At 35.5% G+C, this 115,343-nt stretch carries 105 protein-coding genes, 1 tRNA gene, 1 other RNA gene, 2 pseudogenes, 1 riboswitch and 2 other annotated features (2 of these 112 running past the window's edge); of the genes and pseudogenes, 32 read left to right on the forward strand and 77 right to left on the reverse strand.

Features of this window, described 5'->3' with window-relative positions; translation table 11 throughout:
- Both BGI23_RS24465 and BGI23_RS24470 read left to right on the forward strand, forming a co-directional pair.
- On the forward strand, positions 1-902 hold the 3' portion of the coding sequence (locus BGI23_RS24465) for an EamA family transporter (RefSeq protein WP_000410500.1). The gene continues 1 nt to the left of window position 1, outside the view; only the last 902 of its 903 coding nucleotides appear in the window; only part of the start codon is in view: it crosses the left edge, with 2 bases visible at positions 1-2; its stop codon occupies positions 900-902.
- A gap of 72 nt (positions 903-974) precedes the next feature.
- A complete protein-coding gene (locus BGI23_RS24470) occupies positions 975-1,229 on the forward strand; it encodes a hypothetical protein (RefSeq protein WP_000154154.1) in 255 nt (84 codons plus the stop codon).
- Between the two features lie 41 nt (positions 1,230-1,270).
- Here the strand turns inward: BGI23_RS24470 and BGI23_RS24475 are convergent.
- Positions 1,271-1,465 (reverse strand): annotated as a pseudogene (locus BGI23_RS24475) (methionine--tRNA ligase); the annotation flags it as partial.
- Positions 1,466-1,545: 80 nt separating this feature from the next.
- Positions 1,546-1,816 (reverse strand) — a binding site (T-box leader).
- 114 nt (positions 1,817-1,930) lie between these two features.
- Here BGI23_RS24475 and BGI23_RS24480 point away from each other — a divergent pair.
- From BGI23_RS24480 to BGI23_RS24495, 4 genes are all read left to right on the forward strand, one after another.
- Complete coding sequence (locus tag BGI23_RS24480; protein ID WP_070807113.1) at positions 1,931-2,749, forward strand: class I SAM-dependent methyltransferase; 819 nt, start codon at positions 1,931-1,933, stop codon at positions 2,747-2,749.
- A 413-nt stretch (positions 2,750-3,162) separates the two neighbouring features.
- On the forward strand, positions 3,163-4,857 hold the full coding sequence (locus tag BGI23_RS24485; protein WP_070807114.1) for a methyl-accepting chemotaxis protein: 1,695 nt from the start codon (positions 3,163-3,165) through the stop codon (positions 4,855-4,857).
- Positions 4,858-5,046: 189 nt separating this feature from the next.
- The gene (locus BGI23_RS24490; RefSeq protein ID WP_070807115.1) at positions 5,047-6,738 is read left to right on the forward strand and encodes a methyl-accepting chemotaxis protein; all 1,692 of its coding nucleotides are present in this window, start codon (positions 5,047-5,049) and stop codon (positions 6,736-6,738) included.
- A gap of 118 nt (positions 6,739-6,856) precedes the next feature.
- Positions 6,857-7,174 carry a metal-sulfur cluster assembly factor gene (locus tag BGI23_RS24495; protein ID WP_000082520.1) on the forward strand — a complete coding sequence of 106 codons (318 nt, stop codon included), beginning with the start codon at positions 6,857-6,859 and terminating at the stop codon, positions 7,172-7,174.
- A gap of 100 nt (positions 7,175-7,274) precedes the next feature.
- Here BGI23_RS24495 and nprB read toward each other — a convergent pair whose 3' ends face one another.
- The 6 genes from nprB to BGI23_RS24525 form a co-directional block, all read right to left on the reverse strand.
- Positions 7,275-8,924 carry a neutral protease NprB gene (nprB, locus tag BGI23_RS24500; RefSeq protein WP_000745134.1) on the reverse strand — a complete coding sequence of 550 codons (1,650 nt, stop codon included), beginning with the start codon at positions 8,922-8,924 and terminating at the stop codon, positions 7,275-7,277.
- 156 nt (positions 8,925-9,080) lie between these two features.
- A complete protein-coding gene (locus tag BGI23_RS24505; protein WP_000488941.1) occupies positions 9,081-9,779 on the reverse strand; it encodes a pirin family protein in 699 nt (232 codons plus the stop codon).
- Positions 9,780-9,827: 48 nt separating this feature from the next.
- The gene (locus BGI23_RS24510; RefSeq protein ID WP_000845456.1) at positions 9,828-10,238 is read right to left on the reverse strand and encodes a MarR family winged helix-turn-helix transcriptional regulator; all 411 of its coding nucleotides are present in this window, start codon (positions 10,236-10,238) and stop codon (positions 9,828-9,830) included.
- A gap of 112 nt (positions 10,239-10,350) precedes the next feature.
- Complete coding sequence (locus BGI23_RS24515) at positions 10,351-10,785, reverse strand: DUF3920 family protein (RefSeq protein ID WP_000422827.1); 435 nt, start codon at positions 10,783-10,785, stop codon at positions 10,351-10,353.
- A gap of 177 nt (positions 10,786-10,962) precedes the next feature.
- The gene (locus tag BGI23_RS24520; RefSeq protein WP_070807116.1) at positions 10,963-12,162 is read right to left on the reverse strand and encodes a cation:proton antiporter; all 1,200 of its coding nucleotides are present in this window, start codon (positions 12,160-12,162) and stop codon (positions 10,963-10,965) included.
- Complete coding sequence (locus BGI23_RS24525) at positions 12,163-12,660, reverse strand: cation:proton antiporter regulatory subunit (protein ID WP_001026067.1); 498 nt, start codon at positions 12,658-12,660, stop codon at positions 12,163-12,165.
- 409 nt (positions 12,661-13,069) lie between these two features.
- On the opposite strand from BGI23_RS24525, the gene BGI23_RS24535 reads away from it, so the two are divergent.
- The 3 genes from BGI23_RS24535 to BGI23_RS24545 all read left to right on the forward strand — a co-directional run bounded on the left by BGI23_RS24535 (position 13,070) and on the right by BGI23_RS24545 (position 15,912).
- Positions 13,070-14,503 (forward strand): alanine/glycine:cation symporter family protein, encoded by a 1,434-nt coding sequence (locus tag BGI23_RS24535; RefSeq protein WP_000227569.1) that lies wholly within the window; start codon positions 13,070-13,072, stop codon positions 14,501-14,503.
- Between the two features lie 336 nt (positions 14,504-14,839).
- Complete coding sequence (locus BGI23_RS24540) at positions 14,840-15,280, forward strand: Dps family protein (protein WP_001041889.1); 441 nt, start codon at positions 14,840-14,842, stop codon at positions 15,278-15,280.
- Between the two features lie 434 nt (positions 15,281-15,714).
- Positions 15,715-15,912: a hypothetical protein gene (locus BGI23_RS24545; RefSeq protein ID WP_000656322.1), complete on the forward strand. Its 198-nt coding sequence runs from the start codon at positions 15,715-15,717 to the stop codon at positions 15,910-15,912.
- Positions 15,913-15,928: 16 nt separating this feature from the next.
- On the opposite strand, the gene BGI23_RS24550 is transcribed toward BGI23_RS24545, so the two are convergent.
- Both BGI23_RS24550 and BGI23_RS24555 read right to left on the reverse strand, forming a co-directional pair.
- Positions 15,929-16,210 carry a hypothetical protein gene (locus BGI23_RS24550; RefSeq protein ID WP_000390888.1) on the reverse strand — a complete coding sequence of 94 codons (282 nt, stop codon included), beginning with the start codon at positions 16,208-16,210 and terminating at the stop codon, positions 15,929-15,931.
- Between the two features lie 118 nt (positions 16,211-16,328).
- Complete coding sequence (locus BGI23_RS24555; protein ID WP_001225735.1) at positions 16,329-16,907, reverse strand: LOG family protein; 579 nt, start codon at positions 16,905-16,907, stop codon at positions 16,329-16,331.
- 73 nt (positions 16,908-16,980) lie between these two features.
- Here BGI23_RS24555 and BGI23_RS24560 point away from each other — a divergent pair, with 73 nt between their 5' ends.
- From BGI23_RS24560 to BGI23_RS24570, 3 genes are all read left to right on the forward strand, one after another.
- A complete protein-coding gene (locus BGI23_RS24560) occupies positions 16,981-17,304 on the forward strand; it encodes a MazG nucleotide pyrophosphohydrolase domain-containing protein (RefSeq protein WP_000355748.1) in 324 nt (107 codons plus the stop codon).
- A gap of 53 nt (positions 17,305-17,357) precedes the next feature.
- A complete protein-coding gene (locus BGI23_RS24565) occupies positions 17,358-17,864 on the forward strand; it encodes a ferritin (protein WP_000949392.1) in 507 nt (168 codons plus the stop codon).
- Between the two features lie 147 nt (positions 17,865-18,011).
- On the forward strand, positions 18,012-19,181 hold the full coding sequence (locus tag BGI23_RS24570; protein WP_070807117.1) for a DUF418 domain-containing protein: 1,170 nt from the start codon (positions 18,012-18,014) through the stop codon (positions 19,179-19,181).
- Between the two features lie 45 nt (positions 19,182-19,226).
- On the opposite strand, the gene BGI23_RS24575 is transcribed toward BGI23_RS24570, so the two are convergent.
- The 4 genes from BGI23_RS24575 to BGI23_RS24590 form a co-directional block, all read right to left on the reverse strand.
- A complete protein-coding gene (locus BGI23_RS24575) occupies positions 19,227-20,408 on the reverse strand; it encodes a NupC/NupG family nucleoside CNT transporter (RefSeq protein ID WP_000706846.1) in 1,182 nt (393 codons plus the stop codon).
- A gap of 345 nt (positions 20,409-20,753) precedes the next feature.
- Positions 20,754-21,935, reverse strand: a complete 1,182-nt coding sequence (locus BGI23_RS24580; RefSeq protein WP_070807118.1) for a NupC/NupG family nucleoside CNT transporter — start codon at positions 21,933-21,935, stop codon at positions 20,754-20,756.
- Positions 21,936-22,229: 294 nt separating this feature from the next.
- A complete protein-coding gene (locus tag BGI23_RS24585; protein WP_070807119.1) occupies positions 22,230-23,669 on the reverse strand; it encodes an alanine/glycine:cation symporter family protein in 1,440 nt (479 codons plus the stop codon).
- Between the two features lie 335 nt (positions 23,670-24,004).
- A complete protein-coding gene (locus BGI23_RS24590) occupies positions 24,005-25,435 on the reverse strand; it encodes an alanine/glycine:cation symporter family protein (protein ID WP_070807120.1) in 1,431 nt (476 codons plus the stop codon).
- Positions 25,436-25,735: 300 nt separating this feature from the next.
- On the opposite strand from BGI23_RS24590, the gene BGI23_RS24595 reads away from it, so the two are divergent.
- Positions 25,736-26,374: an NAD(P)-dependent oxidoreductase gene (locus BGI23_RS24595; protein ID WP_070807121.1), complete on the forward strand. Its 639-nt coding sequence runs from the start codon at positions 25,736-25,738 to the stop codon at positions 26,372-26,374.
- 41 nt (positions 26,375-26,415) lie between these two features.
- On the opposite strand, the gene BGI23_RS24600 is transcribed toward BGI23_RS24595, so the two are convergent.
- The 4 genes from BGI23_RS24600 to BGI23_RS24615 form a co-directional block, all read right to left on the reverse strand.
- The gene (locus BGI23_RS24600) at positions 26,416-29,613 is read right to left on the reverse strand and encodes a putative mucin/carbohydrate-binding domain-containing protein (RefSeq protein ID WP_070807122.1); all 3,198 of its coding nucleotides are present in this window, start codon (positions 29,611-29,613) and stop codon (positions 26,416-26,418) included.
- Between the two features lie 567 nt (positions 29,614-30,180).
- On the reverse strand, positions 30,181-31,098 hold the full coding sequence (locus BGI23_RS24605) for a thioester domain-containing protein (RefSeq protein WP_070807123.1): 918 nt from the start codon (positions 31,096-31,098) through the stop codon (positions 30,181-30,183).
- Between the two features lie 105 nt (positions 31,099-31,203).
- Entirely contained in the window at positions 31,204-32,043 is an 840-nt protein-coding gene (locus BGI23_RS24610; RefSeq protein WP_070807124.1) for an aldo/keto reductase, read from the reverse strand.
- A gap of 16 nt (positions 32,044-32,059) precedes the next feature.
- On the reverse strand, positions 32,060-33,223 hold the full coding sequence (locus BGI23_RS24615; RefSeq protein WP_172801704.1) for an MFS transporter: 1,164 nt from the start codon (positions 33,221-33,223) through the stop codon (positions 32,060-32,062).
- A gap of 373 nt (positions 33,224-33,596) precedes the next feature.
- Here BGI23_RS24615 and BGI23_RS24620 point away from each other — a divergent pair, with 373 nt between their 5' ends.
- The 3 genes from BGI23_RS24620 (at position 33,597) to BGI23_RS24630 (ending at position 36,039) form a co-directional block, all read left to right on the forward strand.
- Positions 33,597-33,944: a winged helix-turn-helix transcriptional regulator gene (locus BGI23_RS24620; protein WP_000760470.1), complete on the forward strand. Its 348-nt coding sequence runs from the start codon at positions 33,597-33,599 to the stop codon at positions 33,942-33,944.
- 431 nt (positions 33,945-34,375) lie between these two features.
- Complete coding sequence (locus BGI23_RS24625) at positions 34,376-34,816, forward strand: DUF1641 domain-containing protein (protein ID WP_001115309.1); 441 nt, start codon at positions 34,376-34,378, stop codon at positions 34,814-34,816.
- A 44-nt stretch (positions 34,817-34,860) separates the two neighbouring features.
- A complete protein-coding gene (locus tag BGI23_RS24630) occupies positions 34,861-36,039 on the forward strand; it encodes an NAD(P)/FAD-dependent oxidoreductase (RefSeq protein WP_000043204.1) in 1,179 nt (392 codons plus the stop codon).
- 268 nt (positions 36,040-36,307) lie between these two features.
- Here BGI23_RS24630 and tyrS read toward each other — a convergent pair whose 3' ends face one another.
- The 5 genes from tyrS to BGI23_RS24655 all read right to left on the reverse strand — a co-directional run bounded on the left by tyrS (position 36,308) and on the right by BGI23_RS24655 (position 42,387).
- Positions 36,308-37,567: a tyrosine--tRNA ligase gene (gene tyrS / locus BGI23_RS24635; RefSeq protein WP_044791163.1), complete on the reverse strand. Its 1,260-nt coding sequence runs from the start codon at positions 37,565-37,567 to the stop codon at positions 36,308-36,310.
- A 51-nt stretch (positions 37,568-37,618) separates the two neighbouring features.
- Positions 37,619-37,834: a binding site (T-box leader), on the reverse strand.
- Between the two features lie 96 nt (positions 37,835-37,930).
- Positions 37,931-38,848: a UDP-N-acetylmuramate dehydrogenase gene (murB, locus tag BGI23_RS24640; RefSeq protein WP_001057091.1), complete on the reverse strand. Its 918-nt coding sequence runs from the start codon at positions 38,846-38,848 to the stop codon at positions 37,931-37,933.
- Positions 38,849-39,238: 390 nt separating this feature from the next.
- Positions 39,239-39,634, reverse strand: coding sequence for an SET domain-containing protein (locus tag BGI23_RS24645; protein WP_000573649.1), 396 nt, complete (start codon positions 39,632-39,634; stop codon positions 39,239-39,241).
- A 166-nt stretch (positions 39,635-39,800) separates the two neighbouring features.
- Entirely contained in the window at positions 39,801-41,303 is a 1,503-nt protein-coding gene (locus tag BGI23_RS24650) for a DUF4077 domain-containing protein (protein WP_000455057.1), read from the reverse strand.
- Between the two features lie 25 nt (positions 41,304-41,328).
- A complete protein-coding gene (locus tag BGI23_RS24655) occupies positions 41,329-42,387 on the reverse strand; it encodes an endonuclease/exonuclease/phosphatase family protein (RefSeq protein WP_000734845.1) in 1,059 nt (352 codons plus the stop codon).
- Positions 42,388-42,603: 216 nt separating this feature from the next.
- A riboswitch (Fluoride riboswitch) is annotated at positions 42,604-42,663 on the forward strand.
- A gap of 54 nt (positions 42,664-42,717) precedes the next feature.
- Here BGI23_RS24655 and crcB (BGI23_RS24660) point away from each other — a divergent pair.
- On the forward strand, positions 42,718-43,122 hold the full coding sequence (gene crcB / locus BGI23_RS24660) for a fluoride efflux transporter CrcB (protein ID WP_070807126.1): 405 nt from the start codon (positions 42,718-42,720) through the stop codon (positions 43,120-43,122).
- A complete protein-coding gene (gene crcB, locus BGI23_RS24665) occupies positions 43,119-43,475 on the forward strand; it encodes a fluoride efflux transporter CrcB (protein ID WP_042876012.1) in 357 nt (118 codons plus the stop codon). The genes crcB (BGI23_RS24660) and crcB (BGI23_RS24665) overlap by 4 nt, the downstream gene beginning before the upstream one ends.
- 148 nt (positions 43,476-43,623) lie before the next feature.
- Here crcB (BGI23_RS24665) and BGI23_RS24670 read toward each other — a convergent pair whose 3' ends face one another.
- From BGI23_RS24670 to BGI23_RS24740, 15 genes are all read right to left on the reverse strand, one after another.
- Positions 43,624-44,937, reverse strand: coding sequence for an IS4 family transposase (locus BGI23_RS24670; protein ID WP_070807127.1), 1,314 nt, complete (start codon positions 44,935-44,937; stop codon positions 43,624-43,626).
- 105 nt (positions 44,938-45,042) lie between these two features.
- On the reverse strand, positions 45,043-45,282 hold the full coding sequence (locus BGI23_RS24675; protein ID WP_000980971.1) for a DUF3947 family protein: 240 nt from the start codon (positions 45,280-45,282) through the stop codon (positions 45,043-45,045).
- Between the two features lie 100 nt (positions 45,283-45,382).
- Positions 45,383-45,616: a DUF3955 domain-containing protein gene (locus BGI23_RS24680; RefSeq protein WP_002028818.1), complete on the reverse strand. Its 234-nt coding sequence runs from the start codon at positions 45,614-45,616 to the stop codon at positions 45,383-45,385.
- A 157-nt stretch (positions 45,617-45,773) separates the two neighbouring features.
- On the reverse strand, positions 45,774-46,967 hold the full coding sequence (locus BGI23_RS24685) for an MFS transporter (RefSeq protein WP_070807128.1): 1,194 nt from the start codon (positions 46,965-46,967) through the stop codon (positions 45,774-45,776).
- A gap of 5 nt (positions 46,968-46,972) precedes the next feature.
- Positions 46,973-48,520: an ABC-F family ATP-binding cassette domain-containing protein gene (locus tag BGI23_RS24690; protein ID WP_070807129.1), complete on the reverse strand. Its 1,548-nt coding sequence runs from the start codon at positions 48,518-48,520 to the stop codon at positions 46,973-46,975.
- A 435-nt stretch (positions 48,521-48,955) separates the two neighbouring features.
- On the reverse strand, positions 48,956-49,471 hold the full coding sequence (gene speG / locus BGI23_RS24695) for a spermidine N1-acetyltransferase (protein ID WP_000076825.1): 516 nt from the start codon (positions 49,469-49,471) through the stop codon (positions 48,956-48,958).
- A gap of 143 nt (positions 49,472-49,614) precedes the next feature.
- Positions 49,615-50,019 (reverse strand): phosphate-starvation-inducible protein PsiE, encoded by a 405-nt coding sequence (gene psiE / locus BGI23_RS24700; RefSeq protein ID WP_070807130.1) that lies wholly within the window; start codon positions 50,017-50,019, stop codon positions 49,615-49,617.
- A 49-nt stretch (positions 50,020-50,068) separates the two neighbouring features.
- Positions 50,069-51,031 (reverse strand): nuclease-related domain-containing protein, encoded by a 963-nt coding sequence (locus BGI23_RS24705; RefSeq protein WP_070807131.1) that lies wholly within the window; start codon positions 51,029-51,031, stop codon positions 50,069-50,071.
- Between the two features lie 357 nt (positions 51,032-51,388).
- Positions 51,389-52,141, reverse strand: coding sequence for an iron ABC transporter ATP-binding protein (locus tag BGI23_RS24710; protein ID WP_000590067.1), 753 nt, complete (start codon positions 52,139-52,141; stop codon positions 51,389-51,391).
- Positions 52,138-53,202 carry an iron chelate uptake ABC transporter family permease subunit gene (locus tag BGI23_RS24715; RefSeq protein WP_000631130.1) on the reverse strand — a complete coding sequence of 355 codons (1,065 nt, stop codon included), beginning with the start codon at positions 53,200-53,202 and terminating at the stop codon, positions 52,138-52,140. Before BGI23_RS24715 ends, BGI23_RS24710 begins: the two co-directional genes overlap by 4 nt.
- Entirely contained in the window at positions 53,199-54,215 is a 1,017-nt protein-coding gene (locus tag BGI23_RS24720) for an ABC transporter permease (RefSeq protein ID WP_000042069.1), read from the reverse strand. The genes BGI23_RS24715 and BGI23_RS24720 overlap by 4 nt, the downstream gene beginning before the upstream one ends.
- Before the next feature lie 19 nt (positions 54,216-54,234).
- On the reverse strand, positions 54,235-55,248 hold the full coding sequence (locus BGI23_RS24725) for a siderophore ABC transporter substrate-binding protein (RefSeq protein ID WP_000753446.1): 1,014 nt from the start codon (positions 55,246-55,248) through the stop codon (positions 54,235-54,237).
- A 325-nt stretch (positions 55,249-55,573) separates the two neighbouring features.
- The gene (locus BGI23_RS24730; protein WP_070807132.1) at positions 55,574-56,251 is read right to left on the reverse strand and encodes a response regulator transcription factor; all 678 of its coding nucleotides are present in this window, start codon (positions 56,249-56,251) and stop codon (positions 55,574-55,576) included.
- 542 nt (positions 56,252-56,793) lie between these two features.
- Positions 56,794-57,195, reverse strand: a complete 402-nt coding sequence (locus tag BGI23_RS24735; RefSeq protein ID WP_070807133.1) for a DUF4064 domain-containing protein — start codon at positions 57,193-57,195, stop codon at positions 56,794-56,796.
- Between the two features lie 293 nt (positions 57,196-57,488).
- Positions 57,489-58,073, reverse strand: coding sequence for a TetR/AcrR family transcriptional regulator (locus BGI23_RS24740; RefSeq protein WP_172801697.1), 585 nt, complete (start codon positions 58,071-58,073; stop codon positions 57,489-57,491).
- Positions 58,074-58,700: 627 nt separating this feature from the next.
- Here BGI23_RS24740 and BGI23_RS24745 point away from each other — a divergent pair.
- Both BGI23_RS24745 and BGI23_RS24750 read left to right on the forward strand, forming a co-directional pair.
- A complete protein-coding gene (locus BGI23_RS24745; protein ID WP_070807134.1) occupies positions 58,701-59,216 on the forward strand; it encodes a TetR/AcrR family transcriptional regulator in 516 nt (171 codons plus the stop codon).
- Positions 59,217-59,311: 95 nt separating this feature from the next.
- On the forward strand, positions 59,312-60,277 hold the full coding sequence (locus tag BGI23_RS24750) for an NAD-dependent epimerase/dehydratase family protein (protein ID WP_070807135.1): 966 nt from the start codon (positions 59,312-59,314) through the stop codon (positions 60,275-60,277).
- Positions 60,278-60,845: 568 nt separating this feature from the next.
- Here BGI23_RS24750 and BGI23_RS24755 read toward each other — a convergent pair.
- From BGI23_RS24755 to BGI23_RS24805, 11 genes are all read right to left on the reverse strand, one after another.
- A complete protein-coding gene (locus BGI23_RS24755; protein ID WP_070807136.1) occupies positions 60,846-61,751 on the reverse strand; it encodes a TniQ family protein in 906 nt (301 codons plus the stop codon).
- Positions 61,752-61,755: 4 nt separating this feature from the next.
- The gene (locus BGI23_RS24760) at positions 61,756-62,901 is read right to left on the reverse strand and encodes an AAA family ATPase (protein WP_046648812.1); all 1,146 of its coding nucleotides are present in this window, start codon (positions 62,899-62,901) and stop codon (positions 61,756-61,758) included.
- Between the two features lie 7 nt (positions 62,902-62,908).
- On the reverse strand, positions 62,909-65,572 hold the full coding sequence (locus tag BGI23_RS24765; protein WP_070807137.1) for a TnsA endonuclease N-terminal domain-containing protein: 2,664 nt from the start codon (positions 65,570-65,572) through the stop codon (positions 62,909-62,911).
- 3 nt (positions 65,573-65,575) lie between these two features.
- On the reverse strand, positions 65,576-66,913 hold the full coding sequence (locus BGI23_RS24770) for a TniQ family protein (RefSeq protein WP_083322814.1): 1,338 nt from the start codon (positions 66,911-66,913) through the stop codon (positions 65,576-65,578).
- A gap of 537 nt (positions 66,914-67,450) precedes the next feature.
- Entirely contained in the window at positions 67,451-70,501 is a 3,051-nt protein-coding gene (locus tag BGI23_RS24775) for a type I restriction endonuclease subunit R (RefSeq protein ID WP_070807139.1), read from the reverse strand.
- A gap of 30 nt (positions 70,502-70,531) precedes the next feature.
- On the reverse strand, positions 70,532-71,704 hold the full coding sequence (locus tag BGI23_RS24780; protein ID WP_070807140.1) for a restriction endonuclease subunit S: 1,173 nt from the start codon (positions 71,702-71,704) through the stop codon (positions 70,532-70,534).
- Positions 71,697-73,310, reverse strand: a complete 1,614-nt coding sequence (locus tag BGI23_RS24785; RefSeq protein WP_070807141.1) for a type I restriction-modification system subunit M — start codon at positions 73,308-73,310, stop codon at positions 71,697-71,699. The genes BGI23_RS24780 and BGI23_RS24785 overlap by 8 nt, the downstream gene beginning before the upstream one ends.
- 20 nt (positions 73,311-73,330) lie before the next feature.
- A complete protein-coding gene (locus tag BGI23_RS24790) occupies positions 73,331-73,894 on the reverse strand; it encodes a restriction endonuclease subunit S (RefSeq protein ID WP_070807142.1) in 564 nt (187 codons plus the stop codon).
- 391 nt (positions 73,895-74,285) lie between these two features.
- Positions 74,286-75,038 (reverse strand): hypothetical protein, encoded by a 753-nt coding sequence (locus BGI23_RS24795; RefSeq protein ID WP_070807143.1) that lies wholly within the window; start codon positions 75,036-75,038, stop codon positions 74,286-74,288.
- A gap of 348 nt (positions 75,039-75,386) precedes the next feature.
- Positions 75,387-76,607, reverse strand: coding sequence for a hypothetical protein (locus BGI23_RS24800; protein ID WP_070807144.1), 1,221 nt, complete (start codon positions 76,605-76,607; stop codon positions 75,387-75,389).
- Positions 76,608-76,627: 20 nt separating this feature from the next.
- The gene (locus BGI23_RS24805) at positions 76,628-77,119 is read right to left on the reverse strand and encodes a hypothetical protein (RefSeq protein ID WP_070807145.1); all 492 of its coding nucleotides are present in this window, start codon (positions 77,117-77,119) and stop codon (positions 76,628-76,630) included.
- A 694-nt stretch (positions 77,120-77,813) separates the two neighbouring features.
- Here BGI23_RS24805 and BGI23_RS24810 point away from each other — a divergent pair.
- Complete coding sequence (locus BGI23_RS24810; protein WP_070807146.1) at positions 77,814-78,647, forward strand: DUF5677 domain-containing protein; 834 nt, start codon at positions 77,814-77,816, stop codon at positions 78,645-78,647.
- Positions 78,648-78,979: 332 nt separating this feature from the next.
- On the opposite strand, the gene ssrA is transcribed toward BGI23_RS24810, so the two are convergent.
- The 7 genes from ssrA to BGI23_RS24850 form a co-directional block, all read right to left on the reverse strand.
- Positions 78,980-79,334: a transfer-messenger RNA gene (gene ssrA / locus BGI23_RS24815) on the reverse strand.
- 126 nt (positions 79,335-79,460) lie between these two features.
- Complete coding sequence (smpB, locus tag BGI23_RS24820) at positions 79,461-79,928, reverse strand: SsrA-binding protein (RefSeq protein ID WP_001123905.1); 468 nt, start codon at positions 79,926-79,928, stop codon at positions 79,461-79,463.
- 615 nt (positions 79,929-80,543) lie between these two features.
- Positions 80,544-82,970 carry a ribonuclease R gene (rnr, locus tag BGI23_RS24830; RefSeq protein ID WP_070807148.1) on the reverse strand — a complete coding sequence of 809 codons (2,427 nt, stop codon included), beginning with the start codon at positions 82,968-82,970 and terminating at the stop codon, positions 80,544-80,546.
- Positions 82,971-83,112: 142 nt separating this feature from the next.
- Positions 83,113-83,853 carry a carboxylesterase gene (gene estA / locus BGI23_RS24835; RefSeq protein WP_000761976.1) on the reverse strand — a complete coding sequence of 247 codons (741 nt, stop codon included), beginning with the start codon at positions 83,851-83,853 and terminating at the stop codon, positions 83,113-83,115.
- A 161-nt stretch (positions 83,854-84,014) separates the two neighbouring features.
- On the reverse strand, positions 84,015-84,248 hold the full coding sequence (gene secG, locus BGI23_RS24840) for a preprotein translocase subunit SecG (protein ID WP_000557262.1): 234 nt from the start codon (positions 84,246-84,248) through the stop codon (positions 84,015-84,017).
- Positions 84,249-84,342: 94 nt separating this feature from the next.
- Complete coding sequence (locus BGI23_RS24845; RefSeq protein WP_070807149.1) at positions 84,343-85,035, reverse strand: LrgB family protein; 693 nt, start codon at positions 85,033-85,035, stop codon at positions 84,343-84,345.
- A complete protein-coding gene (locus tag BGI23_RS24850; protein WP_000673222.1) occupies positions 85,032-85,400 on the reverse strand; it encodes a CidA/LrgA family holin-like protein in 369 nt (122 codons plus the stop codon). Before BGI23_RS24850 ends, BGI23_RS24845 begins: the two co-directional genes overlap by 4 nt.
- A gap of 425 nt (positions 85,401-85,825) precedes the next feature.
- Between BGI23_RS24850 and BGI23_RS24855 the strand changes: the two genes are divergently transcribed.
- On the forward strand, positions 85,826-86,776 hold the full coding sequence (locus BGI23_RS24855) for a nucleoside hydrolase (protein ID WP_001125031.1): 951 nt from the start codon (positions 85,826-85,828) through the stop codon (positions 86,774-86,776).
- Positions 86,777-86,827: 51 nt separating this feature from the next.
- Here BGI23_RS24855 and eno read toward each other — a convergent pair whose 3' ends face one another.
- The 11 genes and pseudogenes from eno to BGI23_RS27990 all read right to left on the reverse strand — a co-directional run bounded on the left by eno (position 86,828) and on the right by BGI23_RS27990 (position 98,244).
- A complete protein-coding gene (eno, locus tag BGI23_RS24860) occupies positions 86,828-88,123 on the reverse strand; it encodes a phosphopyruvate hydratase (RefSeq protein ID WP_000103957.1) in 1,296 nt (431 codons plus the stop codon).
- A 30-nt stretch (positions 88,124-88,153) separates the two neighbouring features.
- On the reverse strand, positions 88,154-89,683 hold the full coding sequence (gene gpmI / locus BGI23_RS24865) for a 2,3-bisphosphoglycerate-independent phosphoglycerate mutase (RefSeq protein WP_001231150.1): 1,530 nt from the start codon (positions 89,681-89,683) through the stop codon (positions 88,154-88,156).
- Entirely contained in the window at positions 89,680-90,435 is a 756-nt protein-coding gene (gene tpiA, locus BGI23_RS24870) for a triose-phosphate isomerase (RefSeq protein WP_070807150.1), read from the reverse strand. Before tpiA ends, gpmI begins: the two co-directional genes overlap by 4 nt.
- A 32-nt stretch (positions 90,436-90,467) precedes the next feature.
- Positions 90,468-91,652: a phosphoglycerate kinase gene (locus BGI23_RS24875; protein ID WP_001036342.1), complete on the reverse strand. Its 1,185-nt coding sequence runs from the start codon at positions 91,650-91,652 to the stop codon at positions 90,468-90,470.
- A gap of 139 nt (positions 91,653-91,791) precedes the next feature.
- A complete protein-coding gene (gap, locus tag BGI23_RS24880; protein ID WP_000161231.1) occupies positions 91,792-92,796 on the reverse strand; it encodes a type I glyceraldehyde-3-phosphate dehydrogenase in 1,005 nt (334 codons plus the stop codon).
- A 26-nt stretch (positions 92,797-92,822) separates the two neighbouring features.
- Complete coding sequence (cggR, locus tag BGI23_RS24885; protein WP_001258187.1) at positions 92,823-93,851, reverse strand: gapA transcriptional regulator CggR; 1,029 nt, start codon at positions 93,849-93,851, stop codon at positions 92,823-92,825.
- Between the two features lie 135 nt (positions 93,852-93,986).
- Positions 93,987-94,232, reverse strand: coding sequence for a glutaredoxin family protein (locus BGI23_RS24890; protein ID WP_000869738.1), 246 nt, complete (start codon positions 94,230-94,232; stop codon positions 93,987-93,989).
- 9 nt (positions 94,233-94,241) lie between these two features.
- Positions 94,242-95,549 (reverse strand): RNA polymerase factor sigma-54, encoded by a 1,308-nt coding sequence (rpoN, locus tag BGI23_RS24895; protein ID WP_000647947.1) that lies wholly within the window; start codon positions 95,547-95,549, stop codon positions 94,242-94,244.
- A gap of 499 nt (positions 95,550-96,048) precedes the next feature.
- Positions 96,049-96,324, reverse strand: coding sequence for a hypothetical protein (locus BGI23_RS24900; RefSeq protein WP_041184157.1), 276 nt, complete (start codon positions 96,322-96,324; stop codon positions 96,049-96,051).
- A 33-nt stretch (positions 96,325-96,357) separates the two neighbouring features.
- Positions 96,358-96,930 (reverse strand): imm11 family protein, encoded by a 573-nt coding sequence (locus BGI23_RS24905; protein ID WP_000708200.1) that lies wholly within the window; start codon positions 96,928-96,930, stop codon positions 96,358-96,360.
- 42 nt (positions 96,931-96,972) lie between these two features.
- Positions 96,973-98,244, reverse strand: a pseudogene (locus BGI23_RS27990) (WXG100 family type VII secretion target).
- Between the two features lie 221 nt (positions 98,245-98,465).
- Between BGI23_RS27990 and BGI23_RS24920 the strand changes: the two are divergent.
- Both BGI23_RS24920 and BGI23_RS24925 read left to right on the forward strand, forming a co-directional pair.
- Entirely contained in the window at positions 98,466-99,560 is a 1,095-nt protein-coding gene (locus BGI23_RS24920) for a Rap family tetratricopeptide repeat protein (protein ID WP_070807151.1), read from the forward strand.
- On the forward strand, positions 99,560-99,793 hold the full coding sequence (locus BGI23_RS24925; protein WP_070807152.1) for a DUF2790 domain-containing protein: 234 nt from the start codon (positions 99,560-99,562) through the stop codon (positions 99,791-99,793). The genes BGI23_RS24920 and BGI23_RS24925 overlap by 1 nt, the downstream gene beginning before the upstream one ends.
- 293 nt (positions 99,794-100,086) lie before the next feature.
- Here BGI23_RS24925 and BGI23_RS28820 read toward each other — a convergent pair whose 3' ends face one another.
- The 9 genes from BGI23_RS28820 to BGI23_RS24970 all read right to left on the reverse strand — a co-directional run bounded on the left by BGI23_RS28820 (position 100,087) and on the right by BGI23_RS24970 (position 109,206).
- Complete coding sequence (locus BGI23_RS28820; protein WP_255369067.1) at positions 100,087-100,413, reverse strand: hypothetical protein; 327 nt, start codon at positions 100,411-100,413, stop codon at positions 100,087-100,089.
- A 513-nt stretch (positions 100,414-100,926) separates the two neighbouring features.
- Positions 100,927-101,409 (reverse strand): hypothetical protein, encoded by a 483-nt coding sequence (locus BGI23_RS24935; protein WP_070807153.1) that lies wholly within the window; start codon positions 101,407-101,409, stop codon positions 100,927-100,929.
- Between the two features lie 1,429 nt (positions 101,410-102,838).
- On the reverse strand, positions 102,839-103,198 hold the full coding sequence (locus BGI23_RS24940) for a hypothetical protein (protein WP_070807154.1): 360 nt from the start codon (positions 103,196-103,198) through the stop codon (positions 102,839-102,841).
- An 18-nt stretch (positions 103,199-103,216) separates the two neighbouring features.
- Positions 103,217-103,822, reverse strand: a complete 606-nt coding sequence (locus tag BGI23_RS24945; protein ID WP_070807155.1) for a hypothetical protein — start codon at positions 103,820-103,822, stop codon at positions 103,217-103,219.
- Between the two features lie 8 nt (positions 103,823-103,830).
- On the reverse strand, positions 103,831-104,220 hold the full coding sequence (locus BGI23_RS24950; protein ID WP_070807156.1) for a phBC6A51 family helix-turn-helix protein: 390 nt from the start codon (positions 104,218-104,220) through the stop codon (positions 103,831-103,833).
- Positions 104,220-104,486, reverse strand: a complete 267-nt coding sequence (locus BGI23_RS24955; RefSeq protein WP_070807157.1) for a helix-turn-helix domain-containing protein — start codon at positions 104,484-104,486, stop codon at positions 104,220-104,222. Before BGI23_RS24955 ends, BGI23_RS24950 begins: the two co-directional genes overlap by 1 nt.
- 2,366 nt (positions 104,487-106,852) lie before the next feature.
- Positions 106,853-107,155: a hypothetical protein gene (locus tag BGI23_RS24960; protein WP_070807158.1), complete on the reverse strand. Its 303-nt coding sequence runs from the start codon at positions 107,153-107,155 to the stop codon at positions 106,853-106,855.
- Positions 107,156-107,920: 765 nt separating this feature from the next.
- Positions 107,921-108,901, reverse strand: a complete 981-nt coding sequence (locus BGI23_RS24965) for a tyrosine-type recombinase/integrase (RefSeq protein ID WP_070807159.1) — start codon at positions 108,899-108,901, stop codon at positions 107,921-107,923.
- Positions 108,902-109,130: 229 nt separating this feature from the next.
- Positions 109,131-109,206 (reverse strand) — tRNA-Arg (locus tag BGI23_RS24970).
- 205 nt (positions 109,207-109,411) lie between these two features.
- Between BGI23_RS24970 and BGI23_RS24975 the strand changes: the two genes are divergently transcribed.
- The 8 genes from BGI23_RS24975 (at position 109,412) to clpP (ending at position 113,996) form a co-directional block, all read left to right on the forward strand.
- Positions 109,412-109,618 carry a DUF1657 domain-containing protein gene (locus tag BGI23_RS24975; protein WP_000216166.1) on the forward strand — a complete coding sequence of 69 codons (207 nt, stop codon included), beginning with the start codon at positions 109,412-109,414 and terminating at the stop codon, positions 109,616-109,618.
- 93 nt (positions 109,619-109,711) lie between these two features.
- The gene (locus BGI23_RS24980) at positions 109,712-110,197 is read left to right on the forward strand and encodes a YhcN/YlaJ family sporulation lipoprotein (RefSeq protein WP_001228544.1); all 486 of its coding nucleotides are present in this window, start codon (positions 109,712-109,714) and stop codon (positions 110,195-110,197) included.
- A gap of 29 nt (positions 110,198-110,226) precedes the next feature.
- Positions 110,227-110,703: a stage V sporulation protein AC gene (gene spoVAC, locus BGI23_RS24985; RefSeq protein ID WP_000095407.1), complete on the forward strand. Its 477-nt coding sequence runs from the start codon at positions 110,227-110,229 to the stop codon at positions 110,701-110,703.
- On the forward strand, positions 110,704-111,720 hold the full coding sequence (gene spoVAD, locus BGI23_RS24990; protein WP_000938952.1) for a stage V sporulation protein AD: 1,017 nt from the start codon (positions 110,704-110,706) through the stop codon (positions 111,718-111,720).
- On the forward strand, positions 111,717-112,067 hold the full coding sequence (gene spoVAE / locus BGI23_RS24995) for a stage V sporulation protein AE (RefSeq protein WP_000575919.1): 351 nt from the start codon (positions 111,717-111,719) through the stop codon (positions 112,065-112,067). The genes spoVAD and spoVAE overlap by 4 nt, the downstream gene beginning before the upstream one ends.
- Before the next feature lie 9 nt (positions 112,068-112,076).
- Complete coding sequence (locus BGI23_RS25000) at positions 112,077-112,283, forward strand: DUF1657 domain-containing protein (RefSeq protein WP_000215900.1); 207 nt, start codon at positions 112,077-112,079, stop codon at positions 112,281-112,283.
- Positions 112,284-112,303: 20 nt separating this feature from the next.
- Positions 112,304-113,173 carry a DUF421 domain-containing protein gene (locus BGI23_RS25005; RefSeq protein WP_000018910.1) on the forward strand — a complete coding sequence of 290 codons (870 nt, stop codon included), beginning with the start codon at positions 112,304-112,306 and terminating at the stop codon, positions 113,171-113,173.
- A 241-nt stretch (positions 113,174-113,414) separates the two neighbouring features.
- Positions 113,415-113,996, forward strand: a complete 582-nt coding sequence (gene clpP / locus BGI23_RS25010) for an ATP-dependent Clp endopeptidase proteolytic subunit ClpP (RefSeq protein ID WP_001049162.1) — start codon at positions 113,415-113,417, stop codon at positions 113,994-113,996.
- A 502-nt stretch (positions 113,997-114,498) separates the two neighbouring features.
- Here clpP and BGI23_RS25015 read toward each other — a convergent pair.
- Together BGI23_RS25015 and whiA are read right to left on the reverse strand one after the other, a co-directional pair.
- Positions 114,499-114,747, reverse strand: coding sequence for an HPr family phosphocarrier protein (locus tag BGI23_RS25015; RefSeq protein WP_000250307.1), 249 nt, complete (start codon positions 114,745-114,747; stop codon positions 114,499-114,501).
- 23 nt (positions 114,748-114,770) lie between these two features.
- Positions 114,771-115,343: the 3' portion of a DNA-binding protein WhiA gene (whiA, locus tag BGI23_RS25020; protein WP_000006561.1), read on the reverse strand. It continues 378 nt past the right edge of the window; 573 of the gene's 951 nt are visible here — the last part of the coding sequence; its start codon lies off the right edge, out of view; it ends in the stop codon at positions 114,771-114,773.

Genomic DNA, 115,343 nt, shown 5'->3' on the forward strand with positions numbered 1-115,343 from the left:
TGGAGAAATTTAAGTATTCATTACTCGTTTTATTCGGAGCTTGTAGCTACGGCGTACTTTCAACTATTTTCAAACTCGGATTCATTGATGGATTTTCAGCCCATCAACTATTAGGAGGTCAATATGTCTTCGGGTGGATCGGTCTTCTTCTGCTCGTTCTTTTCGTTTCACGTCATAAAGTAACAAAAAAGCAATTCTTTTCCTTACTAACAGTTGGCACAACGATGAGTATGACCGGTATCTTCTACGCTATTTCTGTAGAAGAACTACCAGCATCTATCGCTGTCGTCCTACTTTTCCAGTTCACATGGATTGGTGTTGTTATTGAAGCAATTGCAAACCGAACATTTCCAAGCCGTGAGAAAGTTATATCTATCATTATTTTATTTACTGGTACATTGTTTGCAGGCGGTGTCTTTGAAGGCCTCGGGCAAAGCTTTTCCACGAAAGGTATGATCTTTGGTCTATTAGCCGCTGTCTCTTTTTCATTCTATGTTTTTGCAAGCGGGCGTGTTGCTACAGAAGTTCCGCCTTATACGAAAAGCTTTCTTATGACAACAAGCGCTACTCTTATCGTATGCCTATTCTTCCCGCCAACCTTTTTAACCGATGGTGCCCTGCAAGCCGGCCTTTGGAAATATGCTTTCTTCCTCGGGTTGTTCGGCGTTGTCGTACCTGTCATTTGTTTTTCAATTGGTGTACCGAAAGTAGGAACAGGACTTGGTACAATACTAGGAGCAGCTGAATTACCAACCGCCATTATCGCTTCTATTACACTTGTACATGAAGTCGTAACGTTTATGCAGTGGATTGGGATCATCTTTATACTACTTGGGATTTTCACTCCTCAGTTACTTACGGCTAGGAAAGAAAAGAATCAGAGTAGCGTGCATAGCGCATGAAAATAGCAACTTGCATATAAATGTAAATGCAGTTACAATGTGATATAATTTTAAATCTATTTGGAGGTATAAATGACTATTTTAAGCGTAGCCTTTTTTGCTATTATGTGTATCTTCTTCCTAATAAGATATATGAAAGAAAAGAAATTTTACGATGTGCTCCTCATTCCCATTTGCATATATGCTGGGGCAGTCAAAACTCCTTTAGTAGAGTACTTAAACTTTAATACCACATTCAAAATAACATATGATATTGCAGCTATTATTCTCGTAATCCTTGCTGTGCTGTTCTTCTTAAAAGATAAGAAAGAGAATCCTACTGCATAACAAAAGACCTTTCATGTATTTGAAAGGTCTTTTTCTCTATCTCACTTTACTGCTCCATATAATTTCTCTATCTCATGCTCAATTTGTTTTACATCAATCCGTTCAAATAGTGGCTGCACGCTATCAATTCTATTCGGCAACGTGTTTTGAGGCTCCCAATTTCGGTTCACAATCGATAATGTGTTTCTAATTTTTTCACTTGAAAATGGTAAAAACGGTTCAAGGAGATTTACATACGGCCAAGCGCCTCCAATAAAAATACTCATCTTACATTCCTCCTTTTAAATATAAAAAGCCCCGCCCCTATCTAAAAAAAGATAAGGGCGGGGCTGTATAAACAGTCGCGGTACCACCTTATTTCGCCAATTACTCACATAATTAGCCTTAACAAATACGGAGCTATATGCTCTTATACTGTGGTTTTGATAACGAGTACCAACTCTCGTCGCCGCCTACTATTATCATTTGATAAGTTCAGGACGAAGCTCAAAGGCCATTGTTCAAATGAATATTCTTGCTTCTTCTCAGCTACCGAAGCTCTCTGGACAGAATGCTTTCATTCTACTTTTCCTTTTCAACGCTTTTGTATATAACACGTATTGTACGACTTAATAACAGAAAAATCAAACTTTTATCCAAAAAGAAAAGGAAATCCCACCCTCTCGCCGAATACCTATACGTTCACAAAAGGAGTGATATAATTGAATCAAAAACAACTAAGCGCACGTAATGAAAAAAGCTGGAATGCAGCTGCTTATGAAGCTTGGACGAATCGCCACGGGGCACCAGCTGATTATGCGAAAAAAATCATGGAAGACCCTATGCGCGAGGTAAATCACTATTTACCTTACATACAATCTCCAACAGGAAAACGTATTATTAATTTACTCGGATCAAAAGGGAATAAAGCTGTTGCTCTCGCTCTTTTAGGAGCTGACGTAACAGTTGTTGATATTTCAGCAAGTAATGCAAAATATGCAAATGAACTTGCAGAAGCAGCAGGTGTCTCTATACAGTATGTCGTTTCTGATGTATTACATGCGCAGCTCTCCGAATCATTTGATATCGTATTGCTGGAACTCGGTGTACTCCATTATTTTTTAGATTTAAAACCGCTCTTTCAAAAAATTGCTACTTTACTTAAAGAAGATGGAATGCTGATCCTTCGTGACTATCACCCTGTTTATACTAAATTATTAGGAGTCGACCACCCATCATTTCGAGCAAATGGAAATTATTTTGATGAAGGATTAATTGAAGATGATGTTGCTTATAGCATCCTTCTTACAGAAGCGCAGAAAGAATCGTTACCTAAAACAACCATCCGTCGCTGGACGCTAGGAGAAATTATTACAACTCTTGCGGGGGAACATTTTAAAATTGAAAAACTAGTTGAAGAACATGGACCCCACCAAAGATGGGTCTTCCCTTCTACTGCACCGGAAGGAATGGAAGAGCATGTGCCGGGTCTCTATACATTAATTGCGACAGCATGCAAAAAAGGATCCCTTCACGGATAGGATCCTTTTTGCATGCTCACGCATATAAGTTGAGGTTGGAGATTACCATAATTCTGTAGAATAGGACACAAGATATTTCAACATTTCGTCTCTGACTTACGTCGTCAAAAAGGGGTATGACCAACATAACGAAGAGTAATGTCTTTAGTTGATACTGATAATCGTTATCAACTAATTAGAAGTATACATGATGTTTTTTCAAATTACAATAGCATTTCTAATTTTTATTTATGAATTTTTTGATATACAAATGTATACATTTTAAGAACATTTACTCATACTGATTTGCTATCTTCCATTATCTGCTATAATTTTCATTGAACAGATTAATAACTTCATAATAATGTTTTTATTAACTCTGTATAAATATTTATAAATTATAATAAATAGTTTTTTAAAAGGTAGGGGTAACGATGAAATATGTTAGCATTCGAAAAAAACTACTGTTCACACTCTTAAGTATTTGTTCCTTATTTAGCATTGCTCTTATTGTTATTCTTTCATTCGCCATGAATCAAGCAAATGAAGTCGAAACCTTAAAAAATGATGTATCTAAAAGAGCAACCATTTTAAAAGAACGTGGCGATTGGTTCCAAGCACAAGTTGCTGGTTTACAAGAATATTTACTATCACATGATCAAAAAGGATTGGATAAATTCAACCGAGAAGGAAAAAAACTAGCCGATACGAGAGAAAAAGTAACTAATGATAAAAAACTTTCGGAAGGAATGAAAGAAGCTATTTTAATGGGCGGAAAATGGCGAAGCGTCATTGATAATGAAGTCCTCCCTCTCGCTCGCGAAGGAAAATGGGACGAAGCATCCAAAATCGCTTTAGCTCAAACTGATTATGTAAACGACCTTTTAAGTCGTTTTACGAAATATGCAAATGAAGAAAATGATAAACGTGACGCATTAATTGCTGACGTAGAATCTTCTTCATCTCTTATTCAATATATTATTTTCTTCTCACTTATTACATGTACAGTAACATCTATTTTATTAGCATGGTGGTTCTCTGGTAAACTCGTTAAACCGATACGACAAATTGATGAGAAATTAAAAGAATTAGCTTCTCAAGATGGTGATTTAACTGCTAGGTTGCACGTAACGAGTAAAGATGAAATCGGTGATATCGCCAATTCCTTTAATCAAATGCTCGCTAATTTACAACGTATAATAAAACAAGTGCAACAAACATCAACAAGTGTAAAAGAAGCATCTGAAAATGTGTTTATCGAAACAACTGCTTCTATGGAAAATACAGCAAAAACTGAGGAAACTATGAATGCTCTTGAGCATAATATTCGTTCACAAGTCTCCAGCATCGAAGAAAGTTCAACTGCAATGGACGATATGGCAACGAGTGTTCAACGTATTGCAGAATCCGCATCTTCTGTTGCTAGCCTAGCTGTTACTACTTCAGAAAAAGCTGATAGTGGGAATAAAGTCATTGAGAAATCTATTACACAAATGCATACCATTAATGAAGCTGTGAACGCTACATCACAAGTAGTAGAACGACTCATTACACATACAAATCATATTGATACTGCACTTCAATCTATTTCTAATATCGCGGAACAAACAAATTTACTCGCTTTAAATGCTTCCATTGAAGCGGCTCGTGCTGGTGAACATGGAAAAGGCTTCGCTGTTGTTGCCGATGAAGTACGAAAGCTTGCTGAACAATCTCAGCTAGCAGCAACTGATATTAACCATTTACTTCATCAAATTCAAGCAGATACAAAAATAGCATCTGAAATGATGATGCAAGGTCAGTCAGAGGCTTCTGAAGGCATTACAGTCATTCGTACTGCTGGATCTTCATTCTCAGAAATTGTTAACCACATTAACAAAGTTTCTACACAAATGCAAGAAATGTCTGCAACTGCTGAAGAAATGGCCGCAAGTTCTGAAGAAATGATTGCAGCTTTAAATAACATCGCTTCTATTTCAAATGAAGTTGCCGCCGAAACATCACAAACAGCAACTTCAGCTGGTGACCAAGTAAACAAAATGAGTGTCGTTGCTAAAAAAGCATCTGAAATGAAAACGACCGTACAAGAACTTGAAGTTCTCGTTTCTCATTTCAAAACAAATGCTTAAAGTGAAAAAAGAGAGATTTACAATCTCTCTTTTTTCACTTTAAAATATCTCTTTCTATCTCTCATTCCGTCTGCTATAATTCCTAAAGGAAAGAAGAAAGCTTTGTTCCAGACGGAGTAAAGCTTTCTTTCAATTTTTTAAATTTATTAATTCTAATACTAAGATTTCACAAAGGAGGCTTTTTATCATATGAATTTTATTAGCATTCGAAAAAAACTAATGTTCATGATGGGAACGATTTGCGCTTTATTTGGCATCGCCTTAGCTTTTATTTTATTTTTTGCTATTGATCAATCTCATCAAGCTCAAGCTTTACAAAAAGAAATTTCCCCTCTAGCAACAGAATTGAAAGAACGTGGAGACGCTTATCAAGTACAACTTTCTGCTTTAAGAGGTTATTTATTACAACATGATCAAGTCGAATTAGACAAGTTTAATGAGATGAGTAAACGTTTGGAGGATTCAAAAGATAAACTTCTTTCTAATCCAAATATTTCTCAATCCGTGAAAGATACAATGGAATCAGGATCGACTTGGAGAAAATTTATTGAAGAAAAAGTTTTCACTCTCGCAAAAGAACAAAAGTGGGAAGAAGCTTTGCAAGTAGCTTATGCAGAAAATGGTACTGTTTATAAAGTAATTGGTGACTTCACAAATTATAGTAATGAACAAGCTAAGTTACGTGATCAATCTATCGAAAAAATCGATCAATCTTCGTTACAAATTGAATATGTTATCTTCCTATCACTTGTTATTTGTATTATCGTAGCTATCACACTTGCATGGTGGTTCTCTGGTAAACTTGTAAAACCAATTCAACAAATTGATAGCAAGCTAAAAGAATTATCATCTCAAGAAGGTGACTTAACAGCCCGTCTACAAGTAAATAGTAATGATGAAATTGGTACGATTGCAACATCATTTAATAAAATGTTAGAAAATCTACAACATATCATTAATCGTGTTCAAAAAACATCTGTGGAAGTACAAAACGCTTCTGAAAATATGCTAGAAAAGACAAATATATCACGTGAGGCAACGATAAGAGTTCAAAGCTCGATGTCCAACTTAAATGAAAGTATTCAATCTCAAGCCTCTAGCATGGAAGAAAGCTCAACTGCAATGGACGATATGGCAGTAAGCGTTCAGCGCATTGCTGAATCTGCTTCATCTGTAACTGAGCTTGCTGTAGTTACATCTGAACAAGCTAACGACGGAAGTACTGTTATTCAAAAATCTGTTTCACAAATGACAACGATACACGACGCGGTAAATGCTACGTCAGAAGTGGTCGAACGTCTAATCACTCACACGAAATATATTGATACAGCTGTACAATCTATTTCTAATATTGCAGAGCAAACAAACTTACTTGCTTTAAATGCCTCTATCGAAGCAGCTCGTGCTGGCGAACAAGGAAAAGGCTTCGCTGTCGTGGCTGATGAAGTTCGAAAACTTGCTGAACAATCTAAAACAGCGGCAACAGATATTAACCAATTATTACATCAAATTCAACAAGACACTGAAACTGCGAGCTCTATGATGTCACAAGGTCGTTCTGAAGCATCTGAAGGCATTCATGTTATTCGTGAAGCTGGCAATTCTTTCACAACAATTGTAGAACAAGTAAACAAAGTATCTACTCAAATGCAAGACATCTCAGCAACTGCTGAAGAAATGGCTGCAAGTGCTGAAGAAATGAACGCTTCACTGAATAACATCGCTTCTATTTCTACTGAAGTATCTAGTGAAACAGCGGCAACAGCACAATCTGCTGAGAAAAAAGTCGTTACGATGAATGAGATGACACAAACAGCTAAACAAATGAAACAAACAGTTGAAGAATTAGATCAACTCGTATCTCATTTTAAAACTGAATAGCTATTCCCAAAATATTCCTCTTCCAAGAGGAATATTTTTTTGAGCTCATTTCCTGCACTTTATGCATATATCCGTTATAATGAGAATCGATATCATTAATATGTAGGGGGTGCTACACATGTCACAACAAGCATTTGAAGAAAAGTTATATGCAAACTTAGAAGCTGTTATTGACCCTGAACTCGGTGTTGATATTATTAATCTTGGATTAGTTTATGACGTCACAGCAGATGAAAATAATAATGCTATCATTACGATGACGATGACTTCTATCGGTTGTCCAATGGCTGGGCAAATTGTATCAGACGTTAAAAAAGTATTATCAACGAACGTACCTGAAGTCAATGAAATAGAAGTAAATGTCGTATGGAATCCGCCCTGGTCTAAAGAACGTATGTCACGTATGGCGAAAATCGCATTAGGTATTCGCGACTAAATAAAGTGAAACTTGAATCAGTGGGGGGTTCCTCATCCCCACTGCCCATAAAAGCGGGATAAAGAAAGACCTGACATCCTAGTCAGGTCTTTTTCTCTTATTATTTTACGCCTACTGCATCATAAGCTTTCGTTACAGCTTGTACAGCTTTAGAGTTTTTACCATATAAATCTTCAGCTGACTGAAGTGCTGCTTGACGCATCATCTTAAAGTCAGAGTTTGCAGTTAAATATTTCGTAAGAGCACGGTAATAAATTTTTTCTGTCGCTTCACGGCCTACTCCTGTTACTTTCACGCCGTAATGCTCCCCGCCTTCAGATACTAAGTATGCAGCTTTATTGTTAATGCTACTGTTAATATGAACGCCGCCATTATCAGCTGTTCCAGTGTAGCGTTTATTGTAATGATCTGGGTAACCTTCACCTGGTTTTAATGGGTTTGGAATAGACGCTGGATCTTTCAATGAACGAAGTGCATCACCAGGTTTACCAGGTGTATAAATGTCAGCACCTAAATCCCAGCTCTTCTTCTCAACCATAACACCCATAATATCAGATAACGATTCATTTAACGCACCCGGCTCATTTTTATAAACAAGATTTGCTGTATGCTCAGTGACAGCATGCGTTAATTCGTGACCGATAACATCTAGTCCAGCAGATAATGGAATGAATGTTTTACCATCGCCATCACCATACATCATTTGCACACCGTTCCAAGCTGCGTTATTCCAGCTTTCTCCAACGTGAACAGTAGAAATTAGCTTTGCACCTTTATCATCGAAAGAGTTACGATTAAATGTCTTTTTGTAGTAATCATACACTTTTCCTGCATTTACATGCGCATCAACTGCAGCTTTATCTTCGAAGAACTTAGATTTACTTTCAACTTCTTCTCCTGTATATCCAAGCCATTGCGAGAATAAATTAAACAAGTTTTCATCCATATTTTCTGCGTCAAATGTATGAATACCTTGTCCTCGTTTACCATCAAACAAGTTGAATTGTCCTGTTTTCTCATCTTGAGCAATTTCAAATGATTGTCTAGCACCTAATACTCCGTAACCAAATCCAGTAATGTGATCTACAGCGTTATATTTCTCAATCACATTTCCATTTGTCGCATCAACAAAATAATGCCAATACCCTGGAGCTGGCTTTGAAATCGATGCTTTCACTAAGTATGCAAGATAGTAATTTCCATCTTTTTCATACACATATAAATCTTTTTTCACACCGTCATAATTCTTTACTTTACCAACTTCTTTTTCAATATCTGCCTTTGCAATTGTTTCTGCTTGCTCTGCACTAATCTTTGCAAATGCAGGAATATTTTTATCCTCTAAATTCGGAATAACTTGTCCGAAGAATGCTTTTACATTATTCTCTTTATCTAGTGTAACTGTTTGATCTGAACCGTACACAGGAATGTTATTATGTTTCTCAACTAGCTTCACGTGTGTTGTACCGGATTCAGCATCTTTTTCTTCCCCAACGACATTAAAGTGTTTATCAATATTTCCTGCTAATTTGAACATATCTTTCTTACTCTCTAAATATTGAAAGACCGTTTCTTTTTTATCTAGTCCTTCCGGTGCTTTCCATTCTTCACCTATGTATGCAGGCGTTTTAAATTCTTGATGGTATTGAATTTTTTGTTCTTCCGCTTTCGTTGTCGTTGCTCCAAATGTTCCAAATCCCCCGGCGATAACAGTTAACGCTAATGCTGATGAAATGACTTGCTTTTTCACTATAACATTCCCCATTCCCTAAAGATTTTTGACACTTTTATACAATTCTTATTTTTTTAGCTAATACCTTTTTCCATAATTTGAGAAAGTTTTTTCTGACAATTCCACTCAAAAAAAGAGGACATCCTATCGGACGTCCTCTTTTTTATAAACATTTTATTGCTTTTTCAATTCAATTGCTAAATAGTGTGATTGCTCTTTCGCTTCAATATGAATATCTTCTTCAATCGCTTCTGCCGCATCACGCATAACAAGTGTCTCACCATTGATTACACTACTTCCTTCAATTTGAACAACATACAACTGACGACCTTCTTTCACAGGAAAATGAATTTCTTTTCCTGCTTCTAACGATAAAGAATATAAATTCGCATCTTGATGAATTTGAATTGGAGCCTCTCCTTCTAATGGAGATACCATATGGAACCATTCGTTTTCACGCTTACTCCAATCAAATTTAAATTCACCATAGTTTGGCTTATGATCTGCACGGTCTGGTAAAATCCAAATCTGTAATAAACGTAGTGTTTCATTTCCTAAATTATGCTCACTATGAAATACACCTGTGCCAGCACTCATATATTGAACATGTCCTCGCTCAATTGTTCCGCGGTTCCCCATGCTATCTTCATGTGTTAAAGCACCGTCTACAACATACGAAATGATTTCCATATCGCGGTGTGGATGCATATCAAAGCCAGTTTGCGGTGCTACTAGGTCATCATTAATTACACGTAATGCACCAAAGTTCATGTTATTAGGATTATAATAATTTGCAAAGGAAAAATGAAAATGTGTATTTAACCAACCGTGATTTGCTCTTCCCATATTTTTATGATCAACTTTTCTAAACATACCCTTCACCTCATATTATCTCGAATTCAAGATTTATTTTAAAATTTTTTACTGTAACTTTTTTAGTAATTGTAATAATTGATGTTGTTCTTCTACATTTAAATTTTGAAACTGCTCCGCTTGAAATGTTTCTTGAGGCGGGACGATTTCTTCATATAAAGCTTTTCCCTTTTCAGTTAACGAAATATATTTTGTAGTACCTTCTTGTTCACGACGAATCCACTCGAGTTGCTCCATTTTATTTAAAAGCTGCGTAATATTACCCTTCGTAACAAATAGCTTATTTCCAAGCTCTTGCTGCGTTAAACGATCATGCCCTCCAACTTGAGCTAGTACATCAAACTGCGCGGCAGATACATTCCATTCTTTCAAATGCTGATTCGTCTCACGAATACTTTTATTATAAAAACGTGATAAACGAAACCATAGTAGTAAACCTAGTCTATCTTCTGTTTTCATTTCATCACCTCGCTCGTTTTATACCATTAGTTTAGAACTAAACTTTATAAAAGTCAATTACTTATTTTTAGTAAGAAACAAAGAAAGCACAGCGTCATTTCTCCACTATGCTTTACATTAACTTTCTATTTTTATATTCATCCAGCTTCCTCTCCGCGAACTTTCTCGCATCTTTCTCAATCCATCTATCTTCGTACAATTCACTTCCAACATACAATACATCTCTCTTATGTTGCATCGCATGACGAAATTCATGCAGCAGTGTTTTGAGCACTTGCTCATACTCTTCCCACATACAAACAAAAATTAATTGTTTTTTTTTATGATAAAAACCACCTACCGGAAATAAAAACTCTTCTTCCTCTTCTCCTAGTGATAAAAGCACATGATTCGCATCACACGTATCACAAAAAATAACTGGCGTTTTACATACTTCAATCAGTGAAAATAAATCGTCTCTAAGCCTTTTGACATCCCAAGGAAGCTCCGAATCCAACACATACCAATTCTCCACCTGTTGATATACATTTTGAAACTGGAGTTCCATTTCTCTTTATTCCCCTTTCCAAGCACCCTTTTTCTATATGTATGCCACAATATGGTAAATATTAAACGTATTCTTTCATCCTTGAAAAAATGCCAATCAAAAAGGAATCTATATCGACATAGATTCCTTTTCCGTAATCACTTTTTCATACATATCTTTTACTTTTATTTTTTTAATTTAGTTAGTCTTCGTATCCCACTTAAAGACTTTATTTAAAAATTTATATACATTCTTTGACTCTTTCGTCAGAAGTGGACCTAAGATAGATAGTATAAGCACGTATAGTGCTGAAAATGGCTTCAAGACTGACATTAAACCACCAGCGATACCGATATTGGCCATAATGATGGAGAATTCTCCTCTTGAAACGATTGTTAATCCAATATTTGTTGACGCTTTATGAGATAATCCAGCTTGTCGTCCTGCAATCATCCCTGCTATAAAGTTTCCGATGATTGTAAGAAGGACAGCACCTAACGTTAACCATATCGCTCCGCCCAGTGAGAACGGATCAATGCTTAATCCGAAACTGAAGAAGAAAATAGCTCCGAAAAAATCTCTAAATGGAACAACGAGATGTTCCATTCTGTCACTATGCTCTGTCTCAGAGAAAACTAACCCTAAAAGAAGTGCTCCAATTGCTTCAGCAACGTGAATTGTTTCCGAGAAACCTGCAATAAAGAATAATGAAGCAAATACTACAATAATGAAAATTTCATCCGAACTAATATTGAGCAATTTATTTAATAACGGCGTCGCCTTTCTAGCTACAATAAAGAATAGAAGCATATATCCTAAAGCAATTCCAATTGAAGTAAGGGCACCCAAGAATGAAGCGTGATCCCCTAGAACTAATCCAGAAACGACTGATAAATATACAGCCAGGAATATATCTTCGAACATGATAATTCCTAAAATTAATTCGGTCTCATTATTACCAGTTCTTCTTAAATCCACTAACACCTTTGCAACGATAGCGCTAGAAGAAATCGTAATAATCCCCGCAATAATTAAGATTTCTAGTAAAGGGAATCCCATTATAAATCCGTACAATAACCCAAGTGAAAAGTTAATTAAAATATAGATCGTTCCGCCAATCGCAATAGAACGTCCAGATTTAATTAGTTTTTTCATCGAAAATTCTAGTCCTAGATAGAACAGAAGAAACAGAACGCCAATCCGTCCAAGGAAGGAAATGACACTTGCACTTTCAATAAACTTGAAATCGATCACACCAATTGTCGGCGCGTGTGGCCCCACTAACATTCCAAGAACAATTAGAAACGGAATGACTGAGAATTTAAACTTTCCAGCAATTACTGCCGCAATTGCAACTAATACTAACGCTGTACCCACTTCAAAAATTAACGTATCCATCTAGTCAGTCCCCCTATTCGAAAGTAACTCATTAATAATTTTTTTAATTTCTTCTCTCTCGCCTGAAACTACAAGCATATCGCCTTCCTCAATTACTGTTTCTGGTCCTGGATTAAATAGCTTTTTCATATTCTTTTTCATAACTGCAATAATCGTTACGCTATAGTTTTTTCTTATTTCAAGATCACCAATTGTTTTTCCAATTGCTGGCGCTGCATTCTCTACTTTAAACCACTCAATCGCTAAACCTTCAAAAACCATTTCAACATTTTCTAATGCTCGCGGCTTATATACCATTCCACCTAATATGGCTGCAATTTGTCTTGCCTCTGAGTCACGTAATGAAATACTTGAGATACTTTCTTCATGGTCTGAATCAAAATGATACATTTCTCTACGCCCGTCATCATGAATAACAATCACCATCTTCTCGTTACCTTTCGTAACGATTTGAAATTTATAACCAATACCCGGAAGTTCACTTTCTCTAATATTCATATTTAGCTCCTCCACAAAATTTTTATTTAAATTTTCTGTTTTTCTGTCTTTTATTCATCCAATCAACTTTAGAAACTCTAACCATTCAGGATACCTATGATTTGGAAATCTTTTATTGTAATAATAAGTGGCTCCTAAAAAGATACTTAAAGATGTAATGATAAAAAATATATTACTTCTCATTTTCAAACTCTTAAGGCTTACTTTCCATAAAGTTTCTTCTTTCAAATCATCCCCTCTTTCTCGCTTTACATTTAGTTTTTTAAAATGTAAATAATTCTAAAAATATTATGATGTAACATAATCATAACATAAAATAACTTTAAGTAACATAATTTTTTAGAAAAATTGATTCTCGTATATTTTTTGCATATAATTTTCTTATTACGGAAAAAAGGAAGTGTATTATATGGTTGATATCTTTAGCAGATTCCTTGAGGTAACGAATAATATTTTATGGTCATATATTCTTATTGCAATGCTAATCGGCTTCGGTCTTTATTTCTCTTTTAAATTGAAGTTTGTCCAAATTACTCATTTCGGTGAGATGGTCGGTTTAATTAGTAAAGGATTTAATCGAAAAGAAAAAAAGAAAGATAGTATCTCCCCGTTCCAGGCATTTTGCTTAAGTGCAGCTGCACGTATCGGTATCGGAAACTTAGCTGGTGTAGCATTAGCTATCTCAATGGGCGGACCTGGCGCAGTATTTTGGATGTGGTTTATCGCTATCCTTGGAGCAGCTACTAGTTTCGTAGAATGTACGCTCGCGCAAATTTATAAAGTAAAAGATGGAAGCAGATTCCGTGGTGGCCCAGCATATTATATGGAAAAAGGATTAAACAAACGCTGGATGGGTGTTTGGTTCTCACTTCTTATTACAGTTGCGTACGGATTAATTTTCAACTCTGTACAAGCAAACACAGTAACAATAGCATTTGAAAATGCTTTTGGACTAGAGCGAACGATCGTAGGAGCTCTATTAGCTTTATTAGTTGCAGTTATTATTTTCGGTGGTATTAAGAGCATTTCACGTATTACGGAAATGATTGTTCCGCCAATGGCAATCATTTATATTGGTGTGGCTATTTTTGTTGTTATTAACAACTTTACTATGTTACCAAGCATTTTTATGGAAATATTTAATGGTGCATTCGGCTTAGACCAAGCTATCGCTGGTGGTATTGGAGCAGCAATTAAGTTCGGAATTCAGCGCGGTCTATTCGCAACAGAAGCAGGTATGGGTAGCTCTCCTAACGCAGCCGCAACATCAGATGTATCTCACCCTGTTAAACAAGGACTTGTTCAAGCATTAGGTGTTTTCGTAGACACGTTCTTAGTATGTACATCAACAGCATTTATCGTATTATGTTCGGGCCTTTACAAAGGAACAAACTTACAAGGTATCGAATTAACACAAAATGCATTAAGTTCACAAATCGGACCATGGGCAAGTACTTTCTTAGCAATTATTATTTTCCTATTCGCGTTCAGTTCTTTACTAGGAAACTACTATTATGGTGAAACAAACATCGCATTTATTAAAGAAAGCAAAACATGGTTAATGATTTATCGCGTTGCAGTTGTCGGAATGGTATTCTTCGGATCAATCGCTGCCCTTCAAACAGTTTGGAGCTTAGCTGATTTATTCATGGGACTAATGGTATTGACAAACTTAATTGCCATCTCATTCCTAAGCAAATTCGCCTATGCAGCATTAGTAGACTATATGAAGCAAAAGAAACAAGGAAAAGATCCTGTTTTCATTGCAAGCTCTATCCCTGGCTTACAAAATACAGAGTGCTGGGATGGACAGGATGTAGAAGAAAAACAGAAGGCTGTGTAACAAATAAAAGCGGAAGCGGCTTGCTCAGAATGTGAGGGGGATGGAGCTTTTGACGTAGAGGCGCTCTTTGCCTCGCAGGAAAAAGCGAAGCCACCGAACATTCTAGCCGCTGAAGCTGGATATCACCTAAAAGCGGAAGCAGCTCGTTTAGAACAACAGCTATATATCAAACAAAATCCCTATTACTTCAACGTAATAGGGATTTTTATGTACAACAGTTCATAATTTGTTCAAATTAATTCCAACAAAAGGGTTGATTTATACGAATTACTACATTATAATTATTATAAATTAGTAATTGATATCACATAACAACTCAAAAGGAGATTGATCATAATGAACAAACAAGTAATCGAAGTATTAAACAAACAAGTAGCAGACTGGAGCGTTTTATTCACAAAATTACACAACTTCCATTGGTACGTAAAAGGACCTCAATTCTTCACATTACATGAGAAATTCGAAGAACTTTACACAGAATCAGCTACTCACATCGATGAAATTGCAGAACGTATTTTAGCAATTGGCGGCAAACCAGTAGCAACAATGAAAGAATACTTAGAAATATCTTCTATTCAAGAAGCAGCATACGGAGAAACTGCAGAAGGGATGGTCGAAGCAATCATGAAAGACTACGAAATGATGCTAGTCGAACTGAAAAAAGGCATGGAAATCGCTCAAGACTCTGATGACGAAATGACATCTGACCTACTACTAGGCATCTACACAGAACTAGAAAAACACGCTTGGATGCTACGCGCATTCTTGAATCAATAATAATTAAAAGCGGAAGCGGCTTGCTCAGAATCGCAGGGCACTTCAAGCTCTCGACCTTGAAGCGCTTTTTGCTTCGAGCGAGAGAGCGAAATGACCGGAGATTCTAGCCGCTGGAGCTGGATATTATTTTAAAGCGGAAGCGGCTCGTTCAGAGTCGCTTTTTTCTATGAAATGGTCGCTTTTGTTGGTACATGAAATTTATATCAGCGATTTTCTAATTATATCGGCGATTCCATCCAATATATCAGCGATTTTCCCAATATATCGACTTACCGACAAATCACGACAATATGAGCACCTCCCCATCCCCCACTTTCATCAATATATTACAATCTCTTTTATGCTAAAATATAGGTAACACCCTTTAGTAAAATAGATCCAAAAAAGCTTTTCCATATTCATCATTTACTACTTAAATGGCGGGAGTGGTTCAGTTGAAAGACTACTTAATTAGAGCATTTTTTGCGTTAATAACAGTTGGGATTGTCTTACTTATAGCTAATATTTTCAATATACGTATCGAGGTTAAAGACTATGCTTTCCTCGTTGTAGTAGCAATTGGTGGCGGCTGGGGTGGCTGGTACTTGTATAAAAAACAAAGTAATCAAAATGATAAAGGCATTCCAAAGTAATACGGAATGCCTTCTTTTATTGCCGTCTATAATAAATAATAAAATTCAAACCGCTAATACAACCAATCGCAATAAACATACAAAACGATTGTGGATCTCCACTTAAATTATACTCATCAACGATAAACCCAATCATAAACAACGTAATCGCAGAAACACCGATACACAATATCGAAATAAACCAAAGCGAAAATTCATTAATTCGCTCTTTCTTCTGTGTTGAAATAATTAGCATAACAAGAATAGATGCTGCTAAAATACATTTAAAAACCGGCCTTAAAAATACGAACTCCTCCATTTATTTCTCCTTTTCCCAAAACATTACACCTTAACATTAACATATTTAACCAAATTAAAAACACATGCCTTTTCAAGATAAAATGACATGTGTTTCCAAAAATATCTATACAATTGTATTATGATAACTGCTTCCACTTCGTTCCTAAAACAGGACGCTCGTAATTTTGTATCTTATGAATGAGTGCATCTGCCGTCTCAGCGGCAACGATTAACTCTTTATTCGATGGATTCATAAATCCTTCTTCCGCTGCGCGTTCAACCATTTGCAAAATTGGTCCATAAAAATCTTTTATGTTCAATAAACCAACTGGCTTATTATGTATACCAATTTGTGACCAACATACTGCTTCAAATAGCTCTTCAAACGTTCCATATCCGCCTGGCAGTGCGATGAAAGCATCCGCAAGCTCTGCCATTTTCGCTTTACGTTCATGCATCGTTTCTACTTCAATTAATTCTGTTAACCCTGTATGAACGATCTCTCCTCGGAATAGACCGCGCGGCATAACACCTGTTACACGGCCACCTAAGCGAAGAACTTCGTTTGCTACTTCTCCCATTAATCCGACGCAAGAACCACCGTATACAAGCTCATAATCGTTCTCAACAAACATTTTCCCTAATTCAATTGCCTGCTCTTTAAATTCTGGTCTCTCCCCTAAGTTGGAACCTGCAAACACACAAATCTTTCTCATCCTTACACCCCGAAACTATATATTGTTATGATACAATTGTCATTGTACAACATATTGAAGGGATGAGAAAGAAATGGATATCGTCGCATTTCAAAGATGGGTGGAGGAATTTTACGAAAAACGAAGCTGGTCACAGTATAATGCTTTTATTCGCTTAAATTTCTTAACAGAGGAAGTTGGGGAAGTTTCACGCGTCGTTCGCGCAATTGAAATCGGTCGCGATCGTCCTGATGAAGACGCGAAAACAGAAGAAGAGCTAAAACAAGAACTAAAAGAAGAACTTGGTGATGTACTATCTAACCTTATTATTCTTTCGCAAAAATATGATTTAGACTTACAAGACATTATGGACGCACACGTCACAAAGCTTTCGAAAAGGTTCGAGACATCCAAATGAGAACATTATCAATTATGGTATAATATTCTTGTCACAATACTAAGGGGGATTTTATGTTATCTAAAAAATTGCACGACGCACTAAACGATCAAATGAACTTTGAATTTTACTCTGCCCACGCTTATATGGCAATGGCTGCTTACTGTACGGCGGAGAGCTATGATGGATTCGCTAACTTTTTCCTTGTACAAGCTGAAGAAGAACGTTTCCACGCAATGAAGCTTTACAACTACATTAATGACCGCGGTGAGCGCGCTATTATTACTGGATTTGATAATCCGAATAACGAATATGAATCTGTACTGAATGCTTTTGAAGTGGCACTTGAGCACGAGCGTGAAGTAACGAAACGTATTTACAACTTATCTGATATCGCTTGGGATGAGCGTGAACACGCAACAATTACATTCTTAAAATGGTTCGTCGATGAGCAAGTAGAAGAAGAAGCTTCATTCGATAGCATCATCCAAAAATTAAAACGTATTACAAGCGATTCAAACGCATTATTTATGCTAGATGCTGAATTAGAGAAACGTACATTTACGCCTCCAGCTGAGTAGTATTTCAATCACCTTAATGAATGGATTAAGGTGATTTTTTATTTTCTCTCTAGCTTAAAATCACCTTAAATTTCCTCGTATTTGACATAGTGCCCACCACAAAATGGTATTATTTTCTATATAAAATAATATACGAGGAGAGAAAAAATGAATCAACGTTTAGAAGTTGTTGATGCCATACGTGGTTTCGCATTATTTGGTATTTTACTTGTTAATATGACATTAATTCAATTCGGTTTCTTTGCTAATGAAAAACCAACCTATATATTTGGCGAATTCGATAAGGGTGCTAATTGGTTTATTCAATTTTTCGGTACACAAAATTTCATTTCTTTATTCTCTTTTTTATTTGGTCTTAGCATTATTTTGTTACAAAAAAGTATTGTCGCAAAAGGAAAAAAGTTTTCCACTACCTATTTACGTCGTATCCTTATTCTTTTACTACTAGGTTTTATTCACGGCGCTCTCATTTGGTCTGGAGATATTTTATTTTCATATGGACTCATCGGGATTTTCTTACTGATGTTTATAAACAGAAAGCCAAAAACATTATTAATTTGGACAACTATTCTACTCGCACTCCTTACACTTATGACTTATTCAACTGAACCAAATACAAATATTACTGATTTTGCTCCTTATATTGAAAAAGAACATAAAATTCATGAAACTGGAAGCTATATGGACCATGTCAAATTTAGGTTAACTGAAAATCCTTTCGAATATATAGGCATTGACGGTTTCTTTGGATTAACCTTTATAACACTTTTTACACTCATTTTCCTATCTCCACTCTTCTTAATCGGTATGTACGTAGGAAAAAAGGGGTGGTTATTTGAAATTGATAAACATATCTCTGCTGTCAAAAAGATCTGGCTTCTTACTGGTATTTTCTCGTTTACAATCAAAATTTTAGCTATGTTCGTCAAACATCCTATTTTACTTATGTTACAAGACGGTCTTACACCAGTAACCATGACCTTCTTTTACGGAAGCACAATTATTTTATTATTCCATTACAAAAAAGCAACCCGTCTACTAACATACATGGCCAATATGGGAAAAATGTCGGTTAGTAATTACTTAGCCCAGTCCATTATCGCAACAACAATTTTTTATGCATACGGTTTTGGCTTATTCGGAAAAATAGGATATTTCTTCGGTATTCTTTTAACGATTGTAATCTATACAATTCAATTATTTGCTAGCACATATTGGCTGCGGAAATACCGAATGGGGCCTATTGAATATATATGGAGGCTTGGAACTTATTTGGAGAAACCACGTTTTAAAAGAAACTTAGATAAAGCAAGCTAAACGAAAAAAAACAATGAGCCCATACGCTCATTGCTTTTCTTATTCTTAAAGCATAACCCCAACGATAACCGCTGATAATATACTTACTAATGTTGCACCGTATACAAGTTTTAAGCCGAATGATGATACAACGTTTGCTTGTTTGCCATCGATACTCTTCGTTGCACCTGCGATAATTCCAATAGATGAGAAGTTCGCAAATGATACAAGGAAGATAGATAAAATACCTACTGTACGAGCTGATAAATCACCAGCTACTTTACCAAGGTCAAGCATTGCAACGAATTCGTTCGTTACTAATTTCGTTGCCATAATTTGTCCTGCTGTTAGCATCTCTGATGTTGGGATACCCATTACGAATGCTAATGGTGAGAAAATGTATCCTAAAATGCTTTGGAATGTGATTCCGAAAATTGAATCGAACACACCATTAATTGCTGTAATTAATGCTACGAAACCAATTAACATCGCCGCTACTGTTACAGCGATAGAGAAACCAAGCATAATATATTCGCCTAACATTTCAAAGAATGTTTGCTTTTTATCTTCTTGTAATTCTAAAATGTCGTCTTCTTCTTTCACGTCATATGGATTAATAATATGAACGATAATGAATCCACTAAATAAGTTTAATACAAGTGCTGTTACTACATATTTTGGATCAATCATTTTCATGTAAGAACCGACGATTGACATCGATACTGTTGACATGGAAGATGCACAAAGTGTGTATAAACGATTTTTCGGTAATTTGCTTAATTGATCTTTTACTGTAATGAATACTTCCCCTTGACCAACAATCGCAGCTGCTACTGCATTATATGATTCTAGTTTTCCTAAACCGTTCACTTTACTTAATAGGAAACCGACTGCACGAATGATAATCGGTAAAATTTTAATATGTTGTAAGATCCCAATTAATACTGCTAAGAAAATAATTGGTAATAATACTGTTAAGAAGAATGGTGCTTGTCCATCATTTGCTAGACCACCAAATACGAAATTAACCCCTGCTTCCGCAAATTTTAAAATAGCGCCAAACCCATCTGCAATTCCTTTTACTAATACAAATCCGACCTTTGTATTTAGTAAGAAATATGCAAGTACCAATTGAATGACAAGCATAAGTGCAATTGGTTTATATTTAATTTTCTTACGATCTGAACTGATAAGGAAACCTAGTACAAATACTACAAGTAAACCGACTAGAAACATTACTATTTTCATATGTGAATCCTCCACTTCTCCCACGAGTTATTGGTCGTATAACGAATGACGTCTGACCATTGATGTTAAAAAAATTTAAAACCCCTAAATACTATTCAACTGCTATCTAAAATCAGTAAGCGTTTACATAAATTGCAATTTATTAAAGGTAGCCTCTTCTCTCCTACCATACTTGAAAGTCTGAAATTGATACCACCTACAAATCAAATTGTAAGCGTTATCTAACTGAAAAGCAATATAAATTTAAAAAGATTTTTATATGTTAATATATTCCTAATTAATTGGTTTTTCTATGCAAATTTACCATAAAAAAACAGCCCTAACTATGAGCTAGGACCATCTTTTTTATAACATAACACCAACGATAATCGCTGATAAAATACTTACTAATGTCGCACCGTACACAAGGCGTAGACCGAATGATGATACAACATTTGATTGATTTTCATCGATACCTTTCGTTGCCCCTGCAATAATGCCGATAGATGAGAAGTTCGCAAATGATACAAGGAACACAGAAAGAATTCCAACTGTACGAGTTGATAAATCACCCGCTACTTTTCCAAGATCAAGCATCGCAACAAATTCGTTTGATACTAACTTCGTTGCCATAATTTGTCCTGCTGTTACCATCTCTGCTTGCGGGATACCCATTACGAATGCTAATGGTGAGAAAATATATCCCAAAATAGCTTGGAATGTAATACCGAACATGGAATCAAACAAGCTATTAATTGCTGTAATTAATGCTACGAAACCAAGTAACATCGCTGCTACTGTAATCGCGATTGTAAAACCAAGCATAATGTACTCGCTCAGCATTTCAAAGAATGACTGTTTTTTCTTATTTTCTAATTTCAGTGTATCTTCTTCTTCTGTAATATCGTACGGGTTAATAATATGAATAATAATGAAACCACTAAATAAATTTAATACAAGTGCTGTTACTACATATTTTGGTTCGATCATTTTCATGTAAGAACCGACGATTGACATCGATACTGTCGACATAGAAGATGCACATAATGTATATAAACGGTGTTTTGGGATTTTACTTAATTGATCTTTTACTGTAATAAATACTTCCGCTTGCCCAACAATGGCAGCTGCTACTGCGTTATATGATTCTAATTTTCCTAGACCATTTACTTTACTTAACAAAGTACCAATAGCACGAATAAATATCGGTAAAATTTTAAAGTGTTGCAGAATTCCAATTAAAACGGCAAAGAATACGATTGGTAATAACGCTGTTAAGAAGAATGAAACCTCTCCTTTATTAACAAGGCCACCAAATACGAAAACGATTCCAGCTTCTGCATATCCAAGAAGCGCGCCAAATCCATCTAAAATTCCTTTTACTAAAATATAACCAACTTGTGTATTTAATAAGAAATAAGATAATGCTAGCTGAATAATAAGCATAATTGCAATTGGTTTATACTTAATCTTCTTTCGATCGGAGCTTATAAGAAAACCGAGTACAAATACAACGAGTAATCCTACAAGAAACATAACAAACTTCATTAATAAAATCCTCCATTTAACTCTTCATTAACGTTGAACGTCTGACCACTAAAACAAGAAATAACCCGAACTTTCCATTTCCCCTCCAAAATCTTCAATCAGATAGGAAAAATCATAAAACCTCTTGTTTCAAAGGCATTTTCCATTCTAACATAAATCACAACTCATATCCGCACTTTTCTTTAAAAAATTACATTTTATTATAAAACATCCATTAATGTTCGTCTTTTACCTCTTGCAAATAACTGGATAAAACAAAAAATGAGCATCAAGTTTCACTTGATGCCCTTTTCATTATACCGCTTTTTCTTTATCTGCTACTTGCTCTTCCCAGCACTCTGTATTTTTCAGGCCTGGAATTGAATTCGCATAGAAGACTGGATCTTTTCCTTGTTTCTTTTGCTTTACGTAATCTGATAACGCTGCAAAAGCATACTTAGAAAGGAATACGATTGCAACTAAGTTAATAACAGCCATAATACCCATGAATAGATCTGCTAAATCCCAAACAATTTGAATTGTTGCGACAGACCCTAACATAACCATACCAAGTACAGCAATGCGGTAAGCTGTTAATAGCACTTTACTTCCATTTAAGAATTCAATATTCGTTTCACCATAGTAGTAGTTACCTACTAATGAGCTGAATGCAAACAAGAAGATTGCAACTGCTACAAATATAGATGCCCATGGTCCGATATGTTGACTTAATGCTTGTTGCGTTAATTGAATACCATTTAAATCAGCTGCATTGTGCACATCTGATAAAAGAATGATAAATGCTGTACAACTACAAATTAATAATGTATCTGTAAATACCCCTAAAGTTTGAATGAAACCTTGTTTAACTGGGTGCGTTACGTTTGCAGTCGCAGCTGCGTTCGGCGCACTACCCATACCTGCTTCATTTGAGAATAATCCGCGTTTTACCCCTAATAAAATCGCAGCACCTAATCCTCCACCTACTACTTCTTTAATTCCGAAAGCATGTAAGAAAATTTCTTTAAATACATACGGAATTGCCGTAATGTTTGTTACAACAACGAATAATGCTACTGCTACATAAATAATCGCCATTACTGGAACGATCATTTCAACCGCGCGAGCAATTCGTTTTACTCCGCCGAAAATAATAACTGCAAGTAGACCAGCCATTACAAGACCTACTAATCTACTATCTGTTTTGAATGCCCCGTCAAAAGCAGCTGCTACAGTATTAGATTGTACAGCGTTAAAAATTAATCCGAAACTTACTGTTATTAATACAGAGAAAATAGCTCCAAGCCAACGCTTATTTAAACCCTTTTCCATATAATACGCTGGACCACCACGGAACGTATCCCCATCTTTCACTTTATAAATTTGCGCTAATGTGCTCTCGACAAATGCAGAAGCACCCCCAATTACCGCGATTAACCACATCCAAAATACTGCTCCTGGACCACCTGCTGAAATTGCAATAGCTACACCAGCTAAGTTACCAGTACCTACACGAGAAGCTGTACTCATACAAAAAGCCTGGAACGATGATACACCACTCTTCTCTTTTTGTGCTTTCCTCGTTTTCGAACTCGCCCCATCCCCAAGCAATCGAATCATTTCACCGAAGTAACGAACTTGGACAAATTTCACACGAAATGAAAAGTAAAGTCCTAACCCAATTAACATCGCAATAATGATATATGACCAAAGGACATTATTTATATCCCCAATTACCTTAGCTAAAAAATCCATAATTGCATTGCCCCCTCTTCCTAACAATAAGAAAATTATATTCTAAAAACTCTTAGTAATCAAGAACTTTATGTTAGGTTTTCTGACATAAGAAAGTTAACTTACTTAACACATGTGTTTTTTTACGCAAAATTATAACTAGTACGCGCATTTATCCAATACTAAATCACTCATCCTATGTGACCAGCCATACCTTTAAGACAGTACGTTCCCTACAAATAATATGAGAAATGAACAAACAAAAATTATATTAACAATTACCTCTCACCCTTTTCATCCTTTACTACAACAAAAAAAGGCGAGCATCGAATTCAACTCGATGCTCGCCTTTTCATTTACACTGCTTTTTCTTTATCCGTTACCGCTGACTTATCCCAACACTCTGTATTCGTTAAACCAGGAATAGAATCTGCACGGAAGACTGGATCTTTTCCTTGTTTCTTTTGCCTTACATAGTCTGCCAATGCCGCATACGCAAATCGGCCAAGAAGTGTAATCGCAATTAAGTTTGTGATTACCATTAGACCCATAAATAAGTCTGCCATATTCCATACAACTTGAAGCGTCGCAACAGAACCGAATAATACCATTCCCACTACCGCAAGACGGTAAATTGTTAACCACGTTTTACTTTGTTTAATGAATTCAATATTCGTTTCACCATAATAGTAGTTTCCTAAAAGTGAACTAAATGCAAATAAGAAAATAATAATCGCTAAGAAGCTACTTGCCCACGGGCCAATTTGTGAGCTTAACGCATTTTGTGTTAATTCAATCCCTTCTAAATTCGTTGCTTTATATGCACCAGAACATAGTACGATAAATGCTGTTGATGTACATACTAAGAATGTATCTACTAATACGCCAATTGTTTGAATAAAACCTTGTTTTGCTGGATGCGTTACATCAGCTGTTGCTGCCGCGTTCGGCGCACTACCCATACCTGCTTCGTTCGCAAATAATCCGCGCTGAATACCATATTTCATCGCAGCACCGATACCGCCACCTACAGCTGAATCTAAGCCGAATGCACCTTTAAAGATTTCTGTAAACACATCTGGTATTAAATAGAAGTTTTTAATGACAACGAAAATAGCTACCGCAATATAAATAAGCGCCATTGGCGGAACAATCATTTCCGACATACGTGCGATACTTTTTACACCACCAAAAATAATAACTGCAACTAATACAGCTAATACAATACCAACAATATAACGTTCTAAACCAAATGCATTTTTAAACGCTAATGTAACTGTATTTGCTTGTACTGAGTTGAAAATTAAACCGTAACTAACTGTAATAAGGATAGAAAACCAAATTCCCATCCAACGTTTATTTAAACCTTTTTCCATATAATAAGCAGGACCACCACGGAAGCCACTGCCATCTTTTACTTTATAAATTTGGGCAAGCGTACTTTCTACAAAACTTGAAGACGCCCCAATAATCGCAATAACCCACATCCAAAATACTGCTCCAGGTCCTCCCATAGAAATCGCTAAAGCTACACCGGCTAAGTTCCCGATTCCAATACGAGCTGCTGAACTCATACAAAATGCTTGGAAAGAAGATACACTACCTTTTTTACGTGTCTTTCCAGTTAATCCATCACTCATTAATCGAACCATTTCCCCTAAATGAGTGATTTGTACAAATTTCAATTTAATAGAAAAATAAAGACCTAAACCAATTAACATTGCAATAAGAATATATGACCAAAGAATTGTATTTGTTAATGAAATAAATTGCTCTAAAATATTCATACAATTAACCCCCTCCTTTTCTCCATAAAACGAATTATATTTAAAAAACATTCAAAAATCAACATTTTTCGACAATTTGCAATTTCCAAATATTAGACAGGATCGCAGTAACAATATCGTTATGACTACCCTCCCTCTAACTGTGCATACTAAAACAAAAAATAATTCACAAACAACCCTATTGACAAAAACACCAACCTGTAACTATAATGATTACAACAGGTTGTAACAAACCTAATTACAACACATTCATTCACTTTCAGATATACACTTTAACAAAACACTTTGGAGGGATTTATTATGAAAATCGGAATTATCGGAGCAACTGGTAAAGCAGGAAGTCGTATTTTAAAAGAAGCATTGGATCGCGGACATGAAGTAACTGCAATCGTAAGAAACGCTGCAAAAATTACAGAAGACAATGTAAAAGTTTTAGAGAAAGATGTATTCTCTCTTACATCTAACGACTTACAAGCATTCGACGTAGTTGTAAATGCATTCGGTGCTCCAGCAGGCGAAGAACACCTTCACGTAGATGCAGGAAACGTACTTATTGAAGCGATGAAAGGTGCACCAAATACAAAATTACTTGTAGTTGGCGGCGCTGGAAGCTTATTTGTAGACGAAGAGAAAACAACACGTGTATTTGAAACGCCAGGTTTCCCGAAAGAATACCTTGCAACAGCTCAAAACCAAGGTAAAAACTTAGAAATTCTGCAACAAACTAACGATATTACTTGGACATTCATCAGCCCTTCTGCACTATTCGCATTAGGAAAACGCACTGGTTCTTATACAGCTGGTAAAGACAACCTTCTTGTGAACGCAAAAGGTGATAGCTACGTAAGTTACGAAGACTTCGCAGTAGCAGCACTTGATGAAATCGAAAATCCAAAACACGTAAACGAACGCTTCACAGTTGTTTCTGAAGCTGAATAATAAAGAAAAGCTCGTAAAACATAGTGTTTTACGAGCTTTTTTTATTGTACTTGTTCTAAACCATTTGGAGTAATCTTGAAGGAAATCTCTTTAAATTTCTTCGCATCTCCTTTTCCAAGTAACTCACCAACTTTATACCAACTTAAACGATCAGATTCTGCATGATACACTTTTATCGTATCCCCATACTGGAATGGCGTACCGTTTACTTGCTCAGCAAAATTCTTTGAAGTTTCCTGTCCTTCTGCTGTTACATGCTTTTTCTCTTTACCATTTGAATCATAAAGCGTAAGACCTATATACTGCTCATTTACAAATCGATAATGGATTGTCTCATCTGTAAATGTTGCATGTAATTTCTTTTCTCCATGATTTAGCGTAACGATTGAACGGGTTATATTAGATACACCTTGATACACTACGCTATCTCCGTATGTTACTTCCATAGGAACTTCTGTCACCTTTTTATTTCCAAAACGATCTTTCGTTTCTACTCTTATTGTTTGCTTACCAATTGTTGTTGTATCTGGTTTCCCTACAAAACCTACTACTTCTCCATCATTCACTTCAACAAAATTCTTCGCGTCTAACGTTTCGCTATCTGTTCCGATTACTACTTTTTGTGGCACGGCTTTTACTTCTTGTTGCGTCTCGATTCTCTCAAAACCTTTTGCTGTTACTTTGAAGAATAGTTCTTTTGCCCCTTTTTTCTCACCTTGGCCAGCAAAGTTATTATTTTGATACCATTTTAAGCGGTCTGGTTCTGCATGGAATACTTTCACTACATCTCCATACTCAAACTGCAGTCCATTCACTTGCTCTGCAAAGTTCTTTGAAGTTTCTTGTCCTTCTGCTGTTACATGCTGTTTCTCCTTTCCGTTTTGATCATATAACGTGATTCCCATGTATTGTTCTTTATCAAAGTATTCATGAATTTGTTCATCCATATCAGTCGCATGTAATTTCTTCTCTTCATGCTTTAATGTTACCACTGACGCGATTTCATTGTTATATCCTACATATGCAATACTATCTCCATATGTTACTTCTAACGGTACTTCTGTTACTTGCTTATTTCCAAACATATCTTTCGTTTCTACCTCTACTGTTTGTTCACCAATCTTTGTTGTGTCTGGTTTCCCTACAAAACCTACTACTTCACCGTCTTTTACTTCAACAAAAGCTTTTGGATCTAACTTCTCAACGTCTGTTCCTACTACTACTTGTTGTGGTTTAGCCGTTATTTCTTGTAAACTACCTTTTAATTCAAAGCCTTGTGGAGTAATCTTAAAGAATTTTTCTTTTTTATTTTTAGCCTTCCCTTGATCTACAAGTGTGTTATTTTGGTACCACTTCAGACGATCCGGTTCTGCATGAAATACTTTTACTACATCACCATATTCAAAAGCCAATTCATTTAAGTCCATCGCAAATCTTTTTCCAGTTTCTTGTCCTTCTGCTGATACACGTTTCTTTTCAATTCCATTCCGATCATATATCGCTAAGCCCATATATTCTTCTTTCTCGAAACGGTAATGTATTTTATTATTAGTAAAGTTTACATTTAATTTTTTTTCATTGTGTCGAAGCGTCACTGTCGACATTACATCATTTGAAAGTCCTTGAAAAATGATACTATCACCATAAATCCCATTGACTTGGACAGGAATTGAATTTTTATTTCCCTTCTCATCCTCAATTTCTACTAATACTTCCTGTTTTCCATCCTCTAATTTAGACCATGTAATCTTACCTGTTACTTTTACATTCTCCCCTAAATTTTGAACAAGTTTACTTGCTTCATTCTCATCAGACTCTGTACCAACTACAAGGTTTTTCACCTCATTAGCAGGTTCACCATACGGAACCTTATACGGTTCAACTTGCTTCTCACGAATATCATTACTATCTGTAGCTTTCCAAATTTCCTTTTCTAATTTAGGTAAATTTAATTTTTCTATTTTCTCTCTAATATCATCATTTGGTGTTAATCCCCATTCCTCAAAGAAAGGAATTAAATTTTGCCCTGCCACTTGCGATGTCATATAAATAAATAGCTGCTTTTTCTCTTCATCAGAATGAGGCATTTCACTCTGAGGTAACAAACGATAGGCTTGATGTAATCTAGGATAAAAATGTTCTCCATAAACGACATTTAATTGCCAAAACATTGTAAGAGGATTAATGTCATCAATGAATCTTTCTGCTTTAGGTTTCTCTAAATACTCAAATGAGTTTTTATAGTGCTCATCCATTTCTAATTGATTCCCTAACGCCTTTTGAACAGCTAATGAGTAAATATTCACTGTAACTTCCCTTACTTTAGACCACTTCCAAGGTTCTTGCTGATGTAAATGTCCAACTTCATGCCATGGTCCCCAGCCATCCTTTTCAAGCACCTCTATATCTAAAACTCTATTCATTGCCGTCGGGATATATCCTGTATGATAATTTTTCGCGAACATAAAGTCACCTTCAGCAGGCTTCCGCTTCTCAACAAACTGAGCATAATGAATTGGAGATTTTGCAACCCCAACACCGTCCTCAGATAATCCTGCTACTGCATTTTCTATTCGAATAATCTTATCATGCAATTCCATTAACTCTATCGGGTTTGTTTTTTTCATAAACTTTTGTATAGAGTTCGGACTAGCAGTAATTAAACTTCTCTCACCTTTTAATTCCACTGCATAAGGATCCTTATATTTTTTTAACATTTCATCCCAATCTTTTTTCGTATGCTTACCTAAAATAAATAAAGGGAAATGACTACCACCATTCGTAACGGAAGCTGTTACTTCTCCTTCATTATTCATATTGTAAAAATATAAAATACCGCCTCTTGGAGATGAAATAATATTTTTCCCTGGTTTTAAATCAAACTCTTCTGGGTCCTTTTCATCATAAGATCTCGTTCCTATGAAAGCTTGAATAGGCTGCGTTCCTTTTATGTCAATTGTAATCTCTTCATTTGGCTCTGCATAAATTCCAGTTGGTTCATTCGCAGAAAGTTTCCAACTAACTCTTAAACGTTTATTTTCTTCATCCACGCTACCTTTCCCCGGCAACTGAAATACTCTCTGCTCAAATTTATTCTCTGTAACCTCTTCTAATTTCCCACCTTTATTTTCTTCCAAAGGTGCTGCATATCCTTTCGATGCTTCGAAAGCTACTGGCGATAATAATGTAGATATACATATTCCAGCCACTAATACCCTACTCGTCTTTTTCTTCGACATAATCTGTGTCCCCTGTTCCTTTATTTAGAAAAAACATCCTATATATTCATTTAATAAAGCATCCTATTATCTTCATAAAAACATTTAATGAATAGACTAACACCTCGCGCACCTGTATCATTTACTACCGCATTTCTCTCCATGTATTCGCTTTTCTACATTATAAAATTTTTATGTACTGTATCCTCCTCACTTCCCTCTACTTGTGATGAGTTCTCTCTACATAAAAAGAGAATAGTAAAAGATATATTTCGGTATTGTCATCTATACATCTAAAGTTGTAAATAGTAATAGAATCTTACATTTTCTTCATATATGACCATCTATAGGTAGTTTTTCCAACTGAATTTTACACGCTTTCTACTTTGTTAGATAGCCTTTTCAATCAGAACAATGTTACAATTTTGTGAATACAATCTATTAATTGTAACGTTTGAATTTTACTATATTTATATTGTTTCCAAATAAAGTTCTACTGTATAAATAGTGTTATTATCTTGTATTTAATTTTCCTAATATAAATTTGTGTTCATAAAAAAAACATTGGCACACGCCAATGCTTTTTCTTTATCTCTTTTGATTCGGTTTATGTGGTTCATTCGGAGTATGTGGTTTATTATTATCATGACCATTTCCTTTTTTCCAGCTCACTGATAACTCCGGACTTGTTTCTTCTTCACTGCGCTCAAGTAATACGACTGCATTTTGAATTGTCGGTGTACCTTTATGTGCAATTCCTTGTAGCTTCGTTAATTTCCCGATTACTTTAAAGCTAAAACCACCAGCTGGTGTTTGTTTCGGAATTAAAATGCGGAACTTTTCTCCTACATTAAATTCTGTTTTTGCTTCGCCCTTTTCATTCACAAATTTTACTCCAGCTGGAGCACCTGTTGCTTGCACTTTATACGTTCCGCTTTTTGCATTTGTTTCTACTGTATATAAACCTGTTTCAAAGAAATCATTTTTCAATACTGCTTGTTGTTCTTCCGATGGTACGACACTCATTGTAATTTCTTGTAACTCTTCACTAGCGCTTGCTTTTGCAACGATATCTTTCGTTACCTTTTCTACATTTTTATTGCGGAAGTCTAAATCATTAATATCGATTTGTTTTAACGCATTCCATACTGCAAGCTGCGTTGCATAATGAGCTTCTCTCCAATCAGAAACACCTAATTCTTGCGGGCTCTTTTGTGGATATCCATTTAATAATACACGGTATACGTTAATATCCACTTTCCCCATTTCCGGTAAATCTTGACCGCTTGGAGATTTTAAATCTACATTTAAGCAAAAAGCAATTTTGCCATCTGCCGTTTTAATAAGCTCTGTTCGGATTGGTTTCTTCTTAGACTTACTGTAACTCCAATCCATTTGATACTTTGTGTGGTCCATGACTTCTGCGAATGCTTTTTGAAGCGGGAATAACACAAATAAAACACTTAAAAACATAACTAAAAGTTTGAACGATTGCTTTATATTCATGTTTACAGCCCCTTATAACAAACTTGATATTAAGTAGTATTTATTTAGAAACTATTTTTATGCAAAAAAGAGTGCTTTTACGCACTCTTCTTTCTTACCCTAATCTTAGAAATCGAAGTTATCAGGATCTGGACCAACGCGGTGATTTTGATTTAACGCATCGATTTTTTCCATATCTTCTTTCGTTAATTCAAAGTTAAATACATCAGCATTTGCAATGATGCGGTGTTCTTTCGTTGATTTTGGGATTGTAATTACTCCATTTTGAAGATCCCAACGTAAAATCACTTGCGCTGTTGTTTTGCCGTGTTTCTCAGCAATCTCTTGTAATGTTTCGTTATCTAATAATTGACCTTGCATTAATGGTGACCATGCTTCCATTTGAATACCTTGTTCTTTACAGAAAGCTTGTAGTTCTTTTTGTGTTAAACGAGGGTGGTATTCTACTTGGTTAATCATTGGTTTAATTTCTGCATCTTTCATTACATCTTGTAAATGATGGATTTGGAAGTTACTTACACCAATTGCACGTACGCGCTTTTCTTTATAAAGTGTTTCTAACGCTCTCCACGTATCTTTATATTTTCCTTCTGAAGGCCAGTGAACAAGATATAGATCTAAATAATCTAGTCCTAATTTTTTTAGACTCTCTTCGTATGCAGCGATTGTTGTTTCATATCCTTGGTCTGCGTTCCACACTTTTGAAGTGATGAATAAATCTTCTCTTGAAATACCAGTTGCTTCGATACCTGCACGAATTCCTTCACCTACAGCTTTTTCATTTCCGTAAATTGCAGCTGTATCGATGCTACGGTATCCTGCTTTAATCGCTGATTTTACAGCTTCTACAAGTTCTGGCCCATCTTCTACTTTAAATACGCCTAAACCGAACCAAGGCATTTCTACACCGTTATGCAATGTTATTGTACTTTGTAAATTTTTCATTATATTTTCTCTCCTTCTATTTCACTTGATCTCTTTTTTCTAATGTCATACTCCACGCTGTTAAAATAACAGCGGCTACTACCATAAGACCACCTACCCAAGCAGTATGGATTAATCCTAACGAATTCGTTACAAGGCCACCTATATAAGAACCTAAAGCGATTCCTCCGTTAAATGCGGCAATATTAATTGCTGAAGCAACATCAACCGCACTCGGAACAAAGCGCTCTGCCAATATAACTACATATACTTGTAGCCCCGGAACATTCATAAACGCGAATAGTCCCATGAAAATAATTGTGATTAATCCAGCTACTTTAAATGGCGCTGTAAATGTTAAAATAAATAATATGATCGCTTGAATAAAGAACATGTAAAATAGCGCTCGAATCGGATTATGATTCGATAATTTTCCGCCGACCATATTCCCTATCGCAATGGCAATTCCATACACTAATAAAATGATCGTAACGGTACTTGCTTCAAACCCTGTTACTTCTTGTAATAGGGGTGATAAATACGTAAATGTTACAAATGTACCGCCGTATCCAAGTGCAGTAATAATGAAAACAAGTAATAGTCTTCCATTTTTAATTAGTTTGAATTGATCACGAAACGATACAGGTACACCATTTTTCAAATTAGATGGGACTAGTATACTGTTTGCGATAAAAGCAATAATTCCAATTACGACAATCGCCATAAATGACGCTCTCCAGCCAAATTGTTGACCGATAAACGTTCCAATTGGTACACCTGTAATAGTCGCAACTGTTAATCCAGTAAACATAATCGCAATGGCGCTAGCACGTTTATTCTCTGGGACGATTGCGGCCGCAATTGTAGATCCTATCGACATAAACACACCATGTGCAAATGCAGATACAATTCTTGCGATAATTAATATAGTGAAGCTAGTTGCTACTGCCGCAATACCATTACCAATAATGAAAATAACCATAATCCACATTAATAATGTCTTTCTCGACATACTAGCCGTTAGCGCTGTTAAAACAGGAGCTCCTACTGCCGCACCTAATGCATATAAGGAAACAGTTAAACCAGCTGTTGTAACCGAAACATTTAAATCTTTTGAAATGGATGGTAATAAACCGACACTAATAAATTCGGTTGTACCAATCCCAAACGCACTAATTGCTAGTGCTAATAAAGCAAACATACTTCTTCGATTCGTCTGAACTTCCGAAGATGGTACTGTATATGAACTCAATTGAATTCCTCCTTATTGCAAGAAATCCAATCATAATAGTGCGATAAAAAGGCCCTTCTATCTTCTAAAAATATATTTAATCTCTACAAATGCTATTATGAATGGTTTCATTCTTTTTTTGAAGAACGCACTTTAAAGTACGATAGGCACCAAAAAGTAACATAGTCACTTTTCAGTACCGTACTACTCATTTGCCTCTTACATGTGCTATTATGAAACATATTTAACATGATAAAAAGTACGTACTTTAAAGTGCTATAGGTACTAAAAAGTAACATTTGTATGACTTAGCTTACTTTACTCACAAAAGGAGGGCTTTATTATGAAGAAATACAATATTCCTGTAGAGGCGACCTTAGAAGTTATCGGCGGAAAATGGAAGGTTGTTATCCTTTGTCACTTAACGAAAGGTACAAAGAGAACGAGTGAACTAAAACGTTTAATGCCTGGTATTACACAAAAAATGTTAACACAGCAATTACGTGAATTAGAAGACGACGGCGTTATTCAAAGAAAAGTATACAATCAAGTCCCACCAAAAGTAGAATATTCCCTTACTGATTACGGTTGGTCTTTAGAATCCATTCTTGATTCTCTTTGTTCTTGGGGCGAATGCCACCTTGAAAAAGAAGGTAAGACATCGATGTTAATAACAGAAGGTGAACAATAAAAAAAGGAAAAAATGAACATAAATTTGTCCATTTTTTCCTTTTTTTATTTGTATATACGTACATTTCTAAGCTTAACAAAATAATTTATGCGCTTTCATGCCTTGGCAGTACTACGTTATACACGCAATATCAAATAATTAGGAATCATTTTTATGTTAACATAGGTGTATATAGTATATAATATAGGATATATATTATATACACTTTCCGGTAACGGAGCTTTTCCATTATGCGGACAAGCCATGTATCGGACAGTTCATAAATAATAGGTAGGACATTATGGTTTTGGGTTTATGATTTCAGCTTACTTGCTGACATAAATTTAAAGGCATTTTATTGTGTTTTGTGAAACTTTGTATAAAGTTTCGCAAGCGTTTACTATCTTACCTATCAAAAATAAGAGTATTGCTATCGTAAAGGAGAATTGGAGATGCCAGAAACTATGACTCAAACAAAGCCAGAACAAGAAACTGTACAAATTTCTGCTAGCCAAGGACAACTTGATGTACTTGATCAGTTGTTAAAACCTGAGGTACAAGAATCATTAACAACACTAGTAGAACAGCTTCCAAAATTAACTGAGCTTGTTAACATTTTAACTAAGTCTTATGACTTCGCTCAAACTGTTGCTACTGATGAAGTATTAAAAAGCGACACTGTTGGTGCAATCACAGAGCTTGTAGAACCTGTAAAAGATACAGTGAAAAGCATGGCTGCAACTGCAATCGAAGCGAAAGATCGTGCTGACGAAAGCAACGAAGTTATCGGCCTATTCGGTCTTTTAAAATTACTAAAAGATCCACAAGCACAAAAAATGTTCCGCTTTGTGAACGCATATCTTCAAATTAGTGCAGAACGTAACAATAAATAAGTTAACTTATAACAACAATTAGTAAAGACGGGGGATATCATACTATGTCAAAACAAATTGTCATCTTAGGCGCTGGTTATGGCGGTCTTCTTGCCGCTTTAAACGTACGTAAATATTACAGCAAATCAGAAGCACAAGTTACAGTGATTAACCAATACCCAACACACCAAATCATCACTGAACTACACCGCCTTGCAGCTGGTAACGTGTCTGAGCAAGCAGTTGCAATGCCACTTACAAAGCTTTTCAAAGGTAAAGATATCGATCTTAAAATCGCAACAGTTGAGTCATTCTCAGTTGATAGCAAAGAAATCAAATTAGCTGGCGGCACTACTTTATCTTACGATGCACTTGTAGTTGCTTTAGGAAGTAAAACTGCTTACTTCGGTATTCCAGGACTAGAAGAAAACAGCATGGTATTAAAATCTGCTGCTGATGCAAACAAAATCTACAAACACGTTGAAGACCGTATTCGTGAATACGCGAAAACGAAAAACGAAGCTGATGCTACAATCGTAATCGGTGGTGGCGGATTAACTGGCGTTGAGCTAGTTGGTGAGCTTGCTGACATTATGCCTAAACTTGCAAAAAGCCACGGCGTAAATCCAAAAGAAGTGAAACTTCTTCTTGTTGAAGCAGGTCCAAAAATCCTTCCAGTATTACCAGACCACTTAATCGAACGTGCAACTACTAGCCTAGAAGCACGCGGCGTTACATTCTTAACTGGTCTTCCTGTAACAAACGTTGCTGGCAATGAAATCGACTTAAAAGACGGTCAAAAACTTGTTGCTAACACATTCGTTTGGACGGGCGGCGTTCAAGGTAACCCACTAATCGGTGAATCAGGTCTTGAAGTAAACCGTGGTCGTGCAACAGTTGATGCATACCTACAATCTACTTCTCACAAAAACGTATTCGTTGCTGGAGATAGCGCTGTTGTCTTCGCTCCAGACGGACGTCCATACCCACCAACTGCACAAATCGCTTGGCAAATGGGTGAGTTAATTGGATACAACTTATACGCAGCACTAGAAGGCAAAGCATTCGAAGAGTTCGCACCTGTAAACTCTGGAACACTTGCTAGTCTAGGACGTAAAGATGCTGTTGCTACAATCGGAGCAAGCAATACTCCACTTAAAGGCTTACCAGCATCATTAATGAAAGAAGCAAGTAACGTTCGTTACTTATCACACATTAAAGGTCTATTCAGCTTAGCTTACTAATCTGAATATAAGCCCGAATCATGCCCTGCATGGTTCGGGCTATTTTTATCCGAAATTTTCTCTAACTTATTTATTCGTCAAAAAAATGATATACCCTTTAAATTTATCTAAATATACTGACTCTTTATAATGAAAGCTGTCCCGTTTTGGAACAGCTTTTATTGTCGCTTTTTGTCGGTAAATCGATATATCGGAGAAATCGCTGATATATTCAGATTTGCGCTGATATATTTCGAAAATCGCCGATATAATTTTTAAACCTTCTTCATTATCCTAACTTCACAAGGCTGTAGTTCTTCTTCCCTTTACGAATAATAATAAATCGTCCATCAAATGAATTTTCTACCGTAACATCCGTATCTACATCCGTTACTTTTTCGCCATTCATAGAAATAGCTCCATTATTAATATCTTCACGCGCTTGTCGTCTAGATGGTTCAATTCCTAAATCAACTAGCCATTCTACGATATTTTTCGTCTCTTTTGAAGACTGGAATGTTGGCATTTCTTTAAAGCCTTGTTCAATTTCATCGGCTGTTAACGATTTAATATCTCCGCTAAATAACGCTGCTGTAATTTTCACAGCTTGCAGCAATGCTTCTTCTCCATGAACGAATTTCGTCATTTCTTCCGCTAGTACTTTTTGCGCTTCACGTTTATGAGGCTCTGTTTCTACCTTCACTGCCAACTCATCGATGCGCTCTTTCGTTAAGAACGTAAAGTATTTCAAGTATTTAACGACATCACGGTCATCTGTATTCACCCAGAACTGGTAAAATTCAAACGGTGTTGTTTTTTCAGGATCAAGCCAAACTGCACCACCTGCTGATTTACCAAACTTCGTACCATCTGATTTCAATAATAACGGAATTGTCAATCCAAATACTTTTGCTTCGTGCCCTTCTAACTTACGAATTAAATCTAAACCACTCGTAATATTTCCCCATTGGTCACTACCGCCAATTTGCAGTTGAACATCTTCTTTCGTGTATAAATGATGGAAGTCCATCGCTTGTAAAATTTGGTACGTAAATTCTGTGAAAGAAATTCCTGTATCTAAACGACTTGCTACGATATCCTTTGCTAACATACTATTAATGCTAAAGTTTTTCCCGTAATCACGTAAAAACTCAATAATATTTATTTCATGTGTCCAGTCGTAGTTATTTACCATCTTTACTTCGCTATTTCCGCCAAAATCAAATAGCTTTTTCATTTGTGCTGTTAACGCATCCACATTATGTTGAACTACTTCTAACGTTTGAAGTTGGCGTTCTGATTGACGTCCACTCGGATCACCAATTGTTCCTGTTGCCCCGCCAATTAAAATAACTGGATGATGGCCAGCTAACTGGAATCTTTTCATCATCATAAACGGAATCAAATGTCCGATATGCATACTATCACCAGTCGGATCAACTCCGCAGTATAGCGAAATCTTTTTCTCTTCTACTAGCTTACGTAAACCTTCTTCATCAGTCTGTTGATTAATGGCGCCGCGCCATTCTAATTCATCAATAATGTTCATCTTTTGTCATCCCCTTTATTTTTTAAAAACAAAAAATCCCTATGTCTATGACATAGGGACGATGATTCACCGTGTTACCACCCAGTTTGTATAAATAGCATAGCTACTCATACCACTCTTAGCAATAATATCGATTGCCAATCCGCTTAGCATTACCTAAGATACTCCAGAGTGTAATTCGCAAATTTGTTTGTGCTAGGTTCCAGCATCCCCTAGCTCTCTCGTTAACAGTGACAAACTGCTACTGGGCTCTTTCAACGTATGTTATTTGTTAAATTATTAGCCATTATATTGAATTGAAAACAAATTGTCAACAATACCCAAATATTATTTTAAAATAATTCGCAGTTTCATACGTATATGTTATTCTTTATCTTCTCCAATAATCCTTACTTCACGCTCTAACTTCACGCCAAATTTCTCTTCAACTGTTTTTTGTACGAAGTGAATTAAATCGATGTAATCTTGTGCTGTTCCGTTATCAACATTCACCATAAATCCAGCATGTTTTAGAGAAACTTCTACTCCACCAATTCGCTTACCTTGTAACCCTGAGTCTTGAATCAATTTACCAGCAAAGTTATTTGGTGGGCGTTTAAATACACTACCACATGAAGGATATTCTAGAGGCTGTTTTGACTCACGTTTAAACGTTAAATCATCCATTTTTGCTTTAATTTCTTCATGTACACCTTCTTCAAGTTCAAATCTCGCTTCAAGAATAATGTAATGGTTGTTCGCAAATACACTCTTACGATAGCCAAATTCAAATGCTTCTTTCGTCAAAGTACGTAGCTCTCCATCACCTGTCATTACGACAGCTTCTGTTAATACATACGAAATTTCACCGCCGTATGCACCTGCATTCATATATAATGCTCCGCCAACTGAACCTGGAATACCACAAGCAAACTCAAGACCCGTTAAGTTATGTTCTAGCGCAATACGTGATACGTCAATAATTGCTGCACCGCACTGTGCTACAATCGTCGTTCCTGTTACAGTAACACCTGTAATATGAATTAAACTTACTGTAATCCCGCGAATTCCACCATCTTTAATAATAACATTCGATCCATTTCCTAAAAACGTAACTGGAATATTATATTTGTTCGCATATTTAATAACTTCTTGAATTTCGTCATAATTTGTCGGCGCAACAAAAACATCTGCTTTTCCGCCAACTTTAATATGCGTATGATTCTTTAACATTTCATCTTGTTTCACATGACCTTCAGGCAATACCGTACTTAAATATTCATAAACCTCTTGCATATTCATTTTACGATTCCTCTATTTCTATATTCTTTTTATCCCGTTATACGGGCCCATAATATCCCCACATACATGAAATGAACCTAAAGTGGTGGATACAGTGTACCCAAAATCAATTCGAGACACCTATTAACCTCTTAATTTATAAGAGGTGCCACTCATATTAAAATATATATTGCATAATAAAGCAACCCAAATGGGCTACTAAACTTGACATGTCATCAGAAAGACAACAATTTGTAAAATATATTACTTTTTCAAAACACTACCCTTCAGTATCTTACTATACCACACGAAAATAAAGTGGTATTTTTTTGTAATCTTTACTTTATTTTCATCAACAAAAAAAGATGCTTTTACATAGGTAAAGGCATCTTTTTCATTACTTATTTTAAATTACTTTTCGTTCTCTTCTTTTTCTTTATCAAACCATAACAGTTCATCGTTATCCACTTCACCATTATAATTGATTAAGATTTCTTCTCCTGCTTTTATATCTTTATAAGCATAGAAGTTAAATGTATGATTCTCAAAGACAATATCATACGTCGCATTCGGTGTATATGAATGATTGAATAACATGCCGTATCCTAAAAGGATTGCCGTATGATTAATCCCATACTCAAATGCGTAGTCAGCAAGTAATGTTTTCTCAATGTGTTCATGCTGTTCATTCGGATAAGAGATAACTGGCGCTGCGTGTATCAACTCACCTTTTTTAATATCACGAGTTGCAAATACACCTCTATTAAATTCTCCATCACTAAGTTCAGAAGTCTTAACTTCGATCATATACGTCACCTATTTAATTCTTTCTTTGAAGTATTTTAATTCCGCTATTAGCTGAATTTCATCTTCTTAAGCTTGGCAGAAAACGAGCAGAAAAGCAATTAAAATCCGAGCAAGTCTTCGTTTAAATGAAAAAAGGGCTCAAACGTTGTGCCCTTTTTAAGTGATATTACTTTTCTAAAATATCTTCTAACAATTTCACTTGCTCGCTAACAGTATGTAATGTCTTCACAGATGTATCATTTCGATGTTTTTCTTCTTCCACACTTGCTAACACTTCTTCTGTAGCCGCAGAAGTTTGCTGGATTACATTGGAAGCATGTGTAACATCCTTTACGATATTCGTCGTTTTAACTTGGAAACTTTCTTGATGACCAACGATTTCTCTCATTACATCATTAATTTCATCAATAAATTTCCCTAAATCCGTTACATTTGTTAAAACACTTACTAGCATTTCATTACATTCTTCTTGTACTCTTTCTGATTTCTCTACTTGCACTTCTACCTTACTTGCTTGATTACTAAAATCCTTCAAAATCCCTTGAATTCTTCCAGCAGAACGATTCGATTCCTCAGCAAGCTTTAGTACTTCATTCGCTACAATAGCAAATCCTTTTCCATGCTCACCTGCTCTTGCAGCTTCAATATTTGCATTTAAAGCTAGTAAACTCGTCTGACTTGAAATATTCGTTATTACATCTACAATTTCATTAATTTGTTTCGATTGCATCATTAAATCTCTAAATATAATTCCTGATTGTGAAACAACATCATTTAAACTTCTCATATTCGCTTCAAAACTTCGTAGAGTATGTACACTACCCTTTGAAATTTCTAAGCTTTCATCAACACGAATCGATGCATTTCTTACTTGAGAAATGATTTGTTCAATATTCCCCTCCATATCATTCAATACTTCTACCGAACGATGCATCATCTCTGATTGTGATTGCGTACCAACTGCTACCTCTTCAAAAGCGAAATTGATTTCACTCATCGACTCCATCGATGTATTCATATTTTGTCTTAAATAATTGAAATTACGATCTAGTTTTACAACCGTTTCCTCAATAAGTCTTTGCGTTTCTTCTAATTCCTGAGCTTTTCTCATTACTTCTTGCTTCTCATCACTTAAACGAGCTAGCAAGTTAGAACCAATTTTCGTGACGCCCCACATAGCGATTGTTACGATCGCTAACAAACTTGCGAAGTTTGCAGCTTCAGATGCAGCTGTATAAGCAAAAAATTGCTCTGGCCAATAACTACAAAGAATAAATGTGATTACAACTGCCACTCCGCCTAGAATTACAACGAGGCGTTCACTTAAATAAATAAGTGAAACGGCTAGTGTAAAATAGACCATTTGAAATACAGCTGGGCTTTCATTAAAAGCTTGTACCATAATGAAAGACATCATAAGCAACATAAATGTCATGATATATTTATACGTCGTTTCCATGCTTTTTATAAAAGTAAGAAGTGTTCCAAATACAACGACAGAAATGCCACAAACCCAAAACGCGATTGCTCTCTCTGTAAAAATATATCCGTAATACCCAATTGCGATGATTCCAAGGAAGAAACTACAAATTGTAATAAACAGCAATAAATGATTTTTCTGTGATTCTTTCTCAAGGTTAGAAAAACAAGTTTTCTTTAACCATTCCATATATAGTCCCACCTTCTGCACTTAATTACTTCAGCTTAAATACCGCACTCACTGGGTTATGATCACTATTTTCAAACTTTAAATCTTTTCCTTGCACATTTACAATCTCAACATTCGGTGAAACGATAAAGCCATCAATAATCGTGACGAAATTTTCACCTTCTACATATTTCTTTACATCATCTCTCACAGTCATAACAGACGGGTCTACAGCCCATTTAAAGCCACCATCAGTAAAGTCCTTCGGTAACTCTACTAACCACTCAGGACGCTCCTTCACAAACTTCGGATCACTTAATTGAACATCAGAAACTAATTGATTCCAATCTCCGCCCATTATTACGTAATCACCATTTTTATAATGCTTGTTCATATATTCTTTTAAAAACTCTACTTGCTGTTTTCTAATTTTCCCGCCTTCATCGTACGCAGACAAATGTAAGTTTACAAGTCTAACATGCTTTCCATTATTAACAGGGATTGTATGTTCAACAATCGCCCGATCTAAATCAAATAAACGCTTTGGCCAAGGCTCCATTCCAGGAAGCTGGAATCTCTTCGCTTCTTGAACAGTGTATTTAGAAAACGTACTTAATCCAGCCTCCGCATATCCCATTGGACTTGTAATTGGAACGGGAACCCATTTTGTATCATAGTTCTTTCCGAACGACGAAGCATAATCAGGTAATCCTTTTTTCAAAAACTCATGCCCATTCACATCAAATGATCTCATTGATTTTATATCGACTTCTTGTAATAACGCAAAATCACTATTCTCATTTTGTAAAAACGAAAGCATACTCTTTAAGTTCGTTTCCGTTTGCGCTTTACTGCTTGAACCAGATCCCTTTCCCCCATCCATAAAGAAATCTTGATCCTTATCTAATCCAGCATATCCAATATTAAATGTTGTAACTTTAAATTCATTTCCTGTCGCTAATACGCGCTCTTTATTCTTTTCTACCTTCAAACTTATAACATCAGCAGGCTGTTCTTTAGTAAGTGTCATATACGCTAAAAAACCACCTACCACTCCCACCCCTACTAAAATACATATAAGTACTATTTTTAATAATTTCTTCAAATAAACGCCCCTTTTCTAAAACACACAACTTAATTATCTTTATTTTCAGTTAACTAAAACTGAATGACAACATACGAAATATTTTATCACAACAAAAACCTTATATCACTATATTTAGTTTATAAGCGATATTTCTTACTCTTACATTATCAAAAATACAAAACGCCCCAACTCCTTCACTGGAAATCAAGCGTAATGTTTAGTACACTATATGTAATAATCATAGGTGATGGAGTTCGCCATAAACGCTACTTAGCTAATGACTCCTACCAGTATAACTACTGGTAGGAGTCTATTTTTTTGAGCAAGCTATTTAAAGAGGTGAGAAAATTGATTTATATTATGGTCGGCATTGCCGGTATATTAGGAGCCCTTTCTCGTTATTATTTAGGTCTTACTATTCATGAATTTTGGCATCATACATTTCCACTAGCTACATTACTTATTAACTTAGCCGGATGCTTCTTACTAGCTTGGCTGACTACGTATATCGCTAAGCTCAACAACTTACCTTCAGATGTAATCACAGGCATCGGGACAGGATTTATCGGTTCTTTTACGACGTTTTCAACATTTAGTGTAGAGACTATTCAATTGATCAATCATTCTGAGTGGGGCATAGCCTTCTTATATGTATCATGCAGCATACTTGGTGGCCTCATTATGTCTGGACTTGGCTATACACTAGGTGATTTCTTACTTAAGAAACATCTTACGGAAGGTGATCACTTATGATAGAAGCTTTATTAGTAGCAACAGGAGGATTTTTCGGTGCGATTACACGATTTGCAATTAGCAATTGGTTTAAAAAAAGAAATAAGACTTCCTTTCCAATTGCTACATTTCTCATTAATATAACAGGAGCATTTTTACTCGGATATATAATTGGCAACGGAGTCACTACAGGTTGGCAATTATTATTAGGTACTGGATTTATGGGTGCCTTCACGACATTTTCAACATTTAAGCTAGAGTCCATTCAGCTCTTCAATCGTAAAAACCTTGGCATACTATTTCTATATTTAAGTGCTACTTATATCATTGGTATCCTCTTCGCATTCCTTGGAATGCAGCTAGGCGGAATATAAAAAAAGCGACTCTTATCAGTCCATAGCCATCAACTTTAAAAAAGTGCCTCCGATGCTAAAAGCATCGGAGGCACTTTTTTTACAATCTTTGAATACAATCCTATATTTTGGGCATACTCAAATAGAACTTCCTATGGTACCTATTTTTTTATGAAGCCATTGGAAGCTGATCCGTTGATTTACCTATTAAGCCTAGGATCTCAAACGGTGTTCTTTTTTTATACCGTCGTGCTTTTCTCCCATTTTTACTGATATCTTGAAAGAGCCTGCTGAGCACTGAAACAGGATGTTGGAAAGTATAAAAAAGTGCGGCGTGTATTTTTTTTAGATAAATCTGCACCATATAAGTACACTTCAACTCACTCATTTCTTTTCCTTTTTTCTCCCATAAAAGTCTTCGCATCTGATAAGTAACGCTTGCGACTAAACATAAACGTAAGAGTTGGCCATACAAATGACATTGAAATCGTTCTAATTTCATTTTTTTACTTACATGAATATGAAATATAGATTTCCATGTTTTAAATAGAATTTCTACTTGCCATCTTAATGAATAAAAAGCATATACCTCTGTGGCCGGCAGTTTCTCTGACGAAGTGTTGGTAACTAATAGATTTACTTTGCTCGCATACTTTGGCATTTTCTTTTTCATTTTTTTATGATGTGCCAAGCGCTTATCCCATTCATTCTGCTTTAAACGATATAAGATGAGGCGAGTTCGATGCTTGTACTTTAATCCGATATATACCTCTGGCAATTCTAGCGTTTCTCCTTCTTGTAAATTCTTCGTTAAGGATTCTATATTTAATAAAATCCAATTTCCATCTTCCCCTTTTTGGTACACTTGCGTGTTCCAACGAATTCTAGATATATAGTAAGCTTCGGCTAGTGAGATATTCTCTAAATCACTAATATCATGATACCCAAGGTCGCGAAGTACGAGGTCTTCAGCTTGCAGGGTTTTCGTCCGTTCTTGTCCATATTTTGCATCGTTGCTAGTTGCGTGGTCTGCGGTCATTCCTAAAAATTCTCCTGACAGTAGTTCGTATTCCAATTGAATTTTTACACCTGATTCAGAACCTCCACCGCCAAATCCTTTAAAAACTTTGGCATAGGAAGAAGGAAGCTGAAAAGATGTCGAATCCAAAATGCGAATTCGTGTAAAGCGACTGGCTAGCGATTGTGTGGGATAAATTTTTTGCCGGAAGGCATACAGAAATAACTCTTTGAGAAAGGTTACAGTTTTCTCATTCCAACGCTTATTGAGTGCCTCCGCTGAGATGCAAGTACCGGTGGCTTCATTTAATCTCGTGCAAAGGCTAACTAAAGATTCAGAACTGATTGTTTGTCCTAAAAACACACAGAGTGATACAAGGTTCTGTGCCTGAAATTTTCGTTTCCGTTGAATCATACCTGTTTGATACGCAAGTTCCTCGATTGGTGCGTCATTGTTTATAGCCATAAATTAAAACACCCTTTCATACAGTACTGCATGAAAGGGTGCCCTAATTTCATTATTTTATTCATTTTCTTAAGTTGATGGCTATGCTCTTATCAGTCGCTTTTTTTATAAGAAGTAAGTCCCACCATATGGAATGGAAAGTAAACCCGCTGGATACACATCATAATGCACACTTTGCATTGGAAGTTGTGAGTATGGCATATACTGTCCTTGCATCATTTGTGCCAAATATGCTTGTTGCTGCATTTGAATCACTTGATTCACAGCATGAATGGTTCCCTGTGCCCCGGCAAGCGTAATAGCTGCCCCCACTTGTCTACCACTATAAAAATAATGATTCATCATTATTCAACTCACTTATTATTTTTCTTCCATATCGTATGTTTCTATTTCATGAGGAGTGTTTCATTCCGATTAACGAATCCCTCACTAATTAAACCTCATTTTATCTATTATTTTTTTTCAGCTTTGAAGTAATAAATCCAAATAGTAATACACCAATACCACTAAGGAACAATACATAACTTATCGGTACTAAGAAAAAGAAAGGTTCTTCAAGGAACCCATTCGCTCCTACTTTACTGTTTGAAGCATGTATCGTTAAAGAAATAATCGCTAAAATCATGAAAGAAATAGCTACTACGTATGTATTTTTCATTTCACATTCTCCTCTATTCATATAATTACCCTTAGATTGTTAACATCATATTACCCAAAACAACATTAACAGTCAATAATTATTTATTGTTTTACAATAAATAATTATTGACTGTTATAAACAAAAAGGTTTGCGAAGTATCTGAAATTGCCTCACAAACCTTTTCAAACATCAATATTTACACTTCAAATCTCTTACTTACTACAACATAAATCGCACACAACAGCACAAATATTCCAGCACAAATTAACAAAATTTCTACACTAAACATATCAGCCAATGGGCCAAATATTATCATTCCTAAAGGAAGCGCGCATGAATTAGCGATTTGTACAACACTAAACATCCGCCCATGCATAGAAGGTTCTACTTTTTCCTGTAATAACACGGTAACTGGTGTATTGAAGCACGGCATTGTTATACCAATTAAAAAATTAAATAGTAAATACATAATAAATATTGGTGCAATCCCTAATCCAATCATAAGCAGTCCATATAACGCACAAGCTAGCGCTGTTGTATGCATACGATTACGAAAGCCACCCCACGCCGCAATTAATACGCCACCAGCTGCTGCCCCCGCACTAAAAGTCATCTCACTAGCAGTAAGTCTCCACATTTCTGCACCGAAAGAACGAGTTACCATTAAAGGTGTTAAAAAGGCAGCTGGACTTATTAAGATCATGACAATGATTAATAAAACGAGTAGCCTTTTAATAAATACATTTTCTTTTAAATAAACAAAACCTTCTTTTATACCTTGTAGATTAGATTTTTGCTTACTCTCTGCATTCACATGTCTCTCCACTTGAATGATAAACATAATACTAATTCCGATCATAGCCGTAATAACATCAATAAAAAATGTCGTTTCAATGCTAGCAATAGAAAGAATTGCCGCACTTGCTGCTGGAGAAAGAAACATAATTAAAGATGTAATACTGCTATTTATCCCATTCACTTTCATAAGATGATCTTTTGGAACGATTTGTGGGATTAACGCATTCACAGCTGGCGTTTGTACCCCTGTCCCGGCTGAACGAATGAGTAGTACTATAAAAAGTAACCAAATACTTTTATATCCTGTTAAAAATAAAACTGCTAAAACTAATGTAGCAATTGCTATAACCCCGTCCGATAACATAATCATTTTTTTACGGTCGTAACGATCAATCCAAACACCTGCAAATAAAGAAATCGCGATTTGTGGTAGGAAACCGCAAACAGTTGAAATGGTCAACATCATCCCCGATGATGTTGTAAGGGTGATATACCATATAATCGCGTACTGTACGAGAGATGAACCGAATAACGAAATCGTTTGAGCGGTCAAAAATAATATAATTTTCGTTTTCCAATTGTTTTCACTCATACGTTTCACACCCCCTTAACTAATCCCGTCTCTATATGAAAGATGCTATCTGCCCAATCAAGATAAAAACTTGCTTCGTGAGATACGAGTATAATGCTGCCCTTAAACTTAATTAACGCCTTTTGCAAAGCTTCCTTCGCTTCTGCATCCAAATGATTTGTCGGCTCATCTAAAATTAAGAAGTTACAAGGTGATAGTAATAATCCACACAGTTTCACCTTCGATTGTTCACCACCACTTAACGTACGAATTTCTTGCGAAACGTGCGTATCCTTCACTCCACACGCAGCTAAATGATGGCGTATTTCCTTCCTATTCAGTTTAGGAAACTGTTCTGAAATAATTTGAAGCGGCGTTAAAGAATCATTGCTCCAATTTAAATCTTGCTCATAATATCCAATCTTTATTTGCTCTGAAAAGTGAAACTCTCCAGAAATACTAGCAATATTTCCAACGATTGTTTTTAATAAAGTAGATTTCCCTACTCCATTGAAACCTGTAATAACAAGTTTTTGCCCACCCATTACTGAAAAATTCAACTTTGGTAAGAGAGCGAAGTCGTAACCAACTTCAAGATTATTTACTTCAAAAACTGTCTGAACTGAAATGGGAAGTTCCTGAAAATGAATAGACGGTTTATGAGTAAAACTTGGTGGCGCAATTCTTTCCATACGCTGTAATTGTTTTCTACGACCTTGCGCTATTTTTGAATTCACCCCAGCAATATTTCTACGAATATACTCTTCCGTTTTTTCAATTTTCTTTTGCTGTGCATAATATTGGCGAATATAATCTTTTCGCAAATGCTCCTTTTGTCTTACAAAATCTGAGTATTTGCCGTAATACTTCTTAACTGTTCCGAACTCTACATCACATATGCAAGAAGTTACCTTTTCCAGAAAATCAAAATCATGTGATACGACAATAAACGCTCCTTCAAAATTCATTAAATAATTAGCAAGCCATTCAACATGCTCTTTATCAAGAAAGTTTGTCGGTTCATCTAATAATAAAATATTAGGCTCTTCTAATAAAAGCTTTGCTAAAATTACCTTTGCCCGTTGTCCTCCGCTTAATTCACCAATAATACGCTCCATCCCAATAGCATCAATACCTAAACCAGCTGACACCTTGTTTATTATGCTATCTACTGAATAAAAACCGCGAGCCTCAAGCTGCTCTTGTATTTCAGCTGCTTTCAATAGTTGATTCTCACCTCCAGTCATCGCACTTTCTTCATATAACTTATTCATTCTCTTTTCCATTTCAAACAAATCATAAAAAGCTCGTTTTAAATACTGTGAAATAGTATAGCTCCCATCAATTTCTGCATATTGATCAAGATGTCCAATCTGAATATTAGGTTGCCACTTAACACTCCCCTTATCAGAAATAATTTCCCCCACCAATATTTTCATTAATGTGCTTTTTCCTGCGCCATTCTGTCCAACAATTCCCATATGCTCCCCTTTATGCAAATCAAAAGAAGCATTTTCGTATAATACTTTATCTATAAAACTATGTGATAAACTTTCAACTTTAAGTAAACTCATTTTTATTCCTCTTTTCCTGAAATTAAAAAAAGCAGAGAGATAGCGTCATTCGACACTAGCCCTCTGCTTCGTGGTTTTTTCCATACTAATCCAATTTACAGTAAAAGCTCATTGGAATAATATACACAAAGGGCCATAGACAAAGCATTGTCTATGGCCCCTTAATCTATTTTATACATCAGCTAAATAACCATAACGAAATAAGCATAGGTAGACTATACTTTTTTCAAAAATTATTCAGCCGATGAATATAGGGGGTTATACCCCTTGATTAAGCTCCGTACAACGCTTCACCGTATACATTTGTGCGGAGCAAAGTTTTCTAATGAGTTTTACAAATTTTATATAAAGCATGTTCTACACCTTCCTTAATACTTAAAAGGGATTTTAGCATACAGTTTTATGAAGCGTCAACATTACTTCCAAATCTTTCAACTACTTATTTTCAAAATATTGCTTCTGAAACATACACATTCTTATCGCATTATGATAGTTACCATCAACGAAAAACTCGTCTAACAGTTCACCCTCTACCATAAATCCAACCTTTTTATAAACATGTACTGCTTTTTCATTTTCCTTATCCACAACTAAATATATTTTATGCATATTTAATACAGAAAAAGCGTAATCCATCGCTAAACGCGTCGCTTCCGCTGCATAACCATATCCTTGATAATTCGGATCAATAATGATTTGGAATTCCGTTCTACGGTGAATATAATCGATTTCCACTAACTCAACCAATCCAACCATTTCATTATCTTTTTCAACGATAAATCGGCGTTCACTTTGATCATGTATATGTTTATCGTATAAATCTTGCAGCTCCACAAATGCCTCATACGGCTCTTCAAACCAATACGACATAATATGTGCATTATTATTCAGTTCGTGTACAAACTTTAAATCTTCTCGCTCTAATGGACGCAATTTCAATTCCTGACTCATTTCTATAACCTCCAAGTAAAAGAAACCTCTTCACTTAATTTCTCAATTTTTTTCAATTTCAAACGCCCTAATTTCATTGTAAAGTTTCAAGTGACTTTAAGGTCAAGATATAAAAAAAGTAGTGCAAACTTATGTCTGCACTACTACTCTTTTCTCAAATCTCTCATATTTGATATGTATAACGCAATGACTAAAACAAGAATTGCTCCTGCGTATAATAACGTCTCCAGCGGTTCTTCATGAGATACGATAATTAAACGAATTAATGCCGTGATTCCGATATAGATGAAATAACGTAACGGGAAATGATAGTTCGATTTAAAATACTTAATAATTAATGCAATGAACTCGAAGTATAAGAAATAGACAATAATACTTTCAACTAACTTATATGACGTATACTTCTTCGCTGAAAATATGTATTGAATAAAAGTAATCGTCTCATTAATTAAAAAAATAGATAAGACAATGGATAATATAATTAACGCTATGTTTAATATCCACTGTAAAACGCTTGCGATAAAATGATCAATATTAAACGACTTCATGTTTTCTTTTAGCTCCCCTTCGTGTAGGTATTTATTTATTATAGCAAAATTATAATTGGAGGTGGGTTAAATCATATTTCCGACCTTTGTTGGTGCCGGTATGGGGGATATTCATTGTTTGGAGGAGTCTTTTGACCGCAGAACTAGATTGCATATTAAGAAAGTCCCTCAATTTACTATTAGTAGTTATCGTTCCAAACAGAAGTGTGTAGTCTTGTAAAGCACGTAAATGAGCATGTTTAGACGTACTATTACAGTTTGAGCAACGCCATCCCTGTTTTTCTTTTAACATTGCCATTGTAAAACATTCCTCACACTGTACTCCCCTGAGCAATTCCTCTTTTTTAATTTTGTATTGCTCAAGAATATTTTGTCGCTGTGAAGAATGCCCATTCATAATTTTATTTATAAACCCATTTATATCGCTAACCACTTTTTCTTTATATTGATTTTTAATCTGTTTTATTTTATTAGGTAAATTTGCGCTGTGGATAATTTTACTAGAAAGTATTTCATCTGAAGTTTTAATAATTGTACGAGGTGAACTAATTACAATGAGGGATTCAATTGGAAGATTATATATACCATGTAGACTCAGCCATTTTTTCAGCTGTATCTCTTGCCGTTTTATTTGTAAAAATGGATCTGGAAAACCTTCTTCCAAGGTGCCATCTGATATTCTAATGAGCTGATTAAACTTGGCGTCGAAGATTAATGTACCAACAATATTTTTTATTTCAAGAAAAAGAAGAAAACATGAGGAAACTATGAGGGTATCAATTTGAAAATAATGTTTCTGATCAAACAACCTAATATCATGTAAAATACTGTATTCCGTTTCGGGTAAGAAACTAAGTGGATATTCAATCGACTGCTCTCCTTTATAGCCGGCCATAAATTTCGCTAGATTTTCAACCACCACATTTCTTTTTGAATGATGAGCAGGCAATCTTCTCAGTAGAGCTTCTAATTGGAGCAAGTGTACAGGCATTTTCCGCTCTTTCACAATCATTTTTATCCCCCTCCAAAATATATCAGCGATTTTTCAAATATATCAGCGCAACTCCAATTATATCGGCGATTTTCGAAATATATCAGCGCAACTCCAATTATATCAGCGATTTTCGAAATATATCGACTTACCGACAAAAACCGACACAACAAACACTCATAAACATTATATCACCACACCGAAAATCGCACTGTAAGCATAATGTTATTTCCCCCCTTTTGATTACGACATTTTTTAAATGAAAGAATAACATTCACCGTATGTAAAAGAGCTTTTTTATACATGCAACATCATGGACAATAAAAAAAAGCTGCTGCCTATAAAATACAGGCAGCAGCTACAGTATACATTTTCTAACTAATAAACGGCGATCGGCCCATAAGGACCATTAATAATCTCTATTTTTGTTTCAAAAATATCCGTCAAAAGTGTTGAGTCCATAACCTCTTCTACTGTTCCAAAAGCAGCAATTTGTCCATCTTTCATCGCACAAATTTTATCAGAGTATTTAGCTGCAAAATTTATGTCATGCATGACAGTCAAAATTGTTCTTCCAAATTCATTAGCCGCACGTCTCAAATGTTCCATCATTTGAACAGAACGAGCAACATCCAGATTATTTAGCGGCTCGTCCAAAAGTACATATTCAGTCTCTTGGCACAATACCATCGCTACATATGCCCTTTGTCTTTGCCCACCAGAAAGCTCATCTAAATATCTATTCTCTAAATTAGTTAAATCTAGGAAGTCGATATATTTAGAAATGATAACTTCATCCTCTTTCGTTAATCTTCCCTTTGAATAAGGAAAGCGCCCAAATCCAACTAATTGTCTAACAGTAAGCCTCGTTACAAAATGATTTTCTTGTCGCAATATAGTCAAAACTTTTGCTAAGTCTTTTGATTTAGATTCAGAAACATCCATATTTGCTACCTGGATTTGACCTTCGTCCATATCTAAAAGTCTTCCAATCATCAAAAGTGTCGTAGACTTTCCAGCGCCATTTGGTCCAATTAAAGAAGTAAAGCCTGCTTTTGGTATTTCAATATCCAAAGGTCCTATTTTCACCTTATCAGTATAGAACTTTTTAACATTATCAATTTTTATCATAAAGCCCTCTTCCTTAAAACTATAGTTAAGAATATGATTCCACCAAATAATTCAATAATAACTGATACTACACCTTGAGCATTGAATACATGATACATTAAGAAGTATGCACTCGTCATAATCAAAAATCCTATAGCAAAAGCCATTGGGAAAATATATCTATGATCATAAGTTGCCGCCGCCTGATAACTCAAAGTTGCCACTAAAAAGCCGTAGAACGTAAGTGGTCCAATTAGAGCAGTTGAGATAGACATTAAAATAGCCACTAATACAAGCGTATAAATTACACTAGGTTGATATTTAACTCCAAAAGAAGTAGCAACATCCTTTCCTAGTGACAAAACATTCAAATTCTTAGAATGAGCAAAAATCAATACTGCTACAACTATAATCATAGGAATTACAATAGGAAAGTATGCAGGATCTGCATGATTCACAGAACCAAATAATTTCGCTTGTAAAATATCAAACTCTGAAGGCGCAAGTAGCTTTCTCATGAAAGTTGACATAGAATTCAGTCCAGTGCCAATAATAATTCCAACTAAAAGCATAAGTTGTAAATTTCCGTATTTACCAGAAAGTAACCATCCATAAAGTATCAAGCTCATGAGGACCATAACAACGACTTGAAATAAAAACGATCCAATTCCATTAAAGTTTATTAATGCACTAGCACCAAAGAAGAATATTGTACTCGTATGTATCGCTGAATAAAGTGATTCAAAACCTAAAAGCGAAGGAGTAATAATCTTATTGTTCGTAATAGATTGGAAAGCAACTGTCGACAAGCTATGGCAAACTGCAGCAATAATCATCGCGACAATAGCTACTATCCTTCTCTTAACAACTGGGATAAAAGAAGGGGAATCTATCGGAACTGGATTGTTATAAACTAAAAGTCCATATGAAGAAAGGAGGCCTAAAGCAATCAACGTTATCAGTACAATCCAATAGCGTCTTGCTTCCTTCTTAGAACGAAAAGCGCTAGCTGATCTACTTTCATTATGAAGGCTAGAATCGACTTCGACATTTTCTTTATTTCTATAATCTAATGTGATCATCGTAGCCTCCTTGGTTTTCTTTTTCTCAATAAAATAGTAATAAACACGACTGCTCCCACTGATGCAAGTATTAAAGAAACAGGTAATTCAAAAGGCTTTATAATTGTTCGAGAAATGATGTCACAGGCAGTTATTGTCCCCATTCCAATCACACATACCCAAGGTAAATTACTTCTAAGATCATCACCTCTAAACATGGAAACAATATTTGGAACAATTAATCCCAAGAAAGGTAAGTTTCCTATAACAGCTGCAACAATTCCAACAGCAACAGAGATAAGGCCAGTCCCAAAAAGAACAATTCTATTATAATTAACTCCAAGGCTTGTTGCGACATCTTCCCCTAGTCCAGCTAAAGTCAATCTATTCGCATACATAAAAATAAGCAAAGTAACGATAACAATCAGCCATAAATATTCATATCTTCCCACCTGAATGTTAGCAAATGAACCTACAAACCAAGTTTCAATACTTTGCGTCATTTGAAAAAGAAGTCCCATAAAAGTAGACACTGCAGAAATAACGGCTCCAAGCATCAATCCAATAATCGGGACAATTAAAGACGAACGAAGCTTAACTCTTCTTAAAAATAGAAAGAAAATCATAGTTCCTATAAAAGAAAAAATGATTGCACCAGTCATTCTTTGAACTAAAGTCGGGGCAGGAAATAGTAAATACACAAAAAGCAGGCCTAAGCCTGACCATTCAATTGTCCCCGTTGTAGTAGGTTCAACAAAACGATTTTGTGTAATAAGTTGCATGACGAGCCCTGCCATCGCCATTGCAGCTCCAGTAAGCATTAATGCCACTGTTCTCGGAACACGAGTGATGAAAAACATCTCCATTCCGTCCTCTTGTCCACGTATATCATAAACGCCAGTAAACAGTGATATAATCCCTAAAATTATAACAACTATAACCGCTATTATAAAAGGTTTTGTCCATATTTTATTGTGATTATAAAACTGGGGTTGAGAAATATTCTCAACCCTAGAAATCATATTTTTTGACACTGTTTCGTGCTCCTTTACACTACTTAGCTAAAGTTTTTGCGATATTTCCAAATAACTCTATATAAGTCTGAATTGATTCATTTGTGTAAGTATCTGCTGGTGCATAAATAACTTGTTTCTTAGAAACAGCAGTTGTGTTTTGAAGAGCTGGTGATTTAGAAATAACATCTTGAGCAGGAGCTGACTTAGCTGCATCAGATGTTGCAGCATCACGATCTAATACGAAAAGCCAATCAGGATTTGTTTGTGCGATAGCTTCAACAGAAACGTCATCACCTTTATGACCTGCAGTAGAATTAGCAACTTCTAATGCTGGAGTCCAACCGAAAATTTCATACATAGGTCCCCAAACGCGACCAGAGTGCGGTGCAGCAAAGCCAATATTTCCACCAGTAACGATAACACTCATAACTTTATCTTTTCCGTTATAAGCAGCTTTTGCTTTTTCAATAGATTTATCAAAATCAGCTACTAATTTTTTAGCTTCTTTATCTTTATCAAAGATTTTTCCTAAAGTAACTGTAGAGTCTTTAAGCCCTTTTACTAAGTTTTCACCTGGCTTAGTAGCTTTCTCAGAAACATCAACATTAAGATCAATAACAGCTGCATTTGGAACTAATTTTTTGATTTCTTCGTAATGGCTAGCAAATCTTTGACCAACGATTACAAGATCAGGGTTTGCCGCTGCTATAATTTCAAGGTTTGGTTCGCGGTGATTCCCAATATTTTTAACTGTTTTATCATTTTTATATGCTGAATCTGCAGGCATAATATCCTGTGGAGCAGCCGCTAATTTAATTCCCCAATCAGCTAAAGTTTCAAACGTTCTATTATCTAAAGCAACTACATTCTTTGGATTTACAGGAACAGTAACCTTTCCATGAGCATCAGTGATTTCAACCGTTTTTGGCTTATCACTACTATTATCTTTAGTAGCTTTCGAAGTTTCTTTACCTGAATCTGAGCAAGCTACTAACATTAAAGTGAAAATTGCTAGAATACTTACTAATTTTAAAAGCATAGTTTTTTTCATACGTATACTCCTTATTATGTAATTTAGTTCGAAAATGATAACATCGATAGATTAAATTAGACAGTAACTTTATGTACCCAAACTGCTATTGATAATCATTTTCATTTGAACATCCTGTTAATAAGTATAGTCATTAATTCTGTGAAAATCTTGTGAATGGTGTGAATTCATAAAATCAAGCAAAAAAGTAATATGTGCGATCAGGACTGTTGATTAACCTTCATTAAATACTGTCTCAACGAATACGAGACAGAGACCTTCCCTTACAAAATACGCACAGTAATAGCTAATATTTCACAGAAACTACTTTATTATCTTATTTTTATCATTCAACCATTGAATAGCCTCTGCCATGTATCGTTTGAATATATCTGTCTTTCTTCTCACATTTTAATTTTTTTCTTACATACCCAATATATAAGTCTACTACATTTGGATTTACGACTACGTTATGTCCCCAAACTTGGTTCAAAAGCATTTCACGGCTCAATATTGTATTTTTATTCTTGATTAAAAATACAAGTAAATCGTACTCACGCTTCGTAAGCGAGAGATTTTTACCACCTTTTTTCACAATATTGCTAGATGCATCAACAAAGAGATCTTTAAACTGAAAAAAGTTTGTCTCATTTTGCTGGTTATAGTCACTTCTTCTTAAAATAGCTTGAACTCTGGCTACTAATTCTTCCTTCACAAATGGTTTTCTAATATAATCATCTGCTCCTGCTTGTAACCCTGCTACGCAATCCTTGCTAGAAATATTGTCGGTCACAATAATAATCGGTGTCATTTTAACAAGTCGTATTTGCCTGCAAATTTCTGGTCCAGATATGCTTAATGAATCCCAATCTAATATGATAATATCCCAATCTTGTTCATATATTATATTTAAACCTTCGTTTTCATTGTGAAGTTTTAAAATGAAGTGGCCTTCTTGCGTTAAACCGCTTACGATTTTCTTTGCTAAAGACCGTTCATTTTTAATTACTAACACCTGCCTCACCGATGGTTCACCTCTACTTCAATATAACTTAGTTACATAAAAAATTATCTCAAAAAAATACCTTTAAATTTATAGATATTAGATTCCTAAAAAATCCATTATAACGGCTTATTCGGAGAACTCTATATAATCTTACAATAGATACGAATAGAAACACAAAAGATATGAAGATTTAAATACATATTATATAATCATTAAAGGTAGACTGTATCTACCTGCTTATCATCGACATCTATTCATTCAGTTTCTGTTTCAAGGGGACTGTTCTCAACTTAAGCATTTTATAAAACTACAAAACAAAAAGAACCATAACCTCGCCAACCTGGCAAAGTTATGGTTCATATCATATCTTAATTTTTATTAACCATATAATGTTCAAAAATCAATTATTTAACCGTATAATCAAAATGTGTAGCTTTGAAATAAAATTTGATTAAAAATACCCCGAAAGCCATCAAGCTTCCCACCAAAACCTTCGACAATATTATTACGGAAGCGTAGCCCTGCTTTACGCAAGGTCTCGAAAAACCTCTGAGAATTTTTTACCTTTCCACATTACCTTTTGGCCTTTTAACCAATGCCACAATACCCGCAACAACAAAAAACATGGCTGGAATAGAACCAAATAATGAAATGATGCAAATCACCACTGAAACGATAATCAATCCCCATCCTGCAAGTTTTGGATTTCGATTTCCTTTCAATAACATTGCAGCACTTGCTCCAAGTACAATGCCGATAAGTCCGGGCAAAATAAACATGGTTCCAGCTTGACTCAGCTGATCTAGCGTATAGACGTTTTCATTTTCACTCCAACCAGTATCCAAATATCGTAGAAAATCCTCATTATTCTTGAGGTATAAAAAAGCAACTCCAGTTCCAGTCATGATAAAACTCACAATTACTCCCAAAACACTTAAAACGATTTCTACTGTACGTTTCATATGAATGAACCTCCATTGAAATAAACTTAACGCAAACTCAAAATATTGATTCTACAGACTAATGATTATTTGTAACAGTCCTTTTGGTGCATCTTGTTTGCTCCCTTTAGAACGATTGACTTTCTATGCATCCCTCTTTTTAGGACCATTGCTTAAACCTTTCATGATAGTGCAAAGAATACCCGCGGTGACTTCTTGGATGCCTGCATAATGATCCTCATTTTTTTGAATGAATTATATATTTGTTCATTCAAAAAAATGTAAAAACATACACTACTTTTATAAGTAGTGTTTTATGATCTTGCAGACAGACCATCAATGATTAATTCTGCTAGTAATTTCATTACTTGCGGGTAACGCTGACTACCTACTTCATCCTTATGGATATCAACAACAATCAATACATTAAAAAGGCTAATCATTGTATCCAAGTCGATATCCCGGCGGAATTGACCGGACTCCTGCCAACGTTTAATATTGTCGATTAAAAAACTATATACAAAGCTGTTCTGCCAATCGTCACAATTTTGATTACGTTCCATAATGAATTGGCTGACTTCGCTATTCTGATACCATTCAGCTAAAATTGCATTATGTTTACCTATTTCAATAATCTTTTCAAAAAATTGTCTAACAACTTCCTTAGGTGATTGATCAGTGTCGATTTGCGAAATGATTTGGTGCTTAGTCTGTTCATTTTCAGCCAGATAAACTTCACAGAAAATCTGTTCTTTCGAAGAGTAATATTTATAAAATGTACCGACTGCCACATTAGCACGTTTTGTAATTGCTGCTATATTGGTTTTCTTAAATCCTTGTTCCAAAAAAAGAGTACGCGCTGCGTCGAAGATTGTTTGACGTTTATCTAATTGAATCAAGTTTAACCACCTCCCATATAATTTGAATGAACAAATTTCACATTCATTCACCATGATATGCGCTATAAAATGAATTGTGACTACAAAGGAAAACTAGGATAAAACATCGCAATTTTTTAAAACCGTCGAGGCTTTATTCAAAACATCACATCTTTTTTATAAGCACTGTGACTTTAGTTAAAAAGCAACATGAAAAATGTTCTTCAAATACTAGAAACATCATTTTGCCGCAAACAAAAAGAACCATATTATCTTAGTAAGTCCCTCTTTTTTTAGGATATGCTTATAAAATGTGAAGCATATTATTGCCCAAAGTTTTTGATTAACCCATAACCTTGCCGCTCTTTTCAGCTTTACCTACAATTAAGTATTCTTCATTTAATTAGTATAGATTTGAAATAAAGTTTAACCGCTTTGAAAAAAGATTCACTATTTATAACAAAGATGCGATATCTTAACTATTCAATCAAAAAATAAAACGGATAAAAATTAGTAATTAATCAATAAAAAATTAAAAAGCTGACATATAATGAATTAGAAAAGAAAAAATGTTGCATCTTAAATTAGAATAAGTTATTATTTTTGTAAGTAATCAATCAATAACTATTTTTGAGGAGCTGACATATAATGAATCAGAGGAAGGAAAATCGAAAGGAAGAAATCCTTGAAGCTGGATTAAAGGTATTTGCAGAAAAAGGTTATTATAGTACTACTACAGCATTAATTGCAGAAAAAGTTGGAATTTCTCAACCTTATATATTTAGATTTTTTAGAACTAAGGAAGAATTATTTGTTGCAGCGCTGGAAAGAGCATTCGAAAGAATACTTCAAACATTTAAAAATGTGGAATCCAATCCTGAGAATATTGTTATTAAAATGGTTGAAGCATATGAAAAGCTGTCTATATCTTATCCTAATGAAATTGCCTTACAGGTAATAGGACTTTCAGTTACAGAAGGTACAATAAGAGACTGTACAAAAGCTGGATTGTCGCGTATTAGAAGTTATATTTTGGAGAGATTCCAATCAGCGAATGTTCAAAATGCAGAAGAGGAAGTAACAACTTTCTTAGCTAGAGGAATACTTTGCAATATTTCTTATTACTTAGATTTACCAGAGCTCATTTATAATGAAAGAAAATAAGCTAACCGATTCTATTCGGTTTTTTATTTCAAAATAAGTTATTGATTAATAAATAACTTATTAAGCGAATCAAAATTTAAAGGGGGATTTATAATATGGAAAAGGCAATTGTATTAGGAGCAACAGGCGGATCAGGCCAAGCGATTGTATCAGAACTATTATCTAGAGAAATAGAAGTTATTGCATTTGGACGTTCAAAAAGTAAATTAAAAAAATTAATGAAAGAGCATGGTTCTACACCTTTGTTAACTTATAAATTAGGTGATATTTTTGATTATAAAACTATCGTTGAAGCTGCAAAAGATGCAGATATTATATTTCAATGTGCGAATGTTCAATATCACGAAATGGCAGATAAGCTCCTTTTACTTGGAGAAAATGTCATGAAGGCAGCAGATATTTTAGAAAAGAAAATAGTTATTGTTGATGGAATATATGTTTATGGTCACCAAGTAACTAAAGGAAATGAAAATCATCCTAAACAACCTCATACAAAAAAAGGGAAAATTAGGGTTGAATTTGAAAAATTAATATTTGATAAGAAATGGAGAAATGCAAAAGCATTAATTGTTAGATTGCCGGACTATTATGGTATAACTTCGCAGAACTCTTATTTACATCCTACATTGACTGGACTTGCAGAAAATAAAATCTCTGTTTTTATTGGTAACTTAAAAACACCAAGAGAATATGTCTATTTACCAGATGCGGCAAAAATGATTATAGAAATAGCAAACAAAGATGATTCTTACGGAGAAAATTGGAATATACCTGGTTCTGGATTGATTTCAGGAAAGGAAATAATAAAATTGGCACGTGAAATTACCGGTAATAAGAAAATGGTTATTCCATTAAATAAGAACGCAATCCGTATAAGTGGATTGTTTAACCCAGTTATGAAAGAAGTAGTAGAGATTATGTATCTTACAGAAGAAGGATTTACTCTAAGCGGAGAAAAATATGAAAATAGAATAGGTAAAATAATAGCTACACCTTATAAAGATGGGTTAAAAGAAACGTTAACCTTCTTGATGGAAAAGGCGAAAAGAATAGAGGATTAAAATTTAGAACAAAATTATGAGTAGAAAATAATTATTTATTTAACAATGATTTTAAGTTATTGATTGATTAATAACTTAAAATCATTGAAATACTATACCCTTTATAAGGAATATTCATATATTCAATAGGATAACTAACAGGCTTTTTTTTAAGTTGCATTTTCTTCTCAATAATAACAGTTTAAACACTTAATTAAAGGGCTTAGTTGTTGAGCATAGAAAGTAGAGGTAGTCTAACTTTTTTATAAAAACCTCATACTTAGTTAAAAAAAGCTACTCCTCCATCGGAAATATAAATTGACCATAAACTAAAAGAAGCATAAGTTGGCCAAAACGGCCATCTTATGCTTCCTGTTATATACAATGTGACTTTACCCATAAAGTTGCCACTAAAGGAAGCATAACTTTGCCGGAAATCACATGTTTTTGAAGAGATTTAGTTGATTATTCGAGGAAAACAGAAGCATAACTTTGCCGTGGATTAATTATTAACCCATAAAGTTGCCGTGAATGTTACAACAGGACAAATAAAAATACCTATTATCTGAGGTATTTAAACCTTACTATTTTAGTCATTAGAACTTTTATAAGACAAGTTCAGTAACTTTAACAATGGAATTTTAGTATATAGGCTTAATGATAAAAGTGCGTGTAGTGATATCCGTTTTTTTCTAAGCATAATTGCTTTTAGAGTCATGGGATGTATTCCTAACGCTTTACAAAACTGACGATGGTCACTTTGAAAAAGAACTGTTACATAATGTTCAAGCATTAAAGCGAGCTCTTCTATTGTCGGAGGAACAATGTATGGAGCTACTTGTAACAATTCTCCTATACTTTTATTAATCCATTCATCTCTTTGAGTTATCTCATATTGCTTTTCCGAAAAATCATATTCGCTTTGTCCTAACCAATTACCACATATATAACAATGCCCCCGAGACTGTCTAATAGCTGCTTGTGCTCTCCTACATTTTGGATTAGGACACAAAGCTTCTAATTTCCTTTTATGCTTCAAACATACAGTGGCACAAGCAAAATACCAAATAAATGGCTCATATATTTCTTCATCAACCTTCTTCCATTCATCAAGACAGTGGGGACACCACTTCTTATCAAAATTATATAACTCCTGAGAATATACGACATCCTTCCAAGTTAACATCGTCATGTATTTAAAACCTTTTTGTAACGTTAGCAGTTCTAAGGATTCAGCAATTATCAATGTACTTTTTGCCATACTATAATAAGAAGCCTGATTGCTAAAACTTCCTAGTTGAGGTTCTTTAGAAAGTAAGTGACGCTTCTCTGGATGCAAAAAAATAATATGAGAAACAAGGGTTCTTAATTTAACATTATGTGCATCAGCAAGTCTTTTAAGATAACTATTTAAACATTCAACCATTGGAGTACCAATATTTATAGGTTTTATAGGATAGAAATAACTAACTGTTAGCTTTTTAGATATATCCATATTTTCAGCCTTCCATATAATCTTGTTTACCTACAGGATCTCTTTTTGGATTACGCATTCCTACCTTACGCCCTCTAGTTGCAACTGTTTTTTCCGCTTGCTTTTCCTCTCTCTCTTTTAATCCTATTTTATATAAGAAATTCATCCTATGTTGTTCATTTTCAGCAAATAAAGCTTCACCTTGTTCAATTTCCCCATACAACATTTCTAAAGCCTGGATTGGCATAGCATATTTATATAGAATTTCTTTTGTAATAGTGCTTTTTTGATTATGAAGAGCATCTCCGAGACAACGAGTTAACCAATCTTTTAATATACCTATACAGCCCAATGTACGCTCATAAATAAAATCTGCATGCTGTAATAAATTTGGTTCTTCTTCTAGAGGCATGTTTTTTTGCAACATATGAATCACTGATAAAAATGTACGGTATTCATCTACTTTACTGGCTTTATATCTTGGGAAGTGTATACTAATTGTCCTACGACTAAGCTGAGCACTTAAATTAAAAAATTCTTTTAATTCATATGTACCAACTAATATGTGAGGTACTTTTGTTTGATTTGCTAAAGACTTAATAGTATCTAGTTGATTTTGTAAACTTTTAGATCCTGATACTTTTAGCAAATGTTGCGCTTCATCCACTATACAGGCTACAGGTCTTCGAAACTTAAATGCGTTCTCAAGAGAGCCTCTTAACGCATACCAGGTAGATCTGCTATGATAGTTAATTTTAGAATTTTGCACATTATCCGTTTGGTTTTCTATAATAACCTTATGATTTATAAGGGGTTCCTGTAATGCCTCTAAAGTTCGATAATAATAATCTTTCCAAGTAAATTTTCCAGAATCAAATCCTACAACTTCAGTTCTTACTATAGGAATTCTCCCTCGATCCCTTACTAATTCTTCCTTCATTTGTTCAATGAAATATTCTTCTAACACTTGAGCTAAAGTTGTTTTTCCTACCCCACTTGGTCCAAGAACTAAAAAGATAAAGGTTCCTGCCGGATTAAGGATACAAGATATGAGTTGTTCTTTGACTTGTTCAATTATAGTATGTCCTACCACAAAACTTTCAAATTGCTTTAACTTCTTATCTTGTTCAACAAATGAAGGTATATTCTCACTCTCTTTATATTTATTCATCTTAATTTCAGCCTCCCTTCTTATAGATATTAAACTCTTGGAATTCCATATTTTCCAATAAATCTTTAGCTTTTGATGAAATAGCAGAAGGATATTTTTCTTCAAATTCGTTTTGATCCCCTTTAGAAGACAATTGCCTCTTCATATTTTCTGCCATTAATTTCTCTTTTTCCTCAATATTATTAATAAATTCAGCAATTTTCTTAGCCGTGACGCTATACCCTTTGACATGATTTTGTTTTCTTTTCTTAATCTCCTCCATAGCCAATTTTAACTCTCGTTCCGTTTTCCCTTTTAATTCATGATAATATTCTGAGGTACACGTTATCCATTTTTTGTTTACATACGCGTAAGCAATTCCGATATTAAATGGATCATATCTCACAGGTACACTTTTCGCCTCAAGTTTAGAATTATTTAAAGCAGGGCTCCAATAATTTATATAATTCACTTTAATACCTGTACGTAAATTCACTTTAGCTACCCCATTCCTTGTAGACGGCAAAGTAGTAACGATAAAATTTTCATCATACGAGATGAAATCAAGTTTCCGCTCTCCTGTTCTATATATGCCTTCATTTAGTGCTTCATTAGGCGTAAGCCCTTCCAATGATGGATGTACATTATTGCTGTATACCTCCACTAGCCATTTTTCAAATACATCTTCCAAATTTTCCAAAGTCCATATCGCTTGATTTACAGGATTTACAGCCTTGGTAACTTGTCGAACATTCTTCATAATTTGAGTATTCCCCCTTAGATTATGAAGAAAATTAGAATTCGAAGTGCCAAACAATCTTTCAATTACACTTCCAAATCTAGCTTTTGCTGGTGGTCTTACTTTTTTGTTAATTTCGTACATAGCTGTAAATGTTTCGAAATAAATGCTGTGAAATTCTTTTCCTCCGTCCACTACAATAGATTGTGGAAGTCGATGATATTTACGCACACATTCTCTCAATGCTACCATCACTGATCTGTAACTAGGTGACTCGAAGGTAATATAATGGGAAAGGACCATCCTAGAGTAAGCATCCACTAATAAAGTTAACCACGGTCTTCCTAATACTTTACTCGTTCTAGAACATACAACCTGAATATCTAACTGTGTATGATCTATATGTGTAATCTCAAAAGGTCTATCCCCGTGTTTTGGAACGCTTCTTTCTAAATTCCAATAAAAAGGCTCATACTTATAAGCTGTTCGTTCTCCCTGTCTTTTCTTGACTTGTTCATACCGATTTCTATGCTTAATAGCCTTACAAAATGTTTTAAAGCTCGGAACAGGAATATTTTTACTTTCACATAAAATGACTAGCTGTCCGTATACAATGGTTTTATTCTTCTGTTTAAGATTTTCATATTCCCTTTCAATTACTTCTTCTATTAGAGATATTGTTTCAGCTGGAAGCTTTTTCTCTCGATTACCCTTTCTTTGATTTTTAGGTAATAAACCTATATATCCATTTCCATATATCTGTTGGGCCTCTTTGTAGTCTTTTACCCACTGTCTCAAAGTTCTTTCAGAAACTTCACTACTAGATATTTTTTCATCATTTAATTTTCTCTTAACTACATTGATTTTTCTATTAGCCTTTGCCAACTCTTCTGGTCCCATTTCTAATATATCTTCTATAAAGGGTACATACTTTCTACTCTCCTCTTTTTCATTTTTGAGAGCTATCCTACCGTTATTCAGCAACTCTATAAAATGTATTTTAGGTAGTTCTAATAATCCATTTTCATCCGAATAAAGCGAGATGGATTGAAAGCCTACATTTACAATCCTCCAAACAATTCCGTCCCACATAACTGTCGCATTAACATCTATTGTTACAGTTGTTACAGGATGAATATTTTCAGTTTTTGTTGAATTAATACTTTCAAATGCGTTACTATGCTGTTCACTCAAAAAAATTGGTACATCATTAGAATTGGCAATTATATATTTCACCAAGTCCACATATATTTCATTCTTCACAATCAATGTATATACATCATCAGCATTTGTTGTTTTTAAAGAAGCGAGCAGTTCAGATAATTTCATTCCTAAATTCGAAGAAAGAATATTAATGATTTCTTTTTTCTTCTCTTCTGATACTGTATAATGTCCATTCTTGAGATACGCCTCTAGAAATATAAGATTTCTGTGTACGTTTATATCTATTTCAGCCGATGATCGAACAACAAAATACAAGCCTAATTGACTGGCTGCAATTTCTGCAGGCGGACATCTCCAGTTTCCCTCTTCATCTTTAAAGTACCTCACTGGATCTTTTTCTGAAAGCTTAATTAGTTGTTCTTCTGTTTTCCATTCCTCAATCTGTGCACCATCTTTTCTTAACACTAAAAAATCTGGGGTATAATAAAAGGAGATTCTCTTACCATTTTCCCGAAAATAATCTAATTTTAAGGTAATAGGTTGATCATAATATTCGAGTACATCATCATCATATTCCATTAAGTACATAGCAACTAATTCAACTGTATAACTCTCGTATTGAATAGACATCCCCATTTTCTTACTTGGGTATTTACCAGATAAATTTTTCTTCGAACTCCTAACACTACGAGAGGGCGGTGATGTCCGGATTTTTTGAATTGTACTAACCGCCTCTTTGGTAAAATCCAACAAAATACACCAGCTTTGAAACTCCTGTTCACTGAACATGACTTACCTCCTGTCATTAAAAAATTCATTTTGCACCAATCTATTTAAATACTCTCTTAACTTCTTATCTTTAAGTAACCCCGGCTTATCAGCAATTTCTTCTATCTTTCTTCTACTCGGATATACGCCGTGCTTCTCTAGAATTTCAACACAGTTATCAATTATTAAACAATTATCTTCATAGGCCTGTTGTGTTCGTCTTTTAATAAATTCTTTATTCTTTGCAGAAATAATCTTGCATAAGTCTGGAAAATGTTCATAAAGTGTTCTTTTTGGATAGCCTATCAACTTAGCTAATTCAGTCATAGAAATAATTCGTTCTGAATTGCTGGCATATTCTCTAAGTATGGACAATGCCTTAGTACAATCAAATCTAATTTCTCTTGTACCCCGATTCCTTAAAAGAGTCTCTACATTCAAAGTAATTAGATTTTTATTCGCACTAATATCTTGGGTATAAAAATCAATCGGTGAAATATCAAATAAGCTACATATTTCAAAAATCCTAGGAAGGGGTGGTAAAACCTTTCCTTTACACCAATCCCAAAGAGTTGTTTTTGCTAAGTTTAAGTTTTTCGCAAACCTTTGTAGATTCCCCTGTTCATAGGTTTCAACAAGATAATTTAAATTTTTAATGATTTGTTGTCTATTTCCTGAAACCGATATCTCTTCTTTATGATTTATAAATTGTTCCGCTATTAAAGTTATTTTGTAATTAAGCTCTAGATTATGTAAATTTTGATTGTTACCTTTTTCTATACCTAACCATGTATTGCAATATACACAGTATCCGTTTTGACTTTTCCTGTGTAAAATAGGGAGATTTTTATTGCAAAAAGGACAATGTATTTCTAATCTACATTTATGCTTAAGGCATACCTTAACTACCTCCAGGTGCCACAATAATGGATTATAATTACTTTCTTCATTATTCATTTGCTCTTCATAACATGCTGGGCACCAGGAAAGTTGTTTCTTTAATAAATATCGTGATGGAATTACTTCCTTCAATCCTATTAATGTCAATTGATCCAAATGCTGTACTCCTGTTCGATCTTCTAAAACAGTTACCATATCGATAGCATTTTGTTCAAAAGCATTAATTGTTCGAGCACCATCATAAAATCTATTTCCACCTCTTTTAACACTGTTGATAAGAAATTCTTTATTAAGTACAGGTGCAACGATATAAGAAAGTAACGATGACGGATAAACTTTATGTACTTCTGATAACCTAATTAAGTAACTTGTTAGGCATTCCATATAGGGACTTCCTACTCCTATAGGTTTGACTCCATATAATTGACTTCTTTTTGAATATGCATAATGCAATTTCAACACCGCTCTTTGTAAAATATCCTATTACAAATATGGACATATTTGCTCACATATAAACTTTCAAACGGATTTATTCGATGTGTAGCAAACCAATTATGTGAGCCGGTTTCACCGGTTGATTATATACACTATATATTACCTTTGATTTGTATGGGATATTTATAAACGTAAAGCAGAGATTGAAGCATGACAGATAATCCAAGCAATGATTTCTATGCAACTGGGGATGAAATAATACATGAAACCTTTCTTGTTAAGCTGGAATAAATTTTGATTAAAAGCATGTTATGAATGTTGGCTTTTTAATAGAAGAAACCCACGCATTTTGAAAAAAGATTAATCAAAATGCGTGGGTTCAATTTCGAAGTAGAGTTAGTTTTTATAAAAAAGATTGATTAAAAAATCCCAATTCTAAATAGCTATTTCAAATTCATCAAGTATCAGAATCTGAACAACACTATAATTAACCATGTGAGTTCCAATGACTTTTAGTATATCATTGCTAAGTCTTATAAAATATACATTGAACTCTCTTTTAAACTATCGCTTTTGCAATGGTAATATATTTTGAACCATCATATCTTCAAAGGCATTTTTGACAGTTTTCCAATACTTTAATTTAGCTACTGGATCAGATGCATGTTCTTTGTATGCAGCATAATCACTCGTTCGTTTTAATTCCGCTTCACCATTCTGCCTTTCATGATTTGGGTTATAGTTTGCAACCATAAATTCCAATTCCTCTTTTTGTACCCACCACGTTTGTACAAACGTATCAAGAAGTGCATTAATCGTTTGTTGAATCATTTCTTCTAATAATGAAGATACATATTGGTCACGATAATTTTCTGGATTCGCTTGAATGTTCGTCCACAGTTCTTCCATGATTTCTGCTAAATTCGGATTACTTTTCTTCAACCAACGAATATATTGATTAATTTCATCCACCATTTTTTGTGATGATAATTCCACATTCTCTTTTTCTTGTGTTTTCGGTAAAAATGCTTGGATTAGCTGTAAAATATACTCGTAATTAATTTCATCTGTTTTTACTGATTCGAGCTCATATTCGATATTGATTTCTATATCATCTACATCTTCTTTTTCTTTTCGTAGTTTTTCTAAGACGTTGACGTATTTACCGTGATATTCCTCAATTTCATCTAAACGAATTGGATAAGTCGTTCCTAATTGTTCATCACTATATTTGGTATACACTTGAATATTCGCAAAAGTACGGTCTAGTGCCTGATAGGCCTTCGCAAATTTTTTCAATTGTGGCTTTTCCATACCTTCTATATCAATGCTTTCGGGAACGGGCGCTATTTCACGTAATTCTTCAATAGCTGTTAAGAACGCTTGATGTGCTTCCTCCCAAGTCGGTGCAGTCACTTCATTTTCTCCACCATTTGAGTAAAGAATGAGTGCTTGTTTCACCTTTTCTTCGAAAATTTTTGGTGTTTGGAAGGTAACAATTTGTCCATATTTCTTTGCTTTATTAAACAAACGATTTGTTCGTGAAAATGCCTGGATTAAATCCTGTGGTTTCATCGCTGGTCGATCAATAAATAAGGTTGATAAACATGGTGCATCAAAACCAGTTAATAACCGATCTACGACAATGATAATATCCAATTGTTCAGAACGTGGAAGAAACTGTTCTTTTTTACGTGCTAATCGGTCATTAACATTACGGTTATACGCCCGCATCGTTTCAATCGTATAACTTGTATCAAACTCCTTGTTATAATCCAGCAAAGCTTCTTTCATCTTCTCCTGATTTTCGATTGATGTTTCTTCATTTTCAGAAATAGAATACGTCATAGCCACTTTAGGGAAATCAGGAAGAATCCGTTTCGTTTTCTCACTAATTTGCACTGTAGTTTCTCCAGCTTTTACACGTTTAAACAAGTCGTAATAGCGCTGTGCTTGTGCAATCGAAGAAGTTGTGAGAATCGCATTATATGTATTACCAACCCCATTTTGAAAGCCGAGTTTATTACGTGATTTATTGATAATTGAATGAATGACTTCTAACATATGGCATTCATCTTCATATACACGTTTGGGTAAACGAGCCTCTTTTTCTTCCATTGTTAGATTACTGATGTCCATTTCACTATCAAATTTAATTAAAGCATCATCTAGTTCTTCTTCTGAAAAAGTACTTTTATATTCAATTTGGAAACCAAGTACTGCTTTATCATAAATCGCTTCTTTTACGGTATATTCATGTAATCTTTGTCCATACTGTCCTTCTGTTGTACGTGGCAGGTCGCCCAGTACTTTTTTTGCATTCTCCGCAAAAATAGGCGTTCCTGTGAATCCGTACCATAAAGAATAAACAAAGAATTCTTTAATTTCTTTTTGTTTTTTTGGTGATACAGCTCGGTGACATTCATCCACCACAAATGCAACTTTCAATTTCTTTAATGCCATCGCCTTTTTGCTATCTTCTTGTCCTTCAAAACGCTTCATTACATGGTTTAACTTTTGAATCGTTGTCACAACGACTGTTCGATCATCAGACAATAATTTTTTAATCAAATCATTTACATTGTCTGTTTCATCAATCTCAATCACATCATGTTCAGCATACGATTCGAATGAACCTGTTGTTTGTTGGTCTAAGTCAACTCGGTCCACGATAAAAATAGTCTTTTGTAAGGATGGTATTTGTAATAGATTACGTGCCACCTTGTACGATGTTAAAGTTTTACCTGAACCAGTTGTGTGCCATACATAACCCGACTCTTGTCGACGAGAGGCTTCTTTAACGGCCTCAATCGCATGAATTTGATAAGGACGAAGTAAAATCAATGCTTTTTTCGCACTATCAATGACTGTATATTGCGTCACCATCTTGTGCGCTTGTGGGATAGATAATACCGCTTTAGCAAAATCTAAGTAACTGTTGACGGGCTGATTCTCATGGTCCACCCATTTACTTAAAAATTGTTCATTCAATTTTTCGTCACGCGCTGTTGCGATATAACGTGTGTCCGTTCCATTCGACACAACAAACATCTGAACCGCAGAGAAAATACCTGTAAATTTATTTTCTTTCAGATACTTTTTAATTTGTCGAAAGCCATCCATATAGGAGTGCTTTCGATTTTTTAATTCGATATGAATCATCGGTAAACCATTGATTAATAAAGTTACATCAAAACGACGTTCTTGATCCCCTTTTGTACGACGATTACTTTGATATTGATTAATCACTTCATAAGAGGACATGCCACCAGCAATATCCGCTCGATTCAATACTTTTAAGCGAATCGTACCAAGTGCAGCATCTTCACGCTGCACTTGCACTTTAGCAATTCCATTTTCCCCCGCTAACCATTTAGCAGCTTCATAGAAATTCACGAAGTGTAATTGTTCTTGAATTTGACGAAACTCTTGTTCTGTTAAAGGAACATCATTCAATACATCCTTATTATTGTTTTCAAGCTTCTCTCTAAAATTTCCCCATAATTCACCTTCTGTATGTAAATCCCCACGATACGTCCACTGAGATTCACCACTGATTAATTGTTGAATTAAGTTATCTTCTAGTTCTGATTCAAGTACAAAATTACGAACCATATGCCCACCCCTTTTACAATTTTTAATTGCTTAAACAAACATGCTCTGTAGTAATGCTTTTTTCAATTGTTGATAACCTTCAAGATTTTTCTCATGTAGGACAATTGTATCGTCAAGTTGTTTAAAAAATGCACCAATTTTTTGTTGTTCTAGATTTGAAGGTAATAAGACATTCAAGTCTGTCAACATATCTTTAACTATATAAGGGATATTCCCAGTTCGAGCTTCTTGATTAATTTTTTTCGGTAATTTATTTCCTATTTCAGAAAACAAAAATCTTCTATCAGCTTTAAACTCTGTTAACACATATGTTCTTTGATATGCATTAAATTCGCCATCTGCATAATGCATATATCCCACAGTAGCACCATTTCCTGCAATTGTAATTGCAGGCCCTTTAAAAGCAGGAATATCTATTTTATACTTTTGAATCCCCGATGTATAAAAGTCATATTGGCCATCTTCTTTCATAGCGTTGGCATCCAGTTTCCCAGTAGTGATATTAGATACTTCCCCTAATGTTTTTTCCTCCCAATCTCCATTGAACCCATCAAAACGAACTTTCGGCATACATTCGCCTTTTTGTGGGAACATTTTTTGCAACATCGCTTTTTTGTATTGTTGGTGCTGTTTGACCAATTGTTGGTGCAAAGCAATTATATCGTCCAATTGTTTGAATAAATTGCCGATTTTTTGTTGTTCTTCGTAAGGGGCTTTTAATATTTCAATAGTGTTTAAAATTTTTTGGCTTATATTGAAGCGAGTACTTCCTCCCGATTTTCTCTCAATTTGTTTACGATTTATATAATTTAAAGATAATTCAATAAAGCTAGGATTAAAACTCCCCTTTTTCTTCCCTCGTATTGAAAACCCGCTATATAAAGCATATTCTTTTTCTAAGTAAGCCTTGGACCATCCAACTTCTTCAGCCACCTCCGAAGAACGAACAAAAATTAAATCCCCATATTCAACTTTATTTTTTTCTTCAATAGAAGGGCTCACTTCAACAGAACTTCTAATATTTTCATATTTCAAATAAGATTTATCTAAAATATCCATAACACTAATCATTTTTCTACCTTTTCCATAACTTTCTTTAGGAGCATTAATACCATTAGAAAAATCCATTAATTCCGATAAATTTATTGGACGCCACTCCTCACTAAATCTTTCAAACCTCACTTCAGGAACATTCTTACTCACTCTTTCCACCACCTAATCCAAATGCTTGAATAAAGTGCTGAAGTTCTTTTTGAGCATCTTCGTTCGTACCTTTCAATTCATTCAACATGGCAAATAGATTTTGCTCAGCTTGTTGCAATTCTTGCTGTGTTTGCTGCATTGCGCCTGATAGTTCCACAAGTGAAATTTCTTCTTCTTCTTCAAATGTGTCCACATAACGTGGGATATTTAAGTTGTAATCATTTTCAACAATTTCATCGAATGAAGCAACATGAGCGTATTTTTCAACATCTTCACGTTGAATATAAGCATCAAGTATTTTATCAATATGCCCATCTGTTAGGAAATTTTGATTTTTTCCTTTTTCAAAATCATTTGATGCGTCGATAAACAATACATCTCTTGCTGAACGGTTTTTCTTTAAGATAATAACTGTCGTTGGAATCGATGTGTTAAAGAAGATATTTGCCGGTAGACCAATTACCGTATCAATTGCACCATTATCTAATAAAACTTTACGAATCTTACCCTCTGCATTTCCTCTAAATAACACACCATGTGGTAAAACAATCGCCATTACACCACTATCTTTCAAATGATAGAAACCATGCAATAAGAAGGAAAAATCTGCTTTTGACTTGGGTGATAGGACACCATACATAGAGAAGCGAGGATCATCTAAAAAACCCTTGTCCGCAGACCATTTCGCTGAATAAGGTGGATTCATTAATACACCATCAAAGTTCGTTGGTTCTTCTGTTGGCCAGTCTTGGTCTAATGTATCTGCATTATTCAAATGTTGATTCGCTGTATCTACACCGTGCAAAATCATGTTCATACGTGCTAAATTATATGTAGACGTATTTAATTCTTGTCCGAAGTATGAAACGGTTCCGGATTCATTTGAATATTTCTTCACGTTTAATAGAAGTGAACCTGATCCCATTGTTGGGTCATACACAGAAAAACCTTTTTGATTTTCTTTGCCTTGCAAAACAATTCTTGTCATTAGTGTTGAAATCGCTTGTGGCGTATAGAATTCGCCTGCTTTTTTACCTGAATCAGATGCGAACTGACCGATTAAGTATTCATAAGCATCCCCTAGTACATCTCCTGCATGTCCCGCCAACTCAAGTACTGCCAATTCCTTCATAACTTCGGCAATTGTTTGGTTTTGCCTTTGAGGTGTGGAGCCTAATTTTTTTGAATAAAGGTCGACATCTTCGAATAGATTTTCAAATATTTCACTCGATTGTTCAATATTGCGGAAACCTTGTGCCAAATCTTCTAATTGAAAAGAACCTTTATGGATAGCTTGCACAAGCGCAGTAAACGTAAGTTTAGGTTCTAACGTGTAAGAAAAATCATATTGTAATGCTTCTAGTAAATCCCCTTTTACATCTTCATCATCATACGCTTCAGCGTATACCTTTTGCGCCTCCACTAAATCTGTCGTTGATTCTTCTAACAATGAAGTCGCGTGAAGAAGCATTTTATCTGACAAATATTTATAAAAGACTAAACCTAATAAGTAACTTTTGTATTCATTTGCATCCATTTTAGATCGTAAAATATCAGCTGAATTCCATAATGCTTGGTATAATGTTTTCGAGTTTTTTTCTTCCATTTAGCCCACTCCTAATAAAGTTAATTATTGTCTACATCTGATTTTTGAATTAATTCCAAAAAAAATTGTTCTTCTAATTCAGATTGTTTTTTTAATAAATATTGTCTTTTACATAAGTTAAAATAAGCTCTACCAATCAATAGTTGTTTTTGAAGTTCAGGCAGATTAACATGTAAATCTTTTAAAATAGCTGGTGTCATCTTTGGTAAAGTAGAACCTTGCATAAGCATAAATTTTTGTTTACGAATTTGATTTGCCTCATTTAAGACATAGCAAAAGTAGTACGGATCAATCAATGATTCATCAATAATGATTTTGGCAAAATTCTGATTAAGTAACTTTCCTTGATTCTTTTCTGTTATGACAGTTGCCTTTGTGCCTACAAAACTAATTACAATATCACCTCTATAAGTGAGATAATTACTTTGTGAATTCTTATTCTTTTTCACATATTCTTCATCTATATGTGTTAAATCAAAATTCAAATTATCAAATGTATAAAAAATATTGTTATGTAGCTCTTCTTCAGGGATTCTTGAGATATTTTGACCTACTTTAATTATTGCAACCTCATCTATTTTCATGCCACCCCTCCTTTGTAATTCTTGCGAATTACTTAATAACAGATTTAATATTACCATGTGGATAAAACAAAAACAAGTAATTCTTTAAAATTACTAAACATATACTAAGTCCAAAAAGAGTTATACCCATAATTTTTGAAACTACTAATGAAATTAAATATTGGATGAATCTTTATCTTTTGGTAAATGAAAAACAACCATTTTAAACAAAAATTGATTAAAATGGTTGCATCTATTCTAATTACTAATTTAATTTTTATAAACATATTGATACGAAAGGATTCTCATTGAAATTAAGCCATTATTTTGATTAAACTTCATTATAAATGGTTAAACTTTTTTCTAAACACCGCAACTTTATTTCAAATTTACAATTTCTCAAAAAAGTTCATCAATATCCTATAACAGTAGTATTAACTTCATTGATGATCTCACTAGATATTGTGCTTATCGGTAATAAATAGACTTTATTTAAACGAGGATTAAATATCCCTAAATTCTCAATTTGTTTGAATTCGGAATGAATAGAATGAACACCCATTAAATAATATATAAGCAACTGTAAAGTGTTTTTATTCGTCGGATCTTTCTTTGAAACTTTAAAGTCCCATAAAGTCGTTTCAGTTAAAAAATCACCATCTCCACTTGATATAAGCTCAGTATAACCACCTTCAAAAGTAAAACCATCTTTTACAATCGGTCCATAATTATCGTTAAAGCCCCTACTACGCTCTACCATAGTTCTAATATTAGAACTAGTAAAGAAATCTGGCTGAATAGTATGTACTGGCTTATAACTTGCAATACCAGCTCTAAAAGCAGTATCAAATCCTACCAATTTACACGCATTTTCTATCGAAGTATCATCAAGACCGCTAATGCCGTTTAATAATTCTTCTGCATAATCACTCTCATTAACCCTCAATGCACCTCTAAGAGAAATTTTAAAAGCTTTTTCTAAAGAAGTTCCCATAGTAAACCGAGCAAGATAATCAACGGCTAATCCAATCAAAGTACTATGTATATTTTCTTCTTCATACAAATCAATACCATCATTTAATTCGATAGTATTGAAATCTTTAGGTTTAATATATCCACCTCGTGGCTGTTTAACTTTAGAAAGCCTCTGAGTAACTGATACCATAAAAACACCTCTTTTTTGTATGTTATTTTCATTTTCTTTGATGGTTCTGGTGCAAAAAACTTAAAAAGCACTTCTGAAGTTGTTATAAATAAAATTGGTAACTAAATCTCTTTTTAATCTTATTGAACAACGGGGAGTTTTTTTCTTCGATAATAATGATGGACTGATTTTTTTATTAAAGAGCACTATTATTAGATAAAGCTTAGATTTTCAAACGGCTTTATTGTTATTTTTTAGTATAGTGAAATACCTTAAATTTAGAACGAGGTTATGTTTGTTTGAGCTTTAAAATTAAATAACATTATTATCATTTTACAAAAGAAGCATAAGCCTGCATAAAATGCAGACTTACGCTTCTTTTCTCACTTTTAATATGGCATGTTCATTTAGAAAGCCATAATCTTTAGCATTTTCTATAAACCGTTCTTCATTACCTCTTCTTAAATTATCAAGTATGTCTTGGGTAGCATCTGTAATATTTATCTCTTTGTTATTTTCCCGTTCTTCAATAGCTTGTTTAATTTCATTCATTAGATCCGCTATTTCCTGGTCTTCACTAATATTTACAGCAGATTCAACTTGTTGTTTCTGTAATAAACGTTCATCCAGCGCTACCGTAATATGCCTACTTAAAAACGTTAAGCCACCTACACCCAAAATAATACAAACAGTTAACGGACTATTCCTTGAAATACTTTTAATATCTAAAAATCGTTTATTCTCTTCAACATATAAAGTTTTATCTATAAAGTCTCTACAAATAATTTCGACACTATTGTCATTGGGATTATAAATACCAATTATAGGTCTAATCAGAGTATCAAAAGTTGATTTAAAAGTATTAAAATATCCTGCTATGTTAGATGGCATTTTATTAATATCTTTAATATCATTTGCAAGGATACTTTCTTTTGTAATAGCGAGACTTATGAAATCAGATTCCATCTTTTGATAAAATGACATTACCTGAACAGTACTGGATTCTAAAGAATTGGCTAATTTTTTTCGATCTATTTTTTTATTCTGTTCATTATCTCTTACTTCTTCTTGACTTGATTGATTGAGATTTTCATTTGCTAAACTAATAATTTTTTCTTTTATTGCTATCATCGTGGTGTTCGGGCTTATAGAAAAAGTTATCAAACCACTTAACTTCTTTTTATTCAAACCCTTTACTTTGTATTCACTTAGGGTCTCATTTACTTTCCTGAATATCTCAAACATACAATTTATTTTTATTAATTTTTCATTCGGAAACATTCCTATGGTTTTTCCCAAATGATATAAGGTCTTTGCATCTCTCTCATTTCTAAGATTTAAAATGCCAAGATTTTTATAAATGTTATTTAACTTAAAAGATTCATCTATTATGAATATATTTTCTAAATCTGTTCCTTTATTAAGGTAACTTTCAATAGTATTTAGCAACTCATTCTTATAATAACTTCTTGATAAGTTTTCAATAAAGGCTGAAATTTGCCAAGATGATAAAAGTTTTTCCCCATCTCTTTTCATTTCTAAATTAACTCTATAATCACTTTCAACAACAACCTTATTATAAGCATCCATCTAAAAACAATCTCCCTTATTTAATTATCTTTTTTCACACTTTTTAGAACCTCTTGTAACACTTCTTTTTTAGCTAATCTAACTTCATCTTTTAATCTTTGTTCATATATTTTTTCTTTTTGTTCTTCTTTCTTTTCATTAAGTCTAATGTTTACGAATAAAAGACCTAGATTTAGTATCATAAGTGTCCCATTAGAGATAAAATTATCAACTATAGGTGTAATAATGTTATTTTTAAAAATGTCTATATTTGTTAACCATCCCACTGTTAAGCCTAATCCTATAGCCAATATCAACAGTATATTACTTAACCAAGAATTCCAGGACTTTCTAAATTTATTTTCTGAAATTGTAGTCAATCCAGCTGATAAAGCATAAAAAAAAGTGAATACTGAAACACCATTTCTAAAATTCGAGCCCATAATATTTGAATCTGGATATATCATATTAACGATAGCCAACACTATTAATACGTATCCTATAGTCGAAATCAATTTATCACCTTTAGTCATTAAAACACCGCCCTTATATTGAACTGGACCACTGATGTGAGATAGGAATAAAACACCTACGCAACCTGTTCCCTATACATTGTTCTTGGAATGATAAAATTTTTCATTTGACCTCGGCATCTATTATGGTAATTGAATTGAATTTTCACATTCCTTTTAATTACTCTTTTCTTACCTCCTCTAGTTGCATCTGCCATTCTAGTCTGATTGATCATAAATCAAGACTTAAATTTTAAAAAATATTTGTTACTCATTATAAAGAACATCTTTATCTACTTAATATCAAGCTTCTTACCTAAATAAATGATTTCTAACAGCTTAAAAAACAAAATTTTGTCTTCTTATCTTTTTTATTCCTTTGGAATTCATCCACATTTCATATAATTCCTTATTAATCCATATATTAACTTCATTTTACATTAACCCCTTTAAAACATAAATACATTTTTATTATGAGTATTTCCATTTGCTTAAGGACGTTAAGTAAATGGAAATATGTTATCAAAAGCGAACTAATAAAGATATGGATTTTAAGCTCTAGTAAAATCTTCATTCAAAATATCCCTAAACTTGCAGAAGGTTTATTTTGAAAGCATAACATTGCACAAAATTTTATAACGAATAGCATAAAAACTATATTATTGATTTCCTTTGATACAATATTTTGTTTAAATCAAAGAAGGAGGCGATATTAATGGAAGAACAATATATCAAAAAATTAGATAAAATTCTAAATCAATTTATTTTGCAATCCAAGAAATTTGTGGATTATTCATGTTTCCCCTATGGAACACATGACCTTTTATCTTATAACGTCACATCTGTAAAGCTTACATATGATTTTGAGTACTTTTCTTTTACTAAAAGTACTAAGACACTAATAAGTATCCGACATTTATTAAAAGCTGGGCACAATGAGGATGTAATGATGTTAGTACGAAGTATTTTTGAAAATTATTTAAGTACTCGATATCTACATGAAAATGAACACAAACTTGATAACTTTATTAAAAATCCTATAAAAGTTGCGTTAGCCTTTTATAACGTTCAATCAGATGGGGTACTAGTAAATCGAAATCAGGAGGAGATTGGAAAACAAGAAAACCCGAGTGCCTTTAAAATGGGCTTAGATAAGAAATATTTTACTCACTTCTATGATGTATTATCTCGATTCAGCCATTGTAATTTTGGACTTATTGATTACTATCAAGAAAATCTCAATTTTACAATTTCTAAAAATAATGAGCCATTAATGATTCGATTATTTGTAATTTTCACCTTCACTAAAATTTTTGAATTGGTTGTTACTGTTGAAGGAGAAGAATTTATGAATGAAAGAACTGAAAAGATTTGCTATCAACTTGTAGAAGATTCTATTATGTTACAAGAAAAAATAATGGATTTTCTCATTGCACGATTTAACGATAATACAGAGGAATTTCTAAAATACCATAACAAACGAATGAAAAGTTTGTTTAAAAATATGAAAAAATCACTAAAAGAGGAAATCGGAAGTATAAAAAAATAAAAAGGAAGGCATTTTTTCGAGGTCACTGAAAAAGTCCACCTAATAAGAAAAAGGAGCTCACCACCTATCATATACAGGTTATGGACTCCTTTGTTTTTTCAAAGCAATCACTTTTTCAGTGCCCTCATTTTTTCGCCACCTTTTTTTATTGAATTTCTTGTGAATTTATCCCTATAAGAATAGAATCACTAGTTAAACCCTGACCAAACACTAATTTTCATACTTAAAAAGAAGCATAAGCTTGCCGCAAACAAAAAGAACCATAAGCTTGCCGTTTCGGCAAACTTATGGTTCATATCACATACAAAATAAAAAAACCACCAAATATGTATTGGTGGAGACGGTGGGAGTCGAACCCACGTCCAAAAATATCGGCACTTAAGCTTCTACGAGTGTAGTCGATATATTAGCATTTCGCAAACTCTTCAGCCTATCGACAGGCTTCCAAGTTGCTAGTCTGGTTGTTCTCTTCCTTTGTCCTCAGACGGCGAACTCCGGCGTAGTCCACTTAGTTTGAGTCCCTTACCCTACCACATGGACGATGGAGGGAGGAACCTTTAGTGCAATTAAGCAGCTAAAGAAAGATTGTTTTGTTTGCCAATTATAGGCTTTGACGTTTTAACGAGGCCGATCCCCTCGACTCGCAACCTAAGCTCGAACTATCCCTGTCGAATCCGTAACGTCCCCATGATAAAAATGGAGCATACGAAGAAAATTTCGTGATAGCTACTAAGAGCTGTTTTTCAATGTGCAACAATCTTACATAAGTTATTATAACATACGCGCGCCGTTTTACAAATGTAAATATTTGTATTACATCTTTTGGCGATCACGGAACGCGCGTGCAATTTCACGTTTAGCTTCTTTCTCTTTTAAATCATGACGTTTATCGTATTGTTTCTTACCTTTTGCTAAACCAAGTGCCATTTTCGCAAATCCATTTTTCAAATAGATTCTAACTGGAACTAGTGCGTATCCTGTTTCTTTTGAAGCACCAGCTAACTTCTCAATTTCTTTTTTATGAAGAAGTAACTTTCTCGTGCGAAGCGGATCGTGGTTGAAACGATTCCCTTGTTCGTACGTACTAATATGCATATTATGAACCCATACTTCACCATTATGTACACGAGCAAACGCATCTTTCAAGTTCACGCGTCCAGCGCGAATCGACTTAATTTCCGTTCCTTGAAGGACAAGCCCTGCTTCATATGTTTCTTCGATGAAATAATCATGAAATGCTTTTTTATTTTGTGCAATAACCTTACCTGAACCTTTTGGCATATAACGTCCCTCCTCTATTTTTACTATTGTAACAAATGTTACTAAAAAGCGAAAGTGGCTCGCTTAGAATCTTTGGACATTGGAACTCCCGACAGAGAAGCGCTTTTTGCTTCGTCCGAGGGAGTGAAATGGCCAACAGATTCTAGCCACTGTAGCTGGATTCCATTAAAAGCGAAAGTGGCTCGCTCAGAATGTGAGGTGGATGGAGCTTCTGACCTTGAGGCGCTCTTTGCCTCTTGGGAAGAAGCGAAGCCGCCGAACATTCTAGCCACTGTAGCTGGATTCCATAAAAAGCGGGAGTGGCTCGCTCAGAATGTGAGATGGATGGAGCTTCTGACCTTGAGGCGCTCTTTGCCTCTTGGGAAGAAGCGAAGCCGCCGAACATTCTAGCCACTGTAGCTGGATTCCATAAAAGGCGGAAGTGGCTCGCTCAGAATGTGAGGTGGATGGAGCTTCTGACCTTGAGGCGTTCTTTGCCTCTAGAGAGGAAGCGAAGCCGCCGAACATTCTAGCCACTGTAGCTGGATTCCATTAAAAAGCGAAAGTGGCTCGCTCTCAAGCCACCAATAAAAAAGAAAAAGCCTCGCTTTCCATCAAAGCGAAGCCATCCTTTTCTTACTTACGCTTTTTCTTTTTCTTCTTGAATCCTGGTACGTTTTCGAAGAATGCTTTTTTCTTCTTACCGTTACCCTCTTTTTTCCCTGACTGGCTAGCGGACGTAGATGCGGATGCAGATCCTCTTCCTTTCCCTTTGCCACCACGGTCAAATTTTCTTCCTGTGCCACGTTCTCCGCCGCGCTCATTACTGCGCTCGCTACGTCCACCGCGTTTCTTTCTGCCTGTTCTTGGCTGTTCGATAACGACTGGACGATCTTTGAACTTACGACGAGGCGTACCTTTCATGCCAACGATTTCAAAGTCGATTGCACGCTCGTCTTTGTTTACGTTAATAACGCGAATTGTAATTTCGTCACCGATGCGGAATACGTTACCTGTACGTTCTCCGATCATTGCGAAATGCTGCTCATCATAACGGTAGTAATCATCCGTTAAGTAGCTAACATGTACAAGACCTTCAATTGTATTTGGAAGCTCTACGAATAAACCGAAGTTTGTTACAGAGCTAATCATACCGTCATACTCTTCGCCAATCTTATCAAGCATATATTCTGCTTTTTTCAGTTCGTCTGTTTCACGTTCTGCTTCAACAGCACGACGTTCCATATTAGAAGAGTGCTCTGCAATCTCAGGTAATTTTTCACGCCATTTTGCTTGCGTTTCATTATCGACTTTACCGTTAATGATGTATTCACGAATTAGTCTATGAACAATCGTATCTGGGTAACGACGAATTGGCGATGTGAAATGTGTGTAGAACTCAGTTGATAAACCAAAGTGACCTAAACTTTCTGCATCGTAACGTGCTTGCTTCATAGAACGAAGCATTACTGTTGAAATAACTACTTCTTCAGGCTGCCCTTGAACCATTTCAAGAATTTGTTGCAGGGCGCGAGGATGCACTTCATTCGCACGTCCTTTTACGGCATACCCGAAGTTCGTTACAAACTCGAAGAAACGCTCTAGCTTATCTTCTTTCGGATCTTCATGGACACGGTACATAAATGGTACGTTCATCCAGTGGAAGTGCTCTGCTACTGTTTCGTTCGCAACAAGCATAAATTCTTCAATTAACTTCTCTGATACAGAACGATCACGCATAACAACGTCTGTCGGTTTTCCTTCTTCATCTACTAATACTTTCGCTTCTTTAAAGTCAAAGTCGATTGCACCGCGGCGCATACGTTTTTCACGTAGGATTTGTGCTAATTGACCCATTTCTTTAAACATCGGTACAAGCGGCTCATAGCGTTTAATTAATTCTTCGTCCTCATCTTCTAAAATGCTTCTTACGTCAGCATACGTCATACGCTCTGTCGTTTTAATTACACTTTGGAAAATCTCGTGCTTTACAACATCACCTAAATTGTTGATTTCCATTTCACAAGATAACGTCAGACGATCTACTTTCGGATTTAATGAACAAATACCATTAGATAGACGATGTGGAATCATCGGAATTACACGGTCAACAAGATACACACTCGTCGCTCTCTCCGCTGCTTCTACATCAATTGGAGAACCTTCTTGAACGTAATGGCTTACATCCGCAATGTGAACGCCAAGCTTGTAGTTACCGTTCTCAAGCTTCGTTACTGTAACAGCGTCATCTAAATCTTTCGCATCTGCACCGTCAATTGTTACAATCATTTGGTCACGTAGATCACGGCGATCTTTTAAATCTTCTTCTGAAATCGTTTCTGGTACACTGTTTGCATGTTCCATCACTTCTTCAGGGAACGCTAAAGGTAAGTGATGTTTATGAATGACAGATAAAATATCTACTCCTGGATCATTTTTATGACCTAGAATTTGAATAACTTCACCTTCTGCACTTAAACGATTCTCTGGATAGCTCGTAATTTTCACAACTACTTTATGACCTTCTACAGCGCCCATTGATGCGCTTTTCAATACGAAAATGTCACTTGTCCAGCGTTTATTGTCAGGTATAACAAATCCAAAGTTTTTCGATTCTGTATATGTACCAACTAGTTCTTTCGTTCCGCGTTCTAAAATGCGTACAATGGAACCTTCTTGACGCGAACCACTTGATTGGGAACTAAGGCGTGCTAATACTGTATCGCCATGAAGTGCACCGTTTAATTCTGTAGGCGGGATGAAAAGATCATCATCTCCTGTTTTCTTCTCGTCTGGTACAACGAATGCAAAGCCACGTGCATGTCCAATTAACTTACCACGTATTAAATTCATCTTTTCAGGAAGACCGTAACGGTTGCTACGAGTACGAATAACAAGTCCCTTTTCTTCCATCGTTACAAGTGCTTTTACGAAATCTTTAAAGCCCTCAGAACCTTCAATCCCAAATGCCTCTTCTAACTCTTGTATCGTTAGCGGTTTATACGCTTCTTCTCTCATAAATAATAACAACTTATCAATATGTTCTTGTATGATTTCTTCCAAGCAAAAATACCTCCTTTAAAACCTTATATTATTTAGTGTATCCGAAAGATAGGGGATGTATAAAGCGAAACTTCAATACTCCCCTTATGATTTTTACAGTTTTCACAAAAAATTCCTTATGAAAAAAAGAGGCAACTAGATCTTACCAATCTAGTTGCTCCAAGAAGTTATATACATCCTCATGTAGCTCGTCACGCTGCTTATCAAGTGTAATGACATGCGTAGAGTCTTCATACCATTTAATGTCTTTTAACGTTGATTCTACACCGTTATAAATAATGTTCGCACTATCTGTATTAATCATTTCATCATGACGCGCTTGTACAACAAATGTTGGTGCATAAATCATGTCCACATTGTTACGTACGTCAGCAATTAATTGTTGTAATGCTTTTAATGTATTCATCGGTGTCTTTTGGAATTCCAACATTTCTTGTTCGATTTGCTCTGGTGATTTTTGCTCACGCTTTTTATATTCGCGGGCATATGCCAATATACCTTGGTACATCGTTTCTTCACTCTTAATATACATTGGTGCACACATTGGTACTACACCTAAAACCGGTACTGTATAACCTAATTTTAGTGAAAATACTCCGCCAAGTGACAATCCAACGACAGCAATTTTCTCAAACCCTTTATCTTTTAAAAGCTGATATGCCTCCGTTACGTCTTGCCACCAATCTTCAGGACCTGTATGAACAAGCTCTTCTGGCGGTACTCCGTGCCCTTTATAAATTGGCGCATGACAAGTGTAGCCTTTCTTTTCTAAGAAACGCCCTAACATACGTACATCAGCTGAGTTTCCTGTGAATCCATGTAGTAATAAAACAGCGCGGTCTCCACCCTCAAATGTAAATGGTTTCGGAGATGCTAATTTCATCATGTACTTCTCCTCTTTCTCTTCTGTAATCTAGTCGTATTCTTTCTATATCTAGTGTACCATATTTATATTTCTATAATCTAATTAGAAACATCTTTCAAATGGCAAAACAAAAAAAGAAGAACCATTAGTACATCTTACTAACGCTTCTTCTTTCAATTCTATAAGTTTAAGTACGTAACACCAATTGTTAATGCGAAGAACAATACAGCTAAAACAATTGTAATACGGTTTAATACCGCTTCAATTCCACGTGCTTTTTGCTTACCAAATAATTGCTCTGCACCGCCTGAAATTGCACCTGAAAGGCCTGAGCTATTACTAGACTGCATAAGTACCATAACAATCATTAAAATCGATACAATAATAAGTAAAACAGATAATAACGTATGCACTTGGCGTACCTCCTACAAAGATTCAGTTATTGTAACTGTAGCATAAATTCTATAGAAAAGCGAGAGCTATAAGGTTGCTCTCGCTTTTCTTCCATTACATGAACATCATTGCAAATAGCGGCCCGAGCAAACATGTCAAAATCGCTGTTAATGTCATTGTTACCGATCCAATAACACCTTCATGTTCATTATTTTTCATCGCTCTCATCACGCCCATAATATGAGAAGCACATCCAAATCCGATACCTTTACCAACTGAGTTTGTAACGCGGCTCCATTTTAATAAAAGCGGGCCGGTAATCGTTCCAGTAATACCTGCAATAACAACGAAAGCTGCTGTTAATGACGGTACACCACCTACTTGCTCTGAAACACTCATCGCAACCGGCATTGTCACCGACTTTGGTAAAGAAGATAAAATTAAACTTTTATCTGTTCCCATAAGTGACGCAATAGCAAAGTCACTTGCAATGGCAACTGTTGTACCTACTAGTACCCCGCCGGCAATCGGTACAACATATTTTTGAAGAACGTGACGTTGTTTATAAAGAGGAATTGCAAATGCTACAACACCGGGTCCAAGTAGCTTTGCAATCCAGCCACCACCACTTTCCATATAATGTTGATACGGTATATCAAGCACGATTAATAAGAAAGCCATTAATCCTGTTGCTACAAGCATTGGAATGGTGAATGGTGTTGGAAATAATTTATAGATTTTTTTAGATAATTGATATAATAGCACCGTAAAAAGAACCCAACCGATTCCGATTAATATTTTGCTCATCGCGACTCTCTTTCCTTTCTATTCGCAAGATATTGTCCTGTATGTCCTGCGACAATAATAATTAAAAATGTACTCGCTACAACTGTAATGAAAAGAGAAATTCCTTTACTCATAAAAAAAGCACCGTAATTCATTAGGCCAAGCGTTGGCGGAATTAATAAAAACGGCATAATAGCAACGAGTGTTTCTGCTCCTAAATCGAACCATTTCACTGGAAGAACTTTTAGGCTAAGTAAAACAAGTAAGAGGAACATTCCAATCAAACTTCCTGGGATCGGAATATTTAACATTTCTTGTACCCAAGTTCCAACCATATAAAAAACGTAAAGAGCAGCAATTTGGACAAGAATCTTTGTAAATTTCATGTTCATCATCCCTCTTGTTTATACGATCTTCTGTTAATATCTTTATCATAGTATAAATTGTAAAAAGCTGCAATTTATCAACTTGACAGCAAAAAACGCCTATGTTATACGCTTACAACCTTGATATGACTACATTTCCAAGAGGAAATTAAGTCAAAAACCTTGACCTAATATAAGAAGTTTTTATTTTCTGAATTTTAAATGTTGTTATTTCAATAAAATAATCTTTTTACCTTTAAGCTTACATATATATAAAGTGAAACTTTAATCAGTGGGGGTTCTTTATCCCCCACTGATTATCAACCCTCACCAATCGGACTTTAATGGGCAGCCCGACCCCACCTAAATTCTTTGCTTTCGCTGAATTTTGAGGTGGGGGTCTTACTGCCCATTAAAGTGGGATAAACAAGATAGGTGGTGAACATATGCCCAAAAAAGTTCTTATTTTTTGTGATCCTGGCATTGATGATACGATGGCTCTCCTATTAGCGTTCTTTATCGATGAAATAGAAATCATCGGCATTGTTGCAGATTACGGCAATGTTCCAAAAGAGATGGCCGTACAAAATGCTCATTTTCTTAAGAATGAAACAAGGAATAGAAATATTAAGATATTCGGTGGTTCAGAACGCCCTCTTACTGGTGCCCCGCCTGCTTTTTTTACAGAAGTACACGGGAAACAAGGGCTTGGGCCAATTATTCCAAATGGGAATGTGACTAACGGAGAAATGGAGAATTTCTTTGAAGTCATTCCTCTTATTGAACAGTATAAAGATGAATTAATCATTGTAAGTTTAGGAAGACTTACCTCTCTAGCAATTTTATTTATCATGTGCAAACAGTTAATGAAACAAATTAAATCTTACTACGTAATGGGCGGTGCCTTTTTACATCCTGGTAATGTCACCCCTATTTCCGAAGCAAACTTTTATGGCGATCCTACTGCCGCTAATATAGTCCTTCAATCCTCACCTAACATGTACATCTATCCATTAAACGTCACCCAATATTCCATCATTACACCAGAAATGGCTGAATATATTGAAGCAAAAGGAAAAGCCCCACTCGTCAAACCGTTATTCGATCATTATTACTACGGCTATTATAAAAATGCTCTACCACATTTAAAGGGTAGCCCCTTCCATGACACAATGCCAATACTCGCTTTACTTGATAACTCTATGTTTACGTATCACAAATCCCCTATCGTTGTCATGACAGAATCCTCTGCACAAGGAGCAAGCATAGGGGAATTTCGTTCTTTAGTGAACCAAAAGCCATTTATTGATTGGCCGGGTCATCAAATTGCAATTGATTTTGATTATAACAGTTTCTTTAAACATTTCATGTCACTTATGACGGGAGAACAATTTTAGCATAAAAAAAACAGACCGTGATTTCTCACGGTCTGTCGTTATTTTCTACAATTATCGTTTGATGTTGTAGAAAGATTTGATACCATCGTAAACAGCGATTTCGCCTAGTTCGTCTTCGATGCGTAATAATTGGTTGTACTTAGCAATACGGTCAGTACGGCTCATAGAACCAGTTTTGATTTGGCCAGCGTTAGTTGCAACTGCGATGTCAGCGATTGTAGCATCTTCAGTTTCACCAGAACGGTGAGATACAACTGCTGTGTAACCAGCACGTTTAGCCATTTCGATAGCTTCGAAAGTCTCAGTTAAAGTACCGATTTGGTTAACTTTAATTAAGATTGAGTTAGAGATACCTTTTTCGATACCTTCAGCAAGTTTTTGAGTGTTAGTTACGAATAAATCGTCACCAACTAATTGTACTTTGCTTCCAAGACGCTCAGTTAATAATTTGTGACCATCCCAGTCGTTTTCGTCTAAACCATCTTCGATAGAGATGATTGGGAAGTCTTTGCAAAGCTCTTCGTAGAAATCAACCATTTCTGCAGAAGTTAAGCCAGTACGGCCTTCGCCTGCAAGGTCATATTTACCAGTTTCTTTGTTGTAGAATTCAGAAGAAGCAACGTCCATTCCTAAGAATACGTTCTCGCCAGCTTTGTAACCAGCTTTTTCGATAGCTTCGATGATTACTTCTAATGCTTCACGGTTAGAACCAAGGTTTGGAGCGAATCCACCTTCGTCACCTACTGCAGTGTTAAGACCTTTGTCATGTAATACAGCTTTAAGTGCATGGAATACTTCAGCACCCATACGGATTGATTCTTTGAATGTTGGAGCACCAACTGGTAAGATCATGAACTCTTGGAAGTCTACGTTGTTATCAGCGTGAGAACCACCGTTGATGATGTTCATCATTGGAGTTGGTAATTGTTTTGCATTGAATCCACCAAGGTAACGGTATAATGGAAGACCTACGAAGTCAGCTGCTGCGTGAGCTACTGCCATAGATACACCAAGGATAGCGTTAGCGCCTAGTTTACCTTTGTTTGGAGTGCCATCTAATTCGATCATAGCACGGTCAATACCAGCTTGGTCAGTTACGTCGAAACCAACGATTTCTGGAGCGATAATTTCGTTAACGTTGTTTACTGCGTTAACAACACCTTTACCAAGGTAACGAGACTTGTCACCGTCACGTAATTCTACTGCTTCGTGTTCACCAGTAGATGCACCACTTGGTACGATAGCGCGTCCGAAAGCGCCGCTTTCTGTGTAAACTTCTACTTCTACAGTTGGGTTACCACGAGAGTCAAGGACTTCGCGAGCATAAACATCAATAATTGTTGACATAATAAATTCTCTCCTTTTTATATAAGCAAATTATTTAATAATTGTTTTACCTGTCATTTCTTTCGGTTGCTCAACACCAAGAAGTGTAAGCATAGTTGGAGCGATATCACCTAAGATACCACCTTCACGTAATTCTACGTCGTTCTTAGTAACAATGAAAGGAACCGGGTTAGTTGTATGAGCTGTCATTGGCTCTCCGTCAGAAGTTAATTCTTCGTCAGCATTACCATGGTCAGCAGTAATAAGTGCTACACCATCTTTTGCAAGAATCGCTTCTACAACTTTTCCTAAACATTCGTCAGTTGCTTCTACTGCTTTAATCGTTGGTTCCATCATCCCAGAATGGCCAACCATATCACAGTTCGCAAAGTTAAGAATGATAACATCATGTTTATCATTTTCGATTTCATTTACTAAAGCGTCCGTTACTTCGTAAATGCTCATTTCAGGTTTCAAGTCATACGTTGCAACCTTCGGTGAGTTAATTAAGATACGCTCTTCTCCTGGGAATTCAGCCTCACGACCACCGCTAAAGAAGAATGTAACGTGCGGATACTTTTCAGTTTCCGCGATGCGAAGTTGCTTTAATCCCGCTTGCGCAACAACTTCACCTAAAGTGTTATCAAGGTTCATTGGCTTGAATGCCACGTAACCATCTACTGTTTCACTAAAGTGTGTCATACATACGAATTCTGGAATGTGAGGTACTTTTTCACCACGATCGAACTCACGGAAGTCTTCGTTTGTAAATACACGAGCAATTTGAATTGCACGGTCTGGACGGAAGTTATAGAAGATAACTGCATCATCATCATTGATTGTTGCAACTGGCGTGTTATCTTCGTTAACAATTACAGACGGCAATACGAATTCATCGTAGATACCATTTGCATAAGAGTCTTCTACACACTCTTCTGCTGATTTATAAGTAGGTCCTTCACCATTCACCATAGCACGGTAACATTTTTCTACGCGATCCCAACGCTTGTCACGGTCCATGGAGTAATAACGACCAGAGATAGTCGCGAATTGTCCTACTCCTGTTTCTTTAATTACTTCATTTGTTGCATCAATATAGCTTTGTGCTGTTTTTGGTCCAACATCGCGGCCATCTAAGAATGCATGAATGTATACTTTCTCAACGCCTTCTTTAGCTGCTAAGCGAAGAAGAGCAAACATGTGGTTCATGTGACTATGCACACCACCGTCAGAAAGTAAACCGAATAAATGAAGTGCAGTACCTTTTTCTTTTACGCTTTTAATTGCACTTTGGAACGTTTCGTTCTTATCGAACTCACCTTCACGAATTGCAACGTTTACGCGTGTTAAGCTTTGATATACAATGCGGCCAGCACCGATATTTAAGTGACCAACCTCAGAGTTACCCATTTGACCTTCTGGAAGACCTACTGCCTCGCCACAAGCTGTAAGCGTTGTGTGAGGGAATTTGTTCCAGTAACCATCAAAATTAGGTTTCTTAGCTTGTGCTACAGCATTCCCGTAAGTTTCTTCACGAAGTCCGAAACCGTCAAGAATAATTAGAGCTGTTGGCTTTCTCATTTTACCGCCTCCAGAAGACCTAAGAACGAAGCAGGCTCTAAGCTAGCACCGCCAACTAAAGCGCCGTCGATGTCAGATTGTGCCATGTACTCTTTAATGTTTTCTGGTTTTACGCTACCGCCGTATTGAATACGAACAGCTTCTGCAGCAGCTGGAGAAACAGCTTCTGCAACAACTTTACGGATGTGCGCACATACTTCGTTTGCATCTGCAGAAGAAGAAGATTTACCTGTACCGATAGCCCAGATTGGCTCATAAGCGATAACAGTTGCTTTAACTTGCTCTTCAGTTAAACCTGCAAGTGCTTTTGTCACTTGACCTGCTACTAGATCAAATGTTTTTCCGCTTTCGCGCTCTTCTAAAGTCTCACCACAACATACGATTGGTGTTAAAGCATGTTCAAATGCTGCGATAGTCTTTTTGTTTACTGACTCATCTGTTTCAGCAAACATTTCACGACGCTCAGAGTGGCCAAGTACTACATAGCCAACTTTTAAGTCGCTAAGTGCTACTGGGCTAATTTCGCCAGTGAATGCACCATTTTTTTCGAAGTGCATGTTTTGTGCACCTACTTGTAAATCAGTTCCTTCAGTCGCTGCTACAAGGCGCTCTAAGAATAGAGCTGGAGAGCAAACTACTGCATCAACAGCTGAAGCTGCTGGGATTTGACCTTTAACTTCCTCTACGAAGCTAACTGCTTCAGATAGAGTTTTATTCATTTTCCAGTTACCTGCGATAATTGGTTTACGCATGCTTTGCACCGTCCTTTTTCTTTGGCTGCTACTTATTTGTCGTTAAGACAAACTACACCTGGAAGCTCTTTACCTTCCATGAATTCTAATGACGCACCGCCGCCAGTAGAAATGTGGCTCATTTTATCAGCCATACCGAATTTTTCAACAGCTGCTGCAGAGTCACCACCGCCGATAACAGAGTATGTACCTTCTGCATCTGCTAATGCTTGTCCTACTGCTTTTGTACCTTGTGAGAATGGAGTCATTTCGAATACACCCATTGGTCCATTCCATACAACAAGCTTAGAGTTTTTAATTACATCTGCATAAATTTCACGTGTTTTAGGACCGATGTCCACGCCTTCCCAGTTAGAAGGGATAGAGTCGATACCAACGATTTTAGTTGTTGCAGTTTCAGAGAATTCCTCAGTGATTACAACATCAACTGGCATGTAGAAGTTTACGCCTTTTTCTTTTGCAAGTTGCATAAATTCTTTTGCTAGTTCAATCTTGTCGTCTTCACATAGAGATAGACCAATTTCATGACCTAAAGCTTTAACGAATGTGTAAGCAAGTCCGCCACCGATGATTAAGTTATCTACTTTGTCTAATAGATGACGAATTACACCGATTTTATCTTTTACTTTCGCACCACCGATGATAGCTGTGAATGGACGATCTGGGTTAGAAAGTGCTTTTCCAAGAACATCTAACTCTTTTTCCATTAGTAAACCAGATACTGCTGGTAGGTAGTCCGCGATACCTGCTGTAGAAGCATGAGCACGGTGAGCTGCACCGAATGCATCGTTTACGAAGATGTCAGCAAGAGCTGCAAATTCTTTCGCAAGTTCTGCATCGTTCTTTTCTTCGCCCGCATAGAAACGTACGTTTTCAAGAACTAATACGTCGCCTTCGTTCATTGCTGCAACCATTTCTTGTGCAACTGGTCCGAATGCTTCGTCTGCTTTTTTAACATCTTTACCAAGAAGCTCGCCTAAACGTGCTGCTACTGGAGTAAGACGTAATTCTTCTACTACTTGACCTTTTGGACGGCCTAAGTGGCTTGCTAAAATAACTTTCGCACCTTGCTCTACTAAATATTGAATTGTAGGAAGAGCTGCACGGATACGAGTTTCATCTGTAATTTTGCCTTCTTTCATAGGTACGTTGAAGTCAACGCGGCAAAATACACGCTTACCTTTTAAATCTACGTCACGAATTGATTTTTTGTTCATTGGATTTCCCTCCGACTACTAGTTAGGATTGACAAAACCCACTCAAAAGCTTAACACATTTGCTTTTAAAACGAAAGAAGAGAGAGAGGGAACAAACCCTCTCCCTCGTTTTGTCATTGATAACTTATATAATTAAGAATTAAAGACCTTTTGAAGTCATGTAAGCTGCTAGGTCTACTACGCGGTTAGAGTAACCAGTTTCGTTATCGTACCAAGAAAGTACTTTAACCATGTTACCTTCCATTACCATTGTAGATAATGCATCGATTGTAGAAGAAGCTGTACATCCGTTATAGTCGATAGATACTAATGGCTCTTCGCTGTATCCAAGGATACCTTTTAATTCGCCTTCAGCTGCTGCTTTGAATGCTGCATTTACTTCTTCAACTGTTACTTCTTTATCAAGTTCAACAACTAGGTCAACTAGAGAAACGTTAGCAGTTGGAACACGTACAGCGCCACCGTTTAATTTACCTTTAAGTTCTGGTAATACTAATGCTACTGCTTTAGCTGCACCAGTAGATGTTGGGATCATGTTTTCAGCTGCTGCACGAGCACGACGTAAATCTTTGTGTGGTAAGTCTAAGATTTGTTGGTCGTTAGTGTAAGAGTGAATTGTTGTCATCATTCCACGTTTTACGCCGAATTTTTCGTTTAATACTTTAGCGAATGGAGCTAAGCAGTTTGTAGTACAAGAAGCGTTAGATACTACGTTGTGGCTAGCTGCATCGTATTGTTCGTGGTTAACACCCATAACTACAGTGATATCTTCGTCAGAAGCTGGAGCTGAGATGATAACTTTTTTAACTGATCCACCTAAGTGTTTTTCAGCGTCTGCTTTTTTAGTGAAACGGCCAGTAGATTCTACTACGATTTCTACTCCGTAGTCGCTCCATGGTAATTGTGCTGGGTCACGCTCAGCGATAACTTTAATTTCTTTACCGTTAACAACGATGCTGCTTTCGTTAGCAGATACTTCTGCGTTTAAAGTTCCGTGAACTGTGTCATATTTTAAAAGGTGAGCTAAAGTTTTAGCATCTGTTAAGTCGTTGATTGCTACTACTTCTACCTCTGGGTTGTTAAGAGCTGCGCGGAATACGTTACGTCCGATACGTCCAAATCCATTAATACCAATTTTAGTCATTTGAATTTCCTCCTTGGGGGATTATATTAAAGGGTAATACCCTTTGTTAACTGTTTTGCTGCACCTTCATCTGTAATTAGAATTGAAGTGTGCCCTTGTTTAATTACAGCCTGTATTGCCTTTGCCTTTGAAGAACCTCCAGCGACTGCAACAACGTGAGATACATTTTGTAAATCCTCTAGTTGCATACCAACTGTTCTTACTTTATGAACAACATTTCCTTGTTCATTAAAGTAGTAACCGAAAGCTTCGCCAACTGCTTCGCTTGCCTGAATCTTTAACCAATCTGCTTCTGAAGTATTTCTGCGACGTGCCATTGTTAACGCATCACCTATTCCATGAATGACGATATTGGAAGATCGAATCAACTCAAGAACTTCTTTCACGGAAGGCTCTGTCACAATAGACGCATATGCTTCGCTGCTAACATGGTCTGGAACATACAATAAGCGATAATTACTCATCGTATTTTGCGCCATCTTGGCACAAATAGTATTGGCTTCTAACTCGACGCCTTCTCCAATTCCACCACGTGCTGGGACAAATAGCATATGTAAATCTTTGCAATCAAGCTGCATCATGTCCGCAACAGCAGCTAGCGTAGTTCCTCCAGCCACAGCAACGATATTATTCGCTGTCAGACGGTCTTTTATACAAGTCACACAAGCACGGCCCATCTCCAGTTTGACCCAAGGCGATTCATCACTATCACCAGGGACAACGAAAACTTCATCCAAGTCTAATGTTTCCTTAAGTTGCTTTTCTAAAACCTTTAACCCGGAAATTTCTTTCATAAAGTCTTCCAAAGCAAGAACTAAAGCTGTTCCTTCTTCTGTCAAAGTCATTCCAGAAGAAGCGACGTGAACTAAGTTTTGTTCTTTCAAAACTTGAACTTCACTTCGCAATACTCGTTCTGTCATACCGAGACTTGCTGATAAATTTCTTCTTCCAATCGGCTGCATAAGCCTAATGTATTGAAGAATTTGCATTCTCGTTTGCATAACAGGTAGCAGATCAGGTAATAATTTTTTTGTGTTCTGAATCCATGAGCGCATATCTTTTCTCCTCACTACATCGGTTCATTTTCCCTCATGGTCACTTTACGTCCCGTAGTGACATTTTGTGTCCCACATAGGTTAAAAAAATAATCCCTGCTACGTGTATTATTGTAACAGGAGATAGAAACTTATTCAACTCTTAACTGCATTCTTTATATAGTTTATTATGACACCTTTGTGAATGTTACCATATTCTACTTGTTTTCCGTCTATTTCTACAACCGGAATCATTAGGTGATATTTTTCTAAAAGGTCATTATCTTCATATATATCTATTTCCTCAATTTGAAAAGAATATTCACATTGTACTTCCTGTAAAACTTGTTTCGCCTTCACGCAAAGGCCACAATCATTTTTTGTATACAGTACAACTTTCATCTTCTTCACCTATCCGATTGTTTTTCGTAATGACGACGCTGGGATGTGCATTTGCTCTCTATACTTCGCCACTGTTCTTCGAGAAATAACGATTTCATGCTCTTCTTCTAATAATTTTGAAATCTTTTGATCTGAAAGTGGCTTTTTCTTATTCTCTGCCTCAACAAGCGTTTGAATAAATTGTTTTACACGCTTTGTAGAAACCGCTTCATCTTCAGTCGTCGAAACGGCATTACTAAAGAACGATTTCATCTCAAATAAACCGTGTGGTGTTTGCACATATTTATTTCGCGTTGCACGACTAATTGTAGATTCATGCACACTTAGCTCTTCTGCTACTTCTTTTAAAGCAAGTGGCTTTAAATACTCCGGACCTTTCCAGAAGAAATCACGTTGTTTTTCCATAATAATGGTCATTACTTGCAAAAGCGTTTGTTTTCTCTGTTTTAAACTACGCATAATCCACTGTACATGCTGATACTTTTCTGAAACGTAAGATGCTACTTCACTTTCACTATTATTAAGAAGCGCACTATATTCAGAATGAATTTCAATTCTCGGCATATTTCTCTCATTCATTTGTAAAACGAGACGATCGCCATCTTTTTTCACTGCCATATCAGGCACAATATAAAGTGGTTTATCAGAAGAAAACGCAAGACCTGGTTTTGGTTGTAATGACGTTATACAATTTACTGCATCCTGTAATTCTTCATTACTACACTTCAACACTTGAACAAGCTTTCTCCAATCTTTCTTCACGAAATAAGCGAAATGATCTTCTACAACCTCTTCTGCCAATCCATTCCGCCTTTGTAAGCGCTTCAATTGTAAGGTTAGACATTCCTGAATATTACGCGCCCCTACCCCTGCTGGCTCGAGTGATTGGACAAGCTCTACAGAGCGGTCGACTACATGAAGCGGTGCGGAAAGAAGATTTGCTAACTCTTCATTCGTTTCTTGCAAATACCCATTTCCATCCATGTTCATAATAATGAAAGAAGCTACTTTTCGCTCTTCTTCCTCTATTTTATAATACTGTATTTGATTTAATAAATGTTGCTGAATCGTTGTAGAATCCACACTGTAGATTTCCATCTGATTCTCGACTTGTTTGCTGGTACTTTTACTTTTGTTAGAGCTCTTTTTCTTCTCCCTCTCAAAACCACCTAACTCAATAAGGGGATTCTCTAACGATTGCTCATACAAAAACTCCGATAATTCTTGTACATTATACTGGAGCATTGTAATCGCTTGCCTTAACTCTTGTGTCATTGCCAAACGTAAGCTTTGTTCTTGTAAAAGACTTGCCTTCAAACTAATCTCCCCCTTGTTTCTATTGTACAATAAGTTTGGTAAAAGGAGAATGCTATCACAGACACCCATTCCAAAATGTTATTAATTTATATGTATTAATGAGATTTACAACTTAAAACCGAAATTTGAATAATATTGAAAGAAAATAATAACGGAATTAAATTATAACCAAGTACTAATAGTAAATCTTATTATCAGATATAACAAGAGGGAAATAAAAAAAGTCCTAACCTACAAAACGTAAGTTAGGACTTTTTGACGCGCCCAGAGGGATTCGAACCCCCGGCAGACGTGGTACCGGAAACCACACGGTAACGGTTATGTAAAATTATCATTAAAATCAAGGTTTTACCTTGCATGTAATGTAGAAATAAAAATTTTTGAAATGAACATACAACGGTATGTATGCTAAACTATTTCGATTATAAAATCGCTTGCGTACTTTTTTCAATATTAATTTCATTTCTTCTATTGTTTCACCTTTGTTTTAAAATACAAATTAATGTGTAGGTAATTGATGTTTTGAGATCATTGCTACTGGAATCTGAACAGTTCCATAAGATGCACCACAAGTAAAAACGGACCCTATCATATTCATTATAGCTTCATGTCTTTCTGTTTCACTTCTAGACTTATTATTCAGTATCGTATCTATCATTTCTTCACATTGTTTATATTTCACCATTGCTTCAGCTTGAATCATTTCAAAAATTCCTTTCTCATTTCCCTCATAATTGTCTAACATTCTTAGAATCCCTGAAATTTTTTCGTCCATGTTGTTAACTATCAGTTATTTTAGGACTATCTTTTACATGTTTGCTTCTGAATCCCATACCTCTACAAATTCAAAACCTTTTAAATCACTTTCTAAAATTGCATTTCTAAATTCTTCAGACACTAAAACTGTAGAGAAGTGTAACCTTTGATTTAAGTAGGTTTTAAATATTATCTGCCCTTCAACTATATTAGGAAAAAATGCGTATTTTTTGAAACCTATTATTAATCCTGTACTTAGTTTTTCAAAAACTGCTTTATTGTAGTCAATTGCATCAATTGTATTTAAAACGTTTATTAGATAATAAACTTCACCTGTAACATCATGAGTCAGCGGAAGAAACTCAACATTATTGCAAATTAGAGGTTCTAATACTTCTTTTGCTTTTCTACTAATCATTGGTGTACCAAGTTCCCCCCAGAACATTGGAAAATCACTATGATTATCTCCTTCTACACATTCAACAAGAATTTCTCCCCACGAATCAGATAGGCTTATTGCCAAATCAATTTTTCCATCAAAATATTTTTTACGGTCTTCTTTCAAATTTAATAGTTGAAAAGATTTATAGTTATCAAATAAGCTTTTTAATTGCCAAATTTTCATACCTTCCACTCCTTTATAATTTCATTAGTAAAACAAGTAAGATTATTTAGGTTGATTTAGCTTTAAACTACCGTCCAACAACCTTTCTCTTATATTATGCAATGCTGCAACTGCATCTTCTTGATTACCCCCAAAGCGTTTAACATCGCTTAATACTCTGTATACTTCCCTTATATACTCTGGACTATGATTACCTATATGTAATGCTTCAGTAGTTACATAATCGTTCAATTTATATGGTAAAAATACCCCATTAGCAGCAGAATCAGGATGTATCCCAAACTCTTCTAATAATTCTTGTACGAGTGCCGCCCTTTTATCATTCCAAGGTCCGATGTGATGTGCTGCATTGGAATATGGGGGTGGTTCAATCCCTGCATCCTTAAGTTCTTCACGTAATATTTTAGATGCTGTATACGAATCAGGATACTCATTTTTCACTTCAACTCTATCAAGAACTTTATCCGCATAATCTTTTATTACTTCTTGTACACCTTTAACTCTACTTCTTCCACCAGTTTCAGAAAATATAAATGTATCACGGGCTTCTTGTAAAGCTTCAAAAGTTTTTATCTGATTGCTACCAAAGCCACTAGTACCTGCAAATGCAAATCGTTCTTTCAATGGTAATTGATTCGAAACGGACGAGATACCTTCTGAGAATTTTGTTAGATTGGTACCTTTTGCAAGTGTATTTACTTTACTTATTCCTTTATCACCAATCAATCCTAATCCAAGCCCCATAAAAATACTCGTTCCCCATTTTGTACGACTCTCTGCATCACCATGCCAAAAATCATTCATAAATGAATCCGAAATAGTATTCTAAGCAGTAGAAATTGTCTCTATAGGGTGACCTATAGCATACTTAATGTTTTCTTTTGTTACTGTATCGTCTAGTGAATCAAATCCTTCTACAATCCCTCCGATAACTTGCCCAGAACCAATGTATATACCGTCCCAAATTTTTCTAAGCATAGATTTTTCAGAGGGTTTGCCGCACATTGCCCCTTCTTTTACCTTTTCATCTGATAAATTACCCTCATAAAGTTCATCAACATTACGAAATTTTTCAGCAGCGTGCATTAGTTCTTCTGCAACCTTATCAAATTGCCGAAACACATTAAACATTTGAGGTTTTGTTTCATTAAACATCTGATAAAACCTTTGACTCGTTGCCCCATTCCACATTGAAGCTACGTATTCTGTTTGGTTATATAAATCTTTATGTATTTGTTCTAATCTATTTTTAGTTTCAAGAACTAGCTTTGCCGATTGTTCCAATCGTTCAGGTGTTACCTTTATTTGAACCATATAGTCTCTCCTACCCTTAATATTCCACACGAAAATTATACCATGTTAAATTCCCTCACTACCTTAAATGCTTGAATTTACTAAACAAAATGAATTAATGAACTTTTACCTTTAAAATATAATTCTCAAACAAATGTTGAGAAATATCGAAATTCAATTTCCATTATATTCTATTCTTGCTATCATTTAATGTAATACTATTCAGAAAAGGAAGGGATTATATGCGTGTTCCAGTGAAGGAGAATGAACAGATTTCAAAGTTACTTAATGACTGGTATCAAGCTATACTACAACATCAAAATATACAAGCGACAAACTTAAAACAAGAAGTTGAAGATAAGCTTTCCAGCATAAAAGAAGATAAAAATTTATTATTATACTATTCGTTATTAGACTTTAGATATAAAGTACTAGCCGATGGACTTAACATTACAAAAGATAGCTTTAATGAAATTAACTCCTTTGATGTACCTGATAGTAGTTTTTTATCCTATTATTACCACTTCTTCAAAGCTATTCACAGCACAATTCTTGCAGACTATAATGAAGCAAATGAATACTTTGGAAAAGCAGAGAAACTTTTAATGTATGTGCCTGCCGAAGTAGAAAAAGCAGAATTTAATTATAGGTTGGCATCTTTCTATTACCAAACTTATAAACCACTACCATCTATTTCATATGCTAACAAAGCAAAAGACTTTTTCAGCAAAACTAACCGTTATAACATTAACATTGCTTTATGTGAAAACGTCCTAGGCTTAACATGTATACAGATAAGACAATTTGAACAAGCAGAAGAACATTTACATAAGGCGATTGACATTATTAAAGAACTTAATAACACCGAACTACTGTTACGTATTAGAAATAATTTAGGCTGGTTATATGCAAGTCAAAGTCTTTCTGAATTAGCTATCCGTCACTTATCAGAAGTTACAGAACATCTTCCAAACCATTATAAAGCTATATTCTTACAGGCTAGGGAATATTATAAATTGGGTGAACACAATAAGGTTGATACACTCATTGAAAAAGGGCTTGCAGCTTGTACTAAGATAGAAAATAAGGAATACGTACATCGCTTTAATATCTTGAAGGAAATGAATACTGGTTCTGATTCTCTAACGTTGGAAAGTGTTGTTTTAGAAGGAATTTCCTACTTCGAAGCAGAAAATTTAACACGTTGCGTACAAGAATACACGGAAATATTAGCAACTATGTTTTATAAGGAAGCAAACGAAAAGAAGGCAAGTAGGTATTTTTACATGAGTAATGAAGCAAGAAAAAAATATGAAGAAAAAGGGGCGTTAGTATAATGAAAAAGCTTAAAACAGTACTACTATTATCGGTTACGGCATTTAGTTTCTTAGCAATGGCTGAGGGTGACACACCTGCACCACAAAGACCTGACTTAGCATATAGTCACGGTCATACTGGTGGTTCTCCTGAATATACACATGGAGAAGGTTGGTCTCCATCTTACGCACATGGAAATACTGGTATTGTAAATAATGAAGCGGAGGGTGACACATCTGCACCACAAGCATAATTTTATAATTAATAAAGTAAAGTCATACTATTTTGTATGGCTTTTTTGTTATTTCATAATTCTATACTTCGCTTATTTAACTTTATATAGGTTTAAACTACTTTAAATTTCTTTAAATCACTTTATTTCACCTACATAACTGCACTTTATAAATAAAGTCTAATACAGTGTAAGCATTAAAATTAAATACAAATAAAGCAAATTACGTATTTTACTTATATAAGTTAAGATGAAATAAAGACAATTAAAGTATATTACATCTATTTAAGGAAACAATGATTTAACTTTCACTTTCAATAAACAAAAAAGCAACTGTAATTAACAGCTGCCTTCCATGCCACATAATCTCTATATCCTACATAGGATGTCTTATCGATCATCGCAAATCGTTGCTTTATTTGATTGTCTGTTAATGTGTATATCTTTTGTTCATCTACCTTTATCTTTCTAACTCCCATAACGGGATTATTTTCGATAACCATTTCTTTTTCCAAACGGTTAAAAATCGCCCTAACAGGTGATAACTCTCTTTCTTTTAACAGATGATTCACATACTTCCTTATACCCTCTTTCGTAACATCTATAATTAACTGGCGGTCAATTGTCTTAATAAACTCCACCCAAACATTCTATAATCGCTTATAGTCCGTTCTCTGTACCCTCCAGCTAAATAAATGTTCATTACACGTTCTAAAGCCCTATTAACAGTGATAGACGGCTTATATAGGATAATATCTGATCAACATCACGTCTCTTTCCAACAGCACGCCTTTTAATTCTTTTCATAACAAAACCCCTGTACACGATTATTTCTAATCACATACAAGGGGCATTGTAAATTTACTATTTATAACGCGCCCAGAGGGATTCGAACCCCCGGCAGACGTGGTACCGGAAACCACCCGTTAATTTTCACGTGAAATATCAGTAAAAACAAGGTATTTCCTTATATATAATGTAGAAATAATCTTTTTAGACATGAACATACAACGTTATGTATGCTTGTATCTTTCGATTATAAAGGCTTACGTACCTTTTTACAATAGCGAGTACACGCTTCCTTGTCATTGTCTCATTTTCACCTGATAGATTAATTACGTTCGAATCTAACGAGTCATTTTTACATTACAACGTTATTGAGTAAGAAAATCTTTGTACGCTGCCAACGCAACCAATCGGTCTTCGTCATTTTCTGCATTCAGCACTTCCAAAGCCAACACATCTTCCTGCGAAATCTTCGGCACACTCGTTTCCTTGTCTAGTTCCATACTTACAAATTCTTGTCTCGTATTAAACACACCTGATACGCCTTCTACAAGTTCTGTTAATAATGAAGCGTCGTTTATCTCAAACATAGTTGTCATTTCATGGATTCCTTTTAAATCGACTACATATGTAGGTCTTGCCCCAAACGATAACATGCGTTTATTTTCTCCTGAAATATGCGGGGCGATGTTACACGCCTTCCCCGACACTTCTAATAGGTCTATAACATCTTGTAAACAGTACCAACTTGTATCTTCTACAAGTGCCACACGTACCCAATTTGATATTTTACCGTGAAATACAAAGATGCTTTCTTTTCTGTCTACCTTGTGTAATTTTTGAATTGTCATGATGAATTACTACCTCCGAATGTTTTTGTTTTTTCGGGGTCTATTCGTACGCAATCTTTCATCTTGTGACAGGTAATTTAAAATTAATCTTCATTAATTTTCTCAAAGGCGTTGTTTTTTCTTGTTGTAATTGTATTTTGCGGTTGCAGATCGCGGGGACGGATATTCCCGCCTTCGGCTGAAATTTGAAATATGTATATTTTTCATACCCTACAGGCTAAACTAAGCCCCCGTCCCCCCACCATGTACACTACCTTCCGTTATTCGAGTAAAGCTACATATATAATTTATTTGTAAAATCCCAATGAAAATGTCGACTTGTAGAAGATGCAATAAAATAAATCATTGATTGAAGATTGATATTCAAAATAAATCATTTCAAATAAATGAAATAGTAAAAGGTTTTGAATGAAGGTTTAATATAATTAAAACATTATTAAATTAATATGAACGAATGATAAGTATATAACTATTGTTGTTCCATATAATCAATACACATCAAACGTATGTGATAGTATTCGTTAGTAATGGTTACGTGGTAGGAACACGGGATAGGATATAGCTATTGAGGTACGAAGCCCAACGCCATAACGCATTGCTTACACGTTATTGGATAGCAATAGATAGTAGAGGAATACAAGTGTAGTCGTCCTGCCGTGCGGGGAGTATTCGTGCATAGTAATCACCATGCCCTTTGGAATGGTGGGATTGCAAACGATGTACGGGGTGTTAAATGATTAGCCCCATTTGAAGTGTACCGCCCTTTGGTTTAGATAGCCCCGTCTTTGTGCGAATCCCTTTTTAATCCTTGCGTCCTCCTCTTCAGCTTACGAAGACATTGCGGGGACACAACGTCCGCCCCTTTTATTTTAATAATAGATATCCCGAATATTACGTATTGGATAACTGGACGAAAAGAATTTCCAACAGAACATTCAGTTTATTCATTTTGTAGCGAAGAAACTAGGGATTCGCCATTCAAAAACGTTGATTTAACGCCAATGTATAAAATAGTGCATAACGAAAAACTAATAGGTAAATAAGAATCCATTGATACAAGTACATTTATCCCTCATTTAGTTTACATAACCAATGTTATAGGTAGTCATTTTGAATACGTCATTCAATTGTATGCAAATATGACTTGAAAGGATTCCCGATTCCTTTCACACATTCCTTTATTCCTACCATTCAAGATTGCCTACAAATCCAGTAATGGTGCGGATTTCTTCGGATTCTCTACACAAATATCAAAATGAAATCTGTTACGTGTTTAGCACGGATTATGCGGATTCGCAACGTCCATTTTAACGTGTCTACCACCTCCGTAGCGACGCCCGAATTATTGCTATATATAAGAAGTTCATATAAACAAAAAAAGAGAGGAACAACCGCTATATGCAGTCATTCCCCGTGTGTGTATGTCCTATTAAATTAAACCAACTGATTCGGCTTGTTCCAAGTGGGCTAAACGTTCTAGTTTTTCTTCATGTTGTTGCTTGCGTTCATGTTCTTCTTGGGCCGCCTTCGCTTTCGCTTCTAACTCTGCTAAACGAGTTAATTTTGCTTCAAGTAACTCTTGTTGTTGTCGTTCTTCACGTCGTGACGTACTGTCACCATATGCCTGACATAAGTTAAGGAACGGATTCACAACGCCCTGTACCGCTTCTTTTGATTGTTGTTGTTTACGTGCTTCCAATTGTTCTACTGCTACTGATTTCTCTTCTGACGTAAGTCCTTTGTTATAACCAATTGATAATAATTCTATAGCTGACAATCTGTTATTCATATTTGTAATTCCTCCTGGTTAGTATGCTTTTCGCATGTAGTTTTGTTCATATTGTTTAGTTGGATAAGGTAATGTACCGTTATTCGCCGTAGCGATCTCTTGCGGTGTAACATACGGTTGGTAACGGTTATCTCCGTCAACTACTGGATACGGATAAACGATTGTTGCCGTTACGTCTACTGGATTCTGACCAATATATTTCATAATTTCATCATAAGAACTCACATCTGCAAACGTACCGTCCGCTTGTTCCTTTAATGCCATGACTTTCTTTAGGTAATCCACTTTCAAACGTTTAATCTCACTTGCAAGGCTTTCCTGTCGGTCTTTGCCAAATTTCAGAACCGCAAGTCTTTCACGTAGCAAGTCATCACGCATCGACTTCAATTCAGATAGAAATGCATCATTAAGCTGTTTTAATTCCGTCTCAACCGTAGCCTTCTCATTTAGTCGTTGATTTAACGTATCCTGAAGACTTGTGTTGCCTGATGCAATTTCGCTTTCTAAGTAAGCTATTTCATCGTTTAATTGAATCAAACGGATATGTAGTTTATTACGTTCCGCTGCCGTCTTTTGTACGACGCTTTCCGCTTGTGCTAATACTGGTTTATTAGTTGTTGTCATAATTATTACTACCCCTTTAAAAGTGCATCAATATCGGCTAGTAAATCATCTGTTACGCCGTCCTGCACAATATTGATTTGTTGATGCGTTTGAACCTCTGAAACATCTTTAAGTCGTCCAGTTGATTTCAAATAGAGTTCCGTCCATTTTGGCGACTTGCCCGAAACTGCGTTTTTAACGAGTGTCTCCATCACGCTTTCATACGCATCTTCTACAAGACGTCTTCGTAACTCTTTCTCCATCTCAATCCACTCTGGACGCTGACGCCAGTAATAAATCGTGCGTCGGTCAAGTCCCATCTCTTTTGAAATAGCCGTAACGCTTTCACCCGCACGTTGTCTCTCAAATACTTGTGTTAAGAGTTCTAATTGTTGTGGTGTTAATTTACGTTGTTTCATCAACAACCGCCCCCTTTGTATTCTACAAATTCGTTTATTACATAAATCTCTTCAACGGAATAACCAAGCCCCACCAAGCCTTTCCACAGGCGTACGTTCATTAAGTCCGTAATTGGTGCATAACCGCTTTCTAATTTCTGTAACGCTGAATGATGGATAAACATTCTGTCAGAAAGTTGAGAAGCCGTGACACCTTTAATTTTTCGTAGAATACCAATTGTTTTTGGATTCAACACAACTAAGATTTTCAATTCTTTTTGTTCCATGTGACATAACCCCCATTTTTATATGTTTGTATCTGAATTTGATTTTTAAATAAAAAAAGAAGACGCCCCTGACTCCTACATCAAGTTCGTCTATTTTTAGGAAGATTCAACACCAATAGCGATAGCACTATCAGGAATGATTGGTATTAGGAGGGAAAAGCCCCATACAACTTTCCCTATTATGTATGTTAACTAAACGGTACTTTTACAAGAGAAAAAATAAATTTTTTATACTATTTGAGAAATTTATTTTGGGCATAAAAAAAGCCCCCCACGAAATAGATCGCGAGGGGAAAAGGTGAAGGAGGACTACCTGATTTGCAACAAAGCGGAAAGACAACTCTTAGTATTTTATTTTGTAGTAGTTTGTTAGGAATAAGATAATTAATCTTTTTCTTTTTAACAAACAAGGGCGATAGCCCCAATGAGACCTTTAGGTCGAATTGTATCTTTTATCTTTAATAACGGTTTATCGTAAGATAGACAAACTTATTCATTAAAGAAAAGATTATAAGCTAAAGCTTAATGCTAAAGCATTTTGTTTTTAATAACGTTTATTTATTTTCGTTTATTTATAACGTTTAACTCTCTCTATATAGTAGTCCCGTCTATCAGCCTTTTTAACAAGAAAAGAAATGTTACAATTATATTAAGAATTTTTTATACGCTTTCATTGTTGTTATATCAACATTTAAAACTACATTCAAAAAACACGTTATTCTTGTGAGGTTTTTCATCATTTTTCAGATTCTCAAGTAACCATAATTTAATAATCCCACACCCCTGGTCATGCTTAAAACTTGTGATTAACGGTATATCAAGGATTTCCACCCTATTGCTACTAGCTATCAAACACATATGCTGAAATCGTGTGCTTATTAATTAAAACGGGTTGTTTCCATATATCCTGAAGTGATTTCTAGAAATCTTTACTGGTATTGGTGTCCTTGATCGCGTTCATATTAGAACGAACACCAGTTAACATTCTTCAAATATATTTCATTAAAACGTCTCAAAGTTTGAGTTATCTGGAACAAATAAACATAGACGTGTACAAATGCTAGTTTTTTTGTCTACAATTATAGATAAGAAATAAAAAACCTTCTCCAGCATTTGCCGTTTTAAGACAAAAAATATTATTAACTCTTTCGAAAATAAGGTTAAATTCGTTGACAACTTTTTTGAAAAGCACTTTGTTGACATGAGTTTTAGAATGTTGTTTCATAGTCATTGTATTGAAAAAAAACGACTGTCTTGTCGAAAAGTAAGAGTTAAAAAAAGAAAGAATTTATACATATACCTTGTGTCGTATTTTGAAACGTAATACAATATATGGAGAAACTACTTACTAGAGTCAATACAACATGCAACAAATTCTATTAATCTGATTTAATGTAGCGGTCATCCAAATTGATTGTTAACATCAGACACAATAGAACGACAAAAAAGTTTACCATGGACTAGATGGTAAACTTCATAAGATTGGTGGTGAGATAAACATGAAACGCATGAAAACACATGAAAAGATCGTAGCTTTGTGTGCAGTTTTGTCATTAGTATTTAATGTGACCTTTACTGTGATGTTCAATGTTTTACGACTCTTCTTCTAGACTCACCTGTTTTTATTAAGCCTCTTTCGTGTTGGTAGCACTTAAGAGGTTTTTTCTTTGTTCATTTACGTCAACATTAATTATCCAATACAGAGAATTAATACTGACAACTATCTACTGTCTAAGATAAAACTATGCAGTTTAACTAGTCAAACTATATGTCTCAGGTAATACTATATGTCTTACGTTCATTATACGGTCTATGCTTCCCTTTTTTCAAGTCTTACATATAAGAACTTCTTAATAGTAGTAAACTAGTTTATACAGAAAATCCCCTATCATTAAACTATTCTTCCCTTCATATTCCTCAATATACTAAGCTTACTAATATTTTATTAACTTCCCTTTTTTATAACACCGACATTCGTATTCTGATGCAATTAATTTCGTTTTTACGTATAGTTGTATTGCTAATCACCTTCTAACGCACTACCGTTTGTTGTCCCTACGGGCTTCCCCCCTAAAGATTAACAAACCTAATCGCGATCACTATCGTTGTGTTTTATTATTAATTCTTTATAACCTGATTATATGATATACTCATGATAAGTTGGGGAATCACTCTCCCCTCTATGTACTTATTTTTGATTATCTATTCATTTTGGCGTTTAGTCCTCTGAGACTAAGCGTCCTTTTTCATTTCTTATACCGTAATTTTCTGATATAATGTTTTTAAAGTTTTGGGGAAAGTAACTCCCCTTCTCTTTACTACCGTTTGCGTTTGGTCTTATTGGCTAAACGCTTTTTCTCTTTTCCCTATTTCTTCTTACCTACTGACTTTGCACCTGAACCTGTTACAGGATACGTTATTCCATCTGTTTCTCTCCAACCTTTCCAAACTCTATCGTTATATCTTTTACTTTGTCTTTTCATTCCCTGTTGTTCTGCTTTTGAATAAATACCATCCTGCTTTAAAATCCCCTTAACAATAGCATCTGACTTCTTTATTACTCTCAACTCTTCTTCCGTTAACATTTCCCCTCTTTCTTGCTTTTCCCTTGCCAATCTCATAGCCTTCTTTTCCTTCTCTTTTCGTGTTTCCTTTTTCTTCTTACTCATAATTCACCATCTCCCTATATAATTCTTACTCTACGTATCGTTTAAATCCCTTTTCCCTTCTATTGTTGGTAGAAAATCTTTTAAAATCACTTGACCTTACGGTCTTCAAACTGACAGTCGGCTGAACGGTGGACAACGGCTGGACACAATATACCCGTTGCAAACACTTTTTACAGTGAAACAACGAGTATATTTGATACTGACGTGCCGTATGTCACGTATTGAATCCGTATGTCACCTTTGTTAATATTGACCTTTCGTCATAGCTATCTTTCTATATTCATTGTGTCTGACAAATGCCATGAATACTGGTATCTGATAACTAACCCTGCACCGTAATGCAAGACAACCCACCCAGTCACGTTTCTTTTGGAGGTTTATTCCCTCAACAGGCATCAACAGACTTATGATTCCTATAACGTTCCTACTGGTCGTTAACAAGGCAAACGACGTTACTTGTAGGCAACGGACGAACTACACATTCCTCATGTGCTAGGCGTATACTAAGTACCCCCTGCATTGGCTTCGACAAACCATTTCAGTTTTTATATACGTGGTATCAGGCAAAAATTCCACGTTCGGAATTACCGCACACCTACGCTTCTAATCCTCTAAAAAAGACAATAAGAAACTACGCCCCTTGCTATCCATTTTTCAAAAATGGTATAATACAAGTGCTGAATGTACGGAATATCCGTTATTTAGTTTTTAATTGAATGTTAATTTCGGGCTACCTATTCGCACTAGGTAGCTTTTTCCTTTGTTTTAAACCTCTAAATCATCGTTATCACTAGCCTTCATATACTGTTCAACTACGTGAGTATCTGAATAACTTAGATATACTTGTGTGGTTGATAAATCACTATGACCCAAAATAAGACTTAGCGTTCTTATATCTCCGCCATTTTTCAAAAAGTTAACGGCAAAAGTATGGCGTAAACTATGTGGTGAACATCTACATTCTTTTGTTAAACTTGCTTCCTTCCCGTAATAGTTCATTCTTTTTCGTATATGGTCAGGATTCAAAGGGTCACCAAACGAGTTAACGAATACAGATGTTCCTAGTCCTTCAAAATACTCTCCCGTTTCTGTTACTAATTGTGCCAATTCATTTTGTACCTTTTTAGACATCGGAATTACTCGACTCTTTCTGTTCTTGTTTTTTCTACCCGGTAATAAAATAACACCGTTATCAAAGTCAACGTCATCAATTTCTAAGGCATTAATTTCATTAATACGTAAACCACATTTAAGCATTACTAACATAGCTACATAATCCCTATATCCCGCATAAGAGGTCTTATCAATCATCGCAAATAGACGTTTTATTTGATTGTCGGTCAAAGTATAAATTTTTTGTTCATCGACCTTTACTTTCCTAACGCCCATAACAGGATTATTCTCGATAACCATTTCTTTTTCTAAACGATTAAAGATCGCCCTAATAGCAGACAAACGAATATTAACCGTTACAGGCGATAACTTTCTTATTTTTAATAAATGATTCACATATTTCCTTATATCGTCTTTCGTAACATCGGTAATGAGTTGACGATTAATAACATTAATAAACTCCGCCCAAAACATTCTATAATCGCTTATAGTACGTTCTCTATATCCTTCTGACACATAAATATCCATAACACGTTCTAACGCCCTATTAACCGTAATAGAAGGCTTAAAAAGAATGATATCTGTATCGATGTCACGACGCTTTCCAATCGCACGTCTTTTAACTCTTTTCATAACGAAAAAACCCCCTGTACACGATTATTTCTAATCACATACAAGGGGTTTCCCTAATCTTACTACTATTTTTTCTACGTGTTATTAACGTTATTGAGTGACACTTACTTAATATCATAAACCTTTCCGTTTTAGACTAGAACGTGTCATAGTAACGCTAAATATATGACGTTTATCCAAAAGGTTTCGCAAAGGAATGTAGATATAGTAAGGCTTTCGCGGTATATAACGCGCCCAGAGGGATTCGAACCCCCGGCAGACGTGGTACCGGAAACCACCGCTCTATCCGACTGAGCTATGGGCGCATGATAATAGAAAACACTTCATTTTCTTCTCATAATAATAGCAATAAAATCCATCTAAATCAATAAAAATATCCCCGTAATCCTTTATGCCGCTTAGTTATGAGTATATTAACAAAGCACCCACCCCTAAATTTTCCAATCATAAATTCAACCCAACTCACAAATTATAATCTTTGAATTGATATTCCAAAGGGGGCTTCATTCAATGACTGTAATTACAAAATTAAAGCAAACTGTTTCTGGATTAAAAAGTGCACAAGCTAGCTTAGAGGGTTTCGCTCTTGATACGGATAACCAACAAGCTAAGCAACTTTTCCAAACAGCTGCACAGCAAACACAAACGATTATCGATTCTTTAAACCCACGCGTTGAAGAAGTCCAACAAGAAGAACCACAATACTCACAGCAATAACGGATTCGTCATGCTGTGAAATAGAAAAAGGATGATATGCAGTCATCCTTTTTCTATCACATTACATATTGCAATAGAAATGGAATGATAATTATGCGAAAACTCGGCCTCATAACCGCATTATTTGCCCTTCTATTTAGCTCTTTTACTGGATGTGATAATAGTCCTTTAGATAAAAAAGTGAAAGAAGAAGCGAAACGAACGGAGAAAGAAAAAGGCCCAAAGTTAACAAAGACGAGTACGGAATCCTTTAATCAATCTATATCACAAGGAGCGAAGAAAAGAGCTCTCGCTATGGATGAAATTATAAAAAGCACAGCAGTGAATTCAAACTTAGATCTCTACATAGCAGTTCTACCGGAGCATCACGAAAGGTTTGGATTAAAACCGCTGCGTAAAAAGCTTCAAAAGCAACTAAGTGATGAACACCCTACTTTCGATGTTCGTGTCAGTACAGATAAAAAAATCTTTATGTTACTCGAAAAACTCGAAAGAAAAATTAAGGAAAAAGAAGTATCTAAAGATGAAATTAATAAACAATTAAAATTCATTGGTAAAAAAATGGAGTCTAACACTTAACGCTTTTTAAAAGAAAAGGAAGGATTGCAATGTCTAGTAAAGATAAAAACTTAACCCCTGTACAACAGGAGTATAAAAAATTCGAACAAGAACGCGAACCGAAGCGTCCTGTCTTAAAAAACTGTATAAAAGCCTTTTTCGTTGGTGGTTTCATTTGCCTAATTGGGCAACTTATTTCTACTTTTTATATTACGTATTTCGATTTCACTGAGCGCTCAGCAGGGAATCCAACAGTAGCAACTCTTATTTTCATCTCGATGTTACTAACTGGGTTCGGCGTATATGATCGTCTCGGTCAATTTGCAGGTGCTGGGACAGCTGTACCTGTCACTGGATTTGGTAACTCTGTTGTCGCCGCATGTATCGAACACCGGACGGAAGGGTTTGTCCTTGGCGTTGGCGGTAACATGTTCAAATTAGCCGGCTCCGTTATTTTATTTGGTGTATTTTCAGCTTTCGTCATCGCACTTATTAAAACGATTCTCGTTCAATGGGGAGGCCTATAAATGTTACAAGGACACCGAACGTGGGTATTTGAAAACAAACCAGTTATCATTTCAACTGGAGTCGTTGGCGGACCGTTTGAAGCAAAAGGGAAAATCCCAGAAGACTTCGATATCCTTCATGAAGATTTATGGCTCGGACAAGATTCCTATGAAAAAGCACATAAAATTTTGTTCGAAGAAGCTTGTAGCCGCGCCACTGAAAAAGCAGAACTTCGTAAAGATGATATTCAATTTGTACTCGCAGGAGATTTAATTAATCAAATTACCCCTACAAGCTTTGCTTGCCGTACACTGGGCACTCCTTATCTCGGATTATTCGGTGCTTGTTCTACTTCTATGGAAGGTTTAGCACTTGGAGCAAGTATCGTAAATGCAAAAGGCGCAAAATATTTATTAACCGGGGCATCAAGTCATAACACCGCTGTAGAAAAACAGTTCCGCTACCCTACCGAATATGGTGGACAAAAGCCACCTACCGCGCAGTGGACAGTAACTGGAGCAGGGGCCGCTATTTTAAGTGATACTGGACACGGTCCTAGGGTAACGTCCGCAACAATCGGAAAAGTAGTTGATATGGGATTAACGGATCCGTTTAATATGGGAGGCGCAATGGCTCCAGCTGCCGTCGATACAATTGAGGCACACCTACGCGAACGCCAAATTGACGCCTCTTACTACGATTTAATCGTAACAGGCGATCTTGGCCATGTAGGACGCGAAATTGCTTATGACTTACTACATAAACATGGAACGAAAGTAACGAGCGAACAGTTTCAAGATTGCGGGCTACTCATTTATAGAGAAGGGCAACCTGTCATAGCTGGTGCTAGTGGACCAGGATGTTCCGCAACAGTCGTGTACGGTCATTTATTAAACAGAATGAAAAGAGGAGAGTTCAAAAAAATACTTGTCGTTGCGACAGGCGCTTTACTATCTCCACTTACATTCCAACAAGAAGAAACGATTCCGTGCATCGCTCACGCCGTTTCAATTGAATTCGGAGGTGCAACGCAATGATTTTTTTCTGGGCTTTCGTCATTGGCGGACTCATATGTGTAATCGGCCAACTTATGTTTGATGTCGGCAAACTAACACCCGCTCATACAATGGCAACACTCGTTGTTGCTGGAGCTATATTAGATGGATTCAATTTGTATGAACCATTAATTGACTTCGCTGGAGCTGGGGCAACCGTACCTATTACAAGCTTTGGTAATGCCCTCGTTCACGGCGCAATGGAAGAAGCTGCAAAACATGGCATCGTTGGCGTTATTACGGGCATGTTTAAAGTAACAAGCGCCGGTGTATCCGCAGCTATTATTTTCGGCTTCATCGGAGCATTGCTATTCAAACCGAAAGGATAAGGTGTTCGTATGACAGTTATCGCTAGCGTCAAAACCTGCCTTGCTAGTGTAAGGGGCGCTCAAGCAAGTTTAAGCTCCCTTTCACTACATTCACAGGACGCAGAATCAAAACGTGTATTTCATGAATGTATGTTAGAAATGGACAGCATCATCGCTGATTTACAAAATAGAGTTTCAGTATTAGAACGTGAAGAACCTCAATATAAAGGGTTTTAAGTAGACTGGAGGAAATGACTATGTCTCACCTGCCGGAATGGACACTTGTCATTCTTCGCTCTGTATTCATATTAATTATTTTATTCGCTATTACGAAATGGTTAGGGAAAAGACAAATCTCTCAGCTCTCCTTTTTTGAATACATAGCCGGAATGACAATCGGTGACATCGCTGCCCAAGTATCTACAGGGCTCGATTCAAAATTTTTTCACGGCGTCTTTGCAATACTCATTTTCGCTGTGGTACCTTTTTTAACAGGAATCCTTTCTTTGAAGAACAAAACAGCTCGGGACTTCTTTGAAGGGAAATCTACCGTATTAATAAAAGATGGAAAGATACTCGAAGATAACTTAAAGAAAGAAAAATATACAAGTGACGAATTACTGGAACTTCTCCGTGGAAAAGATGCTTTCAGCGTAGCTGATGTTGAATTTGCTGTACTAGAACCGAGCGGAGAATTAAATGTATTACTAAAGAAAGATCGCCAACCACTCACAGCAAAAGACATCGGTTTAAAAGTGCCGAACGAAAAAGAACCACAAACTGTTATTATGGATGGCAATGTCTTAGATGAACCGCTATCCGCAAGTGGACATAACCGCGCTTGGCTACATGCTGAACTAGAAAAGCTCGGTGTTGTTATCGAAAATGTCTTTCTCGGTCAAGTTGATTCATACGGACAACTGACTATCGACATTTATAATGACAAACTACAAATGCCTTCTCCTCAAAACAAACCTTTATTATTAGCATCATTAAAAAAATGTCATGCTGATCTTGAACTATTTTCCTTAGAAACAAAGTCGAAATCAGCAAGCGAAATGTATAGTAAAAACGCGAAACAAATCGAAAAGATTTTAAATAAAGTAACCTATCTTTTAAAAGAATAGATATCGAAAGAACGCTTCAGTCAAAAGGCGTTCTTTTCTTTTTTTCTACAGTTTTTATAACGTTTAAATTTATGTAATTCGGTTATGATGTTGAAGATACATAAGCAGGGAATTTTAAAAACATAGCGAATATTTCATGGTACAACTACATATTTTTTTGATTTAAAGTGGTTTCGTTTGACCTTTATTGACCATAATTGTATTATAAGACTAAGAAAGCTTTATAAGGAGGAAATAACAGATGAATTTAATTCCTACAGTAATTGAACAAACAAATCGTGGAGAACGCGCTTACGATATTTACTCTCGACTATTAAAAGACCGCATCATTATGCTTGGTAGCGCAATTGATGACAACGTAGCTAACTCAATCGTTTCCCAGCTTTTATTCTTGGAATCTCAAGATCCAGAAAAAGATATTCACATCTACATCAACAGCCCTGGTGGTTCTATCACAGCAGGTATGGCAATTTACGATACAATGCAGTTTATTAAACCGCAAGTATCAACAATCTGTATCGGTATGGCTGCATCTATGGGTGCATTCTTACTTGCAGCAGGTGAAAAAGGAAAACGTTATGCACTTCCAAACAGTGAAGTAATGATTCACCAACCACTTGGTGGTGCACAAGGTCAAGCGACTGAAATCGAAATCGCTGCTAAACGTATCCTATTCTTACGTGAAAAACTAAACCAAATTCTTGCTGACCGCACAGGTCAACCACTTGAAGTGCTACAACGCGACACAGACCGCGACAACTTCATGACAGCAGAAAAAGCTTTAGAATACGGTTTAATCGATAAGATCTTTACAAATCGTTAATAGATTTAAAGCGGAGGCGGCTCGTTCAGAATGGGAGGAGGATGGAGCTTCTGACAAAGAGGTGCTTTTTACCTCGACGGAAGAAGCGAAGCCACCGACCATTCTAGCCGCTGGAGCTGGATATAACTAAAAGCGAAAGCGGCTCGTTTAGAATCGCAGGGCGATGGAGCCCCTGATTCCGAGGCGCTTTTTGCCTCGAATGTAAAAGCGAAACAACCGCTGGAGCTGGATAGATTAAAAGCGGAAGCGCCCTATAACAGGGCGCTTTTTTTATATGCTGTTCTCCGCCCGTATACCCCACCTAGTATCAACCGAAATATATCGGCGATTTTTCAAATATATCGACCGTAACTCCAATTATATCGGCGATTATTTTAGTATATCGACGTTTCGACACAACTTATCGACTTACCGACAATTCTCGACAAGAACGCACACCCCACATACCCCCACCAACAAGCCCCAAACAACAAAAAAGCTATCGCACATGCGCGATAGCTTCTTATTGTACATATGCAGCTAATGCTTCTAAAGCCTCTTCTGCATCTGAACCTTCTGTTGTAATTGTTATCATGCTACCAGTTCCAATTGCTAAGCTCATAATCCCCATTATGCTCTTTGCATTTACTGTCTTCCCATCTTTCTCGATGAAGATATCTGCATGAAAGCGATTGGCCTCTTGTACAAACAACGCAGCCGGACGTGCTTGTAAACCGTTTTTTAATGAAACCTGAACTCTTTTTTGAACCACAGCTCCATTTCCCCTTTAACCTCTTATTTTTTTGCTACCGTTTCCCCCGCGCGTAATTTCTCTGCAATATCATCAATTTTACGCAAACGATGATTAATACCCGATTTACTAATTTTCCCCCCGGATACCATCTCACCTAACTCTTTCAATGTTACATCTTGATAATCTCTTCGTAATTGCGCAATTTCTCGTAGTTTATCCGGCAATATATCAAGACCAACCGTCTCATCAATATAACGGATATTTTCAATCTGCCTTAGCGCTGCACCAATTGTTTTATTTAAATTAGCTGTTTCGCAGTTCACTAAGCGATTTACAGAATTACGCATATCACGTACGATTCGAATGTCTTCAAATCTTAAAAGTGCATTATGAGCACCTATAATATTTAAAAACTCTGTAATCTTTTCTGCTTCTTTCAAATACGTAATGTACCCTTTTCTTCTTTCCAACGTCTTACTATTTAAATCAAATCCGTTCATCAGTTCACATATAGCATCATTATGTTCCTTATATAACGAAAAGATCTCTAAATGATAAGATGATGTTTCTGGGTTATTTACTGAACCACCTGCTAAAAATGCACCGCGTAAATA

The organism is Bacillus sp. ABP14, from assembly GCF_001831375.1.
Lineage (GTDB): Bacteria > Bacillota > Bacilli > Bacillales > Bacillaceae_G > Bacillus_A > Bacillus_A paranthracis.

What these genes read in the sequence shown, in the direction of transcription:
- BGI23_RS24615 (WP_172801704.1), bottom strand. Translation starts at nt 33,223, where the DNA reads ATGTTTGCTTTATTAGCACTAGCAATTAGTGCGTTTGGGATTGGTACA.
- BGI23_RS24540 (WP_001041889.1), top strand. Translation starts at nt 14,840, where the DNA reads ATGAACAAACAAGTAATCGAAGTATTAAACAAACAAGTAGCAGACTGG.
- BGI23_RS24755 (WP_070807136.1), bottom strand. Translation starts at nt 61,751, where the DNA reads ATGGATATATCTAAAAAGCTAACAGTTAGTTATTTCTATCCTATAAAA.
- estA (WP_000761976.1), bottom strand. Translation starts at nt 83,853, where the DNA reads ATGAAATTAGCATCTCCGAAACCATTTACATTTGAGGGTGGAGACCGC.
- BGI23_RS24680 (WP_002028818.1), bottom strand. Translation starts at nt 45,616, where the DNA reads ATGAATAGAGGAGAATGTGAAATGAAAAATACATACGTAGTAGCTATT.
- BGI23_RS24625 (WP_001115309.1), top strand. Translation starts at nt 34,376, where the DNA reads ATGCCAGAAACTATGACTCAAACAAAGCCAGAACAAGAAACTGTACAA.
- BGI23_RS24855 (WP_001125031.1), top strand. Translation starts at nt 85,826, where the DNA reads ATGCCCAAAAAAGTTCTTATTTTTTGTGATCCTGGCATTGATGATACG.
- BGI23_RS24750 (WP_070807135.1), top strand. Translation starts at nt 59,312, where the DNA reads ATGGAAAAGGCAATTGTATTAGGAGCAACAGGCGGATCAGGCCAAGCG.
- BGI23_RS24940 (WP_070807154.1), bottom strand. Translation starts at nt 103,198, where the DNA reads ATGAATAACAGATTGTCAGCTATAGAATTATTATCAATTGGTTATAAC.
- BGI23_RS24570 (WP_070807117.1), top strand. Translation starts at nt 18,012, where the DNA reads ATGAATCAACGTTTAGAAGTTGTTGATGCCATACGTGGTTTCGCATTA.
- BGI23_RS24525 (WP_001026067.1), bottom strand. Translation starts at nt 12,660, where the DNA reads ATGAATATTAGAGAAAGTGAACTTCCGGGTATTGGTTATAAATTTCAA.
- cggR (WP_001258187.1), bottom strand. Translation starts at nt 93,851, where the DNA reads ATGCGCTCATGGATTCAGAACACAAAAAAATTATTACCTGATCTGCTA.
- BGI23_RS24510 (WP_000845456.1), bottom strand. Translation starts at nt 10,238, where the DNA reads ATGAAAACAGAAGATAGACTAGGTTTACTACTATGGTTTCGTTTATCA.
- BGI23_RS24610 (WP_070807124.1), bottom strand. Translation starts at nt 32,043, where the DNA reads ATGAAAAATTTACAAAGTACAATAACATTGCATAACGGTGTAGAAATG.
- BGI23_RS24620 (WP_000760470.1), top strand. Translation starts at nt 33,597, where the DNA reads ATGAAGAAATACAATATTCCTGTAGAGGCGACCTTAGAAGTTATCGGC.
- BGI23_RS24950 (WP_070807156.1), bottom strand. Translation starts at nt 104,220, where the DNA reads ATGAAACAACGTAAATTAACACCACAACAATTAGAACTCTTAACACAA.
- gap (WP_000161231.1), bottom strand. Translation starts at nt 92,796, where the DNA reads ATGACTAAAATTGGTATTAATGGATTTGGACGTATCGGACGTAACGTA.
- BGI23_RS24775 (WP_070807139.1), bottom strand. Translation starts at nt 70,501, where the DNA reads ATGGTTCGTAATTTTGTACTTGAATCAGAACTAGAAGATAACTTAATT.
- BGI23_RS24725 (WP_000753446.1), bottom strand. Translation starts at nt 55,248, where the DNA reads ATGAAAAAAACTATGCTTTTAAAATTAGTAAGTATTCTAGCAATTTTC.
- BGI23_RS24975 (WP_000216166.1), top strand. Translation starts at nt 109,412, where the DNA reads ATGACTGTAATTACAAAATTAAAGCAAACTGTTTCTGGATTAAAAAGT.
- tpiA (WP_070807150.1), bottom strand. Translation starts at nt 90,435, where the DNA reads ATGCGTAAACCAATTATCGCAGGTAACTGGAAAATGAATAAAACTCTA.
- BGI23_RS24850 (WP_000673222.1), bottom strand. Translation starts at nt 85,400, where the DNA reads ATGAAATTTACAAAGATTCTTGTCCAAATTGCTGCTCTTTACGTTTTT.
- BGI23_RS24520 (WP_070807116.1), bottom strand. Translation starts at nt 12,162, where the DNA reads ATGGATACGTTAATTTTTGAAGTGGGTACAGCGTTAGTATTAGTTGCA.
- BGI23_RS24590 (WP_070807120.1), bottom strand. Translation starts at nt 25,435, where the DNA reads ATGAATATTTTAGAGCAATTTATTTCATTAACAAATACAATTCTTTGG.
- BGI23_RS24575 (WP_000706846.1), bottom strand. Translation starts at nt 20,408, where the DNA reads ATGAAAATAGTAATGTTTCTAGTCGGTTTACTTGTAGTATTTGTACTA.
- BGI23_RS24980 (WP_001228544.1), top strand. Translation starts at nt 109,712, where the DNA reads ATGCGAAAACTCGGCCTCATAACCGCATTATTTGCCCTTCTATTTAGC.
- BGI23_RS24595 (WP_070807121.1), top strand. Translation starts at nt 25,736, where the DNA reads ATGAAAATCGGAATTATCGGAGCAACTGGTAAAGCAGGAAGTCGTATT.
- clpP (WP_001049162.1), top strand. Translation starts at nt 113,415, where the DNA reads ATGAATTTAATTCCTACAGTAATTGAACAAACAAATCGTGGAGAACGC.
- BGI23_RS24630 (WP_000043204.1), top strand. Translation starts at nt 34,861, where the DNA reads ATGTCAAAACAAATTGTCATCTTAGGCGCTGGTTATGGCGGTCTTCTT.
- BGI23_RS24555 (WP_001225735.1), bottom strand. Translation starts at nt 16,907, where the DNA reads ATGAGAAAGATTTGTGTGTTTGCAGGTTCCAACTTAGGGGAGAGACCA.
- BGI23_RS24935 (WP_070807153.1), bottom strand. Translation starts at nt 101,409, where the DNA reads ATGACAATTCAAAAATTACACAAGGTAGACAGAAAAGAAAGCATCTTT.
- BGI23_RS24745 (WP_070807134.1), top strand. Translation starts at nt 58,701, where the DNA reads ATGAATCAGAGGAAGGAAAATCGAAAGGAAGAAATCCTTGAAGCTGGA.
- psiE (WP_070807130.1), bottom strand. Translation starts at nt 50,019, where the DNA reads ATGAAGTCGTTTAATATTGATCATTTTATCGCAAGCGTTTTACAGTGG.
- BGI23_RS24550 (WP_000390888.1), bottom strand. Translation starts at nt 16,210, where the DNA reads ATGGAGGAGTTCGTATTTTTAAGGCCGGTTTTTAAATGTATTTTAGCA.
- BGI23_RS24845 (WP_070807149.1), bottom strand. Translation starts at nt 85,035, where the DNA reads ATGAGCAAAATATTAATCGGAATCGGTTGGGTTCTTTTTACGGTGCTA.
- BGI23_RS24905 (WP_000708200.1), bottom strand. Translation starts at nt 96,930, where the DNA reads ATGAAAATTTGGCAATTAAAAAGCTTATTTGATAACTATAAATCTTTT.
- BGI23_RS24765 (WP_070807137.1), bottom strand. Translation starts at nt 65,572, where the DNA reads ATGTTCAGTGAACAGGAGTTTCAAAGCTGGTGTATTTTGTTGGATTTT.
- crcB (WP_042876012.1), top strand. Translation starts at nt 43,119, where the DNA reads ATGATAGAAGCTTTATTAGTAGCAACAGGAGGATTTTTCGGTGCGATT.
- BGI23_RS24955 (WP_070807157.1), bottom strand. Translation starts at nt 104,486, where the DNA reads ATGGAACAAAAAGAATTGAAAATCTTAGTTGTGTTGAATCCAAAAACA.
- BGI23_RS25005 (WP_000018910.1), top strand. Translation starts at nt 112,304, where the DNA reads ATGTCTCACCTGCCGGAATGGACACTTGTCATTCTTCGCTCTGTATTC.
- BGI23_RS24495 (WP_000082520.1), top strand. Translation starts at nt 6,857, where the DNA reads ATGTCACAACAAGCATTTGAAGAAAAGTTATATGCAAACTTAGAAGCT.
- BGI23_RS24515 (WP_000422827.1), bottom strand. Translation starts at nt 10,785, where the DNA reads ATGGAACTCCAGTTTCAAAATGTATATCAACAGGTGGAGAATTGGTAT.
- BGI23_RS24965 (WP_070807159.1), bottom strand. Translation starts at nt 108,901, where the DNA reads ATGAAAAGAGTTAAAAGACGTGCGATTGGAAAGCGTCGTGACATCGAT.
- smpB (WP_001123905.1), bottom strand. Translation starts at nt 79,928, where the DNA reads ATGCCAAAAGGTTCAGGTAAGGTTATTGCACAAAATAAAAAAGCATTT.
- BGI23_RS24705 (WP_070807131.1), bottom strand. Translation starts at nt 51,031, where the DNA reads ATGATTGTGAAAGAGCGGAAAATGCCTGTACACTTGCTCCAATTAGAA.
- BGI23_RS24800 (WP_070807144.1), bottom strand. Translation starts at nt 76,607, where the DNA reads ATGGATGCTTATAATAAGGTTGTTGTTGAAAGTGATTATAGAGTTAAT.
- eno (WP_000103957.1), bottom strand. Translation starts at nt 88,123, where the DNA reads ATGTCAACAATTATTGATGTTTATGCTCGCGAAGTCCTTGACTCTCGT.
- gpmI (WP_001231150.1), bottom strand. Translation starts at nt 89,683, where the DNA reads ATGAGAAAGCCAACAGCTCTAATTATTCTTGACGGTTTCGGACTTCGT.
- tyrS (WP_044791163.1), bottom strand. Translation starts at nt 37,567, where the DNA reads ATGAACATTATTGATGAATTAGAATGGCGCGGCGCCATTAATCAACAG.
- BGI23_RS24805 (WP_070807145.1), bottom strand. Translation starts at nt 77,119, where the DNA reads ATGACTAAAGGTGATAAATTGATTTCGACTATAGGATACGTATTAATA.
- BGI23_RS24600 (WP_070807122.1), bottom strand. Translation starts at nt 29,613, where the DNA reads ATGTCGAAGAAAAAGACGAGTAGGGTATTAGTGGCTGGAATATGTATA.
- BGI23_RS24505 (WP_000488941.1), bottom strand. Translation starts at nt 9,779, where the DNA reads ATGTTTAGAAAAGTTGATCATAAAAATATGGGAAGAGCAAATCACGGT.
- BGI23_RS24670 (WP_070807127.1), bottom strand. Translation starts at nt 44,937, where the DNA reads ATGGCTATAAACAATGACGCACCAATCGAGGAACTTGCGTATCAAACA.
- BGI23_RS24560 (WP_000355748.1), top strand. Translation starts at nt 16,981, where the DNA reads ATGGATATCGTCGCATTTCAAAGATGGGTGGAGGAATTTTACGAAAAA.
- BGI23_RS24945 (WP_070807155.1), bottom strand. Translation starts at nt 103,822, where the DNA reads ATGACAACAACTAATAAACCAGTATTAGCACAAGCGGAAAGCGTCGTA.
- BGI23_RS24650 (WP_000455057.1), bottom strand. Translation starts at nt 41,303, where the DNA reads ATGGAATGGTTAAAGAAAACTTGTTTTTCTAACCTTGAGAAAGAATCA.
- BGI23_RS24580 (WP_070807118.1), bottom strand. Translation starts at nt 21,935, where the DNA reads ATGAAGTTTGTTATGTTTCTTGTAGGATTACTCGTTGTATTTGTACTC.
- BGI23_RS24605 (WP_070807123.1), bottom strand. Translation starts at nt 31,098, where the DNA reads ATGAATATAAAGCAATCGTTCAAACTTTTAGTTATGTTTTTAAGTGTT.
- BGI23_RS24960 (WP_070807158.1), bottom strand. Translation starts at nt 107,155, where the DNA reads ATGAGTAAGAAGAAAAAGGAAACACGAAAAGAGAAGGAAAAGAAGGCT.
- BGI23_RS24585 (WP_070807119.1), bottom strand. Translation starts at nt 23,669, where the DNA reads ATGGATTTTTTAGCTAAGGTAATTGGGGATATAAATAATGTCCTTTGG.
- BGI23_RS24890 (WP_000869738.1), bottom strand. Translation starts at nt 94,232, where the DNA reads ATGAAAGTTGTACTGTATACAAAAAATGATTGTGGCCTTTGCGTGAAG.
- BGI23_RS24810 (WP_070807146.1), top strand. Translation starts at nt 77,814, where the DNA reads ATGGAAGAACAATATATCAAAAAATTAGATAAAATTCTAAATCAATTT.
- BGI23_RS24565 (WP_000949392.1), top strand. Translation starts at nt 17,358, where the DNA reads ATGTTATCTAAAAAATTGCACGACGCACTAAACGATCAAATGAACTTT.
- BGI23_RS25000 (WP_000215900.1), top strand. Translation starts at nt 112,077, where the DNA reads ATGACAGTTATCGCTAGCGTCAAAACCTGCCTTGCTAGTGTAAGGGGC.
- spoVAE (WP_000575919.1), top strand. Translation starts at nt 111,717, where the DNA reads ATGATTTTTTTCTGGGCTTTCGTCATTGGCGGACTCATATGTGTAATC.
- BGI23_RS24925 (WP_070807152.1), top strand. Translation starts at nt 99,560, where the DNA reads ATGAAAAAGCTTAAAACAGTACTACTATTATCGGTTACGGCATTTAGT.
- BGI23_RS24920 (WP_070807151.1), top strand. Translation starts at nt 98,466, where the DNA reads ATGCGTGTTCCAGTGAAGGAGAATGAACAGATTTCAAAGTTACTTAAT.
- BGI23_RS24645 (WP_000573649.1), bottom strand. Translation starts at nt 39,634, where the DNA reads ATGATCGAAGTTAAGACTTCTGAACTTAGTGATGGAGAATTTAATAGA.
- BGI23_RS24485 (WP_070807114.1), top strand. Translation starts at nt 3,163, where the DNA reads ATGAAATATGTTAGCATTCGAAAAAAACTACTGTTCACACTCTTAAGT.
- BGI23_RS24535 (WP_000227569.1), top strand. Translation starts at nt 13,070, where the DNA reads ATGGTTGATATCTTTAGCAGATTCCTTGAGGTAACGAATAATATTTTA.
- BGI23_RS24685 (WP_070807128.1), bottom strand. Translation starts at nt 46,967, where the DNA reads ATGAGTGAAAACAATTGGAAAACGAAAATTATATTATTTTTGACCGCT.
- BGI23_RS24690 (WP_070807129.1), bottom strand. Translation starts at nt 48,520, where the DNA reads ATGAGTTTACTTAAAGTTGAAAGTTTATCACATAGTTTTATAGATAAA.
- spoVAD (WP_000938952.1), top strand. Translation starts at nt 110,704, where the DNA reads ATGTTACAAGGACACCGAACGTGGGTATTTGAAAACAAACCAGTTATC.
- spoVAC (WP_000095407.1), top strand. Translation starts at nt 110,227, where the DNA reads ATGTCTAGTAAAGATAAAAACTTAACCCCTGTACAACAGGAGTATAAA.
- BGI23_RS24875 (WP_001036342.1), bottom strand. Translation starts at nt 91,652, where the DNA reads ATGAACAAAAAATCAATTCGTGACGTAGATTTAAAAGGTAAGCGTGTA.
- BGI23_RS24790 (WP_070807142.1), bottom strand. Translation starts at nt 73,894, where the DNA reads ATGAAAATAGATGAGGTTGCAATAATTAAAGTAGGTCAAAATATCTCA.
- BGI23_RS24760 (WP_046648812.1), bottom strand. Translation starts at nt 62,901, where the DNA reads ATGAATAAATATAAAGAGAGTGAGAATATACCTTCATTTGTTGAACAA.
- murB (WP_001057091.1), bottom strand. Translation starts at nt 38,848, where the DNA reads ATGAATATGCAAGAGGTTTATGAATATTTAAGTACGGTATTGCCTGAA.
- BGI23_RS24710 (WP_000590067.1), bottom strand. Translation starts at nt 52,141, where the DNA reads ATGATAAAAATTGATAATGTTAAAAAGTTCTATACTGATAAGGTGAAA.
- BGI23_RS24675 (WP_000980971.1), bottom strand. Translation starts at nt 45,282, where the DNA reads ATGATGAATCATTATTTTTATAGTGGTAGACAAGTGGGGGCAGCTATT.
- BGI23_RS24490 (WP_070807115.1), top strand. Translation starts at nt 5,047, where the DNA reads ATGAATTTTATTAGCATTCGAAAAAAACTAATGTTCATGATGGGAACG.
- BGI23_RS24795 (WP_070807143.1), bottom strand. Translation starts at nt 75,038, where the DNA reads ATGGTATCAGTTACTCAGAGGCTTTCTAAAGTTAAACAGCCACGAGGT.
- BGI23_RS24715 (WP_000631130.1), bottom strand. Translation starts at nt 53,202, where the DNA reads ATGATCACATTAGATTATAGAAATAAAGAAAATGTCGAAGTCGATTCT.
- BGI23_RS24900 (WP_041184157.1), bottom strand. Translation starts at nt 96,324, where the DNA reads ATGGACGAAAAAATTTCAGGGATTCTAAGAATGTTAGACAATTATGAG.
- BGI23_RS24785 (WP_070807141.1), bottom strand. Translation starts at nt 73,310, where the DNA reads ATGGAAGAAAAAAACTCGAAAACATTATACCAAGCATTATGGAATTCA.
- BGI23_RS24470 (WP_000154154.1), top strand. Translation starts at nt 975, where the DNA reads ATGACTATTTTAAGCGTAGCCTTTTTTGCTATTATGTGTATCTTCTTC.
- speG (WP_000076825.1), bottom strand. Translation starts at nt 49,471, where the DNA reads ATGAGTCAGGAATTGAAATTGCGTCCATTAGAGCGAGAAGATTTAAAG.
- BGI23_RS24735 (WP_070807133.1), bottom strand. Translation starts at nt 57,195, where the DNA reads ATGAAACGTACAGTAGAAATCGTTTTAAGTGTTTTGGGAGTAATTGTG.